We start from the raw sequence: 108,328 nt of genomic DNA on the forward strand, positions 1-108,328 counted from the left end.
GCTCAAGCTATAGAGGAATATATCAAATACTATAACGAAGAAAGGATAAAGAGCAGATTAAAAGGCTTAACTCCGAAAGAATATCGGAATCAAGCCTCTATTAATCCTATGTTTTAAAATGTCTACTTTTTAGGTCCCACTTCACAATTATGATTTAGAGGGTATTTTTGTCTTTTTAAGAGATTATATTAGTCCTTTAATAATGCTTCATAAGCATCTTCGTACTTAGGAATGTCACCAGCACCCATGAATACAACTACAGAGTTCTTGTTCTTAGTCAAATCTTGAATGTTGTCTAAGTCAATTACTTCTGAGCCTGGGATGTTCTTAACCAAATCTTCGCTTGAAATGTCACCGTTAGCTTCTCTTGCTGAAGCATAAATTGGAGTGACATAAGCCTTGTCTACATCACTTAAAATTTCTTCGAAGTCTTTTTGATACTTCTTAGTTCTTGAGAAAGTATGTGGTTGGAACACAACTACCAACTTCTTATCTGGAAACTTTTGACGTGCTGCTTGGATAGTTGCACGCATTTCAGTTGGGTGGTGTGCATAGTCATCGATTACGGCGATGTCACCAAAGTCTTTTTCACTAAATCTACGCTTAGCACCCTTGAATGTAAGAAGACCGTCTCTAATATCATCCATTGGTACCTTTTCAGTGTAAGCAACAGCAATTACTGCAGTTGAGTTCAAAATGCTGTGGTCACCAAACAAATGAATTTCAAATTCGCCAAGATCCTTGCCATGAGCTAAAACGTGGAACTTAGAACCAGTAGTTGACTTCTTAATTTGAGTTGCTTGGAAGTCATCAGTGTCGTTAAAGCCGTAAGTGTACTTAGGAATATCAGTCTTAAGACTTTGAAGACGCTTGTCATCACCCCATACGAACAATGCCTTCTTAGTTTGATCAGCAGCTGATTGGAATGCGCTGGTGTAATCAGCTTGATCCTTGAAGTAGTCTGGGTGATCAAAGTCAATGTTAGTCATAATTTGGTAATCTGGGTGATATGCCAAGAAGTGACGACGGTATTCATCAGCTTCATAAACAAAGAAGCGTGAACCTTCAACACCTTTACCGCGACCATCACCAATTAAGTATGAAGTTGGTGCAACTTCGCCTAAAACGTGTGACAAAAGACTAGTAGTTGAGGTCTTACCGTGAGTACCTGAAATACCGATTGAAGTGTGCATTTGAACGATTTCTTCAACAGTATCTGGGTAAGATTGCCACTTAACACCTTTATCGATACATGCCTTAACTTCTGGGTTATCTTCTTTAAAAGCATTACCTTTAACAATTACTTGTTCTTCATTGCTCTTGATGTTATTTGGATCAAAGTTCTTAACATCAATACCAACTTTTTCAAGTGGCACTTGAGTAAAGGTGTACTTTTCGATATCGCTTCCGGCAACATTGTAGCCTAAATCGTGAAGTAATAATGCCAATGAAGCCATACCAGTTCCTTTAATACCAATAAACCAAATTTGCTTGTTTTTATCTAACATGTCTTTTCATTCTCCAAAAATTAATTGCTTAAATATTCGACTTTTATTTTAACATTTTTCACGTAAAAAGAATGGCTGATAAAAGAAAAATGCATTGGCGACTTATCCAATGCATTTATATATTGTCTATAATATTTAGCAGTAATAACTATATCTTTATAATAATTTTTTAGCTTTCATTCCAAAAAGTTCAATGATTAAAATTAAACAACATAAAGCCCCAAAATAAAATTCAAATTGACTGTTAGTTTTACCAAAAATATGTGAGAAACCTGCATAAAAATATGTTGAAGTAAAGTTAGCGATTGAGCCGGCTGATAAAGTTAGCCCAGTAATTAAAGCTGACGTTGTTTTAGTGGATTTCTGATTTACTGCCGTCATAATATATGGCATAAACAAGCCGAAACCTAAAGCAATTAAAGCATAGGCAATAATAAAGATTATTAAAGTATTACCAATTGCCAATATTACATTTCCAATTAACATCAAAGCAACTGCTAGAATTCCAGCAAATTTTTTGGTTAATTGAACATATTTACCAAAAATAAGTCCAGCAATAATTCCAACTATACTAGTAGCCGCTACAATATTAGCTGCGTCAGTGGCTGATCCAGCTTTCGTTTCAACAACTGTTAAATTAAAGTCTAAAATGCCAGAACTGTAAGCCATATTAAACAAAAACATTGCTACAGCCCACCAAATAATTGATTTAACTACTTCCTTAGCATTAACATGCTCTTTCTTTTTAATACTATAAGCATCATTATCACCCAATACTACCCTATCATTAGGTACGAATAACCATAACATGGCAAATATTACTAAACCCAATAAATAAACTATAAACCCCCAGCGCCAACTAGAAGCAATAAACAAGCCAGCAATGAAAGTTAAGAACATATTACCAAAACCAGATAACGAACTTTGATAACCCATTAAAGTATTTCTTTCTTTATCATTATAAAAATCAGCTAAAAGAGCGGTACCTAAAGGTTGAGCCAAACCAACACTAAAACCTAATAATAATCTCCCAATTAAAATAATCGTAAAATCTTTAACAAATATTGGTAAAATACCACTTATCGCAAACAATATTGAAGATAAGGCTAATAAATTTCTTTTACCAATCTTAGCACTTAACCAACCAACTAATAAAAGGGCTACCAATTGTGCAGCATTAGGTAAAGACACAAACGATTTTAACATTACTTCCGATAAGTTAGGATAACTAGCTTTCAAACTAGGTAAAAATACCGAACCTAATCCAACACCCGCGGTTAAAATGGTAGAAGAAATAATTGCTCCCTTGCAAGACCACCCATCAACACTTTTGTTTTTCATAATAACGCCTTAGCCTTTCGCACACACACGATCAATCCATGTAAACAGATCTCGCAAATCATAATCACCACTATGAGGAGTTCCCCATGGTATTTCAAAATCCACTTGATAACCTTTATTCTGAAGCAAAGTAGCTAAAATGATTGGAATAGCAAAGGACGTATCTCTATCACTGGCACCATGTCTAATTCTCCAATATTTTGCACTATCAGCTTTTTCTTCAGTTAGATAAGTAATTGGATTAATAGCCTTAACGATTTTAGGATCAGCTAATTCTGAAGCAACATGACTATATTTTTGAGCAAAATTAGTAAAATGCTTGCTTTCAACTTCTTTATCACCAAATAAATCTGGTTCTGGATTTTTCATATTTAAATCATCGAATGCCGGAACACTCTTCATTCTAGTAATAAAGTTAAGATATTTTTTCCAATCAATGGTTTCAACTTGATGATTATGAACAGTGATTCCCTCTTGACCAGTTAATTTAGCACCTTGATCAATAGCAATTTGCGCTGAACGTACGATATATCTTTTCACATAATCTAAGAATGACCCTTCTCCCTCTTTATCAAGCACCAATTCATTGCCCTTTTCGTCCTTTAAATGCAAATTATTTAGATATGAAATAAATTTATTTTTAAGTAATTGTGATAGTTTTATTTCTTCTTCAGTTAATGTTCCTGTTATATCTTTAAAAACAGGTGGATTCCCAGGTTTGACTAACTCACCACGTTTCCAATTATTAATTCCATTAAATTCCCACTCGTAAGCACTATCTGCATGTTCCAAATTATGAATAGGACAATAACAACTGGCCGCAAAAACAGCATCTGATTCATGTGCCGCTCCTAATTCATCCAAATACTTTTCAAAAAATTGGTAATTACCAGAAATTCCTGTTATTGCAGATGTGGCTCCACCAGCACTAGTACCATTAGTAATAATTCTTTCAGTATTACCGGGTATTTTATCAGAATTATGACGTACATAACGAACTGCAGCTTTCATATCAACAGCAAAAGCTGGTGCTTTACCAATATTAATTCCATTTTTATCTTTTAATGTTCTTCCACGAAGCCCAGCTGATACAACTACATAGCCATGTTCTAAAGCTTTTTTTATTGTTTCCGAATTATTAGGAAACGTTTTATTTTCAGGAAAATCTCGAGGCCCTGGCATATAGCCACCTACTGTATTTGGCATAAAAATTGGGGCTGTTTCTTTGGTATACCCATTAATACTTACATCTTGAAAATATGCTAATGGAATAAAAATATTCAATTTTTGAATGTCTGAAACTGGACGTTCAACATAAGGAATATTCATATAGGCACGATATAAAAATGATTTGCCATGATCAGTAAATTGCTGATCTTTATAATCCTTTGCATTTAAATCCAACATTATAATCTCTTCTTTCTTTCACTTCTCACAAGCTAGTGTAATCGCTTCCAAAAGAAGACGAAATATCTTTATAACTTAAAAAGAGTCAAATCCTGCTTTTCGCTTACTTAATTTATATTGATATGGGGTTAATCCTGTTATTTCCTTAAAAGCGTCATTCATTGCCTTTACATTAGCAAAACCAACCTTAGCAGCTAATTCTGTCATTGTTATTTCTTCATTTTGTAAACTTTGACGCGCATGTACTAGCCTTATTTTCTTCAGATAACTCATTGGCGTAGAACCTGTACTTTTCTTAAAAATATGAGAAAAGTAGCTTTCTGACAATGAACAATTTCTAGCCCAACCTGAAATAGTTATTGGCTCTTGATAATGTTGATCAATCCAGCTTAATGCTTCTTCTATATATCTATAGCTATGATCCTTTTTATTTTGCAATCCAGTATTTGTAACAACAAAATCTTTAAAAAGAATTCCCAAAATTGCGTAACCTAAACCTATTTCTTCAGTCAAGTTTGTTTCTTTTGTCTTCTTTTCTTGAATTTTCAACTTAGCCAATTCTTTAAATAATTGAATTAAGAATATATACTTTGAATTTTCCGGTTCATATATCCTATTTTTGAGATTCTTTTCAGCTTTATCTATACCAATATTACTTAAAAATGCTAAAGGAATCATAAGGGTCAAAGCTAATCTATCTGGATTAGCAGGCAAATTTAAGCCATGAATTTCATAGGGATTCACACAAACTATTTCATTTTTTCTTTGATCAAATGTTTTGCCGTCAATGTAAAAATTTTGATTTTTGCCCTCAATTACATAATTAATTTCATACGTATCATGCCAATGTTTGGGAATAAAAACCGTGTCTTTTTTATCATGTAAAAAACAATTAAAAGGCAATTTTTTATTTTTAGGTTCTACCGATAAAAACTTAACTGTATTCATTTAAAAACTCTTTTTCTTTCTTGCTCAGTTGAAACAAATAAAAAAGCAACTAATCGTGAAAATCCGATTAATTGCTAATTCAATTATCAATTGAATTATATCATCATTATTTCTTATCAAGCAAAACTGTGCCTTGAGGTGGATTTTTCTTGATTGCACCAACAATTGGGTGTGGCACATATAATTCATCCAAATATTTTATTTCATCTGGAGTAAGCTTTACGTCCATCGCATGAACTGCACTTTCAATATGCTTCTTCTTAGTCGAACCAACAATTGGAGCAGTAATTCCTTTAGCCCACTCCCAACTAAGAGCAATTTCAGACATTTGAACGCCATGCTTTTCTGCAAGTTCATGAACTCTTTCAACGATTGGGTAGTCAAATTCCTTCATTCTGTCATACTTACCCTTTAAGACACCGTCAGTTTGACTACGCTTAGTATTAGTAGTCCAACCAGTATGAGCTAAATGACCACCAGCCAAAGGACTGTATGGCATTAATGAAACTCCATATTGCTTGCAGATTGGAATCAATTCTTTTTCATCTTCGCGATAAAGCAAATTATAATGGTTTTCCATTGCTTGGAACATTGCCAAATTATTTTCTTTAGCAAAAACTTGCATGTTGTGAAATTGATAGCCGTACATTGCGGAAGCACCAATTGCACGAACTTTACCAGATTTAACTAAGTCATTAAGTGCGGTCATTGTTTCTTCAATTGGCGTGTCATAATCGAAGCGGTGAATAATGTATAAATCAAGATAGTCGGTACCTAATCTCTTCAAGGTACTATCGATTTCACGGTGAATAGCTTCTGAGCTTAATCGACCAGGATTAAAGTACACTTTAGAAGCAATTACGATCTTAGCTCGTGGGATCTTATTATCCTTTAAAACACGACCTAAAAATTCTTCGCTTTGACCTGCAGAATAAACATTGGCAGTGTCAAAAAAGTTAAGGCCAAGGTCTAGTGCATCATTGACTACACGGTTAGTTTCATCGTAGCCAATTGCCCAAGGAAACATATCATTTGCTTCGCCAAAGCTCATGCATCCCACAGTGAGTGGAGATATTTTAATATCAGTATTGCCTAAATTTACATACTTCATAATTTTTCTCCTATGCTAGAAACATACTTTATACTTTCATTCTATTAACTAGGATAACCATCGTAAAATACTAATTTTTATTGGCTGGTCATAACTTTAGGTTATGATTATTTCTTAGGCTTTTTACTTACCCATTAACCAGTCCAAAACATTTAACTGTCGAATACCATTAAGATTTTCACCTGCTCCTACTTCATCTAACGTCAGCAAAAACTTAGGATAATGGTCTTCTACTTGGGCAAAAGGTTTTAACTCTCTTTCCATAGTTTTAGGATCCAGAACTGTTTGAGAAACCTGATAATACTCAATATCATTTCCTCTTTGAGCCACAAAATCAATTTCCCCATTTTTCAATTTTCCAACACTGACAGTATAATTACGTCTCAATAATTCTAGATACACAATATTTTCTAGAATATGTCCACTATCAGCTTTTTTAGTTGGTAAAGAAAAATATCTGAGACCCATGTCTGCAATATAATATTTCTCTTCACTTCTTAATAATTTTCTACCATGAATATCAAAACGAGGTACACGATAAACCATAAGACTTCCAACTACTGCATCAAGATATTTTGAAACTGAAGCAGGCGAAACCTTCATCCCATCACTTGTAATCGTGTCAGCAATTTTTCGAATAGATAATTGGTTACCAACATTATCAAATATGAAATGAACAATGCGTTCAAGAAGTGCCTTATCTGAGTTGCCTAATCTTGTCTGCACATCTCTATAAAGAATTGAAGAATATATGCCATCTAAATATTCTCGAATTTGCACTGAGTTATTATGCAGCTGCACTGTAAATGGAAACGAACTGAAATGTAAATAGTTATTATACATTTGCGGCAAACTGAGCTGATCCTCAGGGTAAAGTCGCTGATATCCATCAACATATTCTTTAAACGACAACGGCAGCATTTTTAATTCAACATATCTACCAGTAAGAAGCGTACCTAATTCACCTGACATGAAATATCCATTTGAACCAGTCAAGTACAAATCTACATCCTCTAAAGTATTCAATGCATCAGCAATTTTTTCAAAATCTTTAATATGTTGAACTTCATCAATAAAAATATACTTCATCCCTGGCACTTTTAGCTTGGGTTTAAGGTATTCATAAAGCTGAGTGGAAGTCTCATAATTAAAGAAATCAGGAGTCTCCAAATTAATTTGAATAATATTATCTTTAGATACACCATTTTGTAATAAGTAATTTTGAAATATATAGAACAACGTAGACTTTCCACATCTTCTTATTCCAGAAACCACTTTAATTACTGGTTTATCTTGCCAAGATTTGAGAAATTCTAAATAAGTAGGTCTTTGAATAATGAACATTGTCTCTTCCTCGATATAATTTTGATCAAAATTTTAATCATTTTTGCAATTTTGACAGTTTTGATTAATCTTTTAAACATTATTGTCATTTTAGCATTTTTGATTAATTTATTAAACAATATTGCAAATTCTGCATTTCTGATCAAAATTTTAATCATTTTTGCAATTTTGACAATTTCGATCAAAATATTAAACATTATTTTCAAAAACAAAAAAGCCGCAAAAGCACTTAACTTTTACGACTTTTCACTGAGAGAGAAAGGGTTTAAGTAAAATATATATTTAATTATTTCACAGCCTTGAAATGATACATCTTAGCTGTGAAATCTTTATGCGCTACTTGATCATAGAAGCCCATATTCATTAACTCATCGCCGCCAAAGACTTCATGAGTTTCAACATTTTCATATTGCTTTTGTGGATCAAGTCCCATCAATTTTGTCTTAGTAAGATATGGCTGAGCGTAAGACAATACATTAACAACAGTAACCACTGCTTCTTCTTTATCTTCAGAAACAGTCATCCATGCACATTGATTACTATTCATTGGTGACTTCAAGCGATAAAACTTACCATATTGAGTAATTCTGCGTATCTTCTTATATTGCTCAATCTGCTTTTTAACGTTTTCAGCATCTTCGGCACTCAATTTAGTTAAATCAAGTTCATATCCCAAGTCGCCCCACATTGCAACTAAGCCGCGTGTATTAAATGGGGTAATACGGCCATTTTGCTCATTAGGACTAACTGAAACATGAGATGTCATCATTGATTGTGGGTAAACCAGACTAGTACCATATTGAATTATTAAACGAGCAATCGCATCTGAGTTATCACTAGCCCAAATTTGTGGAGTGTAGTAAGCTGCACCGGCATCAAATCTACCGCCACCACCAGAACAGCCTTCAAACAAGATATTTGGATAACGAGTTACTAATCTATCAAGCAAATCATAAAATCCTAATATGTAACGGTGATATACTTCGCCTTGCTCATCTGCTGGCAAGTCAGCTTGATAAATATCTGACAAATGACGGTTCATATCCCATTTGATGTAGTCAATTTGAACTTTATCCAAAATCTTGGTCATTTGATCAAAAATATTATCACGTACTTCTTTACGTCCTAAATCTAGTACATATTGGTTTCGTGATGGACTTGGCTTGCGACCTGGCACATGCATTAAATAATCTGGGTGCGCTTTATACAAGTCAGAATCAATTGAAATCATTTCTGGTTCAAACCACAAGCCAAATTTTAGACCTTGGTCATGAACATAATCTGCAAAATGTTCTAGTCCATTAGGGAATTTCTTTTTATAAACCTTCCAATCCCCTAATGAAGAATTATCGTCATCACGATGACCAAACCAACCATCATCTAAAACGAACATTTCAATGCCTAACTTCTTAGCCTCGTCAACAATTGGCTTTAACTTGTCTTCATTAAAATCGAAATATGTTGCTTCCCAATTGTTAACTAAAATCGGACGAAGTTGATCTTTAAATTTACTACGCATAATTCGATCATGAATTAAACTATGGAAAGTTTGACTCATTTGATTTAAACCATGATCTGAATAAACCATCAATACTTCTGGAGTTTGGAATTCATCATGAGACTTTAATTTCCAACTAAAGTTAAAATCGTTAATTCCAATATTTAAGTGAATTTGGTCAATTTGATCACGTTCTACTTCAAACTTGTGGTTACCTGAATATACCAAGGCAAAGCCGTATGCATCCCCCTGAAATTCAGTCGTACTTGGATCAACTAATGCCAAGAATGGATTCATTTGGTGACTAGAAGTACCGCGATGACTTGAGAAAACATGAATGCCTTGACTGATTTTTTCTCTTTCCAAATGTCTTTCATTAGCGTGAGCACCAGGTAAAGTAATTGTTTCAAAATCGCGGTTAACAAAATCAACTTGCATTGAAGCAACTTTCTCTAAATTAACCGCATCTTTACCGGTATTTTTTACCTTAACACTTCTAGCAATTACTGATCGATCACGATAAATCGTGTAAAGCAGATCATATTCGAGCTTAGTTACTTCATCTTCTAAAGTAATAATCAGAGTTTGAGCTTCATCATCACTTTTAACCCATGAGTGAGGCAATCCCTTTAAATCAGGCTTACCAGCAACTACACGATAAGTTTTATATTTCAAAAATAGGCTATTAGATCCGTTTTCTTGTCGCACTATTGTGGCTGGAGTATGATAATCCATTTCACCAGCACTGCTGTATTCTTTAGGAAGAGTATCACGTGAAAAGGTTCGATCAAGTGATCCTGGCAGATTTCCAGAAAAGCCACGATCAACTCTAGGATATTTCATTTCATTATGATAATTATTTACTCTTTTTCCGAAATACAAGTGACTAAGCGTGCCACCATCTTCTACAGAAAAAATATAAGAAATTTTTGAATTATGCAGATGGAAAACTTTTTCTTTTTCATCAATAGTGATTAATTCTGTGTTCATGTTATTTCTCCTATTGATCTGAATCCTTGGCTTCTAGTGATAAGACATCTTCACCAGCAGTTACTTCTGTATCAGTTGACTTAGTTAAATGAATATCCGCAAATTTATTTGAGTTAGTAACGACTACAATCACAGTATCATCCAAGCCAGCCTTTTTAATGGTTGGATCCCAGAACTCGATTAATTCTTGTCCCTTTTTAACTTTTTGACCTTCTGAAACATAGGAAACAAAACCAGTTCCCTTAAGTTTAACAGTGCCGATACCAATATGAATTAATAAAACTACTCCAGTATCACTAACTAACCCTACAGCGTGTCTTGTAGTAAATACCTGTCTTACTGTCGCATCAAATGGTGCATAAACTTTACCATCGCTTGGCCTAATTGCAAAACCTTGACCTACACTGCCTGATGAGAAAGTTTCATCCTTAACTTCTCTTAAATTAAGTAATTTACCTGCAATTGGAGTTGGAATTTCAATCTTTTTAGCAGTTGGCTTAGCCAAGTCTTCATTATTGTTAGCGAATTTCTTGCCCCAAGTTTTTTCAAGTTCAGCAACAATTTCAGCGTGCTTTTGTTCACTTAAGATAACTTTACTTGCAAAAATTATAATCGCAATGATCAACATTACAGCTGGAACTGCAAACATCATCAATTTAAAGTTAGTTCTTCCAGCAGCAGTAATAGTTGAAGCAGTTGCTCCTGTAGTCATCCCTGCCATAATAGCAATTTGACCAACTACACCGTTTGATACAGCACCACCGAATTTATCAATTAATGGACGAACTGACAAAGCAAGTGATTCATCACGGTGACCAAGTTTTAATTGACCATATTCAACTGAGTCAGTGATTACCATTAAGACAATTAAGAAGACCATTTGTTGTGGGAATCCAAATACTGATGCGGCAACTAAAACTAATGCTAAGTTGCTACCAGCAAAGGCGAAGATTCCCATACCACAAAGCATAACTACTAAGCATAAAGTAAATAAAGCTTTACGACTCATTCTCTTAGATAAAATTGGGAACAATGAGGTTGCGATAATACCTAAAAAGATATTGATTGTTGAAAAGATTGAGAATGCCTTAGGCATACCCATGATATACGTGAAGTAATATACTTCTAGTGAGTTAGTAATATTAATTGCTACACCATAGAACAAGTATGCTAAAGCTACCCACATCAACTGGTCATTACCAGCTAATGCCTTAAAAATGCCAACTACACCTTTAGTATCTTTTTTATTCTTACGAATATCACTGTTAACTTCACGTGTGAATAAACCTACACACCATGCTGAAACAAAGGCAATCGTACAAATAATCAAAGCGAAGATAAACCAGCCACGATCGTCACCTGTACTAGTAGCCTTAGCTGAAAAGAAGATAACAGCTGGCATTACCAAGATACCAACAAGTCCACCACCAACGGTTGAACCTACACGAGCGTATGTAGCTGTCTTTTCACGTTCTCTTGAACTAGTTGTTAATGATGGCAACATTGACCAAAAGCCGACGTCTTTAAAGGAATAGAAGATATCCATTGTGATATATAAGATTGCAAAAACAATCAAATATAAGACGGCGTTCTTTTGATATAGACCGCCCATATTTGTAAATAATACCAGCAAAGTTACTGCTGAAATACTACCACCAACTACAACCCAAGGTCTGAAGTGACCCCAGCGAGTTTTAGTACGGTCAATTGTATTACCAATGAAAAGATCGATAAACAATTCTACAATTCTCAATCCCATAATGATCAAGGTAACCATACTAATCATTTTTGCATCTTGGGCTGCACTACCTGTGTTAAACAAGTGTGATGTAATGAACATAATTAAATATCCAGATAGCAGTCCATAGAATGCATCATTACCAAAAGCACCAAAGCTGTATGCCAGCCGTGCTCCCAGCGACATTTTGTTTTCTTTATTTTCCATAATTTTCTCCCTCTATCTTTTGTATCCGCTTACAGTATTAATTATTATATTTCTGCCTAAAATCCACCATAGAATCATCATTTTAAAAAATGTCTTTTTGAATAATAAACATTTAGACATGCAATATTAAGTAAAATGCTATAATATCAATGTATTTTAAATATTGCTAAAAACATTAATCCATGTTTTTAATGTCATAATATTTCGATTGGAGTAAAAAATGGACGGGGAATATCACACTTTATCTAATCAGGGATTTGAAAGCAATGTTCTATTTTTTGGACAAGAAAATTGTTCTCCTAACTACTTTTTTAAGGGTAACAACGTCAGAGAAAATTACGTTATTCACTACATACAAAAAGGCAAAGGAATATTCTCCTCTGCCAATCATCATGTTGTTGAACTAAAAGCTGGCGATGTCTTTATTCTTCCTAAGGACGTACCTTGCTTTTACCAAGCCGATGGTCAAGATCCTTGGTCATATTTTTGGATTGGATTATCAGGTACACGAATCACTTCTATTTTTAAGAATTCGCTTTTGAATGAAAAGAATTATTTGCGCCAAGTACAAAAAAGCAACTTTAAAGATTATCTTTTTCAGTTATACGATGCAACTCACTTGCCAGCTTCACTAAGTAATGATCTATTAATTGAATCATTGCTGTATCATACTTTTTATTACTTGCTAACCGAATATCCTAACCCACATTCTAAAAATACTGATTCAGCCAAAAATGACCTTAATTTGGCTACTGCCTATTTAGAAAACAATTTTAGTGATACTAATTGTAATATCACTGTGCTCTGCCATAAATTAAATATTTCTCGAAGCTATCTCTACTCTCTTTTCAAAAAAGAGATTGCCTTATCTCCACAACAATTTCTAATCAAACTCAGAATGGAAAAAGCACAGCAATTATTGCAAAATTCCGATAATTCCATCAAAACAATTGCGGCTGAAGTTGGTTATAATGATGAGTTCACATTTTCTAAAGCCTTCAAAAAATACAATGGACTCAGTCCTAAGAATTACCGTTTAATAAATTAATATTTGTACGACAAAAAGCGCCCATCCATAACCTTTTGAGTTATGAATGAGCGCCTTTTTAATTATGAAATTATAAAGTAATTTCACCGCTAGCGATTAATTCATCGCACTTAGTTGGTTCAAATTCTGCACCAACTTCAAATGAATCAGGAACTACCATAATACCGCGCTTTTGAGGTGCGTGTGGCAAACCTAATTCTCTTGCTGAACAAATCATACCGTATGAATCAACACCACGTAATTGACCTGGCCAAATTTGTTCACCGTTTGGCATCAAAGTACCAGGAAGTGCAACAACAACCTTTTGACCTTGAGCAATGTTAGGAGCACCACAAACAATTTGATGTTCTTCACCGTCGCCTACTTCAACAGTAGTTACGTGGAGGTGGTCTGAATCAGGGTGCTTTTCACAAGTCTTAACGTAGCCGTAAACCAAAGTTGGCTTGCCGTATGCGAGTTTGTCATCAAAGCCAACTTCTTCAAGCTTCTTGTTAAGAGCTGCAAGTTCATCATCTGAAAGCTTAACTGGACCATTTGGCAACTTGTCAAAGTCGATCAACTTATCAACGTTGAAGAAGTTAAAACCAATAGTCTTGCCTTCGTCATTAGTTACGCGAGTAACGTCTTCTTTTTCTTCAAATGAGCTGCGTCCTTCATCATGACCTAAGATAACGATCAAAGTGTTAGGATAAGCTTCTTTATTAGTACTAGTAATCATGCTTGTTTAGTCTCCTCTTTTAGTCAAGTGATCGTAAAAAGTTTTCTACTTCATCTTTAGTTTTACGGTCCTTATTTACTAGTCTACCAATTTCTTTGCCATCTTGGTAGACAACAAATGAAGGAATTCCCATAATCATCAATTTTTTTGCGACATCCATTGAGTCATCACGGTTAATTTCATAGAATTTACTGTCCGCAAAATCTTTTTCGATTTCTGGCATAAATGGTTTGATAAATTTACAATCTGGGCACCAATCTGCTGTAAATTCCAAAACAACGCGACCAGATTTAGTAATTTCTTGCAACTTGTCTTCAGTTAAACTGTTAATTGCTTCCATAGCTTTAGCCTCTCTTACTTTTTACAAGTATTATACAAAAAAGATATTTTTTTGCCAACTACTTGTCAGTCTCAAAACTTGCGTGAAGTGCATAAATTGGATTGCCCTTAGCTGCAAATTTATGCTCATATTCAGTTTCAATGTTCTTTTCAACGATTTCTGGCTTTTCATGATGCAAATCTACTGATACAAAGTCAAAGTGCATCCCGTAATTATTCATACTTTGCACGGAATAAGCAAATAAGCCTGAATTATCAGTCTTAAATTCAATATGACCTTCTGGCTTTAATACTTGCTCATACTTGCTTAAAAAGCTCTTATAAGTCAAACGACGCTTTTCATGACGACTCTTTGGCCATGGATCACTGAAGTTTAAGTAAATTACATCAGTAGTGTTTTTATCAAAGAAACAGTTGATATCAGCCGCATCTCCGCGCAAAATCTGCAAGTTATCCAAGCTCTTTTCAAGCTTAGTTCTCAAAATAATACCGGCAGCTGTTGTTTGCAATTCCAAAGCAACATAGTTTTTATCAGGATGATTTTCAGCTAAGGTAGTAATAAAGTGACCCTTGCCTGAACCTACTTCAATTTCAATTGGATGATCATTTCCAAAACGCTCTGCCCAATCAATCTTCTTTTCTGGATCGGGATTTTGCAATACACTCTCTGGGTGATCATTAACTAGCTTTACAGCCCAAGGTTTGTTTCTTAATCTCATTTTCTCTATTCCTATCTAATTCCAAAGTTCTTTTGATTCATTTTTCTAACTCTGTTTGGCAAATAAATTGCAGTCACTAATGCAGTAAACACTAGCAAAATGCCAACTGCTTCAAACAAGTTCAAATTAATTGGTAATACAACTAACCAGAAGACACTGATTAATAACCATTGAATAAGCAAGCCTAAGGTTAATACCTTCACTAAATCTTTGCCACGATTTTGACGTTCAATTGGGTAAACGCGGTACATAAAGTTGCGGTCAAATTCGGTTGCCATTGGCAATAATTGATAAACAGTCAAGAAAATTACCAAACATGACATGCCAAGTGCCCAGCGCCAATCTTGTACAAGCCAAGAAATCAAAATAGCGAAAGCTGTCATTCTAACTAATAAATTCAAATATTCAGGATTTCTCAATAAAGATCTTCTGTATAAGAATAAGTTAGGATTTTCCTTGGCAATTGACTTAGGTAAAAGAAAGTCTAAATACTTTCTACGCTTAATATTGACCTGTTTTTCAGCTACGTCGGTGAACATGCTAAAGACAGAGTAGACACGTTCTTTTCTTGCACGTTCATTTTCTACTGCATAACGCCAGTCAAAAAGTTGCGTTTTCTTTTCTTTAAGTACGCGGCTAGCTAAGTATTCACCAACCAAGCAAATAACTATTAAAACGATTGGCAAGTAGCTGCCTAAAACTGACAATACTAATGCAGCTAAATTAACCATCCATGAACTGTATCTTTTGCCAAAATAAAGATTCTGGGTTTCAATTACTAGTTCTATGCATTTTAAAATTAGTAATGCTAAAACGTACAGGAAGTAGTTACCTGCACCGATTCCAGCTTTAATTGTTGCAAACGGAAAAACAATTCCTGCCAGCAAGATTTCCAAAATAAATGGCAAAACCAAGCTGTAGCGATACATTGGCTTTAGGTATTCTTCCATTTGCTCATCTTGAGTGAAAAGAAACTGCATGTCCGCTTCTTTAATCAAGGTAACTAATCGCCCTGTTAAAAGCGGCAGCCAAAGGATAAAGCCAACTAGTGGTTTATAAAACCAAAGATTAGTAGGCATGGTCTTCATAGCTTCAGCGTACCAAAACATTAATGCCCCAACTAAAAAGATCAAAGCCAGAATAAAGAAGTCATTGAAAACCAGCGTTAAATATTTAACTGACTGTTTTAGATTTTCACTTAATCTCTTTTTAGCTAACTCACGCATTACCATGATCCTCTCTATTCAAAGCTAAATACAACTTATCAAATGGATCATCTGGCTTTAAGCCGTAGTGCTTACGAATGTCTTGCAAGCTACCGATAACTTCAATTGTGCCATTGTTTAAAACAGCATAATTTGAAATAGCTTGTTGAGCATCAGCCAAAACGTGTGTAGTCATTAGCACCATCTTACCGTTAGCAATCGCTTTTTTGATTAAATCAATTAAGTTAGCAACAGCCAAAGGATCAAGTCCTGTAAATGGTTCGTCGATTACTAATAAGCTTGTATCAGCTAAAAAGGCAGAAACGATCATTACCTTTTGGCGCATCCCTTTTGAAAAGTGGATTGGCAACCATTCAAGCTTATCATCAAGTCTGAACATCTTAAGCAGTTCATGTGCTCTTTCCCAAGCCTTTTTTTCATCCAAATGATAGCTAAGTATAGTTAATTCCAAATGCTCTTTTAAGGTTAATTCTGGATACAAAATTGGCGTTTCAGGAATATAGGCAACTTGACGCTTAAACTTTGTAGGTTGCTGAGTCAAAACTACGTCATTTAAAGAAATCTTGCCTTTTTGGGGTCTAAGCAAGCCCAAAATGTGCTTAATCGTAGTTGACTTACCCGCCCCATTTAAACCAATTAAACCAAGTGCTTCACCTGGCTTTATTTCTAAATTTATATCTTTAATAACTGGAACGCCTGTATAGCCCCCAGTCAAGTTCTCAATTTTTAACGTCATTTTTCCTATCTTTCTTTACTGAATTTGTACATAGTTTATGATAGCATGAAAACAAAAGGAAACTAAAGTTCAAACACAAGAGGTATTTTAATTATGGAAAAATTAGTAGACGATTGTTTATTCTGTAAAATTATTCGTGGTGAAATTCCAAGCTACACCGTTTTTGAAAACGACGATGTTAAAGCTTTCTTGGACATCTCACAAGTAAATCCTGGTCATACATTAATGGTGCCAAAAAAGCACATCGTTAACTTGTTTGACTACACCAAAGAAGATGCACAACAATACTTGCAATACATTCCTGAAATTGCCAACGCAATTAAGAAGGCATTCCCTAACGTAACCGGTATGAACATCACTACCAACAACGGTAAGTCCGCTAACCAAGTAGTTATGCACTCACACATTCACTTTATCCCTCGTTTTGAAGGCGATGGCTTGAAATTAATGACTCGCAACAACGCTGACAAATACGATGAAGCAAAATACAACGAAGTTGCAGATAAGATTAAAGCTCAATTTTAAGAGGTAAACAAATGAAACGCTTTTTATTAGGTACCGTTTTTGGCGCTGCTGCTGGATTCGTTTTTTCTTGCCTTACAGATAGCGATGGCAACCGCCCTGGTAAGCCATTAAAAGATGAATTTGAAGCACTCAAGCATGAAGGCAATCGCTTTAGCGAAGCATTAACTAAGGCTAAACAAGCTAGCCATGACTTAAGTGAGCAATTGCCTGCAGCTGAGCGTACAGTCAGCGATATTAGTGATGACATTGAAAAATATTCAAGACATATTCAACCAACAGTAGATCGAATGAAGCAAAAAGGTGATGAAATTAGCCAAGACTTGGATTCATTGACTACTTCGGACGATCAAACTGACGAAAAGGACTAAGAAAAATTAAAGAAAATTTGATTTTTCTATGAATATTCGCTATTTAAAAACGATTTGCTCATTTTTATGGTATATTAGTTGACAGTTACTTATTTAAGGATGTGGAGATTTAATTATATGAAGAGTTATATGAAGAAAATTGCTGCAGTCGTTGCTGTAGCTGGTGTTGCATTATCTACTGCTGCTTGTTCTAATAGCGGCAATAACGCTACTGTTGCTTCCTACAAGGGTGGTAAGATTACCCAACAACAATACTACGATGAAATGAAGAAGTCACAAGCTGGTAAGTCAGCTTTGGCTAACATGATTATCAACCGTGCTTTGGAACAACAATACGGCAAGTATGTTTCATCAAAGAAAGTTGACAAGCAATACAACAACTACAAGAAGCAATATGGCTCACAATTTAGTGCTGTTTTACAACAAAACGGCATGACTGCTTCAAGCTTCAAGCAAAACTTAAAGACTAACCTTCTTTCTGAACAAGCATTAAAGCACATTAAGAAGATTTCAAAGAAGCAAGAACAACAAGCTTGGAAGAGCTACCAACCTAAGGTAACTGTACAACACATTTTAGTTGCTAAGAAATCAACTGCTGAAAGCATCATTAAGCAATTGAAGGACGGCAAGAGCTTTGCAAGTTTAGCTAAGAAGTACTCACTTGATACTGCTACTAAGAACAAGGCTGGTAAGCTTCCTGCATTTGACTCAACTGACAACACTCTTGACTCATCATTCAAGACTGCTGCATTCAAGCTTAAGACTGGTGAAGTAACTTCAACTCCAGTTAAGTCACAATCTGGTTACCACGTAATTAAGATGATCAATCACCCAGCTAAAGGTAAGTTTGCTGATCACAAGAAGGCTATCGATGATGAAATTTATGCATCAATGGCTCAAGATCAAGCAACTATGAAGGACGTTATCTCAACTGTTTTGAAGCGTGCTGATGTTTCAATCAAGGATAACGACTTGAAAGACGTATTGGCATCATACGTTTCAACCACTAGTGCTACTAAATAATTAATTTATTAGTAATTAAAAAATACGCTAAGATAAAAATCTTAGCGTATTTTTTTACGTTCTTTTATTATTCCAAATGCTTAGCTTGATCTAATGCTGGATCATACTTTGGACGGTAGTAACGCTTACCATCTTGACTTTGCAATGGATCAGTAAACGTCCCTTTTGGCGTATGTTGTAAAGCATTGGTTACTGCATAAACTGCCGCATCCAAATCATCAATGCGGTGCAATAATTCAGCTTCAAGAAGTGCTGGGAGTTTTGGTGAACCATATTCAAACCGGCCGTGGTGTGACAATACCATATGTCTAAGCAAAAGCAAGTCTTCAGATTCAAGATCCATCTTTAAGTCTTGAGCTGCCAGCATAATTTGTTCATCAATTAAAACTAAGTGTCCAACCAAATTACCCTCTGCAGTATATTGAGTAGCTGCTGGACCAGATAATTCCAGGACTTTACCCATATCATGTAAAATACATCCCGCATAGAGCAGTGAGCGGTTTACCTGTTCATAGTTATCAGCTAAACCACGTGCATCTTTAAGCATCGACAAGGTATGAAAAGCTAAGCCGCCTCGAACAGCGTGGTGGTTGCTTTTTCCTGCCGGATAATCATAGAAGCGTTTGTCCCATTTTTTCAACAAATATTGGACAATCATCTTCCAGTTCTTGTTTTCGATCTGATCAACAAATTGATTAATTTCAGCTTGCATATCATTAATTGGTTCTGGAGCTGACTTGATAAATTGATCTAGCGAATATCCTTCTTGAGGTCCTACTACTCTCAAACTATATATACGAATTTGGGGACGACCTTGATACTCTTCTCTTTTACCATTTAACTCTACGATCGTACCGGTGCTAAAAGTTGCCGCATCTTGATTATTTGCATCCCAAAAATTACCGCGAATCTCGCCTGATCCATCGCCAAATTGCATTGCTAAAAAAAGCTTATTCTTTTTATTGCGTCGCAATTGCGAATTTTTGATCAAAACGACAATATCCATTTCTTCACCATCATTATAATCTAAGAGTCGTTTAAGCATTTTCTTGTCCTTTCGTGAAAGTTAAAGGCTGAATTCCTAATTTTTCGACCAAGTTTTCTTGAGCTGTAAAAATTAACACTTGATTGTTTTCACTTATCTTTTTCAATAACTGCTCAATATATTTTATCCGCTTGTCATCGAAGTTAACAAATGAATCATCAATCAAAATTGGCAAGTTAATTTCATCTTTAATTTGTTCAACAAAGGCAAGCTTTAGAGCAAAGTAAAGTTGTTCTGCTGTACCGCGAGATAAATATTTAACATCACGCTTTTTGCCATCTTTTCTGACAACTGTTAATTTTTTGCCTAGATCAATGTCAACATAGCGGCCACCTGTAAGTAAAGCCAAGTATTCTTTAGCTGCTTTTAACATCTTAGGGAAGCGTTCATTTGAAGCTAAATCAAGTGAACGACTAATCCATTTGGATGCTAATAAATTAGCTAAATATTCCTTGCTGCTATTAGCAAAATTGGTTTCGGCATTAGCTAATTCCTGCTTTGCTTCAAATACAGCGGTAGAATCTGCCATATTGTTTAATTTGACTTGCACTTGAGCTACTTGCTGCTGCAAATCATTTATTTCATCATTGGCAGAACTAATTTGCTCATTCAATTCATGCAATTTTTGCTCTAATTCATCTGGCTTAGAGTCAGCTAATTCAGTTAAATCATCATTCAAGCTCTTCTTGAGTGCTTCAATTTGAGTCTTAATTTTAGCCTGCTCTAATGAATCTTGATACAAAGCATCATAGTCAGCCATATTTTGCACGCCAGCTTGTGCAAATAAAGTCTGTAGTTTCAGACCCAATTCTTTCAAATCTTGCTTATCTTGCTTTAAAGACGACGAAAGAGTTAGTCTTCTTTGACCGATTTCTTGAGACTGATCGATTTTTTCATCTAATTCATCGATTCCGTTTAAAACGGAGCCAAAATCATTCTCTATCGGCTTTTTCAGCGCATTTTGTACACTCGTGGCCAATTGAGAGACTTCTTGATTAATCTGGTTCAATTGCTCGTTATTGGCTTTTTCAGCACTTTCTTTTAAGTGATACTGGTTTGCATTAGACAACAGGTTATTAACATCCAAAGTATCAGGATTTAAACCATATTGCTTTTGAAAATCTTGTCTTTTTTGAGCAACTAATTTTTGTTTTTCTAAAATAGCTGCATTTTGCTTATTGGCATTATTGCCTTTAACATAACCAATAGCCAAAAAGATTAATCCAGTAATTGCAGCAATCACGCCAGCTGTTCCCACCATGACTAGGAAAAGCAATCCAATTGCGGTAAGTAGTGTCCCAACTATATACCAAATTTTATCATTTGAATTGTTGCTAACTGCTTCATTTCTATTTTCTTGTTTAGGTAAAGCCAAATAGTCAGCTTGAAGCTGCCTTAATTGATCTGGCGTTAAATCAAGAACTTTTCTAGTATCAGGAGATAAAGTAAGAATTTGATCTTTTTCTTGTTCAAGTTCATCAGCTTTTTGCATGCAAACACGATATTCTGCTTGCCATTGAAGTAGTTGAGGTTTTTGTTGCACAATCTTTTTATTGGCAGCTAAATTAGTCTGATCATCTTTATCTAAATCGGCTAATTGGTCTTCCAAAGACTTAATCGTCTTTTGCAAATTACGACCTTGAGCCATGATGTCTTGCGCTTTTTGATAATTTTCACTGTCAAAAGACGTATCCTTAACTCGCTTTTGCAAGTCCAGTAAAGTTTGATAATTACCCAATTCTTTTTGCAAATCGCGCAATTCTTGGGCACGTTTTTGTAATTTTTCTAGAGCTTGCTGCTTAGTCTTTAATTCATCATTTTTAGCACTTAAATCGCGATCAAGTTCTTTATAGTCATTAAATTCAGCTTGCGTTTGAGCTAATTCGCCGCGATCATTTTCCATTTGCGTAAGCAGACGATTTACTTCTGGCTTTTTACCAGTTTTCTTAAATAGCTTCCCTGCTTCTTTAGCAAAATCATCGCGCATCTCAAGCAATTTACCACTATCTGCTGCACCTAAATAATAAATACGCTCCAGCAGATCTTCTTGGCTTAAACTGCTTACCTGCCCCAGCATTTCTTGGTTAAAGATAAAGCTGTCAGCATAAAATGAACCATCAATATTTTGAATTTGATCAAAAAATAGGCTTTCAGGCACTACCTGTCCATCTTTTTTAACAGTTAAAATGCCTCGCTTGGTTTTGTCACCTTTAGCATACAAACGTTCTAGTTCGTATTCGCCATCTTCTGCTTCAAAAACAAGGCTACCGCCCATCGGACTAACATGAGCTAGTGGCGTATAATCTTCAAAAAATGGCGATGAATTACTACGCAAATGAAAGCCAAACATGATTTGCTTAATAAAAGCTACTGTAGTACTTTTTCCTGCTTCATTTGCACCAAAGAAGACGTTAATTTCTTTACTTGGCAAATCAAAAGATTTATTTGAAAACTGGCCAAAATTGATGATATTAATTTGTTTCAGTCTCATTTTTAATTCCTTTCAATCTGCTCATTAACTTCACTTCAGTCAATTGCTTAACGGCTTCAATAAATTTAGGATCTTCTGCTAAAGCAGCGGCTTTTGGATCTTTCTTCTTCCAATCATTTACGATTTTGGTGAATTCATCTATATCAAAAATTTCTGCCTTAGCCTTTTCAAAAGCTTGTTGATCATTTTCATTCAATTCAAGACTAGTATTAGTTTCATAGCGCACATCAACTAATTGCGAATCAAATGGTAAATTTTGAGAAACTGTTTGCCAAAAATCAGTATCGGCAGTTAATTCTCGCTCTTCTTCAGTTAAATACTGTGCCCCTTTAATAGTTAAACTAAAGTAAGTTTTTTGCTTAGTCTGACTCAACGCATCAATGATTTGGGTCTGCAAGCTTGATTTATCGATTTCTTGCTCTAAGTTAATTTCTGCAGCTTGCCAGACAATTGGACTAGTCTGCTTAAATTCGATGCTTGTTTTTTTAGTCTGTTCATCAATCTCACCAAGATAGCATCCCTTTTCGCCCATTTCATTAATATGACGACCCTGAATATTACCCGGATAAACAATCCAAGGCTTTTCTGACAAGTTATTACGAGCATGAATATGGCCTAAAGCAAAATAATCATAATTAAGGTTTTGCACTTCACGTACAGTAAAAGGAGCGTAAACGTTATTAGCTTGCGCCTTTTCTTGTGCGTGCATTAGGCCAAAAGTATAATCAGTTCCTTTTTCAGGAAAATCTGGGATCATATCATGAGTAATATGGTTATTTAAGTATGAAAAACCAACTACGTCATAAGTAAAACCATCTTTAGTAGTAAAAGTGGCTTTCTCTACTTTTTCGTTATCACCCAGCAATTTAAAATATGGCGTTTTTTCAACTAAGAGATCGTCTTTCTTCATATGATCATGGTTACCAAAAATCATGACCACTTGAATCTTCTGATCAGTCAATCGCTTAATTTCTTTAGCAAAAAATAATTGTGATCTAGGTGATGGCGTACTGCTATCAAAAGTGTCACCTGCAATTAATACTAGATCAACATTTTCTTCTAATGCTAGATCAACAATCTTGGTTAATGATTGATCAGCTGCTTGATATATTTGGTTGAATTCCTTAGATGGCAAAAAAGATAGCCCACGAAATGGACTATCTAAATGCGCATCCGCAAAGTGAATAAATTTCATCGCGAATTCTAGTTTCTAAGATCTTCATAAAGATCATTAATTGGCTTTGAGTATGCCTTTTGGATTTCGTTAAGCAAGTCGTACAAGTCTTGTTCAGACTTAAGCATGTTAACGATCTTGTCGTTCTTTTGTACTTGATCATTCAAGTCTTTGTAAGCTTGTTGGTCTTCTGCACTAAGAGGTTGACCTGCTTGTTGTGCACGCAAGATCTTAGCTTGAAGTTCATCCATCTTCTTAAACATAGCTGAACTTTCGCTATCTTCTTCTACTGCCTTAATAGCCTTTTCTAAAGCCTTGTATTGATCAGTTTGAGTTAAATCTTCTGCTAACTTATTAGCTGAATCGTAAATATTAACCATTATGGTCCTCCTAAATTTTATTGGCCAAGAAAGCCTTTCAGATTATTATACCATTCATTGATCTTCTGTCCTGCAGAACCTAGACCATCTTGAATTTTTTGCCCTAATCCACCGGTCCAATCAGAGTTGGAACCATTATTCTTCACAATCTGGTTAGGGGCTTTTTCAGTAAACTGGGTTTGAGCCGTATATGGCAAAATACCTTCCATTTCAGCCTTATATAGCCGCGTAATTCCAGTTTCAGAAATTCCGCGCATGTAGTGCTGCTTATTGGTTCGGTCAAAACCAACCCAAGTTGCTACAACGATATCTGGCGTATAACCAACAATCCATTGGTCTTTAGTACCAAAGCCATATGAGTTAGGTACTTCAGTTGAACCAGTCTTTCCGGCAACACGGAAACCATTTGGTTGAGCTGATTGACCAGTACCGTTAGTAAATACCCCGAGCATCATTGTGGTCATTTCTTTTGCAGTATTTTCAGAAATAACGCGGTGCGTATCTGCATTACCATTTTCAGCTAGTACATTACCACTTGCATCAGTAATCTTAGTAATAAAGAAAGAATTATTAGGTAAATTACCTTTGTTGGCAAATGCGGAGTAAGCATGAGCCATTTGAAGTGGTGATACACCTGATGAAAGACCACCAAGGGCTAAAGCCAAGTTTCGGTCACTCTTTGGCACTTTAATGCCGAAGTTTTCAACTGATTGTACACCTTTGCCTACACCAATCTTATCAAGCAGCCATACAGCTGGCACATTTTTACTTTGTTCCAAAGCCTGATACATTGGAATCTTATCAGAGTAGCCATTATCAACGTTATGTGGCTCATAGCCATTTTTACCAAATTTTTGTAACTTGTTAGACAATTCAGAATCATAATGATAGCCATTCTGAAGTGCTGGTGCATAAACGGCTAATGGTTTAATTGTTGAACCAGGCTGACGCTTCATTTGAGTGGCACGGTTATAGCCACGGAAGACGTGTTGTCCGCGTCCACCAACAACTGCACGTACAGCTCCAGTATTAGGATCCATAGCCACACTAGCACCTTGAGCTTCAGTACCATCAGTACCGTTTTGTGGGAAAAGCCAACTTTGTTCAAAAGTATCTTGCATTTTACCCTGGTAATTTTGGTTAAGGGTGGTGTAAATCTTCAGACCCTTATTCATTACCTGTTCTTCTGTTAAGCCATATTTACTGATTGCTTCATCAACAACAGCATCAAAGAAGTATGGATAACGATAGCCATCCTTATTTCTAAAAGTATTCTTTAAAGTAAGGCCTTCTTTAGAATATGCCTTTGCTTGAGATGCAGTAATTTTGCCATTATCAGCCATCAAGCTTAAAACCAAATTACGCCGTGACAATGCGTTAGCCATGTGATCTACAGGGTTGTAAAAACTAGGATTACGCAACATCCCTGCCAAAGTGGCTGCTTCACCTACAGTAACTTGACTGGCATCTTTACCAAAGTATCGGCGACTAGCATCTTGCACGCCCCAGACACCATTACCAAAATATGCATTGTTCAAATACATGGTCAAAATGTCTTTTTTGGAGTAAACATGATTGATCTCAATCGCAAAGAACAATTCTTCCAGTTTTCGTGAAAAAGTCTGTTGCTGCGTAAGAAGCGAGTTCTTAGCTAACTGCTGTGTTAAGGTTGACCCACCACCGGTGACTTGACCATGGTGAATAACCAAACTAATTGCAGCACGAGCCATTCCTTTTACACTAAAGCCCGGATTTTTCCAGAAAGTACGGTCTTCTGTTGAAATTACCGCATTTTGGATATTTTTTGAAATCTTATCATATTCTACAAACGTACCTTTTTGTGAGTATAAAGAACCAGCTTTTTTGCCTTTATAATCATAAATAGTAGTTGTAGTTGAGAGCGATGCTTTTAAATTTGAAATATTCGAAGTTTTAACTTTGATTGTATAATATGTACAAGTTAAAAGCATCAAAGTGAGTAGGATTAAAATAATCCAGCGTCCGATAAAGAAGCGGTTATCAAAACGATGCCAAGCATCCTTAAAGCCACTTCTTTTTGGTTGGTCATTATTCATTAACAATGCTCCTTTAATTAGAAACAAGAAAATTGTATCACATTATGAAAACACTTGTTTATAATCAAGTTAGACTTAGGAAATATTTATGGTTTATCATTTTACACTTATTTACCCGAAAAATCTTGATCCATTGCCTGTTAGCGAGGTATTACGCAAATTATTAATTCCGCGAAAATGGCGCCATTATTTGCGAATCGAGCATAACGTTACTATTAATGGTGAGTATCGTTACTTTAACGAAAAAGTTTTTCCTGGCAATGAGATCAATATCAAACTAGATCACATTGATTCGCTGCAGCAAACTTATCCTGCTAGTGACAATATGCCTGACGTGGTTTATGAAGACGACAATGTGTTAGTAATTAATAAGAAAAAAGGACAAAAAACACATCCCAATTTAAATGAAACTGATACCGCACTAAATGACTGCGCCACTTATTTAGGCAGCAGTCCTTATATTGTGCACCGATTGGATATGCTGACTGGAGGGCTTTTATTAGTTGCCAAAAATCCAGCAGTGGTTCCTATTTTAAATCGTGAATTAACTACTAAGATTTTTCATCGGGAATATTTAGCAGAAGTTAATAATATAGATAGGTTAAAACAAAAAGGCACCATCTGTTTTCCAATTGGTCAAGATCCTGATGACCAAAGAAAAAGAATGGTGCGCGATGATGGACTTAAAGCCGTAACTCATTATGAAGTTTTAAAGAAAAATCCTGATAATACGGGTACGGTTAAATTGACACTTGAGACCGGGCGAACTCATCAAATCCGCGTTCATTTAGCTGCAAGTGGTTGCCCTATTGTGGGAGATCCGCTCTATAATCCTGATTTCCATGAAGGAGAAAAATTGCAGCTAACAGCTTATCAAATGTCCTTTATTGAGCCATTTAGTTTTGAAGAAGTTAAAGTTAAGTTGCCTAATTATAGGTAAAAATAAGACTGCAGTTCTATTGATAGAGCTGCAGTTTTTTGTTGGCATATTTACAAATCAAAGAAATGAGTATAATATATTAAAAAATTAATCTTTTATTAATCAAGTTGAGGAAGTGCATGTTAATTGAGAAAATATTCTTCAAACGATCTTAAAACTCGAAAATTTATTCGTTCACGTAAAATCAGTGCTATTCTTCCCTGGCTTGGAATCTTAGGAATGCTCTTCCTTGTTTTTTCACTAATAATGTCTGGTCTTCTTTTATTCATAGTTGAATTAGGTTTTATCGCTAATTTCTATTATTTTATCGATAGTTATAATTGGTTAGCTGATCGTTTATTATTTGATCCTAAAAAGAAAATGCTAACTCATGAAAGAGATAGACTTGTACGAATAATGATGGTAGTTTTTATTATCTTAGGTTTAGTAACAACAGCTCTACTTGCCTGGCTTCAAAGTCAAAACTTTTTGTATTTTGTTGCCGGATTATGTTTTATTAGTATCTGCTACTTTGGCAGTCGAGTAATTGAAAATTGTTTAGTTATCTTTCACATTCAATTAAATAATTGGAATAAATTTTATAAAATAGTGGCTACAGGAACTATTCTTTTAACTGGATTAGCAGCACTTCTCTTATATTTCAATATGTTCATTTACTACATCTACTTCGCTATAATTGGAATAATCTATTTGATTACTTACTATGTTTTAATTGAAGTGTATCGCCGAGTTGGAAATGATTTAGGCGGTCATAAATTCTTCATCGATTTACCTGATAATCGTTTTGCAAATAAATATCAATTATAAAAGCCTTGTCATCGGAATTTTTCCTGACAAGGCTTTTTTCATTACTTTTGATAATGCAAAACACTAGGATCAAATGACTTTGTATCCTTAACACCTGTATACATCATCATTTCTGCCAATTGTTCATTCATTTGCTTAAGCTTATTTTCAACTGCTTTCGTACCACTTTGAAGCAATTCTGACAAAATTCCGCGGCCAATTAATACCGCATCAGCACCCATTGCTAAGGCCTTATATGCATCATAACCACTCATCAAAGAACCATCGGTATAAATTTCCATGCCACTGCCTTCAAGTACCTTTTTAATATCTGGCAAAACTGCTAGTGGCGGAACGCCAAATGGTACGCGGCCGTGGTGGTGTGAAACTACGATTGCCTTGCATCCCGCTTGGCGCGCCTTCAAAGCATCAGACACAGATAAAACGCCTTTAGCAATAAATGGCAACTTAGTACTTTCTGCATAATGCTTCAAATCAGCCATCGTAATTGAACCTAAAGGAATACCATCAACCACGTCATATTTACCATTCTTACCAGCAATATGATCAATGTCGATTCCTACGGCTACAGCACCATGATTTTCCGCAAACTTAATCTCATCCAAAATCTTGTGGTGATCCGCAAAAGGTTTAATAATTCGAATCGTATCTCCGCCTTGACTAACGATTTCACCATATTCTTCATTGGTCTCCATACCAATCCAATTAAGCAAATCCATATTGCGAGCTGCGACCGCCTTTTCTTGCATCGGCTTTCTTGTTTTATCGCTCAATACTTTATTCAAGTGTGATAAAGCAGCTGGCATCAATGGAGATGCGTACTTTTTACCCAAAATTGTTGTAGTCAAATCCGGTTCAACAGAATCGATAACGCGCATTTCTACTAAAATATTATCCAAGAATACGCGGTTATGAACATTGGCATCATCCGCCTTGCCGCTAGTTACCGGAATCATCCCTTTAGGACCAGGCCATGGACTGTTTGTTTCTTCTTTTGGCGTTTCTTCATGCTCTATCATAGAAGAACCAGAACTCGCATCAATAGTTTCAGAAGCACCAGTTACTACATCATTTTTATCTTCTTTGCTCATATTTATGCCCTCCTAATCAAAATTCTTTCATTCCTATTCTACTAAATAATTCTAGAAATAAGGACTATCTGTTTTTTAAAGCAAAATATTTGCATTTTTAAAAATAATCATATCTATTTTTTGAACTTAGTGTATAATCAATAGCTGTGTGTATTTTTCACTTATTTTTTCTAGAGGAGTAAAAAGTATCTATTATGGAACATACTTGGATAATGAAGTACTTTGCCGAATTTTTCGGTACGATTATTTTGGTAGTATTTGGAAATGGTGCCGTAGCTAACTCAGTTTTAACTAAAACTGGTGGTAACAGCCACGACGGTCAAGCAAACGGTGGTTGGTTATTAATCGCCTTCAGTTTTGGCTTTGGTGTTATGTTACCAGCAATGATGTTTGGTTCAATTTCTGGTAACCACTTGAACCCTGCAGTTACCCTTGCACAAGCTTGTGCCGGTGCCTTTCCATGGAACCAAGTTCTACCTTATATCTTGGTTCAAATGTTAGGAGCTATTGTAGGACAATTATTATTGGTCGCAGTATATTGGCCATTTATTGCCAGAACTTCTAGCGATGACGCTGTTTTTGCCAGTTTCTCTACTGGTGATATTGCTGACAGTAAATTCAACGGTTTTATTACTGAATTTGTTGGTACAGCTATTCTTCTATTCGTAGCTGTTGGTTTATACCGTGGCATGTTCTTTAAGCAATCAGAAGACATTGCTAACATTGGTGTAGGTTTCTTAATTACCGCATTGGTTATGGCTGTTGGTGGTCCTACTGGTCCTGCATTAAATCCAGCAAGAGACTTAGGTCCACGTATCGTTTATGCCCTTTGCCCACTACCACATAAAGGTTCAGCACACTGGGACTACGGTTGGATTCCAGTTGTTGCCCCAATTGCAGGTGGTATCTGCGGAGCACTTTTATACAAAGTTGTATTTGGATTGTAAGAATAAAAGCATCCCTATCAGGCAATGTCATTAAGTTAAGGCATTGAAAAATTAATAACTTGATTTCTAGATCATTCATTTGTGATTCTATCGCATTTGAATGATCTTTTTTTATTGACATTTTTTAAAACAAAATTATACTGTTTTAATAAAAATATAATAAAAGGAATCTGTAACTCATCTAAAGTTACTAAAAAATTCTTGGAGAAAAGGTTTTGATTAATGATGAAACAAAAATTTTTAAAGATATTTGTTATCTGTTATCAGCGTAATCCTTAGGTGGATCATAATTATAGCAGCTATTGCAGTAAGTATCTTTATAAGAAAATATTACGAAAGTGAGCAGAAGAGCAAATGAACTCTGCTCATTTTTCATTTTAAAAAGAAAAAACTGAATCAAAATGATTCGGTTCACAAAGTCAAATCTTCATCAATGCCTTAACTTAATGACATTGCTCAAATTGAGATGCGTTTTTTGCCTAAAGAATACCTTTTTATCTCTTTACAAGATTATCCTCTTTTTATGGAAGTAATTAAACATATTCTTCTTTTCACTTAACAATAAAAGGCTTATCAAAACCTCTATACTATTTTTGTCCATTAGACTAACAGCCTTCTTATAAAGAAGTTTAGCTTGCCCTATTTTAGTCAAATTAATCAAATATAATATTTTTAAAATTTATATCATTTTATTTTCATTTTGCAAGTAATATGATATATTATTTTTATCAAAGAAGAAATGACTAAACAAGTCACTTTGATGGGGTCTAGAAAGGTATATTATGTCATTAAGATTTGCTAACAAGAAAAAGCTAGCACTTTATGCTCTCCTGGCCTGCATAAGTGCTTGTGGTAATGTCGTTATCGCTTACGTTTCTAAAATAATGTTGAACAGTGCACAATATCATCACGGTTCACTAAATCAATTAATACTTATTGCTTTAATCGGAGCTGCAGCATTAATCACCATTATGTTTCTGAATTTCGGGTATCGATATCTACGCTATGATATTACTCGCGATATCAATCTTCATTTAAAAGAAGAAACAATTAGTTATTTGGTTAGTCAACAGGCTGATTCTCAAAAAGAAGGGCTTAATTTGATGACTAATGACTTAAAACAAATTGAGTCAATGAAAATCAGTAATGAGCTAATGATCATTTCTGAAGCAACTGCTTTTATAATTTCGATCGTAGTTGGACTTTTAAATTCCTGGCTATTAACAATAATTTTTGCAATTGCCACTATTATTCCAGGTTTCGTTCAAAAATTATTTATTAAAGATATTCAAAATAAAGCAAGCATCTGGGAACAGAAAAATGCTAACTACACTCAAGCAGTTACTGATGCAATTAACGGTTCTAAAACTGCAATGCTTTATGATGTTCAAATTCCAATTGTTTCTTACGTTATTAGGCAAGCTAAGCAAATGGAAAATGCATTGCGGACATTAAATTATACTCAAGGAGCTATTTCTTCCATAATTATTACAATTGCTGATATTTTTAGCTTTATCATTCCATTTTTAGTGGGTGCAATTTTAATGTTTAATGGACAAATTGGAGCTGGAACCTTGATCATGATTGTTCAACTATCCAATGATTTTATCAATCCAATAACTATGATCTTTGATCAGATTAACCAAATTAACTCCACTAAACCTATTTGGGACAAAATTGAGAAAGCACTTAACAATAAACCAACTAATAATACCCTTTCTCAATCAGCCTTAACATTTGATCAATTAAAGGTTAAAAATCTATCTTATAGTGTAAATAAGAAAATCATTTTAAAAGATGTTTCATTCTCACTAAAAGCAAATGAAAAGATACTTTTAATGGCGCCAAGTGGATTTGGTAAAACAACTTTACTATGCCTTTTGATGGGACAACTTACACCAAATACTGGATCAATTGAGATTGATCAAAAGAATTTGACCGGAAACTGGCAAGCAGCTCATGACTATTTTGGTTACATAAATCAAAAGCCATTCCTGTTCGATCGAAGTCTTCTATTCAATTTAACTTTAGGTAAAAAATATACAGAAGAGGAATTGAACAAAGCAATCAAATTCTCCGGATTAACAGAACTGGTTAATGAAAAAGGATTTGATTATCAAGTTGGTCAGAATGGTAATAATCTTTCAGGCGGACAAATTCAACGAATCGAAATTGCTAGAGCTATATTAGCAAGACGCCCAATCTTATTAGCCGATGAAGCAACCAGTGCTTTGGATAATAATTTATCATTACAGATTCATCAAACCTTATTGAAAGATTCTAATTTTGCAGTGATTGAAGTTGCACACAAAATTTCTCAAGAAGAGAGAAAGCTATTTGATAAAATAATTGATTTGAGTAAATAACATATTATTTACAGTTAATGTTTGGGACAGCTAAAAGCTGTCCCTTTTTAATTACACGCGAGTTCTTATATGGTATTAATCGACAACAAATGGTACGTTGCACCAATCGAATTAAATAGATTATCCCTAATCTCCTTTTTCGCAATATTCTTCATTATTGTTATTGTGAGACAAATCAAGAGAAAAGAAGTTAGTTGGAAAAAAACAGTTTACTGCTTCTATTTCTTATCTACTTATGGCTTCTTTTAGATCTAACACTCTTCCCGATTCTAATATTCTCTCCTGGAACTAAGCCTTTAACTTTAGGATTTGGCAAGCAAGTATTTATAAATCTGCAATTAAACGTACTGGGATCCTATCTTCCAATTCAGTTAATTTTCTGTTCGCCCCATTATCATTCTTTTCAATATTTTTAATACACAAAAAATATTGAAATCAAGAAATGCATTTTTGCTTACCTAAATAATGCCTTTTTGCAGTGCCATAAAAATTGTTACGATCAATAGATCAGCACTACCACCTAAGCTATAATTCTTCTCTTTGAATTCTTTGTTTAATTCTAAGAGGATTTTTTTACCAGCGATAGTTCTGTATCCTCCTGCAGTTAAATACTCTTCTGCTTGCTTATGTGCCCAGTCAATAACATCAATATTGCCAGCGCGCTTAATTAAGTTAGAATCTTCTACTTGGCTCACAATTTTCATCAACGTATCAAGCAAACGCGTATTTAAATCTCCGTGGCTTTTTTCTAAAAACGGTAAGGCAACGTTTTTTATAAGCGGATAGCCTGCCTCTGCTTCAGCACGCACGCCGCCCTTACCATATTTTAAAAATTGCCTTTCCCCAGCCGTATCACTTTTTTGTCCTAAATCATGTTGAACTAAGCCTTGCGTCATCTTCTGAATTACTGCAAATTCATCTTCTTGATAATGCTCACAATATGCACTGGCACAGACAAACAAGCCAAGTGAAAAAATTGCACCTTTATGGGTATTAATCTTGTTAGTAGCTTCAAACATTGTTTTTTCCGCTTGAATTCCGGCTTGACGCAACTGTCTAAACATTTTTCTTAAATCTTTATCAGTAAAATTAGCGCCAATCTCAGCAGCTTGTTTGAAGTATTCCCTTAAACTCAAGCTACTATCAATAAACAAATAGACATCCATATCAGGATGAGGGCCTCTATCAGTGGGATCAACTAGTCCGGGCTTAGGATTAGTGACTACTTCATATAAAAGTGCTTTTTCTGCATTTTGGGCAATTTCTTGTGGTGACATACAACCATCCTTCATCTTGATCTAAAATAATTATGAGATAAACACGCAAATAAGAAAAGAGATAATGAATGCACTATAAATATAAAAGCTATCATATCGCTGACATTGGCGACTACTTAAAAGTTTTCGCTTGTACGGCAGTAATGTCACAACCGATAATGGCAATGATTATAAGCATTAATCAACCTAATTCAACGCAAGATATATTTGGTGTCTTGTATAATTTGGTCAAATATACTGCGCCAGCTTTCATTTTTGGTATTTTGTACACCACCATTCGCACTAGCGATGAACAAGGCAGTTTTTCTTATCAAAAACATCTGAAAGCAAATTGGTCAAACTTGTTCGTGCCGACTATTTGGTGGACGTTGATTTATTTATTAGGGATGCCATGGTTGCAGCAAGTTGATCATTTTCATAATCTAGGCTCATTTTGCTGGCAATTTATCAACGGTAATGCGGCGCCACACTTGTGGTACAACACAATGATGCTCCAATTTATCATTTTGATGCCTATCTTTTGGCTTATCAGTCGCTATGTTCAAAATATCAAACGCGGAATTGCAGTAGCCATTGCCACGTTCATTCTTTATTTTGCCTGGCTATATTTTTACGACTATTATGTTTTCCGTGGCGTACACGAACACGATTGGTACTTACTTGATCGCATTTTCATTTCATTCTTTATTTATGGAGTCTACGGTGTTTTAGCCTGGCAATTTAGAAATTACTACAACCATCTTGTTACTAAATTTTGGTGGTTAATTTCAATTATCTTTATTGCTTGTTTTATTTGGACAAATATTGAATTACATAGATTCGGGCATCCCGTTAACTTTAATAATGCTCCTTACTACAAGCCGTCAATGACACTTTACTGCTTGGCAGTTATCGCATTAATCTCCGCATTTTGTCTGCACCAAGTAAGAAAAAACTCGCAGACTAGCTTGAAAGTATTCCACTTCCTAGCTATCTATGCTTATCGTGCATATTTGTCTAATGTCTTTTGGAACCAACTTATTTGGCGTGGATTAAATATGCAATATCACGCTAAATTTCATCCACTTTTAACTCTATTTGGCACTTGGATTTTAACCTGGATTCTATCATTTTCATCAGCTTATCTGCTTCATGTCTGGTGGACGAAAACAAAAGAAATAATTGCAAAAAAATAAAGCTCAGCAACAGCTGAGCTTTATTTTTATTAATGATAATCAAATGATTATTCTTCGTTCAATGATGAACGGTCGAATGAAGCATCCTTAAGTTCGTCATCGATAGTCTTAGTACCTAACCAACCGATCATTTCCTTCATAGCGTCGGTGATAGCTTCAGTACCTGGCAATAACAACTTACGTGGGTCGTAACCCTTGTTAGCCTTGTCTAAGTCCTTGCCAGCTTCGATGTATTCACGAGTTGCCTTTTGGAATGCCAATTGGAATTCAGTGTTGATGTTAACCTTAGCGATACCAAGTGAAATAGCCTTCTTAACTTGGTCTTCAGGAATACCTGAACCACCGTGAAGTACAAGTGGTTCTTCTGGAACTGCTTCAGCAATTTCCTTAAGACGGTCGAAGTTCAAGCCCTTCCAGCCTTCTGGGTATACACCGTGGATGTTACCAATACCACAAGCAAGCTTGTCAACACCAGCAGCAACGAAAGTCTTAGCGTCTTCAACTGATGCTAATTCACCACCGTCAGCACCTTGGTTTTCACCAATCTTACCAATTTCAGCTTCAACTGAGATACCACGTTCGTGAGCTAACTTAATGATTTCCTTAGTCTTTGCCAAGTTTTCTTCAGTTGGAAGCTTGTGACCATCAAACATAACTGATGAGTAACCAAGTGCAATACATTCCTTAGCTGATTCGAAGTCACCGTGGTCCAAGTTCAAAATAACTGGAACTGAGATGTTCATTGAATCCATTTGGTCAGCAACCATGTCCTTAACGAACTTGTAGCCACCCATGTACTTAGCAGCACCAGTTGATACTTGGATCAACAATGGAGTTCTAGTTTCTTCAGCAGCACGTAATTCTGCACGAGTCCATTCCAAGTTGTTGGTGTTGTATGCACCTACAGCGTAGTGGTTTCTACGAGCATCTTTAAAGATTTGATTACCGTTATCAAAATAAGCCATTAAAAAATACCTCCTAAATATCTTACAAGCATATTGTACCTTATTAATTCGATTATGAACAATTTTTCACAAAATGTAAGCGCTATTTTTTAAATTTTCATATTTTTGCTTACATTTCCTTAGGAGCATTTACGCCTAAAAGTCTGAGTGACTCTGTCAAAACGATTGATGTAGCTTGAACTAAGGCAAGACGAGCACCAATTTTATCGTCCTTAGTTAAGATCTTCACGTTTGCGTAGTACTTGTTAAATTTCTTAGCTAAATCAAGAGAGAACTTAGCAATTACTGAAGGTTCAAACTTTTCACTAGCTCTTGCCACAATTCTTGGGAAGTCTGCTAAGTCTTTGGCTACAGCAAATGCCCAGTCATCATCAAGAGCTAAATCACTGTCACTTGGCTTTTCACCCATTGCAGCTGCTTTACGTAATACACTTTGAGCACGAGCGTTAGTGTATTGAACGTAAGGACCAGTATCGCCTTCAAAACGTACTACTTCTTCTAGGTCAAAGTCGAAGTTATCAAGACGATCGTTCTTCAAATCGTGGAAGACAACAGCACCTACGCCTACATCGTGAGCTACTTGGTCTTGATCAGCTAAATCAGGGTTCTTTTCTTGGATTTGCTTCTTAGCAAGAGAAACAGCATCCTTTAATACTTGATCAAGGAATACTACGTTACCTTTTCTAGTTGATAACTTCTTACCGCCTTGAGTAATTAAACCAAATGGAACGTGGTGAATTTCATCAGCCCAGTCGTAGCCCATCTTTTTAAGTACAGTCTTCAATTCAACAAAGTGTTGTGCTTGTTCGTTACCAACAACGTAAAGCATCTTAACGAAGTTGTATTCCTTCATTCTCCATTCAGCAGCAGCCAAATCACGAGTTAAGTAAATCGAAGTACCGTCTGACTTAACGATAATTGCTGGGTTTTCATCTTCACCCATGTCAACAACTTGAACACCGCGAGATTCGTGCAAAAGACCTTTTTCCTTTAATTCATCAATTACAGGTTGCATCTTGTCGTTAAAGAATGCTTCACCATTGTATGAATCAAAAGTTACGCCCAATTCCTTGTAGATACGCTTAAAGTCTTTAAGTGAAACTTCACGGAACCATTTCCATAATTTAACAGCTTCTGGATCGCCATCTTCAAGCTTCTTGAACCATTCACGACCTTCATCATCGAGTTCAGGGTTAGTTTCTGCTTCTTTGTGGAATCTTACGTAGTAGTGGAAAAGACTCATGATTGGGTCTTTCTTAACGTCTTCTTCGTTACCCCAGTGCTTGTAAGCAGCGATCAACTTACCAAATTGTGTACCATAGTCACCAAGGTAGTTAATATTGATTGGAGTGTAACCAACTTTTTCCATAGTCTTAGCAATTGAGTTACCAATTACAGTTGAACGAAGGTGACCCATTGACATTGGCTTAGCAATGTTAGGAGAAGACATATCGATTGGAACATTACCTTCACCCAATTTTTGATCGCCGTAATGTTCTTTTTCAGCTAAAACATCTTTTAAAGTTGATGAAACTAACTTTTCATGGTCGATAGCAAAGTTAACGTAAGGGCCAACAGCTTGAATGCTTGCAAAATTGTCGCTGTTTAAGTTTTCAGCAATATCCTTAGCAATGATTGCAGGATTCTTGTGCATAGTCTTAGCCAAAATAAATGCTGGGAAAGCGTAGTCACCCATCTTAGCATTCTTTGGACGTTCAATTAATGCAGCAATTTTTTCTTTAGGCAAATCAACTTGACTTGAAACTAAATCAACTACTTCGTTTTTAAAGTCCATTTTCTTCCTCTTTTCAAACAAAAAAGCCTATTCCTATTTCTAGAAAGAGACGAGTTACTAACCCGCGGTACCACTCAGTTTGATACAAAGTATCCGCTTATTTAAATCATTATTTTAATCAGTTAAACACGCCTTCGTTATTCCCTGATATCCAACTTCCACCAACTTGGACTCGCTAAAAAAGGAAAAATAACTACTACTTTTAACCTACTAGCAAGAATGATTATAACAGGAATACCGTAAGCTTACCACCAATTTTCATTAAAATCATTAATGGTTCTTGATAACTACCTTAGTTCCATTAGGAATATTATCCATGATCCATTTAGAATCAGGTACACTTAAACGAACACAGCCGTGTGAGCCTTGAGTTCTGCCTAATTTAGATGCTTCTTTTAAATTATAGCTGCCATCGCCTTTAGTAGGCACAGAGTGGAACAAGTAAACATTATCAGGACTCCAGCTAGTCCAATTGTTAGCTCCTTCATTTAAGTTATAGTTAAAGAAACTGTCGCCTCGGCCGCCTTCAATCGTATAAGTACCAGTTGGCGTTAAAGACTTACCTTTTTTGAAAATGCCAGCTGTAGACAGCATAGTGTAAATTACCTTGCCTTTTCTTAACAAGTAAGTACGATTACCTTCAAGTGACACACGTAAGGTTAAATCTTTTTCTGTAGGACTAATCTTAGGGTGCTTCTTAGTCTCACTCTTCTTATTCCATGTACCTTCTTTTCTTAAGTCTTTAGGATCCTTGTATGGACGGAAAATCTCAGTATTTGGTTTAGCAGTTTTCTTAGTTTTTTTCTTTGATTTTGTAGTCTTGCTTTGCGTAGTAGCTGCTTCTTGTGAGACATCGGATTTTGGTGCACAAACCTTAGCCAAACCGATGATTGCACCAAATGCTAGTACAATACTCGCTACTCCAATAATAATGTTTTTCTTCATAAATATGTTAATCTTCTTTTTTCAAAATAATTATCACTATTATAGTTAATGCTTTGCGTATATCAAAGCATAACGCTAAAAAACATCCCTTCACGGGATGCTTATTCTTACTATATAAAAGTTTAACATTTTTATGCTAATTCTGAATACTTTTTCATCAATTTAGGCAATACTTTAGAAACTTCTGTTGGTCTTACAACGTAGTTGTCTTTGTTGATTAAATCACCGGCTAAAGAATGGATGTAAACTGCTGCTAAAACAGTGTCCACGCTTGGTCCAAATTGGGCAATGAATCCGCCAATAATGCCAGCAAGCGTATCACCCATTCCACCAGTTGCCATACCTGGATTGCCTATTGGGTTAACGAAAATTTGACCTTTGCCATCATAGATATGAGTGTGGTTGGATTTTAAAACTAGCATAGCATTACTATCAGGGATCAATTGATTTAAAGCACCAATATTAGCACTATCTGTTTGAAATGGGATACGGATTTGACTAAGTCTTTGCCATTCCATTTGGTGAGGCGTAAGAATCAAATGACCTGCATTAGTCGGCAAAAGCGACTTATCTTCACTGATTAAATCTAAGGCACTTGCATCTAAGACGACTGTTTGCTTTTCTGAAGTACATCTTCTTAGAATAACCATAATTTGCTTAGCTAAATCTGACATTCCAAGACCAGGTCCGCAAACTACAACGTCCATGTTCTTAATCAAATCAGCTAGTTTAGCATCCCGCCAATCAATAAACATTGCTTCAGGTAAACGTGCATGAAGCGCAGTCAAATTAACGGGGTGAGTTGCTACAGCGGTAAGACCTGCACCACTGTTTACTGCTCCTGAAGTCGACATAATAATGGCGCCACCATAGTTTTCACTACCGCCAATCAAAAGAATTCGACCATAATTGCCTTTATGCGTATCGCTTGATCTCTTCTTAATAACTTTCTTTAATATCGCTTCAGTAATTTCCGTCATTTTATCTGCCTCCGAAAATCCAGCGCCAAATTCTTACAAAGAAGTTTACTTTGCCATTAGCTGATAAAGCCTTGGCCTTAACATTCATACCATTAGGGTTAGACAAAGAAACAATCTTTTCACTGCCAGACTTAAATTGGTAATTGCCAATTGTTTGATCCTTAGTAATTGGAGCTTCGATTGTCTTTTTATCTAAGCTTGCTACTAGTGTCTTGCCATCTGCAGGATCCCAAATAGTAGTTCTATCCTTTAAGCCCAAGTTAGTAGTAGCATTATCACCATCAGTAACCTTGATTGATTTAGCACCATTCATTTGACTGCCTGCAGTCATAGTAACTGGACGATACTTGTTAAAGATAAAGTTCATCAACTTTTTGGTTTGAATGAAACGTGATGGATCAGTGCCGTCCTGGTGACGTGCACCCATAACTACGGTGATTAAGCGTGCACCACTATGTTCAACAGTACCGATAAAACATGCACCTGCCGCATCAGTAGTACCGGTCTTTAAACCATCAACTGGGTAAGCCTTGTCGTATTGAGAAAGACCCTTAAGCATCCAGTTGAAGTTAGCCATCTTTGTGGTCTTATTGCCATCTTTAAAATCTAAGTGAGCAAGCTTAGTTGTATCTAAGACTTCTGGGAAGTCCTTAATCAAATTTTGACCGACAATAGCCATGTCTTTAGCTGACATAGTATTTTCAGCGTTTTTGTTAACGCCAGGGTAAGCATCCTTACCTAAATTACCGTTAGGTAAACCACAAGCGGTGTAAATCTTGGCATCTTCAATGCCCCACTTCTTAACTTGCTGACGCATTTGATTAATGAAAGCTTTTTGTGAACCAGCAATAGTTTGACCCAAAAGCATTGCGGCACCATTGGCTGATTCAATTAATGTAGCTTGGTAAAGTTGTCTAATAGTGTAAGAATGACCCATTTTAAGTGGAACATTTGAGTATTCTGCGTTATTAGCAACCTTTACGATTGGGGCAGTTGGCTTTACCTTTTGATCCCATGACAACTTTTTATCCTTGATTGCTTGTAAAGTTAAATAAACAGTTACTAATTTAGTCATTGAAGCAATTGGCAAAGTTTTAGCTGCATTTTTTGCATATAAAATTTGTCCAGAATTACTGTCGATTGCAATGGCAGATTTAACATTTAAATTAAGTTGATCAGCTTGGTAGCTGCTAGTATTATCTGCATGAACCGGTGTAGTAAAAACTGCACTACATGAAATCAATGAAACTGCAGCAACAAAGCTAATAAAAGCTCGTTTTATCTTCTTATTACTAAAAAACATGAAATTCCATCCTTTTGCATAATAAAGTATATTTATGCTTACATTTTACCAAATATTTGGTATTATAATTCATGTACATGAGAAAAATGCCCGCTTGGCGGAATTGGCAGACGCGCAGCGTTCAGGTCGCTGTTCAGGTGACTGAGTGAAGGTTCGAATCCTTTAGCGGGCATCGAATTATACGAAATATGTTGATATATCAACATTAGATTTAATATTGTGCATCATTTGTGCAACAAAAAAATAAGCCACCCTAGAAATTTAATTCTAGAGTGGCTTTTAAAATAGATTTAGAGGAGGTGGTTTTTCACCTCTTTTTTATTTAATTTTACCTAATAATTTATTATTTTTATCTCTTGCAACAATATAACCATAACCTTTAGATCTAGGTTGTCTTAGCCATAATCTTTTAGGTCCTTGAAGAGTTGCATCAAACTTAATTATACTACCTTTCTTTAATAGTGCAATTGAAGGTGAATCAATATGAGGACTTTCATGAAGATGTAAATCTTCACCTAATGTGAAAGTACCACTTTTCTTCACCCATCCTGATTTTTTAGCAGTTGCTTTAGCCTTACCAGGATTAAAAAGCTTAATAGCATTTTCAGTAACACTAATTGATCCATCTACTTTATAACCAAGTAAATTATCAGTGTATTGCCATAAGTCTACATAGTTAGCACTTGGAAAGTAATTGAAATCTGGTTTCTTATCTGCGGCTTTTCCGTTTGATAATGGATAAGAAGCTAACCAGAAAAAGTCCATGTATGGCTTAATCTTTTTTAAATCAAAGTTTGGTAATAAATATTTATAAGTGTAAAAGCCAGTCTTATAACCGGCCTTCTTAACTTCTTTCAAAAATGCAATTATTGAACTAGTAGGCATATTAGCTACTTCAGCATCAAGAATCATTAGAGCACCTTTTTGAAGGTTAACTACTTTCTTTGTATTAGCAATAAAACATTTAGCTTCAGAAGCCGCTTTAGCATCATTATGGAATTGACCAAAATGATAGAAAGCAAAACCTTTAACACCACCTGTAGCCGCACGATTAATCAATTGATTAGCAACCGGATTTACATAATTGGTGTTTTCAGTAATTTTAACAATTGCATATTTAGCACCAATCTTCTTGTAATCTGATGCTGTTAAGCTAGATTGATAGCTAGCTAAGTCAATTACAATTTCTCTACTCATTTTATTTATCCTCCGTATGCCGTTCATTAACTGCATTCTCAATAAAACCTGCAGCTACATTAGGATTTTCTGCTACTGTTTTAGCGACTTCACCCTTTTTACCATCAAGAGCAGTTCTTAAATCTTCAGTAGCTTCAGTCTTTTTCTCTTTTCCTGATCCTTTAAGTGAATCATGTTGAGCAACAATCATGTTAGCTAAATCAGCGATATCTTCCATCGTGAGTGGCTTCTTCTCTTTATAAACCTTTTCAATCAATGAAATAATCATTGCAATCATCACAATAAAAACAGCCACTGTTGTGGCTACATCAAATACATTCAAGCTATTCATCTTTTTTCTCCTTTAATTTAAGTTTTGCTACCTGGTCTTTTAACTGTCGGTTTTGATCCCTTAACTTATCAATTTCATCTTCAGCAGATATCCATCTATTAAAGAAATCATCTGTATCACGTTTTTCTTTTTCATCCTTATGTTTTATGTACCACTGAAGTGCACCAATCAAGATGGAAAATATACTTCCAAGAGCGCCGGACGTGAAAATTAACATCCAGTCTGAATTTTGCACAACGGCACTCACCTACTCTCTTTTAGTTTTTTTATCACGTTCTTCCAATTTTTCTTCTAATTTCACATCAAGCTTATTCTTATGATTATTCTTATGATTAGATGCCGTATTATTATCAATAATATAGAAATTGATCAGTAACATGAAAATTAAAGTAATACTATAATCAAGCATGTGAATATTATGAAAAACAATACCATGTGCAAATTCTAGAAAGCCAGTAAAGCCTAAGAATCCACATGCTGAAAGAAGCCAAATAATATTAGCTTTAGATGAAAATTCTTTTTGAATTGCTACATAAATCAAGCCTAAACCAGTAAACAAAGCCCAAGAGCCTACAAAGTCGGAATTATAAAAAGGTGCCATGTTTGGTGGCCACGAATAATAATTATCACTAAAGATAAGAATTAATCCGTTACTAACCAGATAAGCACCCATAATAATATGCAAAAGATGATTAGTTAGCCTCGGCAGTAGCCTTTTTATCCTTTTCATATTTTTCACCTGTTGCTTCTTCATAGTAGCTTTCCGGTAAGGTGCCATTTGAAACACGTTCTGCTAATTTTTCTTTAGTAGTCCACCCCCATTTGTAATACTGCACTGCTCTTTCATAAACAGGAGTTGGATCAATTGGTTTAAAGTTAAATTTGAAGTTAAACATTATTCATTGTCCTCCTTAGTGCTTTCTACTTTAGGTTCTGTAGGTGTTGGGTCTTTGCTAAGGTTGTTAACTGCAGTTCCTAAATCTTGCAATGCTTGATTAAATTGAGTGCCTATTTGGTTGACCTGATTAATCAAGATGGTTGAAGTTTCATTTGATTGGTTGATTGATTCTTGAATAGCGTTGAATTGCTTATCCTTCAAAGCACTACTCTTATCTAACTTATCAACCCTCTTGTAAAGTTGGCTAAGTCCTTCTTTTGACTTGTCGTACCAGGTATTATTTACCCAGTCATAACAAGGATTAATTAAATCGGGTGATGGTAAAGTTAATGGATATGGGTAAGTACCAACTTTATCTATTTTAACCGGTACTCTTTCGCAATCAACTTCAGAATCGCTTCGGTATGCATACACGTAGTTGCTCAATAAGTCTTGAATCATATCTGCTTGATCTGAAGCTAGATGTAATTCAACATCTTTAACTTCGGTAGTTGTGTTGTTTGTTTCTTTAACCATTTCTTTTTCTCTCTTCCTTAGATAAATAAAAAGCAGAACATTCTAATGTTCTGCAAATAATTGTCTGTATAAAGCGTTGATATTTAATTTAGTTCGATTGGTACTGACAATTATAAAACCTCTTTCTTAGATCATTATGGTGGATAAATTTCGTAATACATTTTCTGTGGTGCTTTCTACTTAAAAAGCACGCCTAAAGGTGTGCTTGATTTTGAGATTAACCGATGAGGAAGAAAGCCCGCACACCGGGCCAGATGTCTGCCGCACCAGCGCGCCAGACATCATCACCAAAGCTGCCCGCACTCGCAAACTCAGACGCAGAATGGACATCTCTAAGCCACATTGCCCATCTATGTGTATTACGCTCATCGCTACTCATACGCATAAGTGGCAACTGTACATTATCATCGCCGATGTTGTACCAACCTCCATTCTTGTTATTGCCGTTAATTGTAGTGCCATAAATCATGATTTCATTCGGAATCATAACCTTCATATCACGCCATTCACCTTGATCTGGTGCGCCACTAGAGTCAACGTGAGTGGATACAATACCGCGCCATTTCATTAAGTTTGAACCAAAATCAGATTCTAACTTTTGCTGAATTGATGGGAAGTAAGTTTTATACATCTTCGACCCGGCAAAGCCGCCTTCGGTAGTATTAGTGTCGTTCATGAAGTGTGTAGTTTTACCATCACCTCGTAGCTCGGTACCATCAGCCATTTTTGAAAATCCTGTGGGCATCAAGAGCAAGTGGTTACCTAAAGGGATATTGTCATCGTTGCCATGCTTATAATTAATTGCTGCAATTACATAAGTTGAGCCGTTAATAGTGAAGTAGTCACCAATAAACATATCTTTAAAAGAGCCGTTTCTAATATTTGCAATGTGAGTAGCGGTTAATGCACCTAAACTTTGGCCGCGATAGATATTGTTGTGAGTAATTGCACCATCTGGAACGAGAGAGTAATACAGATCTCTCAATCTAGTTTTAGATTCTCCGTTTCCGGTGAACGTAAGTGCAAAATTATCATTGGTATCTGGTTTCCAATTTTCGTTTAAATCTTGAATTCTCATATTTGCCATTATTTTAATTTCCTTTCTTTAAGGTTATCTAACCTTTTTTTCTAACTTTGTTAATCTTTCATCCAAGCTTTGAATGCCGTTTTGAACAGCCTGAATCGTAGGGTTATTTTCAACAGATAATTTAGTAACATACGATTCAACCGCTAACTTGTTAATAGCATTTTCAAATACATCAGATAACATTCTAATTGTCTTACCAACACTTTCAGCATCGGCGGCTTGATTAGCCTTATTAAGGCTTTTATCAATTAAGATGTATTGAGTATCTGCGATCATTTCATTACTGTCATGAGCAGCTAAATTACCACCATCATGAGTTAGCAAATTGAGTGATCGCTTGTTAGCAATTACACCATTTTCGAATCTAATAGCATCTTCTTTGGCTTGTACTAAACCACGTTGGGCTACTGCAATTTGATCAGCATTTGATAAAGCTAAATTATTAACATCTCTAACTTTTTCTTTCGTTTCAAACGTATTTCTTAAATCACGTTCAATATCTAACACTTCATCTTCAATGGCTCTGAAGTTATCCCCGACCTGTTTAGAATCAGGGGCTTTACCTCTAACTGATAAAGTTTGATCAAAATCAACAATAGGCTTATTAGCAAATAATTGTTTACCATCGTGGCCTAATAGTTGATTCCCTTTAGAATCTTTAAGCGTTATTGGAACATAACCAACACTTAGAGCATTAATAATTTCATCTATGTCCTGTTGGTGTTCTCTTCGTGATTCTAATCCATCAGGATTAATATTGATTGTTACATTATCAGTATCACCAACCTGAACATAAACCATAATTCTAAACTCAAAGCTTGGATCACTTAAAGTAAGTCTTTCAGGTTCTTCGGCCAAAGAAAAAGCGATAGGATAGCTTACATTAGTGCCATTCTGTCGCCCTTCAATTTGAATACTTTGTAAATTAATATCTCTATTAAGTCTAGTACTTTCTTGAGTAAAAGATAACTCAATTCCTAGAATTCCTTGATCTGCTAATGATTTATCATCTTTAGCAAAAATAGGGATATGACCAATTGGATTAACGATTGATCCTTGATTCATTACATCATTTTCATTAGTTTTGCTTTCACTATAAGAAGCAGATGTAATTTCAAAGGTTCTTCCTCGTACTACTCCTTGAATAATTTGTAATCCTTTAGGTAGTAACTTTGTTCTACTGTATTTACTCATAAATTCCTCCTTTCTGCTTCAATCGTTTGAATAGTGCTTCCAGTAACCGGCGTAGCAACATAAGCGGACGGTTCAATATTTGTCTTACCCCAAATACCATATTGATATAATCGCTTGACAATTGTTGAATCATCTAGCCATTCTGCTTTAGCTACAGTTTGAGCAACCACAGTGCAAGCAGAACCAACATAAGCGTGAGCCGCTTCAGTTTTAGCCCACAAACGGTAGGTATAGCCCATGTTTGCCGGTAACCATGTATTTAATTCAAAAATTACCAGTTTCTGTTGAGACTTAGTTAACTCACCAGTCCAAGAAACAACATTCAATACACGCCGTGAACGATCAACACTAACTTCAGCCGGAATTTTCAAAGATCCGAAAATTTGCTTTAACCGTCTGATGGTTAGTGGTTGTGGTTTAAGTGTCCTGGTAAGAACCCTTTGCCTTCTTAGCTCTAAGCTGTCACCATATTCAGGCACAATACCATATTGATCTTCAAAAACTGAAATACCTTTTTCATCAGTTTTAGAAATAAATTCATTAAATAAAGTTCGATTGAGATCATCATCAAATTTACTCAATCCTTTGCCTTGAGCTTTTAGCAACTCCTCCATTTCATACACGCCGTTATAGTAATCAGGCATGTAATTGAGAAGTTCATCGGTTTTCATTAATTACGGTCACCTCCCCTAAAACAGGCAATTGAGATACTTGATTATCAAAAATTAAAGAAATATCTTTTTCAGCTCCATTTAAAATTGGTAAGTTTGCATTTGCTACACCTTCTATTTGCATGATTTTAGATAAAATCCGTGATCTAAAAATAGTCAATGTATAGCCTCTACCAGTTGTAGGGTTAATTGTGGCCCAATTTTGCCGTAATTCAATGAAGAACTTTGATAATACATTTTTTATTTGTTGCTCAATATTACTAGTAACATGCTGAGCATCTAAAAGAGCATTAATCTGCACATTTACAATTAATGTTTCTGCGGTGGTTACTGTCACTCTGTGATCAATTGGAGCTAATCCATAACCCTGAGTTTCTTTGTCTTCAGGATCAATTTCTTCTTTAACTTTTTTTATTAAAGTTGAACTAGCCGGCATCAAATCATTATTTAAAATCACTAACTTAACCGTTCCCGGTCCATTCCAAACTGGGTAAACCTGGGTAGCTCCTACATCGTGAATCTTACTAGTCATATCTAAGTAATCAGCAACATTACCACCATAAGCAACCCATGAATTAGTATTTAACAAACGATCTCTTAAATGATCATCACTTTCTTCATCCCTAGCTGGAATGGTGATTTCAATAATTTCAGCCCATGCTAAATTATCATTAGGGGTGACCGGTAATACTTGCCCTAAATAAGAATTAGCATATGTGCCAGCTTCTTCAGCTTGCATTTCAGCCGTTCCATCATCATTAGCCTTAATTACCGTATAAAAAATAGGCGATTCTGCAATACTTGCAAATCTATCACCTACTTCTACATTTATTGGATTACCATCATCATTATTAAATCTAGCCTTAACTTCTGTGTTAGTGGCTGCATATCTATTAGTACCATGTTCAACCGCTCTATAGTCCAAAAACTCACCTTGAGCGGTTTTAATATATGTTTCTCTAATAATATTTGCTAAAGATAAAGACTGTTGAGCAGATACCATAGCTGCAGGAGCTAAAGCATCAAAGATAATTGAACCTTCACGTTTGTCAATATCGTTAGGCACTTGATCAAGCATTAAATTTAACCAGTAATCATAATTTTGTGCTTCTAGTTCATTCGCTAATTCATTAGGATTCATCTACAATATCCACCTCACTTTCAAAGCCCACTCTTCCATAAACCGTGTTAGCATAGCCTTCAACTGTAATTGAATCACTGCTAGATTTTTCACATTTTGTAATATCAACGCTGGTAATCCGATCATCGGCTTCTAATGCTTCAACAGTCATTCTTTCTGCTTCAGATACAGCATAATCAATTGATTCTCCAATTAATTCAGGCAAATCATTGCCATACTGCTCATCATAAATTTGATAAACGAAACGTTCAGTTTTTAGAATTTTATCTGCAGCTTGTTTCATTGCATCAAGTTCATCAGTCATACTACGAATATGACCATTAGCCACCTTGAAGGTATAGGTGGGACTTTGGCCGTCTTCTTCATCGTCAATATCATCATCATCTAAATAAGCATCTTCCATCAATGCTCCAATGTTTAATTCTTTATCAGAATCCAAAGCCATCCTCACCTATCCTTTCAAATAAATAAAACTGTTGACCACCATCTTCACGGATCATGGTTACCTTGTCACCTTTTTCAAGTGAATTATCAAATTCAATATACATTGATTTCTTTTTAAACTCTAAATTAGCTTTCTTAATATCCGCTGCTTCGTGATGCCCGTGAAAAGTCATATCTGCAGAACCTTTCATAATGGCTTTACCTTGAAGTTTAAACTTACCAATATGTTTACCAAGAATAATAAAATCACTAGTTAAAACCATATTATTAGATAATTGAATCTTTAAAGGTGAAGTATTAATGACAGTTCCATAAACAACATCAGAATAGTCACTAGACTTGCCACCACGTTGCATTATTAACTCATAGAGCCGTTTACCTGCCATGATTGCCCCACTTTCATTGTTAACTCACATGTATAATCTTGGCCAAAGTTGTGGACTGCCTTCAGAATTGGACAGTCCTTAAACTTTTTCTTGTAGTCTTTGATGCTTACTGTCACATAGTTACCAGGAACTAAATCAGTTCGACCAATGCAAGTAATTTTTAATTGCTTATTAACCATATTGCGGTTTTTAAGCTCATTTTTAGCTTGTTGAATCATTTGAGCATCATTAGCTTTCTTTTTAGCATTAACTACCTTTTGAAGCTTGCCCCATTGCTTACTTGAAGGCATAGTAACAGTTTTTGAAGAAATCGTAGTAGTTTTAGGATCATCTGCACTAGTTTGAGTTTTTGATGTTTTTTTACTCTTTTTACTATCTTTTTTAACAACCTTTACAACATTGTAAGTATTATCAATATCAACCGAGTAATCGTAATCAGTAAGCCCCAACTTATCACCTACAACAATATCCAGCTTCTTATAAGGGAACTTCCTTAATTCAACAGTATCGTAATTATCAAAGATCAAATAATGTTTATGAGTATTCTTAGTAGTTGCACTCATTGCGCTCTTAATCATGTCAAAATACGTTTTACCATCATCAACTTCAGCCTTGCATTTATGACTAGATCCAGCCACAACTTTGGCTTTAATTCCGGCACGTTTTGAGACTTCTTTGAATCGTTCGCTCAATGTACCAGCTTTAAATACAATTGAATCTTCATTCTTTAAGTAACGGCTAGGACCATAGCATTTAACAGTAATGTTGTGGTTCTTATCAAAGCCATACTTAAAAACATAGCCATAAAAGATTTTCTTCTTTTTGTAAGAAAATGAAATGATATCTCCTGTATAAGGAATAATTGGCTTTTCATCAAATACTAGTTTGAAATCAAACTGAGATGCTGAAAAATTGGTGTCAATAGTCCATTTGATTGAATCATCAATTACAAGATCACTAATATCATAGCTTGCACGGCTTTTAGAATGAGTAAAGTGAGTTGATCTGCGTTTTAAAGTTAACTTGATAATATCAGTCATGATCTTTTCACCTCACTCATTTTTACCCAACCACGAGCTTTACCGTTAATGCCTACACAAACCGGATATTCACGACCTGGAACAATGTATAAAACTTCACGCTTAGCATTCTTTTCATACATTCCTGCTCCCTTGCCATAACTATCAGCATGTAACCGCCCATTAACTGAAACAGTTGAACCAACATTAATCTTTTTAGCTGGTTTTGAGCGTTTCTTTGCTGGCTTAGAACGTCCACGCTTTTTAGGATTCTTCTTTTTCTCGTAACTAAATTTACGATATTGCTTTAATTCCAAAGTGTAGGCATATTCATCAGCCCAGCCATTCTCTAAACCATATTCAAAACTAGCAATAGTCATCAACATTGAAATATCTGTTTTGGTAACCACGAATCTAACTTTATGGTTTTTGCTTTGCATTGATTTGATTTTCTTAACATAGGTAGCCTGCTTATGTGGGCTTTTAGTTGCTGTATAGTGAGCACCAACCGTAGGAAAAACAGAATTAATTGATACACCTACTAGCTTTAATTTACCAGGGATATTTACTTCACCTAAGTTAACAATAGTTTCAGAATGATCATCTGTTTCATATTTCAACTTAACATCTTTTGGATTCACTGGAATTTGAAGATTTTCACCAGTAGTTTGATCTTTTATATAAAATTCCAGGCCACTTCTATCAGGCATAATCATCACTTCCTAACTTAATGACTTATCGGCTTGTTCCATGATTTTTTCTTCAAGTCTATCTAATAAGACATCCGCATCTTCTTCAGGATTACCAGAACTGTTAATTACAATGGCACCTGGAGCAATAGTTACTTGACTAGAATTATTAGTGCCACCAGTGTAGTAATTACTATTTGTAGCACTATTAGGCCTAATTGAGCTTGAGCTTAAAGATCCTGAACTACTAATTGAACTATTCAATCCAGGATAAGCACTATTAATCATGGCTCTACTGCTTTGACTAATAAGCCCTCTTGTAGAATCCATACCAACAGCCATACCTTGACCAATAAAACTACCAACTTCTGCAAAAAGTCTTGATGGCGAGTGAATTTGAGCCGCTGCTCTTGCCGCCCTGTTAGCTTGAGCAACTAACTCATTAGCTGCGGCGGCAACTGCTCCAATCTGGGAGCGAATACCAGCGGCTAAACCAGCACCAATCATGGCACCAGCAGCTTGCATAGATCCAGCGGCGCTTCTAGCAGCAGCTATAGCTTGATTCAATGCACTACGAACAGCGGCGCTAATTTGTGCACCACCTGCTCTTGCAGCTGCAGCAGCTCTACTCATACCAGAACGAACAGCAGAAACTACACCGAACATATTAGGTCTTTGAACTTTAGGAGCAGGAATTGTTCTAAGTTTAGGCATCTTTGGTTGTGGTATTTTAGGAGTTTTAATCTTAGGTGCAGGCATAGTTTTGACTTTAGGCATTTTAGGTTGCGGCGCTTTAGGTGCTTTAACTTTTGGTGCTGAAATCTGTTTCTTAGAAATAGAACTAATTTGTTTATTAACAGAACTTAAATCAGCCTTAGCACCAATTTTGATCTTATGATTGCCACCCTTTGTGGCACTGCTCATTTTTTTGTTAATACCTGAGGTATCTACATCTGCTTTCATTTTTACTTTACTGTTACCGAAGGACTTTTTAGCATTATTAATTGCCGTGCTAAGTGTTTTCTCAGTAGTTGAAAAATCAAAAGGATGAAAGTTCTTTCTTGCATCTGAAAAAGCTTTACCAGCATCAGCAAAGTTTTTTCTAACACCAGAGAATGAAAAATCACCATTCTTAATGTCACTTAATGCAGCACCTAAACCTTTAGCAACAGAAACGACACCTTTAATAGCGTTTCCGGCAGCAAGAGCGCCACTAACAATATTTTTAAAGATATCTACAACCATTGATAAACCTAGTAATGCGCCAGTACCAGCAACTGCACCCAATGCTGTTACAAACTGTCTAATAGCAGGTAAAGCAGGAGCTAAAGCCTGTCCAATTTGACTAAAAGCCTGCCTTATTGGTGCAAATACTTGACCCAAATTACTAAAAGTTTGACCCAATACTTGACCAATATTGCTGAATGATTGTTGAACAGTATCTCTAAAGCCTAGGAAATTGCTCTTCCATGCCATTACTGCACCAGCAACTACTGCGGATATACCTAGAACAATTCCTGCAATTGGTAAGAAAGAACCGGATATAGCTGGTGCTAAAGAAGCAAAAGCTGTTTTAATGCCATTAACTTTAGCCAGCATATCACCTATACCAGCTCCGAATTTTGAACCACCTAGCATATCAGCAAAGTGAGTTGCGCTGCCAGCATTAGCACCATCTTTTAAAATAGAAAAGAAACCAGCTATATCATTTTTAGCTTGTCCAATACTTGAAAAAGCCTTAGGCAATTCTTTGATTCCACTAAAAGCTGTACCAAAGCCGCCTTTAATAGCACTTAATCCAGATGCGATATTAGAGATTGTTCCAGCTACAGAACTAGCTCCTTTTAATAAAGTTAATGCTCCAGCGAAACTAGCAATTGCTGTACCTACTGCCCTTATTTGACCAGGGCTCATTTTTGCTATTGCATTAGCAATATTAGTAATTATTAAACTAATTTCATTTAGCCCTTTACCAGATAAACTACCTAAAGTGTTAGCAAGTGAACCACCTACACCACTAAAAGCATTTTTAACATTGTTAATAGCATTGCCTATAGCAGTTATCATGTTTCTAAAGCCATCTATATTAAATGAGCTGGCAAAGCCGTTAGAGAAATTCTCTCTAAATTCATCAAACTTGTTTTGAGCATTTTGAATGAAATTAACTAAGTTGTCTCCTAATTTTTCACCGTCAATATTGCCGATCTTATCAGTAATGCCTTCAACGGCTTTAATACCAATTTTCCCGACTTTATCAAAAGCCGGTTGAAGTTTATTGGCTAATGTTTCTTTCAAACCATCCATTGCTTGACCAACTGTTTTGTACTGAGTAGCCATCTTAGAGAAGTTAGCATTGGTACCAGTTTTAGCAACAGCATTTAAGAAATCCTGAGTTTTAACTTTGCCATCCTGAATATCTTTAATAAGTTGTGTAGTACTTTCACCCATTGTTTTAGCAACGGCAGAGATACCGGCTGGAGTTTGTTCCAACATCAGCTTAAAATCTTGCCATTGAACTTTAGGCTTAGCTGCCATTTGTGTGGCTTGCTCACTTAAAGTTTTCATAGCTTGTTGAGGATTATCAGAAGCGGCTGCTAAACCACCAAAACCTTTAACTAGTTTGGCAGTATTCTTAGTACCAACTGCGGCTAACTGAGCATAAGTACTAGACATATCAGAAGCACTATAAATTGTCTGCTGTGCAAATTGTTGCATTTCAGTTTTAGCTTTATTGATCTCAGTATTTGAAGCACCTAATTGGTGCATGTTTCCTTCAAACGTTTGCCACGAAGTTGATGCTTCATTAAGTTCCCCCAGCATTGACCTAATACCAGAACCGGCTAAACCCATACCTTTACTAATCATGTTGCCTACCACAACACCACCAGCCATAGATTTGAACAAGCCACTACTTGATTTTTCAGCGCCACCAAACATATTTCCGCCTAGTGCACCTTTTAGCCTACTAAAACCGGACTGTGCTCTTGAAAGTCCATTTGCCAATTTATCTAATGGATTACTAAAAGCATCAACAACTCTAATCGTTGCACTTATTTCTGGCATATATTACCTCCTTTCTAGTTCTTACAAAAAAAGAGAGGCTAAGCCTCTCACATATCATTTCAATGTGTTATGACTTTGCCTCTCTTTTACTTTCTTCTCTTTCTTCCTTTTCTTGTTCTAGTCTTAATTCAATTGATGCAACAACTAATGTTTTTTCTCTTTCATTTAGATCTACCCATTGTTTTGGTGTCCAATGATACTCGTTAAGAACATAGTTATAAATTGAAAAATCACCAACTGAATTATTAATTAGTTTTTTGCTTCAGCAACTAAATCATTATCATTATTAGCATCAATACCTGAAAGTTCTAATACTTTTTCAGCTAATGCATTATATTCACCTGCTAAAAGCATTGCTTCGAGTGTACCTGCAGGATCACCATAGGTGCCATAGTGTTTTTGAAGTTCTTCATTCTTTAAATTGGGAAACACGACACTAGCTGCCATTAAATTATTTTCAAACTTATCTTGGTTTAAAACCTTTTGAGAAGTTCTAGTTGATTTATTGAATTGAATTTCTTTTGAATCATTTCTCAATTCACTTACTTCTTTTGCAGTTAAAGAGCGAATTTTAAAAGGTACTTTAAAACGCTTGATCTTTACTTCTTCTTCCTTTACAGGACTTTCAACATTAATAAAATCTTCTACATTAAAATTTTCAGCCATTTATTTTTCTCCTTACTGAATACCATCAAAAGGTTGTACTAAGTGGATACCTTCAAAAGTGAAATCTGCTGAAATATCCATAACGGTATCATCAGCCTTAAAATCAGCAATTGGAATTTCATCTAAGTTAACTTCATCAAGTTGAATAATTTGTTTACCAGCATGAGAAGTTGGGTCATCAATAGTAAAAGTAATTGTGAAATAAAGATCCCCTTCCTTCATGGTGTAAGGAATACCATATTTCAACCAGTTACTATTAATTACATATTGGCCTAAAGTACCGGTACCATCCACAGATGTGGTTTTATGCTTAGTCCAGTGATCGCCAAGAACTTGGACCTTTTCCTTGTTCTTTTTGATATTAATTTTTAATTCTTTACAATCAATTAGATTAATAACATTACCATCAATAGTAACGGTAACCTTAGCATCTTTTGATGAAATGGTATCTCTACCATGAAGAACTTGTTCTAAAGTTGTTGCCATTTATTTATCCTTTCTATCTAACTACCAAGTTAACGTAAAGCTTTTCCATTGCGTCAACTGGTGTTACATATAATTCCATTAATACGGCGTCTTTATCATTGCCTTGAGCCAAGCTTAAATCATTAGGATCAAAGTCGCGAATCATGTTTTGCGCTTCTAATCCGGACAAGTAGCTCACACGGTTGGCTTTAAATAAATCTCGGCCATATTCATTGTTTGAAACCTTACCTAAGAAACTAGTTTCAAATGTTTGAGTAGTATTAGTACAGATTTCATCAAGTGTTCTAATAATTCTGTTCTTGCTAAAGTCTTTAGGCTTAGTGCTGGTGTACTTAGTGAGTGAGTTAATATCTTGTTCAATCACTACTCGACTGCCAGCCCGTGTGGTAAACACAATTTGTCCAGCGTTTAAAGCTGCAATAGTCTTATCGTTGTTTAACTTTGGGCTAGCTTCTACAGCATCATCAAGTTGGGTATAAGTTAATGCTTGATCTGGTGTAGCACTAGCACTCATACCGGCAAAACGAGCAGTAGCAATATTAGGACTAATTACAGTGCCATCATTAAGTACATAACCGTTTAAAACAGTTGATACACCTTCATAGTTGTAAGCAACACCACTAGTATTAGGAACAACCGCACGTACTTTAATACCAACGTTTTCACGTAAAAGCTTGATTTGTTCAACTAACAACTTATGAATGTTGCTTGATTCCTCCCAACCTGCGGTAGTAGCTACAGCATAATATTCGTTTTCTAAGTAGTCATGCATGTCATCGACTACATTATTAGTACCATTAGTACCGCCTGTTAAAGTAACGTTTGTAGGGCTTTGAGTTAAGCCATTATAAATTGCGGTATATAGTGGATATTCTCCTTTGCTATTTAATTCACTAGTTACTTCTGCTGGGGTAGTACCAAAAGTAATATCAACGTAATCGTTGTGAATTTCCAATTGGTCTTCTTTAGTTAAACCTGCTTTAGCAATTGCATCGGCGTTTGCCTTTGGTAAAGTGATTTTTACTTGATCAACTTGCTTAGTGCCAAAGATAGTAGTTACGGTTACATCTTGAGTGTTTGCACCATCAGCCAAGGGACTAGGAACAAAACTAACACTAATGTTATTGCCCTGTTCACCTTCATATTTTGCGTTAACGGTATAAACACCTGTCTTAGTAGCAGTAGATTTAACGCCACCAGTAAAATCGTTTAAAAGCAATACCGTTTCGGCACCCTTTAAAGCTTCATAAACTGGAGCCAATACTTCATCAGTATTCTTGTGGCCGGTTAGCGCAGTAAAATCACTAGTAGCTTTTAATGCGATGATGCCATTCTTGCCCCAACCCAGAGGCTTGTTTTGGAACATCAATAAACGCCCCAAAGGTGTGGTTAATACCGGCTTGCCATCACCACGAACATTGATGTAAACACCCGGTCTTACTTTGTTTTGCATTCTCCAAGTTCCACCTGCCATTTATTACATACCTCCTTTAAAATCTTCAATTGCTTTCTTAGCTTCAGCAATTGTATAAGTTTTTTTGTCTTCCAACGCGGCATTGACCAATGCCATGTTGTTTGTTCCAGGGAATAAACCAGCCTGCTTAATTTGAGCCTTAGTGTACTCAACTTCAGTGCTATTCCCTGTTGTTTCCTTTTGTTCTTGCATTTAAATCTAAACTCCTTTGTTTTAATGAAAGATCTGGTTTATACATCCGTAAAACTAAATCAAATTCATATGTCAGCGTATGTTCATTAGTATCTATACTGAATTCACGATTTCTTAAATAAGCAAAGTCAGGCAATACAGTTAGATTGTCCATTAGCAGCGCTTCCATCTCATCTAATGCTTCATTAGCATTTTCTTCTGGTGGAAAATAAACAACTTGAAATGGTATTTTTCTAACTTCATAATCAAAAAGTTCTGGCTTTAGAGTTTTATTTCCTGCTCTGCCTATAAAAAAACACGGTTCATCAAACCCATCAGGTTGATTCTCCGTGTAAATTGTTGTATTCGGCGAGATACGAGCTAACTCATCCGCTATTCTTTCAATTATTGTCATGATAGTAAATCACTAAAAGCCCATAAGCCAGGTGTTATCAATTCAGGCAGTTGGGAGTTTATCGCATTCAAGGAATTCTTCATAAAGAATTGACCTGGTACCCAGTTCTTGTGGTTACGAGTTCTGTGGCCACTTTCAACATAGGAAGCATACTCGGTAGGATTGCTGACTTTAACAACCCAGCCGCCGCCGCTTACAGAAGGACCCTCAACAGTCCAAGCTTTGCGCAAAGTTCCAGTGTCAACAGGAGTATTATTCTTAAGTGTTTTAAGAGCTTGTACACCAATACGCTTAGTGCTTTGACCAATTTCTTCTTTGAGTTGGCCACTATTTATTCTTCCTTTAACACGACTAGCCCAAGATTGAAACTCTGCATCATCAACAGTTCCCAAACTCATGCTTTTTCATCCCTTACCATTGCTATTTCTTGATGTGAATAATAGCCAGAATATCCCTTACTAGAACGCTTATATTTAGTAGTTTTACCGTTTTGATCAGTAATATAAATAACCGCTCCAGCAGGAATATCAATACCATTACGAATCAATAATTTAGCATCTGCTTCATCAGTGCCAAAAATAGTTTGAGTACTTGCAGATTGCCCTTTAAGAATCACCTTGCAAGGCTCATCTTCCACAATTGTGGTTTCAACACTATTAGTAATGTGTTTTTTAGTCACTTTCTTAGTACCAGTGATCTTTACTTTATCCGTCCATAACAATGAAACTACCCTTTTTAAGCCTTCAAATTGGTTCATTCTGGTAACCTCCTGAAGTTATTTAAGATATTAGTGTAATTATCCGTAATAGGATTTAAACTCTGCAGAGCCATGTAAACATCACTCACAGGCCTAAAAGTTACACTAGTATCACCTTCATTAAGTGATTGAATGGTTGCAGAGTTATCTTTACCATAAAGAAATTCAGTTGTATTCATGGTTTGAAGTGTCATATTGACTACCACCATAGATAATTCTTTAGGCAATTCATCCACCGGAATATTACAGTAATTAGCAACATCATTCATGATCTTATTAACTGTAAAATCAATGATTTTATCATAATTAGGATTTTCTTTGTCGTTAGGAATTAATAATTTAACTTGATCAACAATGTGTTCTTTATCCATTCAATCACCGCTTTACTATTTTACTAAAGCTAACAAATCTGATTTCGTGATCTTACCGGTGTAATCAATATGGTGCTTATCTAAGTAGGCCTTGATTTCCTCAACAGTGTTAGCATCTGTAGGCTTTACATCAGCAGTATCGGTTTGCTTGCCAAACTTGGATGAATCTGATAAATCTTTAACACCAGTAGCATCACTAACAACAGCTTCATAACCCTTGGTCTTAGTGCTTAACATAAGAACATCATCATATGATTGTTCGTAGTAAAGGTAGTTACCTGAAGTAGATGCTGAAGGTTGGTCAAAACCAACGAATGAGTACTTTTCAGGTGCAATTTGAATACCATTTTCAATCAAGAACATATCAATTTGCTTAGCATCAGATTTCATCTTTGAACCAACAGTGAAATCAAAAGCAGTTTGCATTAAATCAGATGGAACAACATTAATGGTTACTTCGTCCAATGAGTGAACTGTACGAGTAATAGCTGAAGGATTGGAAATTACCACAATTCGATTCATAGCATCTGCACGCTTCAAGATTGAATTCATCTTTGGAGTTACATAAAGCATACGACCTTGAGCAGGGATACGAGCTTCATCGAAGTTGCTCATCATTTCATCAAACAATTTAAGAACGTTCTTTTCATCAATTGATTCAGTATGAATACCATCATCACCATCATAGTGAACCTTTTGTTGGTAAAGTTTTGAGAACATTTCACGATCCTTTTCAGGCATCTTAGAATCTAAGTTAAATTGGCGGGTAATATTTGCAATTGAAACCACCATGTTTGTTTCATCAATATCTGAAGGATCAACCAAAGTACTCCAGTAACGTTCGTTGGTTAATTCATATGAATCCCAATTATTGCTGTAGTTTACTTCTGGGGTTGTGATAGCTCTACGTGTACGGTCTTTACGTCCTGCAGTAATCTTTAAGCGTGGTACCTTAATATGTTTTGCCCCATCAAATTGAATTAATAAGTTTGATGGTGAATTCCAAAGAGCTGCACTATATAAGTGACCATCATAAAATCCTTGTTGTACCGCTTGTTGGTACTTGTCAGCATAATTAATAACTTCTGCCATTATTTACCTTCTCCTTTAAATACATTAATCATCTCTTGAACTTCATCAGGTTTATTAGGCTTGCCATTGGTTGGTTCATAGTTTTGCTTAGTGCCTTCATCGAACAAATAGGCATCAGTTTTCTTAATTGAACTAATCTGATTATCTAAACCAGTTAAATTACCATCTTTATCAAGTTTAATTTGATCCATATCCAAAAGGCCTTTGATGGCCTTAGTGTTACGAACATTAGACTTAATTAAAGCTTGATCAAGAGCGCTGTTAAGACGAATCTTCGATAATTTATTAGATAAATCAGTAGTATCTTTATCATATTTAGTTTGTAATTCCTTATATGAGTTAGATAATTCTTCATTATCCTTAGCATTCTTACGTAAATTCTTTAAATCTTTATCACGCTCTGCAATTTGAGCTTTTAACGATTCATTTTCTTGAACCATTTCGGCATTACTTGATTTAGCCTTTTCGATATCAGCACCGTTCATGCTCATAACCTTATCAATGACATCATCTTGTAAACCTAATTCTTTCAATTGATCTCTTTTCATAAAAATTCTCCTTACCTTTTACACGTTTTAATACGAGACCGCCCCTCACAAGGCATCCACTGCGAACAGTTTTACGTCTTAACGCAATAATTGGACAAAATAAAAAAGAACCGAAATCCAGTTCTTTTACTTAATTATTTAAATATATTTCCAAACATAGTTTTTATATGTTTTATGATATTTTCGGCCAAGAGCACAGTTTATAATTGCACTGTGATTAAATCCATTTCTTTCAGCTTCTTTAGTAGAAGCCCAAATTTTAATTAAATTCCCTTTTAAGTCATACTGTGCAATTGGTTTTGAAAGCCCATTATTTCTATTTACTATTTGAGCTTTTTCATTTGCTCTTTGAGTTCGTGTACCATAATTCACATTTTGCTTATGCGTAACCCATTCCAAGATAACTTAGGAGCTTGTAGCCTTTTAGCCTATGGCTTAGCTTCAATAAATTTCTTCTTGCTAAATGTTTTAGCACCAGTAGCCTTAGCCCATTCACTGTAAGTCATGTTCCGTGTCCATTTGCCTTTACCAGTAATTGGATCACGATACCACCGTGTTGGAATATCAGGCAAACCTTTCATGTAAGGAACTGTGGTGCATCTGCAGTAGGGATGCATCAAAGGATAATTAATGCCTTCTTTTTCATCCTTAAGATTAAATATACGTTCATCTAAGTGAGCACAAACATCACATGTATGAGTTTCTAATGTTGCTAAGTATTGATACTGCTTAATGTCTGAATCATTATAGAACTTTGCTGTAGCTTTTTCCGCGGCATGTCCCATTTCAGTGACAACTAAACGATGGATATTGGATTTAACCACTCCTTGAAACTTATCTCTTAGCATCCGCTCAACACGATTGTAAGAATATCCTAAAGCAACTGATCTAAACATTGTATCAGTTAGCACTTCAGGCATAACTTTGGTGTAGTTGTTCCAAATTCTTTTACTAAAATTACCGCCCTTCCAAGGTTGGTAAACAATATCTTTTAATTCTTGTTCATTAAAATGAGCGAAATTAACATCTAAGCCACCTACCACTAAATATTTGTTGTAATTTTCCAATAAGTAAGTATCTTCATACCGTTTAGCTAAACCAATAGCCATATTATCTTCTTCATTATCAGCATATTTAGCAGCTAATTCTTGATATTGTCTATATAATTCCTGAAGTCTAGCAATTCTAGTTTTATAGTAAGCAGAGTTTAATTCTTTTTCAAAGCCACCAGCTCTAGCCTTAGCTTCAAATTCTGCTAAAGTCATATCAAACTTAGAAGTATCAATGGAATTTAAATAATTAGCAGCTTCTTTTAATGATTGATTATTCTCATTAGCATATTTAGTAATCCAATTCTTGGATTCTCTAATGAACTCATTTTCAAGATCCTTAAGACGTGATCTCATAGCTACTTCATATTCAGCGGTTGAAGCCATTTCTTTTTGCTTAGCGAGTAAAGCTCTTTTCTTCCAATATTCTTGAGAGTTCATAATTAATCACTAAGCCTTTTTATTTGCCTGCTCTGATTTATCAGGAGTGGCTTTATCATCGCTTGAGTAATCTTCTTCATCAGGATTATCAAAGCTCTGAGAGGCTCTAAAACCGTCACTATTTTGGATATCTTCTTTTTGATCTTTAAGCTCTTGTTGCCAATCGTCAACAATCGGATTAGCTCTAGCAATTGCTTCTTTTGAAGTAAAGTTAGCAACTGTTGAAACCACTTGTGCTTGCGCTAATTTGTCTTCAACTCTAGTACGTTTCCAAGTTTGAGTAATCTTCCGGCCTTCAGGATCTTTCAAATTATAGAATCTCATAATTGCACGAACTAGATCGTTTAAAGAATTAGTGAAGTAAGCTTGTGTGTTACTTGCCTTTAATTCTAGGTTTGAATACAACATCTTAATAGCTGTACCACTTGCATTGGTGGTTTCAAACTTAGCAGGATCAATACCTTGGCCTTCAGTGAAGATATTTTCTCTAGTCAAATCTAACAATGTTTTACGAGCTTCAACCGGAATATCAATTGTTAACTTATCAACTCCAGATTTATCACCATTACCAGCATTGTTGAACTTAATAGCTCTGTACTTCTTCAAGTTATCCATGAAGGTATTAAGATCAGTATCACCATAATTGGTTAGAACTAAGATTACTTGCTGAACATCTGATACATCGTTTAAGAAACCAGAATAGATGTGATCATAAGCATCAATTAAACCTTTGTACTTAAATAAATCAGGCTGTTGATACTTATTCTTAGGGAATGGAATAAATGGCACACGTCCCATTTTATGATCATAAGTATTACTTTCACCAGCATCATAACCAGCTGTTACATCATAAGATGGAATTCTATTGAATGGTTCAATAACTGATTGATCATTAGCACTAGTTCTAAAGAACTGTGCTTGTTTGTCATTCCAATATTCATGAACCGTGAAATATTTACCACTATCAGTATCCAATTTACGATATGAACGAAGTAAACCACCCAGTTTATTATCAAGTGTCGTGTCATAGATTGGAGTAATTTGATCAGGATCAATCACACCATATCTAAAATTGCCTTGATCATCTACCCAGTAATGAAGCCAAGAAACACCAGCGTTACATGCATCCACAGTTAAACGATTGATAGCTAAATTATATTGGTCACCAAGAACAGTTTGAATTAACTGATTATCTTTTTCATTACCTACATCAATTTTCGGAGGAACAGTAGCAATATATCCGGCCTCCTGATCTACTAACAACTGATGCAAACTATTAGAAATTCTGTTATCAGCTCTTCGAAGGGGATCTTTCTTGCCACCATCTTCTTTAATTTTAGATTCGCCACGAGTACGAATAGTGATATCATTTTCATTTTTATAGTACTTAACAGAAGCATAATACCTTTGATTGAAAGCGTTTCGTTGGCTTTCTGTATTCTTGATTAAATCTTTTAAAGCTTTTAATTCCAAGGAACAAATCCCCCTTTCGCATTCTTTGAATAAATTGCATAACGTAAAGCATCAAGCCGGTCGTTATGTCTCACATCATTTTCTTTTAAAGGCTGTCCGGTATTTTCATCCCAGGCATATTGGTAAATTTCATTCATTAAACCTTGAGAGCAAGATTCAGCAATAAAGAATTTACCTTCGCGCATCTTCTGTGCAACACATTCAATACCAGGCAATACATTCTTGTTGGCATTGATACAGTTGATACCTGCAGCTTGAAACTCATTAACATTATCAGGACGTGCTGAATCAGCATAAAAAATAAGATTGCGTCCAAACTCATCTTGCAAGTTCTGTGCAATCTTGACCCAATAATTAATAAATTTATGCTTCTTTGTGTAATCTCTTAAAACATAAGTATTCCTTTGATCATCATCACCTAGTAATAGAATTGGATTAGGGTGTTCATAACCCCAGTCAACGCCACAGTAATAATGCAAGCCTTGAGGAATCTTATCATCATCAATAACCATCGTGTCTTTATTGAAATCCTGATAAACGATGCCTTCGCCTGTTACCCATAAGCCATTAATTGCTCTATCATAAAACATCCCTGAAGGTGTTTGAGCTTTTAAAGCTTCTACATATTCTGAACTTAAAAAAGTATTATCATCGATAGTAAAATTAAACGATTTGATATGAGCTTTTAGATCACTTGCTTTGTCAATATAATTAACCTTTAGCCAATGATTAGGATTGTCAGACCTTACGGATTGGTATCACAAATTATTCTTGACCCCTCATAACTGCAACGCTGTAATATCTCTTGAAAGACACTTTCAGTCGCTAACGAGCATTCATTTACATACGCTCCCATCGCTGTCAAACCACGAACACTATTTACGCCACGATCTGTCCCAGTATAGCTAGGAACTATCTCTACGTTCATCAAGTGAAAATGTCCGTGACGATCAGGCTTTAAATCAATACCAAATTGATTACGAATAGAAGAAATAACATTATTATAAATGGAATTGCTTGAAAATCCAGCCAAAATATATAATGGTTTTTTTATGTTATCTTTTTTGGCCAATTTTGCTATTCGTCTAATTTCCATAAGAAACAACCAGTTATCAATGAAAGTTTTACCTGATCTAACGGCTCCATTCAGAATCATTAAACGCCAATCATCATGTAAATAGCTTTGAAATACAGTTTGTTGTTTTGCTGTAAAAATATCTGATAATACCAATCTTAATCACCTTCTTCCAATAAAAAAGACGTTCATTGAACGTCAATTTTTAATTTATTTAAATTTCCAAATATATTTACCAGCCGTTTTTTGCTTACCCTTACAACACCTAGCAATATTACTATTATCTATTTTAAGCTTGTGTTTTACTTCTCGCATACTAGGCCATTCTTTAATGAAATCACCATTAAGATCAAATTGCAAAACTGGTTTAGACATTTTAGCACCATTTATTCGACCATATTTTTTGCCAATTTTTCCAGTATGTTCTTTTATTTTTTTATGCCATTCTGGATTTCGACCTCTGGTTTGAATTGCTCTATCCATACACGTACCATAATTAGTGTTGTACTTATATGAACACCATTCTAAATTTAATACCGCATTATTCTGTTTGTTTTCATCAATATGATTAATACATGGTAGTTTTTTGAGATTTGGTAAAAACGCCTGTGCAACTAGACGATGAATATGAAGTGGTTTACGATTCGTTTCTTTATATAAAAGAACTTCAAAGTATCCACTGCCATCAATCATTTGTTTTAATATTCTGCCTTTATATAGGCGCTTTCTTCCAATACTATCAGTAATAGTCCTATCTAAGCTTCTTATTCTGCCAAGATTAGAGACTTGATAAAAGCCCTCATAGCCTTGAATATCTTTCCATATTTCTATATTATTAATCATGTGATTATAACCTTTATATGATTACCATGCTCTAGAGTGTTACCAGCACTGCTAGAGCTTTTTGTTTACAACGATATTATATCATCGAACCGAAGCAAATTATTGATATATCAACTTTTCTTTTTGCTTTCTTTGTCACTTTCCTTTGTTAAGGTATCCAGCATCTTATCAAGTAGCTGCTCCATATCTTGCCCATTGTCTTCCATTGCTTTAGCTCTAGCTTCAGCAACACGAGCATCAGCATTAGCTTTACGAATTCTAGCAGCATCTAATTCTGGAGTACCATTATCTGATAACAAATTAGCGTGTTTTAAAACGGTTTGAATAGCTTGAAGCTTAACCATCGCTGGTGTTTTAGAATGATTAATTAATTGAGATAAACTAGCCACCGCATCAGGCAATAAATGATTTAAAGCATAGATTGAATAATCAATTCTAGCTTGTTGAAATTCTTCGTTATTTTTCCAGTTCTCAATAGTATTAATATGACAATCAATTTCTTGTGAAATAGATTTTAAAGTAGCACCTTCGAAAAGCCGAATTACCGCTATTTTCTTCTTTTTTGTAAGTCTATCAAAAGCCGAATCTTTACCAGCTTTTATTATACTTTTCACATTATCTCACCCCCGCCTTTAGAGTAAATAAAAAAGCCAGCTTTGCTGACTTAAAAATATTTAAACCTAGGATGGACTTGCACCATCATCGCTGACTGTTTTTTTCTAATTAAACTACTAGGCCCTTAATTCCGTATTAAGAATTAAATGGTAGTTAAAGGATTTGCACCTATGAAGCCTTACGGCAACAGTTTTACAGACTGCTAGCTTTGACTGCTTGCATAAACTACCAGGTATAGGACACATCGGAATCGAACCGATAAGAGAATCATTGGGCATTTAATTCTCACGCAGTGATCACCATATGTCCAGCTCACCATTGGCTGGCTGTGTCCTGGAATGGTGTGCCATAAGCACACCAACAATGTTTACGCTCTGCTGCTCGCCTCAGTACCGTAAAAACGGGAGGGTCGTCGCAAGCTATGCACAAGGCTGGACTTACACCAGCACCACCGCAACTAAAAGTCGGACGTGTCTTTTTACTCACTTGAGTTTTCATGTGCGCCACTGAATATTTAAAACGAAGGTGCAACTTATTTAATGACGCTTGCTAACGTCACTAAGGATGATACAGGATTTCCACCTGCCCCGTGTACACATCGGTTATAGTCAAAAGAACTTCAATTCGTTACTAAAAAATATTCGTACAAATATCATCCTTGAAGAAAAATAAATTGTTATTTATCGAAATCTTTGGGGAGGTATTTCCTTAATTTTTTCGACAATAATATAATAACGTGATTTCACTCCGTACAGAATACGTACTTAATTCGTACATCGTACATCTGTCCAAATTCCGTCAAGCGTACGCAAGTAATCTTATGACTTTATCACAATGATTTTTTATCTGCCATCCTTCAAAAGAATAGGCAAAAGTAAGTAATGCTCTTTTTCTATAAGCCGCAAAGGAGGTATGTTCTCTATAAACAAGTGGTTGAATATCAACCCATCTTTGACGCTTAATGTATAAGCCTATTAATATTTTTTGAGAAACAGGATCCACACCATGATATAGAGCATCATGGACTGATTTAACAACGTTCTGTGCATCTAAGCCGTTAATTAACTTAGTTTCAATACCATTAGCTTTACTTGAACTGTAATTCTCTTCAAAACTAGGTGATGACAAATCAACCATTCGGCTACCACTCATAAGAACAATTCTTTCTAGATCATCTTTGAAAAAGTTGCTTACATTATCATACGTTTTAACAGCATCAATTTTAGGTACTAACTCCACATAATCACTCCATATTTATATATCTAAATATTCCTTGATTGCTTTTGAAGCTATAACTGAAATAGGTTCATTAATCTTTTTACAATATTTAGCCAATTCATCAAAAACTGGCGTATCAATTATAATTTTCATTTCATCATCCTTTCCATGCTTCATTCAGCCATGAATCAATACCATGTTTAACATACACAATAGATCTTCTAATAGCATATGTGCAGTCATCAGGCAAATCGCCCCAATAAAAAGATACTTCTGAAATTTCATAGCCCAATTTAGGGATTAAATCAAAGATAGTTTTGGAATTAAAGCTATTAGAAATTTTTGCAATTCTAGTCATGCCCTTAACATAAGTAGTATAAAAATTTGGTTGACCATCTTTAGTTAATTTATATTTAAAGAGAGGCTTATATGTTAAACCGTAAAATTCTTTAACGCGTTGTACAACCGGTTGCCTTACACGTAGCTTCTCATAAATCACATGTGCAGGATAGCCATATTCCAGCAGTCTTTTAATCTTCAAATCAGTATCATCTGGTTCAAAAATCTTAACATCTCTTTGATCAATCGCTAATAAATTTCGTGCCTTAATTAAATTAGGATCATTTTCAGGAGTTTTACTAATTGAACCATATTGAAGTTCAGCCTTACGAATATAAATTAATGCCTGTTGATATTTAGTTAAAGCCATATCCTATACCTTTACTAATTTCCATAAATAACCATAGGAATAAAAGTTTGTGCTACTAATCTTTGAATTTCAACATCTTTACTGTTCCTATTTCCGTCATACAAGCAAACATGTAAATACCCATGTTGATTCAAGCGCGGTTTTAAAATTTGTTCTTTCTTATTAGCATAAGTAAAACCGTTCCATCTTTTACGAGACAAACTCTTTATTCTTCCTAGATTAGATACTTGATATTTTCCTTCGTATCCAACAATATCTTTCCAAATCTCATCCATTAATTTTCACCTCTATAATCATCATATCCGTATCCAACTAATGAACCATCCACAATCATTAATGCATCTTTAACGCTTCGTGCAATTCCATGAATTACATTATGAGATTGAAGCATTTCATGAAAGCGTATTTGATCCGGTCTAGGTTTACCTGTTTTAGATTTAACCTCAATGTAAAACACTTGATTATCTACCCAACGCCAGCCATATAAATCAGGATGCCCCTGAGGCAATCCCGTATCAAAACATCTATGATCAATTGTTTGAACTTTGCCTACATTGGTTCTAAAAGCATTACATTTATGTTGAGATAGAGCCACCAGGATCTCTTTTTGAATTTCATGTTCTTCACTAGCCATTAAAGTACCACCTATTTCTTGATTAGCATCAGTATTTTTACTCTCTTCATTATCTGGAAGCAGTTCTGTTTGACTAGCTTCCAAATTAACCATTACTGATCCTTCACTTTTAAATTTATCTAGATTTTTCATATTTTTTACCTCAAAAATGTAAAGAATTGTAATGAACTGTAAGGTCCATAAACGTTGATATATCAACGTTTCTTTAGATTCTTACATCCTTACACTATTTTTCAACTTATTAATATAATACAGGTACTATAAATAAAAATATAATTCTTATATTTTTATTTATAGTGTAAGATGTAAGGTATCTTATATAATCCCTTGGGAGAGTAGGACTCAGCCCCCTTACAATCCTTACATTTTTCTCACATTTTCGCCCTAAGTCTTACTCCCCCAACAGTTTAGACCGTAAGAAATTTGGGCGTTTCCATGTTGCTTTATAGCCTTGAGCTTTATTCCATCTTTTTAAAGCCACGGATGGTTTTATTATTTACTGAGTCCCATCCGGGAGCGCCAACTTCAAAACCAGCATGAGACATAACATAGCGCATTGTTTTAACTTCTTTACCTTTAATTTCTCTGCCTAAACTAACCATTAAAGCTCTACGCATTTCTTGATTAGAGATGAATTTTTTATCTTTAAATTGTCCATCAAGTAGAACTTTGATTTCATCTTCAACTTCTGAAGTAGCAAGGAATTGTTGACGATTATGAGATAAAATTGCTTCTTGTTTTGGAGAAAGTTTAAATGGATCTTTAGTATGTTTCCATAAATAAACTGCTTCTCCCCAAACTTGATCAATTTCATCTTGTTTTAGCCCCTCAACAGGATGAACTTCTTGACGCTTGCTATCACATCTAATAGATAGAAACCTTCTATCCCCAGATTTATCTTTTAAGTGCTGCACTTCATTAGTAGTTCTTGCCATAACAAAGCCTTTGTTAAAAGTAAGAATGTATTTTCCATATGAAGGGCGGTATCTAAACACCTGCTCTGTAATAAATTTTTTAACTTCTTCAAAACTAGAACGGTTTGAAGCTGTCATTTCATCATCATTAACAATCAAAGCATTTTTAAGTTCTGCTTTATCATCCTTATCAGTAAATGAATTAAATTGATCAGTATAAAAGCCTTTAGGAGCAATTTCTCTTAAAAAAGTAGTTTTACCAATACCTTGGCCACCAACAAGATCAAGAACATAATCAAATTTTGTTAATGGATTATAGCCTTTGGCTACAGCACCCATGAACCATAATCTTACTGTTAATTTAGTTGCTTCAGATTCATCAGCACCAAGATATTTTTGCAAGAAATGATCCAATCTAGGTTTTTTATCCCATTTGGATAAGCATTTCTCAAAATAATCAATTACTGGATTATAAGAATTCGCTCTAGCAATTGAATCAATTACCTGACTAACTAAGTTAGGCTTAAAATTAATACCATATTCAGGATTTACTGAAATATATAGAACAATGTCATTAACAACACCATCATTAATTTGACCTTTTGGAAGTTCAATTTTTGGAATGCCTTGTTTAGTCAAATCCAAAGTAACTGTTTTAACTACATCAATTTCATTAGTAAATCTGTTATATCTAAGCACTCCTTTAAGATTCTTATCGTGTTGTAAAATCAAAGCTACATTTTTAGCACTTGTAGTTCTGATGGCATCTTTATCGGTTCGTTCAAAATCCAATTTAGGTTTTTGATTATTATTATTGATTTGTTGAACCTTTGTTTGATCAAGAGCTTTCAATTATATGTCTTCGCCTCATTTCCTTATCAAGCATACTTTCACAAGTTTTATAAACTTCATCATCATTTAACTTGCCTTCTGTATGCTCGTTAGCAATTATTGCAAGTTGATAAGCCTTGTTGGGGTCAATGCCCCGGTATAACAAACCTCCCATGAAACTGGCCAGTGCGTTATTTCTGCCACCAGTTTTACCTAGCCCATCAACAATCTTTTCGAATAATTGAGCGGTAGCAGATTTTTCACCTGAAGTGTAAGCACCGCTTAGATCATCATCAACCGGCTTAAATCCCTTCTGTTTTTCAAGAATTAGATCAATTAATCCTTGTGGCGGTTCTCTCATAGGTTCACGGTTTAGCCATTTATAGGATTTATCTCCTAGCATTGAAGGAGCTACTACAACATAGTTATTTTCATGAGCCTTAAGATCAACTGAAGGCAAGAATCCAATGTTTTGTTGAATCTTTAAATCTTTAGGCTTAGTAAAGAAGAAATGAAAGCCATTATGTGCTGTTCTCTCAGTGAGCGTATTCTTAAACCATTCATCATGATTAAGCACCTTGATAGACTTCATGCCATCCTTTTCACCGTGGCGGTCAACATCAATTACAAAGAATTTATCAGTTTTTAATGCAATATTTGCAGTTGGATATTTTTGCCAGATCTGCTTAATTTCATCGCCCTCAAGGGGCGGTTTATTTGCAAACTTGATCAGTGGGCGCTTATTACTTCCAATTGGTATTACGCTAAAACCATGTTCTGCATATGACAGAGCATAATTAACTAAGTTAGGATGCATATTAGAAATCCTCTTCTCTTACTTATCAAATGGCAACATATCATCAGTAATTTCAATATCACTGCCCGTATTACCTGCAAACGGGTCTTGTTTATCATCTACTTCGATCTTTTGAGGTTGTTCTGCTCTACTAAATTCATAGTTTCTATAAGGATGATCAGGATCCTTTTTGTTTGGTGTTTCTTTAATAGTCATCATTAAGACTTTACCCTTTGCAGGTGTTAAAGTGTCTTTCAAGTCTTCGTAAGCATCGGTTTCAGAATCATGGTTGAAGTCACTATCGGGAATAGGAGTACCAACCATTTCACCAATTACTTGCAGTATTGAAATTGATCTAGCAATAACAAATTGTGGCGTTGCCTTACCGGTTGAAGTTACTTGTGCAAGTGTTGGAAATACTGATTCAGTTTTGCCTTCATATTTACCTTCAATAACCATAAAACTTAACATCAAGAAATCACGATCATTAGTGGCATTGTGAGTTACACCATCAAGGCTAACTTTATAAGTGCCTGCTGGAATATTTTCAAAAGCGTTGTATTCCTTACCCTTTTTAGGATCAAAACCAGACTTCTTAACTTCATTTAATGCATCTAATAAACTCATTATTTATTCTCCTTGTTCTTTGCTTGTAATTTTTCTAAATCTTCTCTTTTAAACATTCCTCTACAACTTTCAAGTAGCTGCAGGATTCTATGATTAGTAATATTGGCTGGATCATACATAGTTCTTAATGCCTTAACTTCACGGAAATATGAGGCATTTTGACCGTCACCAATCTTCTTTGTTCTAATGACCACATCACAGTTTCCATTTACAATGTTGTAATATTTAGTTTTAAGTGATGGCTCATAAGTAGTAACCCCGGTATTTTCGTCAGTAATTGCCAGTTCACGACTGATATAAATCACATTGAGTGGCAATGCTTTTAAATCCATGACAAATTGTTGAAGTGCTGTATTAAACATTGCATAGCCCTTGCCGTATGGAATGTCAGATAATGCCTGAACACCAGCATCAATACAGATTGCTTGTTCGATTTGAATACATACGTCATCAATCACATCAATAACTATTGTTTTAAATCGTTGATTTTCAGGGCGTTTTGGATTCTCAACTTGTAAAGCAATTACAATATCATCTAGTTGCTTAATAACTGATTGTTTTAATCCACCATTTTCATTTCTTATATTTCTTAATTGAATTGATGGTGCAGTACCTTGTTTTGAATTTCCATCAGTGTTAAGAATTAGTGGATTAGGAAAAAAACTTGAAAAGTAACTCTTCCCTGTCATAGGGCTCCCCCAGATAAAGAAATTCTTAGGCTCAGATTTTGGACTTAGTTTTTCTACTTTAGGTAATTGAAACATTTAAATAACCTCACTTTCATATTGCCATTTAAATAAGAATTTATTAAAGTCTGTTACAAATTTTCTTTGTGTTAAATTTTTCTTTTCTCTTAATTGTCTAATTCGATTCATCCTTTTATTAGATAATTCCCTTTCTCTTCGCAATGTAATAACACCATCCTTTTTTATAACCGTGCAATTTTGCATAAGCTTGTAACTCTTTCATCGAATGAAGTTCATCAACTGATTTATTAGCTACTTTTTTCAACAAATCATTCTTGACAATTTCACGAATTGCATTTTGCCGTTCTTTAGTTGCTTCGACTAAATCAACATCACTTACTGGCTTAGCTTCATGAACTTTGATTGGCTTGCCACATATTGGACACTTACCGTCTTTAACTTCACTGGCTCTCACTACTGCAAAACAGTAATCACAAGTGACAATAGCCAAACCAGGATCAGTTAATAAAGCTTTGCTTTTCTGCTTGCCTGATTTAACAGCTTTCTTCCAGTCGCGGTCCTCATCTGGGTAACCAAACTTTTTAAAATTGTTAGCGTGGTCAATGATAATAGCTGTTTTGCCTTCACGTGGATTTAAGCACCTCATGGAGAACTGTAAGTAAAGTGCAAGCGACATTGTAGGTCGTGCCATAATTACGCAATCAACATTTGGCAAATCAACGCCTTCAGTAAACAAGTTCACGTTAACAAGTATTTTAATTTCTTGTTCTCGGAATTTTCGCACCGCTAGATCACGTTTTTCTTTTGGCGTAGTACCATCTACCTCAACCGCCGAAATCCCCTCAGAATTGAATTTTTTAGCTATTTTTATAGCTGAATCAATTGAGTAAGTATAAACAACTGCTTGCATCCCTGGCGCAATTCTTTTGTACTGCTTAACGATATGACCAAAAATTTTAGTATTCATCGCTTGCTGCATTGAGTCGTTGGTAAAATCACCCGTTGAGCCGCGTTTAAGCAATTTACTATCGAAGTCACCTGGTGGTTGAAAGTACTTAAATGGTGCTAGAAATCCTTTTTCAGTTAATTCATGGATCGATTGACCAACAATAATATCATCAGCAATCTGATCAAGTTGCATTCGTCCTGTTCGATGTGGCGTAGCTGTGAAAAGTAAAACTATAGCTTTAGGAAATTTATTTAAGATTTTTTGATAGCTTTTAGCTAAAGCTCTATGAGCTTCATCAACCAAAATCACATCAGGAACCGGTAATTTATCAACTCTTCTAGTTAGCGTTTGAACCATTCCGGCAGTTAATAAATTAGGATTTACGCCCTGCTCATTAAAAGTTTTAACAGCTTGGTCAAGAACTTCTTTACGATGAATCAAGAACATTACACGGTTATTATTTTCAGTTGTTCTTCTGGCAATTTCTGCCATTACAACAGTCTTACCAGTACGAGGGGGAGATTGAACAATAATTACTCTATGATGATTTTTCATTGAGCTAACAATTTTGCGAATCAAATTCTTTTGGTAAGTTCTTAGTTCATACATCTCTCTCGACCACCTCCTTCCATAGCTTAGCCACCATTTTAAAACTAGGGTAATTTTCTCTTTTAACTGCTCTCTTACCTAAATAACGAAGCTGTGCTTCAAAACTTTCATGGTGTCTATAAGCTAATCTATAGGTGATTCTTTTAGCTAAATGCTTATTATCGGCTTTAGCTGCACGATCAAACAATTTAGCTAAATCCTTATTTGAAAATCCTTTAAGCTTTACTTTCATAAAACACTCTCAATCTGCTTTAAATCTAAACGTATTGCTTCAAGATAATTCTTAATAATTACTGGATTACCTGATTTAGCTAATTCTTTTAATCCAAAAATCGCATCATTGACTGAATCTTCAATCATTTCTGCTTTAATCATTCGATGATCACCTTTCTTTTTCTTTCAAGATATGCACCCGGTATATCTTTACCTGCTTGTAAATCTGCTTTGATCTTCTTTTTATTAGCGTGTGGTTTAGGCTCTGGGTATGTTACGTAATCGATTGGAATTTTCATTACATTAGGTACCACTACGCTTTGAGGAGGATTCGATAATTTAAAATTGAAGTTATCGGTATGAATTGATTTATTGCCACTACTTTCAATTGCCAACTTTAAAAAGCCTTTTAAGTTATTACTTTGAGTTGTATAGTGCTTTTTTAATTTAGTTAGTTGTTCAATTTTTTTATCTAACCAATCAAGTTTCGATTCATCTTCATTGATCCAATTAGCAACAGAATCAAGCTTTTCATTTCTTGCATCTTCAAGACTTTCTAAAGTATCTGCTAAAGCTTCTGGTTCAATCTCCCCTGCTTCAGCCTTTTCTTTAATTCGTTCTACAGCGGTGTTTATTTCAAATACATTCATTATGAATTCCTTTCTGAAAGTTAATCTTTGGCGCGGTTAACTTTCTTTTTATCTTGACCACTACTTATGGCATCAGTAGTAGCCCATAATTTCATTTTGGTTTCTTCACTAAGTTCCATGTTTTCCTCCTAAAAGATCTGAAATACTAAATCCCAGAAGCTATAACTTAATAAACTGAATGTTGCGATCATCACACTAAGTAGAATTCCGCCAAAGACAGTTTCCCAATCTGGCAACTTTTTATTTAGCATTCCAATCAATATCCTTTCTATGTTCATTCATCCAAATAGCAGCTGGATATTCAAAGATAGTAATTTTGCCTCCACTTCCTGGATGAATATTGCTACACCAATCAGGCTCAAATGGATAAAGAATATTTGCTTTAACCCACGCAATACCGTGTGGTTTGGCGTATTTTTTAGCGAATTCTTTAATTCCAATTGTTCTTCCTATTAATGAATTTTCTGGAACATAACCACGTTCCTTCATAATTTGATCAACGGCGCTGGTTAATTCATCATTATTTATTGTTAATTGCATTTTTCTCACCTCTATTTTTGATACACTTGAATCATCTCAACTAAGGAGGTGATTTAGATGGATTTTTATGAGTGGGTTAATTCATTAGAAATTATTAATTCCCCAGAAGGAGATCTAGTAGGAGATATTCAACGTGATACTAAATTTCCTAAAGGAATTAAATCTTTCGAGCAATTATCCAATTACTTACCTGATGATGGAGCTGTTCAAGAAGCTGCTAAAAATCTTTTTGAGAGCTATTTAGCAGAAAAACACCATCATAAGTAACAGACTTGTCCCTATTTCTGTATTTGCGTTTTAATTCAAACCTTTTGTATAGTCCTACTGGAATTTGAGTTAAAACCTTTCTATCAATCAGTTCTTGAAGTAAATCTTCAGAACTGATTTTTTTAATGCTTTCAGTCATGGCTATCCTCCAAATAAACTTCACTCATCCCTAGAAGATCACACACATTTGCTAGAAGCTCATAATTAGAATCTTGTAAATCTCTAATTGTAAATTCTCTTTTATCTGTTTTAATTCCGTTATCTACGATGGTAGATACTCTGCCAAAAGTAGTACCCGGTTCATTTAATCGAACGAGCTGCTTTAATGCATCTCTAACATTTTCGTATTCAACCATATTTATTTTTTAACCTCTTTCTTAATTGCTTTGTACCCAGCTTCTGTGTAGAGCCATTGAGGAACTTCTTTATCTGAATAACGTGACTTGCTATTAGTCCACCGACCGTATTTATTTTGCCCAGGTTGTTCAGCTTTCAAGCCTAATTTATTGGCGGTTTTGCCTACCATCACTGCAGTAGTTCCAAGCTTTTTAGCAATGTCGCCGGCTGAATATTCTTTTTCCTTCATTACTGGAATGGTCATTTCACCAGTCAAAGTTTCAGCAGCTTTGGCTAATAGAGTTTGTTTAGAACTGTTTGAATCAGTAACCATAGCGATTTTATATAACATGTTTGCTCTACGAGTTGCTGAATTGTCTTTCATGATTTTTAGACGCTCTTGAGCAACAAGAGAAGGTTGGTTTTCTTTGATTGCTACTCGCATATTGAAATAGTTATCAACTAATTCATCGTAGATATCCCAAGCTTTGTCATCGTCTAAGATTTTTAAGAGCTTTGCATATCCACGCTCAGATAAAAGGTAAATGTTCTTTGCGTTACCCCATTGAGCTTTAGTAAAGCCATATGCAGAAAACACATCGTTCCGAACGATCTGTTTTAAATCAAGCAAATCAATGCCGTCTCTAAACCTTTTAATATTGCGATTAATTAACTCATTGATTTCTCTTACTGAACGTCCATGAATTACTGCAATATCTTTAGCAAGCATTGCTTTCTTACCTTTTCCAAATCCACCTTCAATTCCAGTGAAATGGATATTACCGATGGTTTCTTGACCGATAACTTTTAATGTTTCCATTTACTTTTCCTTTCTAAATTTTGAAATCACGAATGACTTTTAAAATGAACTGATTAGCTGCAGGATTACTTTTTCTTCCTGAAAGATAATCTGAAACTTCTTGTTTAGTCATTCCATACATCTTTGCGAGATCAGTAGATTTAATATCATTTTTCTTTAGATATTCTTTTACTAACTCTCTTCCTGGCAATGTAGATGGCATAAAATCACCTCTTACTTATAAAATTTATACAGTAAGTAGAAAAGTAATAAAAAGTATTGCATTTTTAACCCGATAGGATAAAATGAGTGTATAAGAAATAAAGCATTAATCGAGTCCCCACTCTTTAAATATGCTGTTTTCTTTATTACATTTTTTATTACTAATCAACTTACAGAAATTATATTAACCCTATTGGGTAAAATATGCAATAGATTTTATCCAATTTTGCTAATTAATTTTTGTGAAATTGGAGAAAATATTGATATGACAACATTTGAACGAATAAAACTTTTAGCCAAAAAGAAGGGATTATCTCTTCAAAAAGTGGCTGAAAACTCGGATATAGGAATTAATACTATTTATAAATGGAAAAATTATGATCCAAAAGGTACCGATTTATCAAAAGTTGCTACTACCCTACATACAACAACTGATTATTTACTTGGAAGAACTGATAACCCTAATCCCCCTTCGGATAATGATGCTCCTGGCATTGAGTGGAGTGATCTAGGCATGGCTTATGGTGGCAAGATCCCTAAAGATTTAAAAGGTATGTACAAAGCCATAGCTCAACAATACGTAAAAGACCACCCTGAATCTGTCAAGAAAGATGATGATGATTAATGGATCAAGTTATACGGTGGCTTATGAACTATTGTATGGATCATGGTATAGGTGTTGTTTATAGAAACGATTTACCAAAGGATGCTCCATCTGTAAGTTATCAAAATCCTAATTTAATTATTTTTAATGATCAGTATTATGAAGATATTGCTAAGCCTTTCATGTTAGCTCATGAAATCGGACATGTTATGAATGGTAATCCCGGATGTAATGGTTTAATCAATGGTATTGGTAAAGAAGAAAATATTGCTGATACATTTGCAATAAATCTATTTTTGGAATACTGCTCAGATCAAGACATTTGGTTTGATAATATTTATGATTTTGCCAAAGCTTTCGGCATTCCTAGTGATAAATATTATCTTTTAGAAAAAATGGTTAGTTAAAAAATTAGAGGTATATCATGGGACTATTTGATTGGTTAATAGGTAAAAAAGAAACTGGTACTAACGAAATTTCTCTTTCATCCAATAATAAAAATAGAGTTAAAAATGCTAACAGAAAGCAATTTACTTCCCTGCTTAAAAAATTTTATCAATCTCAAAATTATGAAAATATTCCTTATATTGAATCTGAAGAATCAGCTAAATTTGTATGGGAAAATTCTCAAGGTTCTATTTCTTTAGCAGTTCTAGTTCCAAAAGAATATATGGAAAATATAAAAATTAATAATGAAAACTATACATTTGGTGACATTGTTTTATTGTGGTGGTTAAGTTCGCGAAAAAATACATCAAATATTCCACATTACTTTGCTAGAAATTATGGAATTAATACTGAGGAAAGCATTAATAAAATGATTGACTATGGATTGCTCAACCAAAATAAAAAGCCAACTGAGGAAGGATTGTGTGTGATTAAAAAATATAATTCAATTATTAAAAAGCACAGATCTAAGAAGAGTTGGTCTGGAACTGGTCCGGTTAAATATGATTATTCCCCTACTTTAAAAGGTGAAGCAAAAAAGAAAGAAATGCTAAAACATGTTTTAAAACAATTTGATGATGAAATTCAATTTTATAAGGAATCTAAAATACATCATTTTCAATGGATGACAGCTAAAGACCCTTGCCCCGTGTGCAAGCGACTTCAAGAACAAAATACTGGATTAGGTAAAGGTATATACAGAACTAGTGACTATAGAAAAATCAGAAAATACATTCACTATGATTGTAGATGTACCACTACGCCTTATGATAAAAATTTGCCAGACATCTTATGATAGTAAGGTCCAACAACTGAAGACTTGAAAAGCTGATGTAGATATTATTTACAAGATAATTTGTTAGTTAGAAAGCGAAAAATAAAATGAAAAAAATTAATTTAACATCTTTCTATATTAGTACTAGCGATACTGCAAAAGTTAATTTTATTCCCACCAATAAAAATGAATTAACTAATACTAGTGCTAATCTCACTTTCTACATAACTGAAGAAGAAAAAGAAAAAATGGAGAAATTATCAGTTAATCAATTATATTGTGTAGCAAAAGCAAATAATTCCACGTTGATATCCTCCACAGTTGATATACCAGTTGAAAGTATTGGTTATAAGAACTTTTTAGAGCTTAGCTTCGTTTTTGATGTTCCTAATGAAATCGAAAATGAATTAGTAACCAATGTTAATGTTTCTATTTGGTACATAGATAAAGATATAACAAAAGAAAATCTAGAACCTAACTCTTTTGAAAAAATTTTTGATACTAATATTTTAGTTAGTGAGGTGGATTAATGAGTACCAACAAAAGCACCACGCTCCATATAGTTAAAGGCAATACCATAGACCAATCTTCTAATTTTAGAGATAATGGTAATGGAGGTGAACCACCTATGGATAAAGATAAGTATGTTACTCATGGAGAATTAGAATTTAGTAATGAAAAGATCCTTCATCATATGGATAATAGATTCTCTGAATTTGATCGCCACATGGATAAACGTTTTGCTGAAATGAATAGACATTTTGCTGAATTGAACAACAACATCAATGAAGTTAAAAATGTCGCTAATTTTGCCAACAAAAAAGTTGATTGGATTCTTGGAATATTAGCTTCAATTGTTGCCGGTATTGTGGTTGCTGCTATTACTAAATTATTAAATTAATTTGGTTCAAATACTGATGATTTTAAAAGCTGATATAGTTTTTTAGGAGGAAAAGAGATGGATTTTATTATTGGAATTATTGGGCTTGCATTTGTTGCTTCACTGATCTGGACTGTAGCCTTGTGGGTTAATAGCAGAAAAAGCGACAATAAGGAAAAGCTCAAAAAAGCACTAACAATTACAGGAGGTCTATTTGCTTTTGGAGTAGTTTTAAATATATTGTTTGCTCCAATTAGTAGGAATAATAGTTCAAGAAAAAGCAGCACTGCTAAGGTAACTAAGAAGTCTTCTTTTAGTGAGAAAAAACAAAGTAGTTCTTCTAATAACAAAAAAGAAGAAAGCCAAAAAAGTGATGGTTATACAGCAAAACAATTGAAAGTCATTAATAAACAGTTAGTTAAAGATTTAAGAGAAGATCAAGAATTTGCAACTGAAGGTAATAATAATTATGACTACGCAAATTATGTTTTAAAAATCAATTTAGAAAACAAAGCTGCAGCTAAAGTATGGGTAGATGGTAATTTTGATAGATTAAGTAATGAAGCTAAAACTGAAGTTGGTAAAAGAACAATTAAGTTAATTCAAACTTCAATTGTAAGTAGCGGTATTAATCTTTCGGCCGAAGATGAACAATTCGGTATTAGATTATCCGTATGGAATGGACCACAATTTGAAGGCCATTCAAAATTATTAAACTCATACGAATTTAAGTGGAAATAAAAACAAAAAAACTCACCTACTGCGCCAACAGTAAGTGAGTTGAAATGAGCTACGCCAATAGCTCAAAATAAATGTATTTGAATTAAAACAAAGCTATACTTGATAACTCTGCTCTCTTATTGTAGCAGACTATTAAGCATGCTCACAATAGGAGTTTTTTATTATGGCATCAATTAAGAAACGTGGAAAAACCTGGTATGTTAGATTTTCTAAAAGAATAAATCAATGGGATCCTAAAAAACAAGCTACTGTTTCTGTTTTAAAGCAAAAATCTAAAGGTGGATTTAAAACTAAAGCAGAAGCTCAAGCATATGGTGTAAAAATGGAAGCTGCTGATTTAAATGGAGTTGATGTTATTCAAGACCCTGTTTTCTCAGAATATTATCAAGACTGGTATGAAAACTTCAAATTTCCTTCACTCAGTCCATCTACCCAAAATAGATATAAAATAAATCATAAATTTATTCAAAACTACTTTAACGATACCAAAATAAAAAGCATTACTAGAAAACAATATCAAGATTTTATAAATAATTTTGCTAAAGATCATGCTTTAATTACCGTAAGAAAGTTGAACACATCCATTAGAGCTTGCATTAGTTATGCCATTGATGATGGTTTACTAAATCGAAATTTTACTAATCATATTTCAATTTCTGGTAATGAAGACCAAGAACGTCCAGTAAAATATTTAAATTTAAAAGAAATAAAAACTCTAGTAAAATCATGTAAGCAAGATTTAAAACCTGAACATACTACTAAATATTTAATTCTAGCAGCAATATATACTGGTGCTAGATTAGGTGAACTTTCTGCTCTCCAATGGTCTGATATTGATTTTAAGCATAAAACTATTTCAATTACTAAATCATGGAATCAAGATAGACGTGATATGCGTAAACCTAAAACTAAATCCTCTAATAGAGTTATTTCGGTTAATTCTTCTTTCTTAGAGCTTTTAAAATCACTCAAGGTAAATCATACTGAATTTGTTTTTGGAGTCCCTGATAGTGGTTTTCCACCCACAAGCAATGGTGTAAATAAAGTTCTTAAATCTGAACTTGCTAAAAATAATATACAGAAAACTAATTTCCACTTTCATAGTTTGCGTCATAGTCATGTTGCTTATCTTTTATCAGAAGGTGTAAATATTTACGCGATTTCAAAAAGACTAGGACATTCAAATATTGGTATTACTCTTCAAACTTATGCTTACTTATTAGATGAATTTAAAAATGAGCAAAACAATCTAATTTTAAAATCTTTATCTAAATTATAATGTGCAACTTTTGTGCAACAACTTTAAAATTTCTATGAATTATCAAGAACGCATTTATTGATTTATCAGTATTCTTAATTTCTAAAAGCTCTTAAAAATCCATAAAATATCCTTTAGCGGGCATAAGTTGAGTCTAGCAGGGATGCTAGGCTTTTTGTTTCCCTAAATATGTGCCTTCTGCGGTATAATTAAGGTATACGATAGCGTTTTAGAAACGAGGCTATTATTATGAAAAAAAGACTGACAAAATCAAGAAATAAAATTTTCGCTGGTGTTTTTGGCGGTATTGCCAATTACTTTGACCTTGATCCAGCTTGGGTAAGAATTATCGGTGCTGCTTTGATCATCTTTACCAGCGTAATTCCTGGTGTTGCTCTTTACATTATTGCTGCAATGGTAATGCCTGAGCCAGGTGAAGAAGCACCAAAAGCTGAAAAAAGTAAGACTGATTATCAAACTGGCCGTCCAAACACAATGGATGGTGAATTTACCAAGCCTGATAATCATGATGAAGAAAACAAAGACGAAGATACAAAATCTGACGACATACAAGATTAATGAATGAGACGACCGTTGGTCGTCTTTTTTTAGATTTCATTATTAATCCACAGCCACTAAAAAAGTTAATAATATGTGTGGATTTATCTCTTATTTACACTCAAAATGTTGATATATCAGCATTTCAAGCACTGTTTCACAAGTGAGATTTTTATAAATATTTATTTTTCAAAGATGTAAGCGGATAGTTGTCAAACTATTTGCTTACATTTTTGTTTCATTTGCTTATTTTTCATAAAAAAAGTTCAAATTGCGTAATTGATATAGTCCTACTTTACTAGACAGTACGGGCAATTTTTACCTTGTAAAGTATGCTTAACAGTTTGAATTAATTTACTAAAATGGCCGCAATCATTTGATCAAAAACTTGCTTTAACCTTTCCTTCAATCCGTCATTAATTATTGGAATATTTTTCAAATTAGCGATCACCTTTTCGCAATTTTCCTTAAAACTAACAGCTTTAGTGCCAATCATATTGATTAAATTAATTTGTGCATTACTTGGCATAAAGTTTTTCAAATCAAGACACAATTGCATGAAAATGAAATTATTAATATTTTGCTTTCTTGCCCTTGCAATACTTGATTCTTTTACCAACTCAATCGTTTCAATTAGCATTCGTAAGATATCAGTCTGCCCAATATTATCAAGCGATTCATTCTCACCCAGCGCTGCTTTTTCCACATTATTATTTTGAGTTTCTAGAAAAGATGGAATATTTGTCATAGTAGCGGGATAGCTCACGGGTTGTGGTTTTTGAACTTTACTATTAGCTTTTTTCATCTTTTCAATGCTAACCAACTGTAATAAGCCAAATAATTTCAAGAAATCGTCGTCCTCTTCTGGAATGACGGAAGCATCATATTTTTCAAATTTAAAATCTAATAGTTGTGACTTAGGACTTGTAGTGCCATACATTAAATCTTTTCGATATGCCCCAACAAACATATCTGCAATCTGAATTCCCATATTTTTCTTACTGTCAGCAGTTGTTAAGGTCAAATTGAAGTCGTAACCCTGCTCCTTAAATTTTTTCATCCAAATGTTCATCAAATATCGCGCAGCTACTGCAAAATCTGTCTCCTGCTTCAAATCGTCTCGAGCATCAATGATTATTTTGATATTTATTGGCTTTTGAACAGTTAACCTTCCAGTTGAAATTTCACTCATTAAGTGATGATAAATAGGCACAAGATAATTCTCCAGTCTAGTTACTGTATTAAGCTTGTCGCCGCCCTTATTGCTCATCAAGAAGAACCCAGGGCTAATCAATTGATTGCTACATTCATTGAAAAATTCTCGTCCAAGCTTTAGGGCTTCTTGATTCTGAGCATCAGAAGAATTAAAACTTTTTACTTCAATTCTCGGTTCAATATCTTTGTAGATTTCATGACGATAATTTGCAAAAGTCTTTTCTTTTATTGATCCAGGTAGCAGGTAAAAGCCAGTCAAAAAGCAGTTTGAATCGTTTAACCCATCAATATATGTACTTTCATCAACATAGATATAAATAGAATTAAATTCTTCATCCCTTGTAAGAATATTTTTGGCTAGTTGTTGGTAATAACCATTAGGAAGACTAATTTTTACATTTACCTTTTCTTTTAAAAGTTCTTTGGTGCATACGCTACTAGCTAAAAGTTTGTAATCATTCATGCATTTTCCTCCGTGATCAAACATATGATCTAAATTTGATTTAAGTATATCAAGTAATTTTATTTTTGCAAACATATGTTTTAAAAATATTTTATCAAATTCTTCGTGACAAATTAGATCACATGTTCTATAATTTTGAGCGAATATTCAGAACATATGGTTGATACACGTTGTGCTAGTTAAAAGGTAAAAAAATTAGTTCGCATAAATATGCGAACTAATTAACGATTACTTTATATATTTCATCTAAATTCCAGATAAATTTTGCATCTCTTGGTGCAGATCCAAAACACTCTTTGGAACATCATTATTATGACTTGAGATGTAGCCAGCTAATGCTTTGTCTAGTGCTAAAGCAACTTCTTGCATTGGCTTACCTGCATCCCTTCTGCCATAAGCTACTCTAAACATATCCATCAATTCAGGGTTCTTCTTAACCTCTTCATCGTGGTTAACAATTTCTTCGATTTTATCTCTAATAATTCTTTCTTCATCTTCAGCCATAATCATGACCTTCTTTCTACTTTCATTATACCTTTTAATTGTATTCGCTTACACTAATTATTACTAAAAAAGCGACTTAATTGTCGCTTTTGTTTTAACCAATATAAACATTTTTGAAATCGTAAGGTACTCCAGTAGGATTGAATGAAACGTTCTTTACACTAGTCTTAAGTAATTGTGGACTAGCAACTTGAACCAATGGAATAGTTCCCTGATCCTTCATCAATACCTTTTCAGCAGCTACTAATTTAGCCCAACGCTTAACCGGTTGATTTCCGTAAACATTTTCAGATTCGTCTAACAGTTTGTTATATTCATTGTTATTCCAACCATTGTTAAGGTAACTTGAACCTTTTTCAAAGACATCTAAGAAGTTGATTGGATCTCCAATAACTGCTTGCCAGCCTTTAATTGTAGCTTGATAGTTACCTGCAGTTTGACGTGAAATTAATTGAGTGTAAGGGATACTTTGAACTGAAACATCTACATTTGGCAAACGATCCAATTGACTTTGCAAGAATTCAACTGATTGTTTAGCAATATCATCATCACTTACAAGCAAGGTAACTTTAAGTGAATTAATTCCGGCTTCTTTGTATCCTTGACGTAACAAGCTCTTAGCCTTACTTAAATTGTAAGAAACTGCACTCTTAACATAAGCGTCATCTTCAAAAGGTGTGCCAGTCTTAGGATTATTACCCATTCCTGATGGAACAAAGCCCTTAGCTGGTACAGAACCATTCTTTAAAACATTATTAGCTAATTGATTACGGTTAATAGCGTAAGAAAATGCTTGACGAATTTTAAGATTCTTAAATGCTTTAACTTTGTTTTGGTTAAGTTCAAGACGGTTAATTCTTGAAGCTAATCTAGCATGGTAGCCAGCCTTATTCTTGTTAGAAGCTACTTGTTCACCAGAAAGAAGAGTTTCATCTGCTTTACCAGCTTGGAATAAGTTGTAACTAGTAGTTGTTGATTCACTAACTTGTTCATTAACGCGGCTCAACTTAACGTTTTTAGCATCCCAGTAGTTTTTATTCTTTACTAACGTCCAAACTTTGTTATTACCATTCCACTTCTTTAACACAAATGGTCCGGATGAAACAGTGTATTTAGCTTGAGTACCATAGTTCTTACCGTATTCTTGAACTACCTTTTGATTTTGTGGGAAGAATAATGGCCAAGCAAGTAATCTAGTGAAGTAACCTAATGGTCTAGTTAATTGAATTCGTAAATGATGATCAGAAACAGCTGTTACACCGAGGCTAGAAGGCTGCTTTTTACCATTATTGATAGCTTGGGCATTTTTAATTTGATACAGATAAAATGCCATTTGTGATTTAGTAGCTGGTGTTACAGTACGTCTATATGAATACACAAAGTCTTTAGCAGTTAATGGATCACCGTTTGACCATTTAGCATCTTTTCTTAAAGTAAAGTCATAAGTTTTACCGCCATCAGATACCTTAGCTTTAGTTGCTAAAGATAATTTAGGTTTATTGTTTTTGTCTAAGCGATATAATCCATCACCAGTATTAAGCAAAGCTTGAAAACTTGTTGTGTCTGTTGCTAAAGATGGATCTTGAGTTGATAATTGTGTCGTTTCTGACCAGTTTAAAACCTGCTTCTTATTAGCACTTGATGAAGATGAATTATTGCCACATGCAGCTAAGGTGATAGCAGAAAATAAAACTACACCAGCTCCCAAAATTTTCTTTGATATTCTCATTCTAATTACTCCTTCTCTTAGTAAATAAGTAATGAAAAAAAACGCCCTACTAGATCGAATTGATCTAATAGGGCGTCTTAACGCTGTACCACCTATTTTCGTGTTACCACCTTGGTTCGCATACGGCATAAAGCGATATGCTACCGCGATAATGGGCGGACCCAGAATTTGCTAAATATCACAAATTCGTGCTCAAAGGCCATTTTCAAAAATAAATCCAGCATTTCCTTTCACCACAATGGAAACTCTCTGAGGAAGGCTTTATTTTTTACTTTCCTTTTCATTGTTTAATTAGTTTTTAACGATGACTTAATATTAATATCACTCTTTCATAATGTCAATACTAAATATAAAAATTTTTCAATTATTTCAAATAGTGATCAAACCATCCTACTATTTCATCTAAACGTTTAATCCGATTAGCTGGGCGACCACTGCGTGACAATTCATGATTTTCACCATGAAAAAGACACATTCTAGCAGGTACTCCATGCCATAACAGTGCATTTAACATTTGCATCCCTTCTGGCAATGGACAACGATAATCTTGATCTGAGTTAATAAACAAAGTTGGTGTCGTCACTTTATCAGCATATTTCAAAGGTGAATGTTGCCAAAAAATTTCTGGATTTTTAGCTATTGTAGCCTTATTTTCAAAGAAATTATCAGCTGGTCCTATGTCTGATAAGAAACTATGTGAGAATTCACTTGCAATGCTTCGCTGACTGCATGCAGCGCTAAAGCGGTCAGTGTGTCCAATTATCCAATTAGTCATGAAGCCGCCATAAGAACCACCGGAAACACCTAATCTATTAGGATCTAATGCTGGAGTCTTGGCAAGAACTTGATCAGTAAACAGCATCAAATCTTGATAATCGTCTTCTCCCCAGTGCCCACTGATGTCAGCAAATTTATTACCTTGTCCATCGGAGCCATGAATATTAGTGAAAAACACAAAATATCCACGGCTAGCCAGCACCTGCATCTCATGATAAAAGACTTTGCCATACGCCGTCTTAGGGCCACCATGAATTTCTAATATTCCTGGATATTGTTTTCCTGGATCATAATCTTTGGGATACAAAATCCAACCATGTTGCTTAGAATTATGCGTTGCAGTATATACAATCTCTTTAGTTTGAGCGATATATTTTGGAGCTAATAATTCTTCATTTGGATCATCGACACTGTCAATTTCACCATTTTGAACATGATAAAGTTGTTGAGTTTGGTTAGCTGCCAAGCCAATGAAATAAAAGTCATTTTCATTAATAAAGGTAAAAGCGGTAATGCTTCCAGAGAATTTAAAATACGGCTTCACCTGTTGCCCATCAAAGACAAAAATTTCTGCATGATCAGTTATTGTCGAAACAAAATAGTATTTGCCTTGATAAACTTGGCTAACATTGCCTCTCCCCATCGCTTGATCGGTTCCAATCCAGCTACCTAATGAATGATCCCATTTAGCGACTAATTTTCGCAAGCTACCTTGTAACGCATAAAATTGAGGATTTTTATTCAATTTATGCGGATCATCGTTTCCAAATAAATATGGTTTGTGATTGAGACAAAACATCTCATTAAAAAATAGCGAAGTTGAAATATCAAAAGTTTCAGGAGAGAATATTTCTCTAACTTGTTTCGTTGCTAAATCCAGAACTTTTAATCCTGGAATAATTGCACGCTTGTGACGATACGAATCGCCAATCAAATACAATTTATCTTGATCCAAATAAAAGTCGTGAACGTTAAAGTATTTATCATCAATTAAATCTATTAATTTATCAGCTTGGAAATCATATTCAAAAATATGGTTACGCTTTTTATTAATTAAACCCAAGCCATTAAAATGAGACGGCAATTCATCAATAATGGTGTAATTTTCACTCGTTTCTTGAGCTAGAGATATTTTTCCTAGTAATAAAACTCTATTCTCGGATAAAACTGCGATTAAACTTACCGAGGCATCTACATTTAGGTGCTTTAATACTGTCGTCTTGCCAGTATTAAGATCAATCTTGGTCAAATCATTATTTTGGCAAAACAAGGCATGATCTTCATCGATTAAAACAAAATTAATCTCTTGATCACACTCAATTAATTTTTTAGGTTGATTATTCTCTAGGGTGTATAAAAACCATAAATAATTATTTTTAGTATGATCTGCCTGCACTTCGGTAAAAATCACACGTGAATTCAAACTTTTTAAATCGGTAATATTCCGCAAGTTCCATAAGTCCTGGCTAGTGATCTTTTCCATTTCTACACCATCCTTTTTAATCTCTCTTTAATTATATTGAGCATAGTTTAATCGATACAGTTCAATTTTGTCAAAAAAATAAGGAATAGATCCAAAATCTATTCCTTAATTCTAACTTTTAGTCTTTATTTCAAGTTGTTGTAATAGTCTTCATCTACTGGTTCATACCAAGTTGATTTAGCTTTATCTGTATCAGCCATGATTGAAAGGTGTGCAAACCATGAATCCTTAGCTGCACCATGCCAGTGTCTAGTGTTTGGTGCAACAACATAAACGTCACCTGGGGTCATCTTGTGAGCTGGCTTACCTTCTTCTTGTACCCAGCCTTCACCAGCAACACAAACTAAAGTTTGTGGAACTGTATGTTCATGCCAGTGGTTAATACAACCTGGTTCAAAAGTAACATTTGAAATACTGCAGTTAGCTTTGTTTGCAAGTGGGTTTAAGTAACTTTCGCCAGTAAAGTATTTTGCATAAGCTTCGTTTGGCTTACCAAAACCAAATGGACTGTTTTTTACTTCTTCTTCGTTCTTAGCCATATTATTATCCTTCTTTTTTATTTATTACTTATCATTTATTTCAATTAATATTCTATTCTCACAGTTACTATTTGGAAAATATTTATTATTACTAGCCAGCTATAACTTTTGCTTATGACAATGTTATAATTAAAGTCCTTGGCAGGGGCACTAAAGTCGATTTTATGTAAATCGGCTTTTTTCTCATTCTTTTTATGAAAGCGCTTTAATTATTATAAATTCTATGTTAAAGTAATGGATGTAAAGGATATATATGAATTGGAATAAACATTCTAATGTCTATTCCCAGATAAGGAGATGGCTTATTATGACAGCCACTATTGGAATTACTTTTTTAGCTCTTGAATTAATTGGCGTTTTTGTTTTAACAGCAATCACACCTGAAGATTAACGTGTAATAAATATACTTCCTATTATTTTCTACATGACCAGAAAAAGCCGGTAAATCTTATTTTAGATTTACCGACTTTTTTCTTTTCTATTAATCATTTCCGTTGCTAATTTCCTTAATATTCATTTTAGATATTGGAGCTTCACGCAAAAAGCCCAAAATATTCTGACGAACATCATAAGGAGAAAGGCGGTCACTATTATCAAGTAGTACTCTTACTACACCGATCATGCTATGAACAAATACTTGGACATTAATCATCATCGTAATTCGTTCTTTTTCAGTCATCTTTAAGTTACGTACGTCCGCTACTTGACTCATCCGCTTTAAGAATTCATCACAACCGGTTTTAAAGATTAAGTTATAGAAACGAATATCGCCATTATCAGACAATAATAATTGAATTTCTCTCTTGCGTTCAAAGCAAAATTCAATTGTATTTTTTGTGGAATTTAAAATAGTTTCTAACTGTTCTTGAAAAGGTATATTTAAATCAATGTCAGCTAACAATTTACGATCTTTTTCTACACTCTTCAAGTAATCTTCAATAAAACTATCTTCAGTGTCTTTAACTAAACAACTTACATCTGAATAATACTGATAAAAAGTTCTAGTACTTACACCAGCTGTTTGAATAATATCCTTAACTTTTAATTCATGGATACTTTTATGTTCTATACAAGTTAAAAGTGCAGCGGTCAGATTGTTCTTGGTATTTTGAACTCTAATATCTGCCAATTCGTTCCCCCATTCTATTCTCACCAAACAACTCTTTTAAACACTATTCAATTTCTCTCATCCCAATGTATTAAAACTATTATAACAAAAGTAAAAGAATATTTTACTTTTATATCAAATTTTTTCACTTTTTCAACCTTTATATACATTCATTGTTTTAACTATATTCACTTTTTATAATTTATGTATAAAGTAAGCAAATAAGGTGATATACATGTTTAACTTAAATAATAGTTACTCAATAGATGTAAAAGACAAGCAATTATTAAAACAGTTTGAACATCAATTGCTAGATCAAAATATTTACTACCCCTTCCATCCAATTAGACATATTAATTGTGAATTTATTCATTTCGTTAAAGGTTCAGGAAAAGATTTGTTAACTGATTTCGTTATGCATCCCCAATTGCGTGAGTCAATTTTCAACGAATTAGTCTATATTAGTTATCGCTATTTAGCTATAACTAAATATGATGTTGACGATTATTTCCTTAGAAAGAACCTCGTTAACTTAATTAATTTGTCTTACAACAGTAATATTATTGATGTTCCAACTTTCTTAAACAAAATCGATGAAGCTAATAAGATGAACTTTAATTAAAGCAACTAAAAAACATCTCATAACCACTACAGTTATGAGATGTTTTATTTTTTACTAATTATTTTTAGCCATGGATGTGAAATTTAACCAAAATATTTTCAATTCGACTACCCATAATCTTCTGGGCTAAATCAGTCTTAAGTGCCGCAAAACCATAAAAGATAATGCCGACACCAACAGATAAAATCACCAAAATCAAAGCCGAAATTCGATGATCTGGATTTAGGAACTTGCCTAACCCCATTTCTACCAATTTAACGACTATGAACATCCCGATTGAGAAAGCGGTGATCCCAACTAATCTACGACTAGTTCTATTTAAGTTGAAATCGTATTGTACTTCCAAATGTTTAAGTGATAAAAGCACAATTAACAATAAACCAAGATTAGTAGCAACTAAAGATCCATAGATCTTGAACAAAAAGATCATTGGAAATTGTAAGATTCCTTTTAAAATCAGGCCTAAAACTAAGTATTTAATTGCTAAGCCATTTTCTGACAAGCCTTGCAGAATCGCCATTAATACTGTGAACAAGCCCAAACTAATCGCAGTAAACGCAGATAAATATAGCACATCGCTACCAAGTGGATCTGGACCATAAAAGACAGTATAGATTGGCTTACTAATGGCTGCCATACCAAATGCAGCTGGGATCATGACGAACAGGAATAAATCCATCGTATTAGCAATCTGTTTAGAAATACTTCTATAGTCGCCTCTAGTATGTGCTGCAGATAAAAGTGGAATAGCAGTTACCGCCATTGCACTGGCCAAAGAAACGATAATCATGATCAACTTATTGGCATTTAAGCCAAACAAAGCATACCAGTCTTCAATCGTATCTGAACTTGCATGAACCAAGCTAGCAATCATTGGGTGGAAAGTATATTGGTCAACTAATGAGAATAAAGTAATTCCAGAATCAATGATGATAAATAATGGGATAGCTTGTTCAATAATTTCCGCAAATAATTGCGTTGTTGAAACTCGCAAGCGGTTATTAGAATTAGCAACTAAACTATCTAGCTGTTTTCTTCTAGAAAACAGGAACCAGATAAGTAATCCAATACCAAATGCGGCACCAACTGCAGCAGCCAAGTTAGATTGGATAACTGCGTGCACATATGAACCATGTTGCACTTGCATAATTACAAATGCTGTCAAAAGCATCCATACTACACGAGCAAACTGCTCCACAAATTGCGACATGGCACTTGGCATCATATCAGCGTAACCTTGGAAATATCCACGCATGATACTCAAAATCGGAATAATCAAAATGGCATAAGATAAGCTGCGCATAACCGCAACCTGCCTCGGGTCACTTTGACTACCATTTGATGCTAAAAGCGGCGAGGCAAAATACATAATCGCGGCTGATACCACACCCAAAATCGCCATCAAGATTAATCCCTTATGAAATAGCTTGCGCCCAATGCCATATTCATTTAAAGCATTGTACTTAGCTACCTGCTTGGCAATCGCACCGGGAATTCCCGCAGTCGAAATCAGGATAAAAATGGTATAGATATTATAGCTTCGAGCCGTTAAGGCATTGGCAATATTACCGTACTGCCCCATCCATGCATACCATGGAATGATATAGAGCGCACCTAGAATTCTTGAAGCAATCGAACCAAAGGTCATCCATGCGGAGCCTTTTAGAAAAGTATTTTGTGTATCTTTGCTATTTAAGTTATTTTCTTCTTCCATGAATTTTTCCTAATAAAAAGTATTAACTAATTAATTGTCACGCAATTCAAATAATAAGTATAAAACTTATCGTTCTTTTAGGAAAAACTTAACTTATTTAGCTACGATGTTAACAATCTTATTTGGTACGACGATAACTTTCTTAACGTCCTTGCCTTCCAAGAATTTTTGTACGTGTGGAAGTGCCATAGCTTGCTTTTGAACGTCATCTCTATCGGCATCCTTAGCTGCTTGGAACTTACCACGAAGCTTACCGTTTACTTGAACCATAATTTCTACAGTTGATTCAACTAATTTAGCAGGATCGTAAGTTGGCCATTTAGCGTAAGTAATTGATTCATCATGACCAAATACTTGCCAAATTTCTTCCATCATGTGTGGAGCAACTGGTGCCAAAAGCTTAACGAAACCTTCTGCGTATTCCCGTGGAATAGTCTTAGCCTTTTGTGCAGCGTTAACAAAGACCATCATTTGAGAAATAGCAGTGTTAAAGTGAAGTGCATCAAAGTCTTCAGTTACCTTCTTGACAGTTTCAGCATAAACCTTGTCGAGTTCACCATCGTTCTTATTAACGATTCTTTCTTGCGGGATTGCCTTGAGGTCAAGGTCGTTAACGAATAAACGCCATACACGGTCTAAGAACTTCTTAGTTGAAGCTGGACCATTGTCATCCCAGTCAATTGAAGCATCAAGAGGTCCCATGAACATTTCGTACATTCTAAGTGAGTCTGCACCATATTCATCAATTACGTCATCTGGGTTAACAACGTTACCCTTAGACTTAGACATCTTTTCGTGGTTCTTCAAAATCAAACCTTGGTTGTACAAACGTTGGAATGGTTCCTTAGTTGGAACAACACCAAGATCGTAAAGAACCTTGTGCCAGAATCTTGCATAAAGAAGGTGACGAACGGCGTGTTCTGCACCACCGATGTAAAGATCAACTGGAAGCCACTTTTTAAGCAAGTCGTAATCAGCTAATTCTTTATCATTGTGTGGATCAACATAACGAAGGTAGTACCAACTTGAACCTGCCCAGTTAGGCATGGTGTTGGTTTCACGCTTACCTTTTCGACCATTTTTATCAACTACGTTTACCCAATCAGTAAGGTTAGCCAATGGACTTTCTGGAGTACCTGATGGCTTAATGTCAGTTGCGTGTGGCAAACGAAGTGGCAATTGATCTTCAGGAACAAGAGTAGTTTCGCCATCTTCCCAGTGAATAACTGGAATTGGTTCACCCCAATAACGTTGACGAGAGAAGTCCCAGTCACGAAGCTTGTAGTTAACCTTCTTCTTACCGCAGTTGTGTTCTTCAAGCCAGTCAACCATCTTCTTCTTAGCGTCTTTAATATTCAAGCCGTTTAAGAATTCAGAATTAATGTGTGGACCATCTTCAGTAAAGGCAGCCTTAGTAATGTCGCCACCTTCAAGTACTGGGTTAATTGGTAAACCAAATTTAGTAGCAAAAGCATAGTCACGATCATCGTGAGCTGGAACAGCCATTACTGCACCAGTACCGTAACTTGCCAAAACGTAGTCTGAAATCCAGATTGGAACTTCCTTACCGTTAACTGGGTTGATTGCATAAGCACCAGTGAAGACACCAGTCTTATCCTTGTTCAAATCAGTTCTTTCAAGGTCTGACTTAGATTCAATCTTCTTGATGTAAGCATTAACTTCATCGCGATGTGCATCAGTAGTAATTTCTTGAACAAGCTTGCTTTCAGGTGCCAAAACAGTGTATGAGCAACCAAATAAAGTATCAGGACGAGTAGTAAAGATATCAAAAGTCTTGTCGCTGTCCTTAATCTTGAAGGTTACTTGAGCACCAACTGAACGACCGATCCAGTTTCTTTGCATTTCCTTAACTGGTTCTGGCCAATCCAAGCCATCAAGGTCTTCCAAAAGACGATCTGCATAAGCGGTCATCTTAAGCATCCATTGCTTCATGTTACGACGGTATACTGGATAGCCACCACGTTCAGTCTTACCATCAACGATTTCTTCGTTAGCAACAACAGTACCTAAATCTGGTGACCAGTTAACTGGAACTTCAGCTTCATATGCTAAGCCCTTTTTGTACATTTGTTCAAAGACCCATTGAGTCCACTTGTAGTAGTTAGGGTCTGAAGTAGTAATTTCACGGTCCCAATCATATGAAAAGCCTAACTTGTTCAATTGACGCTTGAAGTTAGCAATGTTGTTCTTAGTAACAACTGCTGGATCTTCACCAGTCTTTAAAGCGTATTGTTCAGTTGGCAAACCAAATGCATCCCAACCCATTGGGTGAAGTACATTGTAGCCTTGTGCACGCTTCATTCTAGATACAATATCAGTTGCAGTGTATCCTTCTGGGTGACCTACGTGAAGGCCCTTGCCAGATGGGAATGGGAACATGTCTAATGCATAGTAATTCTTCTTATTGGGATCTGTACCTGTCTTGAAGGTATCATGCTTTGCCCAATAGTCTTGCCATTTCTTTTCAACAACTTTATGGTTATACAAATTTATTTCTCCTTTGCAAAATAAAACGCCCTATGAAATAAATCATAGGACGAAACAATCGCGGTACCACCTAAGTTCCACAAAAATGTGACACTTAATTATGCTCCTTAACGCGGATGGCAACGATAGGTTCTTATACCAGGCTAAGTTCACAATTCCATTTTAAGGCTTCGCAGCTACCAGCCTCTCTCTGAAAAAACATCGTTGTTACTACTTCCTGACCTTTATTTTCTTATAGATAATGATTATAATTTACCACAAATGCTAAAAATTACAAGAGGAGAGTATTTTTTTGATTAATACAGAAAATCCACCAAAGGACACCTTAATTCCAGGTGCCATTTTTGTGGTCATCTATGCTGCGTGGGCAATTTTAGTTTCATCTGGCTCACAATTTATCCATAGTTTTGACAATGCAGTGGTTAGTGTGGTTTGCAACACAAATCCGGCTAACGTGGCTTTTGCCAAAACTTTTACCAATTTAGGCAATACTAGTGTAATTACGATTGAAACAATTATTTTATTCATTATTCTAATCGTCTTTAAACAATATGCCTACGCGTTTTTCACGGCGGGAGTAATGATCTGTGCTAACGGTTATAATTGGATTATCAAGCACGCTGTTGCAAGACATCGTCCTACTGTTCATCACCTTGTTTATGCTGATGGCTACAGTTTTCCCTCCGGACACTCAGTTGGTAGTGCCGCATTATTCGGAGTTTTGATTATTTTGACTATTTTATTAGTCAAAAGTAAATTCTGGAAAACTTTACTAATTATTATTTGGGCATTATTCCCAATCTTAATTGGTTACACTAGAATCTTCGTTCATGTTCATTATCCTTCCGACGTATTCGGCGGTTGGATTGAAGGAACCACCTTTGTATTACTGGGCTATTCTTTCTTATATCATTTCTACATTGAACCAAGAGTTAATAATAATCGATCATAAAAAAGGCTGATTCCGTTTGGAATCAGCTTTTTTTTATTTTTAGTGATATAAATCAAAGCGGCCAGTTGCCAATGTTTCTTTAATGCCACCAGTTTCCATTAATGACTTATCGATAATGATCTTCTTAAGAGCAGAAGCTAAATATCCTCTATAGCCATGCCCTAATGCGTTACCTGCGGCTTTACTTTCACCAACTGTTAGAACTTCACCTAAGTCATGGTAAACGTACTTAGAAGGACGAGCTTGACGGTTAATACGGCTTCTAATGTTATCTACAGCGTAGTTGGCCATTGATAATGCCATTTGAGCTGTATTAGGCCATGGCCAACCTTTAGCAGGATTCATAACCTGTGATGTATCCCCTAAAATGTAAACATCATCATTTTCAGGAGCAGTTAAGTGATCTGTAACCATTACACGCCCGCGGCGGTTCTTAAAGCCTGAATTTTCTATTACTTGACTGCCACTGATACCCATCATCCAAAGTCTAGTACCAGCTGCAATTTCTTTTCTATCGTCTGAATCTTTTGTCTTATATAAAACTGAATGATCTGTAACTTTTTGAACATAAGCTGGGTGCAAAACTTCAATATCATGCTTTTTAAGCAGTTTTAATGCATACTTTAATACCTTGCCATCAAACATTGGGAGAAGACGTTCAGAGCCTTCAATCATCTTAATAGTAATTTCTTTTGGATCAACTCCTGCAATTTTAGCTAAACGTGGACGTGCTTCAGATAAAGCACCAGCCAATTCAGTTGCTTGGAAGCCTCCACCACAAATTACAATTGATAAATGAATTGGATCCTTATCTTTTGCGTAGGCCTTCATTTCATTTTCAAGGTGGTCACGAATTGCTTCAGCTTGCTTTACATTTCCCATTGGCAAAGCATTTTCTTCAACGCCTTCAATGCCCATACTTCTTAATGTAAAGCCCAAACCAACTACACAATAATCATAAGCAATTGGCTCATGGTTCTTTAGTTCAACCTTTTTATTTTCAATATCAATTCTTTCAACCTTATCGATGATGAGCTTACTCATGCTCTTATCCAAGACATCATCGATTTCATATGACATGCTTGTATATGGGTAACTGCCTGAAGCTACTTCATACAATCTCATTGTTTCATAGTGATATGAATTTTGATCGATTAAAATAATTTTTACTTCATTACGCATTTTCTTTTGCAAAGCAACAACGGTTTTTAAACCTGCATAGCCTGCACCTAAGACAACGATTGTTTTCATGATATCCTCTATTTCTAGCTATAAAAGCACACCGATTAAATAAGTAACTGAATAAAATAACGATCCAACTAGTAAAGTTTTAACGGCACAGATGAATGTCTCTGTCTTCACTTGTTTTCTTAATAACAATTTGTTTTGCTTATAAACGAACGGTACAATTAAAATTGTTAGCCAAATTGTAGTTGGTGCTAATTTCAAAAACGGCAAAATTATGATGATCAAAAAGGCTAAAACATTCTTTATGCTATAGGCGATTAGCGCCGCTTTTTTGCCTATAAAATGAACGATAGTTTTACGATGATTATCTTCATCTTCTTGTGCATCGCATATATTATTTGCCAGCATTAAATTGGAAATCCATAATTCATTAGCTAAAGTTAATAAAAAAACTTGTCCAACGCTAATCCAACTCCAAGCGAATTTTTGATAGGCATTTATATATACACTGATAAAGGTGATCATAAAGCCCATGGTAAAACCTGAAGCTAATTCGCCTAAAGGCAGACTAGATATTGGATGCGGACCTGATGAATAGCTAAATCCTATGAAAAAGCAGAACATCCCCATCCACAAAACAGGAAGACCAGTTTGATTAGCTAGCCAGATTCCCAGTGCTGCGGAAATCACAGTAAAGATAATTATCAAATTTCTTACTAAAGTTGGTCGAATATTTTCTCGACCAATAATATTTGTTTTCTGTTGGTAGCTTTTACTATCTGCGTGATAGTAATCGTTATAATTGTCTAGCATATCTACCGTCATATTAAATATGAACATAGATATGAAGAACACTATCGATACAGGCCAATTTAATGAATGATAATAATATGCACTAAAGCATAGCCCTAATGCAAAAGGCATTACACTTGCTGGCTTGGCCTTAATTTCTACCAGCTCTAAAAATGTACTTATAGACACAATCTATTTCCTCTCAATTTGGTTTACTCACTATTAATTATAGTTTTATTTTAACTAAGGAAACTCACTATGAACGATTCTAAACCATGGAAAAAATATCCTTTAATCTCCAAAGAACTTGAAAAAGTTAATCAACTTATTCAAGATTCGATTAAAACGCCTTATTCTTCCTTGCAAGATGCTCTCTTGCAAATGGCTGATAATGGCGGAAAATACTTACGTCCTAGCCTTCTTTTATTGTCAGCACATGCAGTTGGCAAGAGCAATGAAAAAACTATCAAGCTTGCCTCTTCAATTGAAATCTTGCACATGGCAACTTTAATTCACGATGACATCATCGATGATTCTGACAAGCGCCGTGGCAACGTAAGTGTTCAAGCCGCCTTTGGCAAAGATGTTGCTGTTTACAGTGGAGATTTATTATTCACAGTTTTCTTTGACTTAATGCTTGATGCAACAAACGAACATGAATATCTTGTTCGCAATGCCCAAACAATGCGAAAAATCTTAAATGGTGAATTAGGTCAGATGGCCGAACGTTTCAATCTAGATCAAACCTTTGACGACTACTTAAATGACGTTAAAGGAAAAACCGCTGCACTTTTTCGGTTAGCTGCAGAAGAAGGATGCCATTTTGCCGGCGGAAGCACTGCTCAATGCAATGCTTTAGCCAACTTTGGTGAAAATTTAGGAATCGCTTTTCAAATCGTTGACGATATTCTCGACTACAGCGGCGGTAAAAAGTTAAACAAGCCAACTTTAGAAGATCTAGCAACTGGTGTATATTCACTACCACTTTTATTAGCCTTGCAAAAATCAAATCTAAAAAGCGAATTGCTTCCACTCCTAAAAAAGAAACGTCAAATGAGTTTAACTGATATGCAAGAAGTTCAAAAAATCATTTTGAATAGCACTATTATTGATGACAGCCGCAGCTTAGCTCATCAATATGCTCAAAAGGCTATTGACTGTCTTTCTACTTTTGAATCTAATCCTGCAATTAGTTTACTTAAAAAATTGCCAACTAAATTATTAACTCGCAGTTTTTAGTCGATCAAAGTCCTTGATCGGCTTTTTTTAATTCACGATAACGGGCATTAGTTTGCCATAATTGTTTAGGAGTACCTTCCATTTCAATCTGGCCATCTTCGATAAAGATTACCTGATTCATCTTTTCAATGCCTTGCAAATGATGAGTAATCCAAATTAACGTTTTACCATCAAGCTGTTTAATAAATGTATTGATTACCGCTTGTTCAGTAATTGGATCCAGACCCACTGTAGGCTCATCTAAAAGAACAATCGGTGCATTTTTCAAAAGGACTCTGGCTAATGCTAAACGGTGTCGTTCACCGCCTGAGAAACGTAATCCAGCTTCTTCAACCTGAGTATCCATTTTTTCAGGTAAAGCTTCAATTGTCTGCTTAAGCCCTACTCTGTCCAATACATCCCACAACTGCTCATCAGTTGCTTCTTCATTACCTAGACGTAAATTATTAGCGATTGTCGTGTTAAACAAATATGGTGTTTGGTTAATCACGCTAAAGTATTTAGACATTTGATCACCAAATTCACTAACGTCGATATTGTTCAAAGTAATCTTACCGGCAGTTGGCTTACGGTCTCCGCGAAGCAAAGCTGCTAATGTACTCTTACCTGCACCACTTTTACCTAAAATCGCAACTTTTTCACCAGCGTGAATATTTAAACTAATCCCACGCAAAATTTCTTTTGTTGTTTGCGGATAAGTATAGTGAACATTTTTAACTGATAAATCATATGGAGCAGAAATTGTCGGAGCTTCTTTTTGCACCTTTTGGTTTGGATCAGGCAAATTATTCAAACGAACCAAAGACTTTTGATACACATTGGTTTCTTGAGCCGCAGTTGGTAAACCAGCTAATGCTTCATTTAATGGGAAAACTGCTAAAACAAAGGCTGCAATCCAATTAGTTAAAGGACTAGCATGACCACCGAATTTTGCACCAGCCCAAATAATCAAACTGATTACGATTAACAAAAAGACCATTTGCATCAAAAAGTTACGGAGTCGCTCAAAGCTCTTCATCTTTTGATTAACTGAGATTAACTTATCCTGACTGTTTACGTGCAGCTGCAAATATTCTTTGTTTCTTCCAGATAAAATCCAATCGCTAACACCCAAGACATTATCTGTTAAATCAACATATAAATTATCTTGAGCTTCTTTTTCATAATCCTGTCTAGCACCATTAACCAAAATTGACCAAATAGGAATTGCAAAGATCATTAATCCAAATGTGATCAGCATCCAAAGCCCCATTAAAGGAGACAGGATTCCTAAACCAATCACTATAATTGCGTAAAGCCCCCATGCCACAAACATTGGAAAGATTGAACGCAAATATAAATTTTGAATATGGCTAATATCATCTGAAAGCAGTCCTAGGACATCCCCTAATTGATATTTGCTATTAAATATAGTGGCATCGGTTTCTAGTGCATCATACATCTTTTGTCTAAACTTAGATGTCATTCTCAGAACCCAGTTATGACTAACGATTCTTTCAAAATATTGAATAGCTGGTCGAGCGATTCCGAATGCTCTAGTTAAAACTATTGGCACATAAACTAGCAAAATGTTCTCAGGATGTGTTGCGGATTTACTAATTAAAAATCCTGCACAGAACATTAATCCGGCTCCACACACGAAGGTTAATATTCCTAAAAATATCGCTAAAATTAATGTCTTTTTGTAATGGTGCAAAAATGGTTTTACCCAGCGATCATGTTTTAGTGATTTAATAATTGGTATTTTATTGATCATTTTGATCGCCTCTTATCTCTTGCATCAGTTTTACAAAGTAGCCATTCTTATTTTTTAATTCATCAAATGTTCCTTGTTCAACTAGCTTTCCATGATCCATTACTAATATGTAATCCATCTCTTTCATCCAGTGCAGTCTGTGAGTTGCAAAGATAACTAGATGATTCTTCATTAATGGCAACATTTTATGCTTTAAATCGATTTCTGTTTCAATATCTAGGTGCGCTGTCGGTTCATCAAAAATCATTACTTTACGCTTTTGATCAAGAAACGCACGAGCTAAAGCAATTCTTTGTGCTTGACCACCTGAAAGTACTCTTTTACCTTGCCCAATTACTGTATCCAATCCTTGTGGCAACTCATTTAGTAAATCATCCAGTCCTACAACATGAATTGCTTGTTTTATTTCTTCATCACTTGCTTGAGGTTTATAAAAAGCAATATTTTTTCTCAAACTTGCTGTAAAGACATATGGATTTTGCGGAATATAAGTTAATTGCTTATGCCAGTCCGCAATATTTAAAGTCTTAGCAGTCTGATTTTGAATCTTTATTTTTGCTTCTTCTGGAATTAAGAATCCACTTAATAAATTGATCAGTGTTGATTTTCCTGAACCACTAGTACCAATAATCCCTACTTTTTCATAGCCTTTAATTTTTAAAGATAATGGTCCAATCGTTGTACCCTTGTTGTATTTGAATTTTAAATCTTGTACATCAAGTTCATCGTCAGCGCTCCAAGAAGTAAGCTTAACGTCTTCTACTGGCTCTTTAGGCATCGCTATTAACTGATTAATTCGCTTAAAAGCATTATTACCATTTAGCGTTGCGTGGAAGTCACCAGCAAAATTACGAATTGGTAAGAAATACTCTGGCGCTAAAATCAAAATAGCTAAGGCAGAGAAAAGCATTATTTTGCCACTTAACAAGTTAAAGCCTAAATAAACAGCAATGACAGCAATTGATAATGTCGTGAAGAAATCAAGGGCAAAAGTTGAGAGCATTGCTACTCGCAAAACTGCCATTGTTTTACGACGGAAATCTTCACTTAAATGAAAGATACTAGTTGAATAGCGTTTGCTTAAACCTAAATATTTTAAAGTATCAATTCCACGCAAAGAATCAATAAAGTTATTAGATAATTTTTCAAAATTACCGAACTGTTTAATCGCCTTATCTTGAGCCGCATGACCCAAAATAATCATGAATAAAACAATTAATGGATACATGATGAGCAAAATTAAAGCACATTGCCAATTTACAAAAAGCATTGCGATAAACAGTAATATTGGTACGATCATCATTGTTAATACTTTGTTGTAAATTAACTTAATATAATTTCTAACTTCATCAATTCCATCCAAGGCCATCGTAATCAAACTACCAGTACCTTGTTTTTGAATAATTGTTTGACCTTCATTGAAAACTTTATTTAATAATTTCTGCCGTAATTTTTCCGATTCGGTATTTGAATATTGATCTAGAATTTTATCTTTAATCCAATCAATTAACTGTCTACCTGTAAAACACAAAGCAAATAATAATAAATATGGAATATTCAGCCTTTTTCCTTGCCATAAAATCGTTAAAACTAAACTTAATGACAGAGCCTGCCCAATAATTAAAAAAGCCTGCAGAACTTCAAGCACTGCAAGCTTTCTTACAATTGCACCAGCACCATCAAGTTTAAAAAGGTGTCGATCAATCATTATTAATATCCTTCTCCTATTGCAGGCATTTCAATTCTTTTACGGAAAATCCAGTATGACCAAATAGTGTATGCCAAAATGCATGGAACTAAAATCACAGTAGCAACAGTCATAACAATTAGTGTGTAATTAGATGATGATGCAGTTTGAATCATCAAATCATATTTACTACTAATAGATGAAATCATTACTCTTGGGAATAATCCACAAAAGATCAAAGCAACTAATGAAACCAAAGTTAAGCCACTAAAAGTGAATGCCCAACCTTCTCTGTTAGCAAATGTTGCTACATGTCCTGCAACTGAAAAGGCGACAATTAAAGCCAATAAAACTAAAGTTGCAACTGGGTGTACTTTCAAGAAATCAGTTTGGAATAATAAAAGCAAAGCGAAAATAACTTCACCAACATAAAGGACCCAGTAAAATGCTTTGGAATAGTTTTGAGCACGAGTACTAATAACGCCCTTAGTTTTTAAAGCAATATAGTTCAAGCCATGTAAATAAGTAAGCAAAGTTAAGGCAATGCCACCTACAATTGAGAACCAATTGAAGTAATCAAAGAAATGTGCTGTCATATTTCCTTTAGCATCAATTGGCATCCCTTTAATCATGGAAATAAACATGATGCCTAAAAAGAATGGAGCAATAAAACTACCAAGTGCCATTGCGTTATCCCAAAATGGTTTACGTGGCTCAGGACTTTGAGCACGGAATTCAAATGATACGCCACGGATAATTAAACCAACCAAAATTAATAATAAAATTAAGTAATAGCCGGAAAATAATGAAGCATACCAATATGGGAATGATGCAAACATTGCACCACCTGCAGTAATTAACCAAACTTCATTACCATCCCAAACGGGACCAATAGTGGCAATAATTTGACTTCTTTCCTTTTCATTATGGCCTAAAGTTTTAACTGCCATTCCAACTCCGTAGTCAAAACCATCAAGAAAGAAGAAGCCGCTAAACAAAACGCCAATTAAGATAAACCAAAGTATTTGCAAGAATGACATTTAGAAGGCCCCCTTTGCAAATGGATCTGTTTCTTTATCGCTAGCTTGCGTCTTCATAGCTAATTCTTCCGGATCATTGTGTAAGAAGCGGACAATCAAGCCAATTAAGATAATAGCTAAACCTGTAAATAAGCAGAAGTAAACGATATTTGATGTAAGAAGTGAAGCTACTGAAACGTTTGGTGAAACACTTTGAGCGATGGTAAATAAACCATAAACAGTCCATGGTGCACGACCAAGTTCAGTAATTAACCAACCACCAGTATTAGCAATAAATGGTGTAAATGTCATTAAGGCTATTACCCATAAGCACCAACGGTGATTATAAAGTGATACTTTCTTCTTGCGAGTCATAATTAAACCTACAACTGAGACAAGTGCCATTAATGCACCAAAGCCAGCCATAAAGCGGAAGCTCCAGAATAAAGTATTAACTGGAACATAGTAATTCATCTTCTCGCCAGCAATATGAGTACCATATTTCTTTTCCATCTCTTTGTTGACTTCTTCCATACCTTTAACAGAACCAGTAGTCTTGTGGTATGAAAGAATACTCAACATATCTGGAATATCAATTTTGCCTTTAATTTCATGGGTCTTAGGATCAGCATATCCAATTACGACTGTCCATGGAGCTTTTTCACCAGTAGTCTTATACAAGGCTTCTGTTGCAGCAAATTTCATTGGTTGTTCGTGAACCAAGTACTGCATTTGAAGGTCCCCCATGCCAATTGAACCTAGAGAGAAGATCAACATTAATGTCAATCCTAGGCGAATTGTCTTGTGGTAGATACTCTTGTTAATATCAGATAATGTTCTCTTCTTTAAAAGTTGAAAAGCGGCTAACCCAGTAATAATTGTTGCACCAGTAAGAAGTGCACCCATAATTACGTGGCCGAATTCAAACATTAATTGCTTATTAGCTAAAAGAGCACCAAAGTTAACCATTTCGGCGCGGCCATTTCTAATAGCAAATCCTGTTGGGTGTTGCATAAATGAGTTGGCTGTCAAAATCCAAACAGCAGATGTGATAGTCCCAAATACAATCATCCAAATAAAGAATAGGTGCAAACCCTTCTTTACTTTATCCCAGGTAAACATCCATAATCCGATAAAAGTTGATTCAATAAAGAATGATAATAATGCTTCAAAGGCAAGCGGAGCACCAAAAATATCACCCATGAACCTAGAATAATCAGACCAGTTCATTCCGAATTGGAATTCCTGAATAATTCCTGTAACTACTCCCACAGCAAAGCTTAAAAGGAAGACATTTCCCCAAAACCTTGTCATTTTTTTATATTCAGACTTGCCGGTATGAACATACATCGATTCCATGATCGCTACAACAAACACAGTACCTATTGAAAATGGTACAAAGAAAAAGTGAAAGATCGTTGTCATTGCAAACTGGAATCTCGCTAAACTAACAATATTCATTCTTAGCGCCTCCATCTATCAATCACATTACAAGTCTCTGCGTAAAATAACTAATATTATTTTATTCATCCTTAGTGTACTTCCCATCTCCTTCACTTGCAAGAGATAACATTAATGCGTTTTCAGTAATCAAAGCTTATTTTACCGTAAGATTAAGCTTTTGGAGGCTTTTTTTAAATAATAAAAAAAGTTGGATCTTCACATTTAGAATGCGAAAATCCAACTTTCTATTTGTTATTAATTGTGCGATCTTTATATATTTGATTTAATCCTATAGAAATAATTATTACGATCAAAGAAACCACATAAACAGCTTTTAAGCCGCCAATAAGCACATTTCTTAATTGAGGTACAACTTCAGCTGCTAATGTTTTAGCTTTTTCAGCAGAAACTATTTTATTCATCATCGCTTGATCTAAACCAGGATATTTATTCAAGCCACGTGAAATCATTGTATTAAATGCTATCCCATAAATTGACACCATCATTGTTTGACCTAAATATTTCATTAAGGTATTAAATGATGTAGCTACACCAATGTCTTCTTTAGGTACCAATACCTGAGAGCGAACTTGTGAGGCAGTAGTAATCGCTCCGAATGCTACCCCATTAAATGCAGCAATGATGCAAAATACCCAAAATGGAGTATAAATTGGCACAGCTATTAAGGCAATATCGGCAATTACCAAAATCGCTAGCATATAATCATACGTCTTTTTGATTCCCCATCGGCCTAACATCCCGCCAATTAAGAACGAACCAACAATCCACATTAATGAACTAGGCGTTACAGCAAAACCAGCAAGCGAAGCATTTGTACCGTTAATTCCTTGCATCCAGGTTGGAATATAGAATTCAAATCCGATAACCACACCTGAAATAAGCAACGTAATTATGTTTAGAGCAAAGAACTCCCTATCTTTTAGCATCGAGAGAGGCATTATTGGGTCCGCTGCACGCTTTTCTGCTCTAAAGAATAAGATTGTAGAGACTACAATCAAAACGATTAGAGCCGCCATAACAAGCATATTCATATTGCTTCCTAAGTCTTGCAAGAAGAACATTACAGCTAAAAGCAGCAACACTAACCAAATTGTTCCCTGTAAGTCTAATTTCGAGCTGGCTTTATGTTTAGGCTCTCTTAAATAGATGAGCACTAATATAAATGCAATAATTCCAATTGGCACATTGATATAGAAAACCCAATGCCAAGACAAATGTTGCACAATAAAACCACCTAAAAGTGGAGCAATAACTGAGGCTACTCCCCAGAAACCAGAGTTGAGCCCCAACATTTTGGCACGTTTTTGTAAAGTATAGAGGTCAGCGATAATGGTAATCGCAACAGGCTGAACTGCTCCTGACCCTAATCCCTGAATTACTCTAAAAAAGATAAGTTCAATCATGTTTTGGGCTAAGCCACACAATGACGATCCAATGACAAATAGCGCAATTCCAAACAAAAAAACTGGTTTCCGCCCAATGCTGTCCGCCAGTTTTCCGTATAAAGGAGTTGAAACAGCCGTCATTAAGAGGAAGATTGATACAACCCAGTTCATAATTTCTAATCCATCAAGATCAGAAACTATTGTAGGCATTGCAGTAGAAACAATCGTTCCTTCAATAGCGGTCATAAATGTTGTCATAAAAATCGCAAGCGTGACTATTGGCACGTTTGTTTTTTTCATTTATTTACTCCTCGCATATTTTATTTATTATTGATGATCTTTAATATAATCAAGCAAATCTTGAGTCTTATCGGTCTTTTCCCATGGTAAATCAACATCTGTTCTGCCAAAGTGACCATATGCGGCAGTTTGTTCATAGATAGGACGACGCAAGTCAAGCATCTTAATAATGCCGGCTGGACGAAGATCAAATACATTGCGAACTGCTTCAGTTAAAAGTTCATCGTCAACTTTACCTGTGCCAGCAGTATCGATCATGATTGATACTGGGTGAGCTACACCGATGGCGTAAGCAAGTTGTACTTCACAGCGATATGCAAGACCTGCTGCAACGATATTTTTAGCAACGTAACGAGCAGCGTAACTAGCACTACGGTCAACCTTTGTAGGATCCTTACCTGAGAAGGCACCGCCACCGTGGCGAGCGTAACCACCGTAAGTATCAACAATAATCTTACGACCAGTTAAACCAGAGTCACCCTTTGGTCCACCAATAACAAAACGACCAGATGGATTAATTAAGAACTTAGTCTTTTCATCCAAGTATTCAGCTGGAATAACTTCCTTAATTACTAAGTCGATCATTGCACGACGGATTTCTTCATTTGATACTTCCGCATCAGTTTGAGTAGAAATAACTACAGTGTCCACACGAAGTGGCTTGTTGTTTTCATCATATTCTACAGTAACTTGAGCCTTAGCATCTGGACGAAGCCAATCCAAGGTATGATCTTTTCTAAGTGCGGCTACTCGTCTCATCAAGCGGTGAGCAAGTGAGATTGGCAATGGCATAAGTTCAGGTGTTTCCTTAATGGCAAAACCAAACATTAAACCTTGGTCACCTGCACCGATTTGGTCTAACTCGTCTTTATCAGACTTGTTCTCTCTAGTTTCAAGTGAGTGGTCAACACCACCAGCGATATCTGGTGATTGTTCATCAATATCAACCATTACGGCACAGTTATTGCCATCGAAACCTAATTCAGGACGGTCATAACCAATTCTCAAGATGGTTTTGCGGACAACATCTTGGATGTCGACATATGCATTGGTAGAAATTTCACCAAATACAAAAACCATACCTGTAGTTACGATCGTTTCACAAGCTACGTGTGAATTAGGATCTTTCTTAAGCATCGCATCCAAAATTGCGTCTGAAATTTGATCAGCAACCTTGTCTGGATGTCCTTCAGAAACAGATTCTGAAGTAAACAAACGTCTTTCCATATTAGTCCCCCTATATAGACATTGGCTATTCGGTTACAAGGCATCTTCACTAGATATAACTAATGAATCCTCTCAGGACTTGAACCGATAAAATTATTACTTTCGTTCGCTCTTTTTGCATAAAAAAAGACTACCGCCTCTGCGGTAGTCCCGAACGATGGAGGATACAGGGCTCGAACCTGTGACCTCCTGCTTGTAAGGCAGATGCTCTCCCAGCTGAGCTGATCCTCCATAAGTGACCCGTACGGGATTTGAACCCATGTTACGGCCGTGAAAGGGCCGTGTCTTAACCACTTGACCAACGGGTCATATCTCTTAATCAAGAGTACTTTATTATAATAACTAATTCAGTCTTAAAAGTCAAGAACTTTTTTTCAACTTTTTTAAAACTTAGTTATCTGAGTGACATCTCAATCACAACGTTTATTATATTACTAGATAACTTGATAATATGCAAGGGTTATTTTGAAAAAATATCAAATAATTTTTGATAATTGTCTTTCATCCATTCATAGTAGCTTGTGCCGTTAGGCATAGTCTCTCTTACCTTTAAGACAGGGATCTGATTCTGGTTCGCCAATTTGACCATACCATTAACTGTACTGCTTGAAGCTTGAACATTATTTACAAAGAAAGCAATTTTTCTATGTTTAATTGATTGTTGCATGGTATGGACTACTTGTGCACTAGGATCTGTTTCATTTTCTACAGCTTCTTCAAAAGCAGGATTGCCGATCTTAAAATGGCACCGTTCAAGTGCATAGTCAAATACCGGTTCACTAACATATACTGGCTTAGATTTGACTCCATCAATCTTCGCAGCAATTTGCTTTATATTTTGAATTTTATTTAGGTAATTTCTAGCATTTTTTCTGAAGTATCCTGCATCCTTAGGATCAATTTGGCTTGCTCGTTTCACAATATAATCTACATACTTTTTAGGCATATTAAGGTTATACCAAATGTGAGGATTATCGCCTTGTTTTAGCCCCATGAGCTGTTCGCCAACCTTAGTTACATGAATATCATTTGAATCAGCCAATTTAGCCATCCAATCATCGTATCCTAGTCCATTAGCTATTACGATATTAGCATTGGCAACTTCTTTAGCAGAATTGGTAGTAGGCTCAAAATCATGTGGATCTGTGTCCCCATTAGTAATGATAGCTTGAACTTTACCATGCTTACCTACTATATTTTTGGCAATATTTGCATAAATATTAGTTGAAGTTACAATATCGACTTTATGATTTTTAGTATTAGATTCTCTTTTTGTAGAACATGCAGTTAGAGTAATAACAATACTTAATAAAAATGTGAACAGTAAAAATGCTTTTTTTAGCTTCATGCTTAAATTGCTCCTTTTTCTACTATTATAAAGGATTATGAGAAAACAGTTTTAATAATATATGGACACAAAACAAAAACCGTCTTAGATATTTATCTAAAACGGTTCTCTTCATTATATTTACGGAGTGTGAGGGATTTGAACCCTCGATACAGGTATAAGCCCGTATACATGATTTCCAATCATGCTCCTTAAGCCACTCGGACAACACTCCATACAAAGTACTCCGGCTGTCAGACTCGAACTGACGACATCTTGATTAACAGTCAAGCGCTCTACCAACTGAGCTAAGCCGGAATATTAAAAAAGAGCACGGCAGCTTCCTTTCCTCGCAGGCAGTTGCCCACCAACTACTTTCGGCGT

The 108,328-nt window shown here is 35.1% G+C and carries 111 protein-coding genes, 5 tRNA genes, 1 pseudogene, 1 riboswitch and 1 other annotated feature; of the genes and pseudogenes, 23 read left to right on the top strand and 94 right to left on the bottom strand.

The window, feature by feature from the left end; genetic code table 11:
* Window positions 1–117, top strand: a 117-nt coding sequence (locus RDN22_RS00600) for an IS3 family transposase (RefSeq protein WP_308554877.1), incomplete at its 5' end; no start/stop codon positions are given.
* Between the two features lie 71 nt (window positions 118–188).
* Here RDN22_RS00600 and murC read toward each other — a convergent pair.
* The 8 genes from murC to RDN22_RS00640 all read right to left on the bottom strand — a co-directional run bounded on the left by murC (window position 189) and on the right by RDN22_RS00640 (window position 12,092).
* Window positions 189–1,508, bottom strand: a complete 1,320-nt coding sequence (gene murC / locus RDN22_RS00605) for a UDP-N-acetylmuramate--L-alanine ligase (RefSeq protein WP_308554879.1) — start codon at window positions 1,506–1,508, stop codon at window positions 189–191.
* A 156-nt stretch (window positions 1,509–1,664) separates the two neighbouring features.
* Entirely contained in the window at window positions 1,665–2,849 is a 1,185-nt protein-coding gene (locus RDN22_RS00610) for an MFS transporter (protein ID WP_308554881.1), read from the bottom strand.
* Window positions 2,850–2,858: 9 nt separating this feature from the next.
* On the bottom strand, window positions 2,859–4,256 hold the full coding sequence (locus RDN22_RS00615; RefSeq protein ID WP_308554883.1) for a subtype B tannase: 1,398 nt from the start codon (window positions 4,254–4,256) through the stop codon (window positions 2,859–2,861).
* A gap of 75 nt (window positions 4,257–4,331) precedes the next feature.
* Window positions 4,332–5,204, bottom strand: a complete 873-nt coding sequence (locus RDN22_RS00620) for an AraC family transcriptional regulator (RefSeq protein WP_308554885.1) — start codon at window positions 5,202–5,204, stop codon at window positions 4,332–4,334.
* A 106-nt stretch (window positions 5,205–5,310) separates the two neighbouring features.
* Window positions 5,311–6,315: an aldo/keto reductase gene (locus RDN22_RS00625; RefSeq protein WP_308554887.1), complete on the bottom strand. Its 1,005-nt coding sequence runs from the start codon at window positions 6,313–6,315 to the stop codon at window positions 5,311–5,313.
* Window positions 6,316–6,438: 123 nt separating this feature from the next.
* Window positions 6,439–7,659: an ATP-binding protein gene (locus RDN22_RS00630; RefSeq protein WP_308554889.1), complete on the bottom strand. Its 1,221-nt coding sequence runs from the start codon at window positions 7,657–7,659 to the stop codon at window positions 6,439–6,441.
* Window positions 7,660–7,945: 286 nt separating this feature from the next.
* Entirely contained in the window at window positions 7,946–10,147 is a 2,202-nt protein-coding gene (locus tag RDN22_RS00635) for an alpha-galactosidase (protein ID WP_308554891.1), read from the bottom strand.
* A gap of 10 nt (window positions 10,148–10,157) precedes the next feature.
* Complete coding sequence (locus RDN22_RS00640; protein ID WP_308554893.1) at window positions 10,158–12,092, bottom strand: PTS sugar transporter subunit IIA; 1,935 nt, start codon at window positions 12,090–12,092, stop codon at window positions 10,158–10,160.
* A gap of 220 nt (window positions 12,093–12,312) precedes the next feature.
* Here RDN22_RS00640 and RDN22_RS00645 point away from each other — a divergent pair, with 220 nt between their 5' ends.
* Window positions 12,313–13,140, top strand: coding sequence for an AraC family ligand binding domain-containing protein (locus RDN22_RS00645; protein ID WP_308554895.1), 828 nt, complete (start codon window positions 12,313–12,315; stop codon window positions 13,138–13,140).
* A 70-nt stretch (window positions 13,141–13,210) separates the two neighbouring features.
* Here the strand turns inward: RDN22_RS00645 and ytpR are convergent, their stop codons facing one another.
* From ytpR to RDN22_RS00670, 5 genes are read right to left on the bottom strand one after another with little or no spacing between them, the layout of a single operon-like run.
* Window positions 13,211–13,858: a YtpR family tRNA-binding protein gene (gene ytpR / locus RDN22_RS00650; RefSeq protein ID WP_308554897.1), complete on the bottom strand. Its 648-nt coding sequence runs from the start codon at window positions 13,856–13,858 to the stop codon at window positions 13,211–13,213.
* A 19-nt stretch (window positions 13,859–13,877) separates the two neighbouring features.
* Entirely contained in the window at window positions 13,878–14,198 is a 321-nt protein-coding gene (locus RDN22_RS00655) for a thioredoxin family protein (RefSeq protein ID WP_308554899.1), read from the bottom strand.
* A gap of 58 nt (window positions 14,199–14,256) precedes the next feature.
* A complete protein-coding gene (gene trmB, locus RDN22_RS00660) occupies window positions 14,257–14,916 on the bottom strand; it encodes a tRNA (guanosine(46)-N7)-methyltransferase TrmB (RefSeq protein ID WP_308554902.1) in 660 nt (219 codons plus the stop codon).
* Between the two features lie 11 nt (window positions 14,917–14,927).
* Window positions 14,928–16,142, bottom strand: coding sequence for an ABC transporter permease (locus tag RDN22_RS00665; RefSeq protein ID WP_308554904.1), 1,215 nt, complete (start codon window positions 16,140–16,142; stop codon window positions 14,928–14,930).
* Window positions 16,135–16,878 carry an ABC transporter ATP-binding protein gene (locus RDN22_RS00670; RefSeq protein WP_308554906.1) on the bottom strand — a complete coding sequence of 248 codons (744 nt, stop codon included), beginning with the start codon at window positions 16,876–16,878 and terminating at the stop codon, window positions 16,135–16,137. Before RDN22_RS00670 ends, RDN22_RS00665 begins: the two co-directional genes overlap by 8 nt.
* Window positions 16,879–16,971: 93 nt before the next feature.
* Between RDN22_RS00670 and RDN22_RS00675 the strand changes: the two genes are divergently transcribed.
* The 3 genes from RDN22_RS00675 (at window position 16,972) to RDN22_RS00685 (ending at window position 18,794) form a co-directional block, all read left to right on the top strand.
* A complete protein-coding gene (locus tag RDN22_RS00675; RefSeq protein WP_013438466.1) occupies window positions 16,972–17,403 on the top strand; it encodes an HIT family protein in 432 nt (143 codons plus the stop codon).
* An 11-nt stretch (window positions 17,404–17,414) separates the two neighbouring features.
* Window positions 17,415–17,771 carry a YtxH domain-containing protein gene (locus tag RDN22_RS00680; protein WP_308554909.1) on the top strand — a complete coding sequence of 119 codons (357 nt, stop codon included), beginning with the start codon at window positions 17,415–17,417 and terminating at the stop codon, window positions 17,769–17,771.
* 117 nt (window positions 17,772–17,888) lie between these two features.
* Window positions 17,889–18,794, top strand: coding sequence for a peptidylprolyl isomerase PrsA (locus tag RDN22_RS00685; RefSeq protein WP_308554911.1), 906 nt, complete (start codon window positions 17,889–17,891; stop codon window positions 18,792–18,794).
* Between the two features lie 67 nt (window positions 18,795–18,861).
* Here RDN22_RS00685 and RDN22_RS00690 read toward each other — a convergent pair whose 3' ends face one another.
* The 5 genes from RDN22_RS00690 to RDN22_RS00710 are packed head-to-tail and all read right to left on the bottom strand — an operon-like array spanning window position 18,862 to window position 25,959.
* Complete coding sequence (locus RDN22_RS00690) at window positions 18,862–19,839, bottom strand: HD domain-containing protein (RefSeq protein ID WP_308554913.1); 978 nt, start codon at window positions 19,837–19,839, stop codon at window positions 18,862–18,864.
* Entirely contained in the window at window positions 19,832–22,330 is a 2,499-nt protein-coding gene (locus RDN22_RS00695; RefSeq protein ID WP_308554915.1) for an AAA family ATPase, read from the bottom strand. Before RDN22_RS00695 ends, RDN22_RS00690 begins: the two co-directional genes overlap by 8 nt.
* Window positions 22,311–23,525, bottom strand: a complete 1,215-nt coding sequence (locus RDN22_RS00700; protein WP_308554917.1) for a DNA repair exonuclease — start codon at window positions 23,523–23,525, stop codon at window positions 22,311–22,313. Before RDN22_RS00700 ends, RDN22_RS00695 begins: the two co-directional genes overlap by 20 nt.
* An 8-nt stretch (window positions 23,526–23,533) precedes the next feature.
* Complete coding sequence (locus tag RDN22_RS00705; protein WP_308554919.1) at window positions 23,534–23,884, bottom strand: YlbF family regulator; 351 nt, start codon at window positions 23,882–23,884, stop codon at window positions 23,534–23,536.
* Window positions 23,885–23,901: 17 nt separating this feature from the next.
* Window positions 23,902–25,959 carry a PBP1A family penicillin-binding protein gene (locus RDN22_RS00710; RefSeq protein WP_308554921.1) on the bottom strand — a complete coding sequence of 686 codons (2,058 nt, stop codon included), beginning with the start codon at window positions 25,957–25,959 and terminating at the stop codon, window positions 23,902–23,904.
* Window positions 25,960–26,047: 88 nt separating this feature from the next.
* Between RDN22_RS00710 and RDN22_RS00715 the strand changes: the two genes are divergently transcribed.
* Entirely contained in the window at window positions 26,048–26,899 is an 852-nt protein-coding gene (locus tag RDN22_RS00715; RefSeq protein WP_308554923.1) for an RluA family pseudouridine synthase, read from the top strand.
* A gap of 126 nt (window positions 26,900–27,025) precedes the next feature.
* Window positions 27,026–27,706 carry a hypothetical protein gene (locus RDN22_RS00720; RefSeq protein ID WP_308554925.1) on the top strand — a complete coding sequence of 227 codons (681 nt, stop codon included), beginning with the start codon at window positions 27,026–27,028 and terminating at the stop codon, window positions 27,704–27,706.
* A 41-nt stretch (window positions 27,707–27,747) separates the two neighbouring features.
* Here RDN22_RS00720 and RDN22_RS00725 read toward each other — a convergent pair whose 3' ends face one another.
* A complete protein-coding gene (locus RDN22_RS00725; RefSeq protein WP_308554926.1) occupies window positions 27,748–28,797 on the bottom strand; it encodes an alpha-hydroxy-acid oxidizing protein in 1,050 nt (349 codons plus the stop codon).
* A 194-nt stretch (window positions 28,798–28,991) separates the two neighbouring features.
* On the opposite strand from RDN22_RS00725, the gene RDN22_RS00730 reads away from it, so the two are divergent.
* Together RDN22_RS00730 and RDN22_RS00735 are read left to right on the top strand one after the other, a co-directional pair.
* Window positions 28,992–29,744 carry an MIP/aquaporin family protein gene (locus tag RDN22_RS00730; protein ID WP_308554928.1) on the top strand — a complete coding sequence of 251 codons (753 nt, stop codon included), beginning with the start codon at window positions 28,992–28,994 and terminating at the stop codon, window positions 29,742–29,744.
* A 782-nt stretch (window positions 29,745–30,526) separates the two neighbouring features.
* A complete protein-coding gene (locus tag RDN22_RS00735; RefSeq protein WP_308554930.1) occupies window positions 30,527–32,110 on the top strand; it encodes an ABC transporter ATP-binding protein in 1,584 nt (527 codons plus the stop codon).
* A gap of 458 nt (window positions 32,111–32,568) precedes the next feature.
* Here RDN22_RS00735 and RDN22_RS00740 read toward each other — a convergent pair whose 3' ends face one another.
* The gene (locus RDN22_RS00740; protein WP_308554932.1) at window positions 32,569–33,387 is read right to left on the bottom strand and encodes a triphosphoribosyl-dephospho-CoA synthase; all 819 of its coding nucleotides are present in this window, start codon (window positions 33,385–33,387) and stop codon (window positions 32,569–32,571) included.
* 68 nt (window positions 33,388–33,455) lie between these two features.
* Here RDN22_RS00740 and RDN22_RS00745 point away from each other — a divergent pair, with 68 nt between their 5' ends.
* Window positions 33,456–34,562 (top strand): acyltransferase family protein, encoded by a 1,107-nt coding sequence (locus tag RDN22_RS00745; RefSeq protein ID WP_308554934.1) that lies wholly within the window; start codon window positions 33,456–33,458, stop codon window positions 34,560–34,562.
* A gap of 47 nt (window positions 34,563–34,609) precedes the next feature.
* Here RDN22_RS00745 and RDN22_RS00750 read toward each other — a convergent pair whose 3' ends face one another.
* From RDN22_RS00750 to RDN22_RS00770, 5 genes are all read right to left on the bottom strand, one after another.
* Entirely contained in the window at window positions 34,610–35,527 is a 918-nt protein-coding gene (locus RDN22_RS00750; RefSeq protein ID WP_308554936.1) for a class II fructose-bisphosphate aldolase, read from the bottom strand.
* Between the two features lie 109 nt (window positions 35,528–35,636).
* A complete protein-coding gene (gene argS / locus RDN22_RS00755; RefSeq protein ID WP_308554938.1) occupies window positions 35,637–37,322 on the bottom strand; it encodes an arginine--tRNA ligase in 1,686 nt (561 codons plus the stop codon).
* Between the two features lie 270 nt (window positions 37,323–37,592).
* A complete protein-coding gene (locus RDN22_RS00760; protein ID WP_308554940.1) occupies window positions 37,593–38,267 on the bottom strand; it encodes a L,D-transpeptidase in 675 nt (224 codons plus the stop codon).
* Between the two features lie 131 nt (window positions 38,268–38,398).
* Window positions 38,399–39,247, bottom strand: coding sequence for an NAD(P)H-hydrate dehydratase (locus RDN22_RS00765; RefSeq protein WP_308554941.1), 849 nt, complete (start codon window positions 39,245–39,247; stop codon window positions 38,399–38,401).
* A gap of 1 nt (window position 39,248) precedes the next feature.
* Window positions 39,249–40,550 (bottom strand): serine hydrolase, encoded by a 1,302-nt coding sequence (locus RDN22_RS00770; protein WP_308554943.1) that lies wholly within the window; start codon window positions 40,548–40,550, stop codon window positions 39,249–39,251.
* Between the two features lie 88 nt (window positions 40,551–40,638).
* On the opposite strand from RDN22_RS00770, the gene RDN22_RS00775 reads away from it, so the two are divergent.
* Window positions 40,639–40,722 (top strand) — tRNA-Leu (locus RDN22_RS00775).
* Window positions 40,723–40,868: 146 nt separating this feature from the next.
* Here RDN22_RS00775 and RDN22_RS00780 read toward each other — a convergent pair.
* The 45 genes and pseudogenes from RDN22_RS00780 to RDN22_RS01000 all read right to left on the bottom strand — a co-directional run bounded on the left by RDN22_RS00780 (window position 40,869) and on the right by RDN22_RS01000 (window position 74,059).
* On the bottom strand, window positions 40,869–41,747 hold the full coding sequence (locus tag RDN22_RS00780; RefSeq protein WP_308554945.1) for a GH25 family lysozyme: 879 nt from the start codon (window positions 41,745–41,747) through the stop codon (window positions 40,869–40,871).
* Between the two features lies 1 nt (window position 41,748).
* Window positions 41,749–42,078, bottom strand: coding sequence for a hypothetical protein (locus tag RDN22_RS00785; protein ID WP_308554947.1), 330 nt, complete (start codon window positions 42,076–42,078; stop codon window positions 41,749–41,751).
* Complete coding sequence (locus tag RDN22_RS00790) at window positions 42,071–42,313, bottom strand: hypothetical protein (protein ID WP_308554949.1); 243 nt, start codon at window positions 42,311–42,313, stop codon at window positions 42,071–42,073. Before RDN22_RS00790 ends, RDN22_RS00785 begins: the two co-directional genes overlap by 8 nt.
* Window positions 42,314–42,325: 12 nt before the next feature.
* Entirely contained in the window at window positions 42,326–42,808 is a 483-nt protein-coding gene (locus RDN22_RS00795; RefSeq protein ID WP_308554951.1) for a hypothetical protein, read from the bottom strand.
* Window positions 42,771–42,974, bottom strand: a complete 204-nt coding sequence (locus RDN22_RS00800; protein ID WP_308554954.1) for an XkdX family protein — start codon at window positions 42,972–42,974, stop codon at window positions 42,771–42,773. Before RDN22_RS00800 ends, RDN22_RS00795 begins: the two co-directional genes overlap by 38 nt.
* Entirely contained in the window at window positions 42,974–43,492 is a 519-nt protein-coding gene (locus tag RDN22_RS00805) for a hypothetical protein (protein WP_308554956.1), read from the bottom strand. Before RDN22_RS00805 ends, RDN22_RS00800 begins: the two co-directional genes overlap by 1 nt.
* A gap of 217 nt (window positions 43,493–43,709) precedes the next feature.
* The gene (locus RDN22_RS00810; RefSeq protein ID WP_308554958.1) at window positions 43,710–44,579 is read right to left on the bottom strand and encodes a hypothetical protein; all 870 of its coding nucleotides are present in this window, start codon (window positions 44,577–44,579) and stop codon (window positions 43,710–43,712) included.
* Window positions 44,580–44,603: 24 nt separating this feature from the next.
* Window positions 44,604–45,773: a hypothetical protein gene (locus RDN22_RS00815; protein WP_308554960.1), complete on the bottom strand. Its 1,170-nt coding sequence runs from the start codon at window positions 45,771–45,773 to the stop codon at window positions 44,604–44,606.
* Window positions 45,770–46,444 (bottom strand): putative phage tail protein, encoded by a 675-nt coding sequence (locus RDN22_RS00820; protein WP_308554962.1) that lies wholly within the window; start codon window positions 46,442–46,444, stop codon window positions 45,770–45,772. The genes RDN22_RS00815 and RDN22_RS00820 overlap by 4 nt, the downstream gene beginning before the upstream one ends.
* The gene (locus RDN22_RS00825) at window positions 46,431–47,585 is read right to left on the bottom strand and encodes a baseplate J/gp47 family protein (RefSeq protein ID WP_308554964.1); all 1,155 of its coding nucleotides are present in this window, start codon (window positions 47,583–47,585) and stop codon (window positions 46,431–46,433) included. The genes RDN22_RS00820 and RDN22_RS00825 overlap by 14 nt, the downstream gene beginning before the upstream one ends.
* Window positions 47,575–48,030: a DUF2634 domain-containing protein gene (locus RDN22_RS00830; protein WP_308554966.1), complete on the bottom strand. Its 456-nt coding sequence runs from the start codon at window positions 48,028–48,030 to the stop codon at window positions 47,575–47,577. The genes RDN22_RS00825 and RDN22_RS00830 overlap by 11 nt, the downstream gene beginning before the upstream one ends.
* On the bottom strand, window positions 48,014–48,415 hold the full coding sequence (locus RDN22_RS00835; RefSeq protein WP_308554968.1) for a DUF2577 domain-containing protein: 402 nt from the start codon (window positions 48,413–48,415) through the stop codon (window positions 48,014–48,016). Before RDN22_RS00835 ends, RDN22_RS00830 begins: the two co-directional genes overlap by 17 nt.
* Window positions 48,388–49,455, bottom strand: a complete 1,068-nt coding sequence (locus tag RDN22_RS00840; protein WP_308554970.1) for a hypothetical protein — start codon at window positions 49,453–49,455, stop codon at window positions 48,388–48,390. Before RDN22_RS00840 ends, RDN22_RS00835 begins: the two co-directional genes overlap by 28 nt.
* Complete coding sequence (locus RDN22_RS00845) at window positions 49,452–50,144, bottom strand: hypothetical protein (RefSeq protein ID WP_308554972.1); 693 nt, start codon at window positions 50,142–50,144, stop codon at window positions 49,452–49,454. Before RDN22_RS00845 ends, RDN22_RS00840 begins: the two co-directional genes overlap by 4 nt.
* Window positions 50,145–50,156: 12 nt before the next feature.
* The gene (locus tag RDN22_RS00850) at window positions 50,157–53,186 is read right to left on the bottom strand and encodes a tape measure protein (protein ID WP_308554974.1); all 3,030 of its coding nucleotides are present in this window, start codon (window positions 53,184–53,186) and stop codon (window positions 50,157–50,159) included.
* 249 nt (window positions 53,187–53,435) lie between these two features.
* Entirely contained in the window at window positions 53,436–53,852 is a 417-nt protein-coding gene (locus tag RDN22_RS00855) for a hypothetical protein (protein WP_308554976.1), read from the bottom strand.
* A gap of 12 nt (window positions 53,853–53,864) precedes the next feature.
* Window positions 53,865–54,338 (bottom strand): phage tail tube protein, encoded by a 474-nt coding sequence (locus tag RDN22_RS00860; protein ID WP_271880690.1) that lies wholly within the window; start codon window positions 54,336–54,338, stop codon window positions 53,865–53,867.
* A gap of 13 nt (window positions 54,339–54,351) precedes the next feature.
* Complete coding sequence (locus RDN22_RS00865) at window positions 54,352–55,812, bottom strand: phage tail sheath family protein (protein WP_308554978.1); 1,461 nt, start codon at window positions 55,810–55,812, stop codon at window positions 54,352–54,354.
* Between the two features lie 3 nt (window positions 55,813–55,815).
* Window positions 55,816–56,004 carry a hypothetical protein gene (locus tag RDN22_RS00870; protein WP_308554980.1) on the bottom strand — a complete coding sequence of 63 codons (189 nt, stop codon included), beginning with the start codon at window positions 56,002–56,004 and terminating at the stop codon, window positions 55,816–55,818.
* Window positions 55,973–56,398 carry a DUF6838 family protein gene (locus RDN22_RS00875; protein WP_308554982.1) on the bottom strand — a complete coding sequence of 142 codons (426 nt, stop codon included), beginning with the start codon at window positions 56,396–56,398 and terminating at the stop codon, window positions 55,973–55,975. The genes RDN22_RS00870 and RDN22_RS00875 overlap by 32 nt, the downstream gene beginning before the upstream one ends.
* Window positions 56,395–56,796: an HK97 gp10 family phage protein gene (locus RDN22_RS00880; protein ID WP_308554984.1), complete on the bottom strand. Its 402-nt coding sequence runs from the start codon at window positions 56,794–56,796 to the stop codon at window positions 56,395–56,397. The genes RDN22_RS00875 and RDN22_RS00880 overlap by 4 nt, the downstream gene beginning before the upstream one ends.
* Window positions 56,793–57,155: a hypothetical protein gene (locus RDN22_RS00885; RefSeq protein WP_308554985.1), complete on the bottom strand. Its 363-nt coding sequence runs from the start codon at window positions 57,153–57,155 to the stop codon at window positions 56,793–56,795. The genes RDN22_RS00880 and RDN22_RS00885 overlap by 4 nt, the downstream gene beginning before the upstream one ends.
* Window positions 57,152–57,526 (bottom strand): hypothetical protein, encoded by a 375-nt coding sequence (locus tag RDN22_RS00890; RefSeq protein ID WP_308554987.1) that lies wholly within the window; start codon window positions 57,524–57,526, stop codon window positions 57,152–57,154. The genes RDN22_RS00885 and RDN22_RS00890 overlap by 4 nt, the downstream gene beginning before the upstream one ends.
* Before the next feature lie 15 nt (window positions 57,527–57,541).
* Window positions 57,542–58,618 (bottom strand): capsid protein, encoded by a 1,077-nt coding sequence (locus RDN22_RS00895; protein ID WP_308554989.1) that lies wholly within the window; start codon window positions 58,616–58,618, stop codon window positions 57,542–57,544.
* Window positions 58,618–59,166, bottom strand: a complete 549-nt coding sequence (locus RDN22_RS00900) for a phage scaffolding protein (RefSeq protein WP_308554991.1) — start codon at window positions 59,164–59,166, stop codon at window positions 58,618–58,620. The genes RDN22_RS00895 and RDN22_RS00900 overlap by 1 nt, the downstream gene beginning before the upstream one ends.
* A gap of 138 nt (window positions 59,167–59,304) precedes the next feature.
* Window positions 59,305–59,538, bottom strand: a complete 234-nt coding sequence (locus tag RDN22_RS00905) for a hypothetical protein (protein ID WP_308554993.1) — start codon at window positions 59,536–59,538, stop codon at window positions 59,305–59,307.
* A 56-nt stretch (window positions 59,539–59,594) separates the two neighbouring features.
* The gene (locus RDN22_RS00910) at window positions 59,595–60,656 is read right to left on the bottom strand and encodes a minor capsid protein (protein WP_308554995.1); all 1,062 of its coding nucleotides are present in this window, start codon (window positions 60,654–60,656) and stop codon (window positions 59,595–59,597) included.
* A 9-nt stretch (window positions 60,657–60,665) separates the two neighbouring features.
* Window positions 60,666–62,129, bottom strand: coding sequence for a phage portal protein (locus RDN22_RS00915; RefSeq protein WP_308554997.1), 1,464 nt, complete (start codon window positions 62,127–62,129; stop codon window positions 60,666–60,668).
* A pseudogene (locus RDN22_RS00920) lies at window positions 62,120–63,360 on the bottom strand (PBSX family phage terminase large subunit). Before RDN22_RS00920 ends, RDN22_RS00915 begins: the two are co-directional and overlap by 10 nt.
* A 54-nt stretch (window positions 63,361–63,414) precedes the next feature.
* The gene (locus RDN22_RS00925; RefSeq protein WP_308554999.1) at window positions 63,415–64,047 is read right to left on the bottom strand and encodes an NUMOD4 domain-containing protein; all 633 of its coding nucleotides are present in this window, start codon (window positions 64,045–64,047) and stop codon (window positions 63,415–63,417) included.
* 110 nt (window positions 64,048–64,157) lie between these two features.
* Complete coding sequence (locus RDN22_RS00930; RefSeq protein WP_308555001.1) at window positions 64,158–64,661, bottom strand: helix-turn-helix domain-containing protein; 504 nt, start codon at window positions 64,659–64,661, stop codon at window positions 64,158–64,160.
* A 799-nt stretch (window positions 64,662–65,460) separates the two neighbouring features.
* Window positions 65,461–65,901: an ArpU family phage packaging/lysis transcriptional regulator gene (locus RDN22_RS00935; RefSeq protein WP_308555003.1), complete on the bottom strand. Its 441-nt coding sequence runs from the start codon at window positions 65,899–65,901 to the stop codon at window positions 65,461–65,463.
* A gap of 136 nt (window positions 65,902–66,037) precedes the next feature.
* Window positions 66,038–66,589, bottom strand: coding sequence for a hypothetical protein (locus RDN22_RS00940; protein WP_308555005.1), 552 nt, complete (start codon window positions 66,587–66,589; stop codon window positions 66,038–66,040).
* A gap of 14 nt (window positions 66,590–66,603) precedes the next feature.
* Window positions 66,604–66,864: an NUMOD4 domain-containing protein gene (locus RDN22_RS00945; protein ID WP_308555007.1), complete on the bottom strand. Its 261-nt coding sequence runs from the start codon at window positions 66,862–66,864 to the stop codon at window positions 66,604–66,606.
* On the bottom strand, window positions 66,864–67,223 hold the full coding sequence (locus RDN22_RS00950; protein ID WP_308555093.1) for a VRR-NUC domain-containing protein: 360 nt from the start codon (window positions 67,221–67,223) through the stop codon (window positions 66,864–66,866). Before RDN22_RS00950 ends, RDN22_RS00945 begins: the two co-directional genes overlap by 1 nt.
* Window positions 67,224–67,681: 458 nt before the next feature.
* On the bottom strand, window positions 67,682–68,989 hold the full coding sequence (locus RDN22_RS00955; RefSeq protein ID WP_308555009.1) for a virulence-associated E family protein: 1,308 nt from the start codon (window positions 68,987–68,989) through the stop codon (window positions 67,682–67,684).
* Window positions 68,976–69,785 (bottom strand): bifunctional DNA primase/polymerase, encoded by an 810-nt coding sequence (locus tag RDN22_RS00960; RefSeq protein WP_308555011.1) that lies wholly within the window; start codon window positions 69,783–69,785, stop codon window positions 68,976–68,978. Before RDN22_RS00960 ends, RDN22_RS00955 begins: the two co-directional genes overlap by 14 nt.
* Window positions 69,786–69,803: 18 nt before the next feature.
* Entirely contained in the window at window positions 69,804–70,391 is a 588-nt protein-coding gene (locus tag RDN22_RS00965; RefSeq protein ID WP_308555013.1) for a single-stranded DNA-binding protein, read from the bottom strand.
* Window positions 70,391–71,155, bottom strand: a complete 765-nt coding sequence (locus RDN22_RS00970) for an ATP-binding protein (RefSeq protein ID WP_308555015.1) — start codon at window positions 71,153–71,155, stop codon at window positions 70,391–70,393. Before RDN22_RS00970 ends, RDN22_RS00965 begins: the two co-directional genes overlap by 1 nt.
* Window positions 71,156–71,273: 118 nt before the next feature.
* Complete coding sequence (locus tag RDN22_RS00975) at window positions 71,274–72,656, bottom strand: DEAD/DEAH box helicase (RefSeq protein WP_308555017.1); 1,383 nt, start codon at window positions 72,654–72,656, stop codon at window positions 71,274–71,276.
* Window positions 72,649–72,888 carry a hypothetical protein gene (locus tag RDN22_RS00980; RefSeq protein WP_308555019.1) on the bottom strand — a complete coding sequence of 80 codons (240 nt, stop codon included), beginning with the start codon at window positions 72,886–72,888 and terminating at the stop codon, window positions 72,649–72,651. The genes RDN22_RS00975 and RDN22_RS00980 overlap by 8 nt, the downstream gene beginning before the upstream one ends.
* A complete protein-coding gene (locus RDN22_RS00985) occupies window positions 72,885–73,031 on the bottom strand; it encodes a hypothetical protein (protein WP_308555020.1) in 147 nt (48 codons plus the stop codon). The genes RDN22_RS00980 and RDN22_RS00985 overlap by 4 nt, the downstream gene beginning before the upstream one ends.
* Window positions 73,028–73,519, bottom strand: coding sequence for a siphovirus Gp157 family protein (locus tag RDN22_RS00990; protein ID WP_308555022.1), 492 nt, complete (start codon window positions 73,517–73,519; stop codon window positions 73,028–73,030). Before RDN22_RS00990 ends, RDN22_RS00985 begins: the two co-directional genes overlap by 4 nt.
* Window positions 73,520–73,647: 128 nt before the next feature.
* Window positions 73,648–73,770: a hypothetical protein gene (locus tag RDN22_RS00995; protein ID WP_308555024.1), complete on the bottom strand. Its 123-nt coding sequence runs from the start codon at window positions 73,768–73,770 to the stop codon at window positions 73,648–73,650.
* The gene (locus RDN22_RS01000; RefSeq protein ID WP_308555026.1) at window positions 73,760–74,059 is read right to left on the bottom strand and encodes a hypothetical protein; all 300 of its coding nucleotides are present in this window, start codon (window positions 74,057–74,059) and stop codon (window positions 73,760–73,762) included. Before RDN22_RS01000 ends, RDN22_RS00995 begins: the two co-directional genes overlap by 11 nt.
* A gap of 57 nt (window positions 74,060–74,116) precedes the next feature.
* Here RDN22_RS01000 and RDN22_RS01005 point away from each other — a divergent pair, with 57 nt between their 5' ends.
* Entirely contained in the window at window positions 74,117–74,326 is a 210-nt protein-coding gene (locus tag RDN22_RS01005; protein WP_308555028.1) for a YozE family protein, read from the top strand.
* A gap of 131 nt (window positions 74,327–74,457) precedes the next feature.
* Here the strand turns inward: RDN22_RS01005 and RDN22_RS01010 are convergent, their stop codons facing one another.
* From RDN22_RS01010 to RDN22_RS01020, 3 genes are read right to left on the bottom strand one after another with little or no spacing between them, the layout of a single operon-like run.
* Window positions 74,458–74,682, bottom strand: a complete 225-nt coding sequence (locus RDN22_RS01010; protein ID WP_308555030.1) for a hypothetical protein — start codon at window positions 74,680–74,682, stop codon at window positions 74,458–74,460.
* Window positions 74,683–74,684: 2 nt separating this feature from the next.
* Window positions 74,685–75,482, bottom strand: coding sequence for an ORF6N domain-containing protein (locus RDN22_RS01015; protein ID WP_308555032.1), 798 nt, complete (start codon window positions 75,480–75,482; stop codon window positions 74,685–74,687).
* A 13-nt stretch (window positions 75,483–75,495) separates the two neighbouring features.
* Window positions 75,496–75,684, bottom strand: a complete 189-nt coding sequence (locus tag RDN22_RS01020; RefSeq protein ID WP_308555034.1) for a helix-turn-helix domain-containing protein — start codon at window positions 75,682–75,684, stop codon at window positions 75,496–75,498.
* Window positions 75,685–75,948: 264 nt separating this feature from the next.
* On the opposite strand from RDN22_RS01020, the gene RDN22_RS01025 reads away from it, so the two are divergent.
* The 8 genes from RDN22_RS01025 to RDN22_RS01060 all read left to right on the top strand — a co-directional run bounded on the left by RDN22_RS01025 (window position 75,949) and on the right by RDN22_RS01060 (window position 80,967).
* Complete coding sequence (locus RDN22_RS01025) at window positions 75,949–76,308, top strand: helix-turn-helix transcriptional regulator (protein WP_308555036.1); 360 nt, start codon at window positions 75,949–75,951, stop codon at window positions 76,306–76,308.
* A complete protein-coding gene (locus RDN22_RS01030) occupies window positions 76,308–76,694 on the top strand; it encodes an ImmA/IrrE family metallo-endopeptidase (protein ID WP_308555038.1) in 387 nt (128 codons plus the stop codon). Before RDN22_RS01025 ends, RDN22_RS01030 begins: the two co-directional genes overlap by 1 nt.
* Before the next feature lie 17 nt (window positions 76,695–76,711).
* Window positions 76,712–77,530, top strand: a complete 819-nt coding sequence (locus RDN22_RS01035) for a hypothetical protein (protein ID WP_308555040.1) — start codon at window positions 76,712–76,714, stop codon at window positions 77,528–77,530.
* An 86-nt stretch (window positions 77,531–77,616) separates the two neighbouring features.
* Window positions 77,617–78,039 (top strand): hypothetical protein, encoded by a 423-nt coding sequence (locus RDN22_RS01040; protein WP_308555042.1) that lies wholly within the window; start codon window positions 77,617–77,619, stop codon window positions 78,037–78,039.
* 98 nt (window positions 78,040–78,137) lie between these two features.
* The gene (locus RDN22_RS01045; RefSeq protein ID WP_308555044.1) at window positions 78,138–78,410 is read left to right on the top strand and encodes a hypothetical protein; all 273 of its coding nucleotides are present in this window, start codon (window positions 78,138–78,140) and stop codon (window positions 78,408–78,410) included.
* Window positions 78,411–78,467: 57 nt separating this feature from the next.
* Window positions 78,468–79,130 (top strand): hypothetical protein, encoded by a 663-nt coding sequence (locus tag RDN22_RS01050; RefSeq protein WP_308555046.1) that lies wholly within the window; start codon window positions 78,468–78,470, stop codon window positions 79,128–79,130.
* 163 nt (window positions 79,131–79,293) lie between these two features.
* Complete coding sequence (locus RDN22_RS01055) at window positions 79,294–80,409, top strand: tyrosine-type recombinase/integrase (RefSeq protein WP_308555048.1); 1,116 nt, start codon at window positions 79,294–79,296, stop codon at window positions 80,407–80,409.
* 228 nt (window positions 80,410–80,637) lie between these two features.
* Window positions 80,638–80,967: a PspC domain-containing protein gene (locus tag RDN22_RS01060; protein WP_308555051.1), complete on the top strand. Its 330-nt coding sequence runs from the start codon at window positions 80,638–80,640 to the stop codon at window positions 80,965–80,967.
* A gap of 328 nt (window positions 80,968–81,295) precedes the next feature.
* Here RDN22_RS01060 and RDN22_RS01065 read toward each other — a convergent pair whose 3' ends face one another.
* The 6 genes from RDN22_RS01065 to RDN22_RS01090 all read right to left on the bottom strand — a co-directional run bounded on the left by RDN22_RS01065 (window position 81,296) and on the right by RDN22_RS01090 (window position 88,785).
* The gene (locus tag RDN22_RS01065) at window positions 81,296–82,624 is read right to left on the bottom strand and encodes a DUF3800 domain-containing protein (protein ID WP_308555053.1); all 1,329 of its coding nucleotides are present in this window, start codon (window positions 82,622–82,624) and stop codon (window positions 81,296–81,298) included.
* Between the two features lie 246 nt (window positions 82,625–82,870).
* Window positions 82,871–83,128 (bottom strand): bacteriocin immunity protein, encoded by a 258-nt coding sequence (locus RDN22_RS01070; RefSeq protein WP_308555055.1) that lies wholly within the window; start codon window positions 83,126–83,128, stop codon window positions 82,871–82,873.
* Window positions 83,129–83,222: 94 nt separating this feature from the next.
* A complete protein-coding gene (locus RDN22_RS01075) occupies window positions 83,223–84,857 on the bottom strand; it encodes a peptide ABC transporter substrate-binding protein (RefSeq protein WP_308555057.1) in 1,635 nt (544 codons plus the stop codon).
* Window positions 84,858–84,922: 65 nt separating this feature from the next.
* Window positions 84,923–85,150 (bottom strand) — a binding site (T-box leader).
* 71 nt (window positions 85,151–85,221) lie between these two features.
* Window positions 85,222–87,117 (bottom strand): S9 family peptidase, encoded by a 1,896-nt coding sequence (locus RDN22_RS01080; RefSeq protein WP_308555059.1) that lies wholly within the window; start codon window positions 87,115–87,117, stop codon window positions 85,222–85,224.
* A gap of 125 nt (window positions 87,118–87,242) precedes the next feature.
* Entirely contained in the window at window positions 87,243–87,656 is a 414-nt protein-coding gene (locus RDN22_RS01085) for a cupin domain-containing protein (protein ID WP_308555061.1), read from the bottom strand.
* A gap of 481 nt (window positions 87,657–88,137) precedes the next feature.
* Window positions 88,138–88,785, bottom strand: a complete 648-nt coding sequence (locus RDN22_RS01090) for a TetR/AcrR family transcriptional regulator (protein WP_308555063.1) — start codon at window positions 88,783–88,785, stop codon at window positions 88,138–88,140.
* Window positions 88,786–88,999: 214 nt separating this feature from the next.
* Here RDN22_RS01090 and RDN22_RS01095 point away from each other — a divergent pair, with 214 nt between their 5' ends.
* A complete protein-coding gene (locus RDN22_RS01095) occupies window positions 89,000–89,386 on the top strand; it encodes a hypothetical protein (RefSeq protein ID WP_308555065.1) in 387 nt (128 codons plus the stop codon).
* Between the two features lie 64 nt (window positions 89,387–89,450).
* Here the strand turns inward: RDN22_RS01095 and RDN22_RS01100 are convergent, their stop codons facing one another.
* Together RDN22_RS01100 and leuS are read right to left on the bottom strand one after the other, a co-directional pair.
* Window positions 89,451–91,100 carry a polysaccharide biosynthesis C-terminal domain-containing protein gene (locus RDN22_RS01100; RefSeq protein ID WP_308555067.1) on the bottom strand — a complete coding sequence of 550 codons (1,650 nt, stop codon included), beginning with the start codon at window positions 91,098–91,100 and terminating at the stop codon, window positions 89,451–89,453.
* Between the two features lie 93 nt (window positions 91,101–91,193).
* Window positions 91,194–93,608 (bottom strand): leucine--tRNA ligase, encoded by a 2,415-nt coding sequence (leuS, locus tag RDN22_RS01105; protein WP_308555069.1) that lies wholly within the window; start codon window positions 93,606–93,608, stop codon window positions 91,194–91,196.
* Window positions 93,609–93,900: 292 nt separating this feature from the next.
* On the opposite strand from leuS, the gene RDN22_RS01110 reads away from it, so the two are divergent.
* Window positions 93,901–94,560: a phosphatase PAP2 family protein gene (locus RDN22_RS01110; protein WP_308555071.1), complete on the top strand. Its 660-nt coding sequence runs from the start codon at window positions 93,901–93,903 to the stop codon at window positions 94,558–94,560.
* Between the two features lie 39 nt (window positions 94,561–94,599).
* Here the strand turns inward: RDN22_RS01110 and RDN22_RS01115 are convergent, their stop codons facing one another.
* On the bottom strand, window positions 94,600–95,811 hold the full coding sequence (locus tag RDN22_RS01115; RefSeq protein ID WP_308555073.1) for an FAD-dependent oxidoreductase: 1,212 nt from the start codon (window positions 95,809–95,811) through the stop codon (window positions 94,600–94,602).
* 18 nt (window positions 95,812–95,829) lie between these two features.
* Window positions 95,830–96,729, bottom strand: coding sequence for a prenyltransferase (locus RDN22_RS01120; protein WP_308555075.1), 900 nt, complete (start codon window positions 96,727–96,729; stop codon window positions 95,830–95,832).
* A gap of 69 nt (window positions 96,730–96,798) precedes the next feature.
* On the opposite strand from RDN22_RS01120, the gene RDN22_RS01125 reads away from it, so the two are divergent.
* On the top strand, window positions 96,799–97,779 hold the full coding sequence (locus tag RDN22_RS01125) for a polyprenyl synthetase family protein (RefSeq protein WP_308555077.1): 981 nt from the start codon (window positions 96,799–96,801) through the stop codon (window positions 97,777–97,779).
* A 4-nt stretch (window positions 97,780–97,783) separates the two neighbouring features.
* On the opposite strand, the gene cydC is transcribed toward RDN22_RS01125, so the two are convergent.
* The 11 genes from cydC to RDN22_RS01180 form a co-directional block, all read right to left on the bottom strand.
* Window positions 97,784–99,535 carry a thiol reductant ABC exporter subunit CydC gene (gene cydC / locus RDN22_RS01130; RefSeq protein ID WP_308555079.1) on the bottom strand — a complete coding sequence of 584 codons (1,752 nt, stop codon included), beginning with the start codon at window positions 99,533–99,535 and terminating at the stop codon, window positions 97,784–97,786.
* Complete coding sequence (gene cydD / locus RDN22_RS01135; RefSeq protein ID WP_308555081.1) at window positions 99,525–101,243, bottom strand: thiol reductant ABC exporter subunit CydD; 1,719 nt, start codon at window positions 101,241–101,243, stop codon at window positions 99,525–99,527. The genes cydC and cydD overlap by 11 nt, the downstream gene beginning before the upstream one ends.
* A 2-nt stretch (window positions 101,244–101,245) precedes the next feature.
* Window positions 101,246–102,262, bottom strand: a complete 1,017-nt coding sequence (gene cydB / locus RDN22_RS01140; RefSeq protein WP_308555083.1) for a cytochrome d ubiquinol oxidase subunit II — start codon at window positions 102,260–102,262, stop codon at window positions 101,246–101,248.
* Complete coding sequence (locus tag RDN22_RS01145) at window positions 102,263–103,702, bottom strand: cytochrome ubiquinol oxidase subunit I (RefSeq protein WP_308555085.1); 1,440 nt, start codon at window positions 103,700–103,702, stop codon at window positions 102,263–102,265.
* A 227-nt stretch (window positions 103,703–103,929) separates the two neighbouring features.
* A complete protein-coding gene (locus RDN22_RS01150) occupies window positions 103,930–105,390 on the bottom strand; it encodes an MDR family MFS transporter (protein WP_308555087.1) in 1,461 nt (486 codons plus the stop codon).
* Window positions 105,391–105,417: 27 nt separating this feature from the next.
* On the bottom strand, window positions 105,418–106,617 hold the full coding sequence (gene metK / locus RDN22_RS01155) for a methionine adenosyltransferase (protein WP_308555089.1): 1,200 nt from the start codon (window positions 106,615–106,617) through the stop codon (window positions 105,418–105,420).
* A riboswitch (SMK box riboswitch) is annotated at window positions 106,615–106,707 on the bottom strand. It overlaps the preceding gene by 3 nt.
* A 68-nt stretch (window positions 106,708–106,775) precedes the next feature.
* Window positions 106,776–106,848 (bottom strand) — tRNA-Val (locus RDN22_RS01160).
* A gap of 5 nt (window positions 106,849–106,853) precedes the next feature.
* Window positions 106,854–106,925 (bottom strand) — tRNA-Glu (locus RDN22_RS01165).
* A gap of 152 nt (window positions 106,926–107,077) precedes the next feature.
* Window positions 107,078–107,965, bottom strand: a complete 888-nt coding sequence (locus tag RDN22_RS01170; RefSeq protein ID WP_308555091.1) for a metal ABC transporter solute-binding protein, Zn/Mn family — start codon at window positions 107,963–107,965, stop codon at window positions 107,078–107,080.
* A gap of 123 nt (window positions 107,966–108,088) precedes the next feature.
* Window positions 108,089–108,179, bottom strand: a tRNA-Ser gene (locus RDN22_RS01175).
* A 10-nt stretch (window positions 108,180–108,189) separates the two neighbouring features.
* Window positions 108,190–108,262 (bottom strand) — tRNA-Asn (locus tag RDN22_RS01180).
* Window positions 108,263–108,328 lie beyond the last annotated feature (66 nt).

Source organism: uncultured Lactobacillus sp. (assembly GCF_902491705.1).
In the GTDB taxonomy this organism is placed as follows: domain Bacteria; phylum Bacillota; class Bacilli; order Lactobacillales; family Lactobacillaceae; genus Lactobacillus.

What these genes read in the sequence shown, in the direction of transcription:
- RDN22_RS00620 (WP_308554885.1), bottom strand. Translation starts at nt 5,204, where the DNA reads ATGAATACAGTTAAGTTTTTATCGGTAGAACCTAAAAATAAAAAATTG.
- RDN22_RS00960 (WP_308555011.1), bottom strand. Translation starts at nt 69,785, where the DNA reads ATGCATCCTAACTTAGTTAATTATGCTCTGTCATATGCAGAACATGGT.
- RDN22_RS01030 (WP_308555038.1), top strand. Translation starts at nt 76,308, where the DNA reads ATGGATCAAGTTATACGGTGGCTTATGAACTATTGTATGGATCATGGT.
- RDN22_RS00885 (WP_308554985.1), bottom strand. Translation starts at nt 57,155, where the DNA reads ATGAACCAATTTGAAGGCTTAAAAAGGGTAGTTTCATTGTTATGGACG.
- RDN22_RS01015 (WP_308555032.1), bottom strand. Translation starts at nt 75,482, where the DNA reads ATGGAAACATTAAAAGTTATCGGTCAAGAAACCATCGGTAATATCCAT.
- RDN22_RS00795 (WP_308554951.1), bottom strand. Translation starts at nt 42,808, where the DNA reads ATGAAAAGGATAAAAAGGCTACTGCCGAGGCTAACTAATCATCTTTTG.
- RDN22_RS00770 (WP_308554943.1), bottom strand. Translation starts at nt 40,550, where the DNA reads ATGTTTTTTAGTAATAAGAAGATAAAACGAGCTTTTATTAGCTTTGTT.
- RDN22_RS00845 (WP_308554972.1), bottom strand. Translation starts at nt 50,144, where the DNA reads ATGCCTGATAGAAGTGGCCTGGAATTTTATATAAAAGATCAAACTACT.
- RDN22_RS01080 (WP_308555059.1), bottom strand. Translation starts at nt 87,117, where the DNA reads ATGGAAAAGATCACTAGCCAGGACTTATGGAACTTGCGGAATATTACC.
- RDN22_RS01095 (WP_308555065.1), top strand. Translation starts at nt 89,000, where the DNA reads ATGTTTAACTTAAATAATAGTTACTCAATAGATGTAAAAGACAAGCAA.
- RDN22_RS01060 (WP_308555051.1), top strand. Translation starts at nt 80,638, where the DNA reads ATGAAAAAAAGACTGACAAAATCAAGAAATAAAATTTTCGCTGGTGTT.
- RDN22_RS00670 (WP_308554906.1), bottom strand. Translation starts at nt 16,878, where the DNA reads ATGACGTTAAAAATTGAGAACTTGACTGGGGGCTATACAGGCGTTCCA.
- RDN22_RS00725 (WP_308554926.1), bottom strand. Translation starts at nt 28,797, where the DNA reads ATGAGCAAAGAAGATAAAAATGATGTAGTAACTGGTGCTTCTGAAACT.
- RDN22_RS00890 (WP_308554987.1), bottom strand. Translation starts at nt 57,526, where the DNA reads ATGGATAAAGAACACATTGTTGATCAAGTTAAATTATTAATTCCTAAC.
- RDN22_RS01150 (WP_308555087.1), bottom strand. Translation starts at nt 105,390, where the DNA reads ATGAAAAAAACAAACGTGCCAATAGTCACGCTTGCGATTTTTATGACA.
- RDN22_RS01045 (WP_308555044.1), top strand. Translation starts at nt 78,138, where the DNA reads ATGGATAAAGATAAGTATGTTACTCATGGAGAATTAGAATTTAGTAAT.
- RDN22_RS00785 (WP_308554947.1), bottom strand. Translation starts at nt 42,078, where the DNA reads ATGAATAGCTTGAATGTATTTGATGTAGCCACAACAGTGGCTGTTTTT.
- RDN22_RS01170 (WP_308555091.1), bottom strand. Translation starts at nt 107,965, where the DNA reads ATGAAGCTAAAAAAAGCATTTTTACTGTTCACATTTTTATTAAGTATT.
- RDN22_RS00910 (WP_308554995.1), bottom strand. Translation starts at nt 60,656, where the DNA reads ATGAACTCTCAAGAATATTGGAAGAAAAGAGCTTTACTCGCTAAGCAA.
- RDN22_RS01145 (WP_308555085.1), bottom strand. Translation starts at nt 103,702, where the DNA reads ATGAATATTGTTAGTTTAGCGAGATTCCAGTTTGCAATGACAACGATC.
- RDN22_RS00780 (WP_308554945.1), bottom strand. Translation starts at nt 41,747, where the DNA reads ATGAGTAGAGAAATTGTAATTGACTTAGCTAGCTATCAATCTAGCTTA.
- RDN22_RS00745 (WP_308554934.1), top strand. Translation starts at nt 33,456, where the DNA reads ATGCACTATAAATATAAAAGCTATCATATCGCTGACATTGGCGACTAC.
- RDN22_RS00855 (WP_308554976.1), bottom strand. Translation starts at nt 53,852, where the DNA reads ATGGCTGAAAATTTTAATGTAGAAGATTTTATTAATGTTGAAAGTCCT.
- RDN22_RS01040 (WP_308555042.1), top strand. Translation starts at nt 77,617, where the DNA reads ATGAAAAAAATTAATTTAACATCTTTCTATATTAGTACTAGCGATACT.
- RDN22_RS00635 (WP_308554891.1), bottom strand. Translation starts at nt 10,147, where the DNA reads ATGAACACAGAATTAATCACTATTGATGAAAAAGAAAAAGTTTTCCAT.
- ytpR (WP_308554897.1), bottom strand. Translation starts at nt 13,858, where the DNA reads ATGATTACTAGTACTAATAAAGAAGCTTATCCTAACACTTTGATCGTT.
- RDN22_RS00840 (WP_308554970.1), bottom strand. Translation starts at nt 49,455, where the DNA reads ATGACTGATATTATCAAGTTAACTTTAAAACGCAGATCAACTCACTTT.
- RDN22_RS00965 (WP_308555013.1), bottom strand. Translation starts at nt 70,391, where the DNA reads ATGAGTTTATTAGATGCATTAAATGAAGTTAAGAAGTCTGGTTTTGAT.
- RDN22_RS00695 (WP_308554915.1), bottom strand. Translation starts at nt 22,330, where the DNA reads ATGAGACTGAAACAAATTAATATCATCAATTTTGGCCAGTTTTCAAAT.
- RDN22_RS00690 (WP_308554913.1), bottom strand. Translation starts at nt 19,839, where the DNA reads ATGCTTAAACGACTCTTAGATTATAATGATGGTGAAGAAATGGATATT.
- RDN22_RS00740 (WP_308554932.1), bottom strand. Translation starts at nt 33,387, where the DNA reads ATGTCACCACAAGAAATTGCCCAAAATGCAGAAAAAGCACTTTTATAT.
- argS (WP_308554938.1), bottom strand. Translation starts at nt 37,322, where the DNA reads ATGGACTTTAAAAACGAAGTAGTTGATTTAGTTTCAAGTCAAGTTGAT.
- RDN22_RS00685 (WP_308554911.1), top strand. Translation starts at nt 17,889, where the DNA reads ATGAAGAGTTATATGAAGAAAATTGCTGCAGTCGTTGCTGTAGCTGGT.
- RDN22_RS00705 (WP_308554919.1), bottom strand. Translation starts at nt 23,884, where the DNA reads ATGGTTAATATTTACGATTCAGCTAATAAGTTAGCAGAAGATTTAACT.
- RDN22_RS00665 (WP_308554904.1), bottom strand. Translation starts at nt 16,142, where the DNA reads ATGCGTGAGTTAGCTAAAAAGAGATTAAGTGAAAATCTAAAACAGTCA.
- RDN22_RS00655 (WP_308554899.1), bottom strand. Translation starts at nt 14,198, where the DNA reads ATGGAAGCAATTAACAGTTTAACTGAAGACAAGTTGCAAGAAATTACT.
- RDN22_RS00980 (WP_308555019.1), bottom strand. Translation starts at nt 72,888, where the DNA reads ATGAAAGTAAAGCTTAAAGGATTTTCAAATAAGGATTTAGCTAAATTG.
- RDN22_RS00675 (WP_013438466.1), top strand. Translation starts at nt 16,972, where the DNA reads ATGGAAAAATTAGTAGACGATTGTTTATTCTGTAAAATTATTCGTGGT.
- RDN22_RS00805 (WP_308554956.1), bottom strand. Translation starts at nt 43,492, where the DNA reads ATGGTTAAAGAAACAAACAACACAACTACCGAAGTTAAAGATGTTGAA.
- RDN22_RS00710 (WP_308554921.1), bottom strand. Translation starts at nt 25,959, where the DNA reads ATGAATAATGACCAACCAAAAAGAAGTGGCTTTAAGGATGCTTGGCAT.
- RDN22_RS00830 (WP_308554966.1), bottom strand. Translation starts at nt 48,030, where the DNA reads ATGGCTTTGGATTCTGATAAAGAATTAAACATTGGAGCATTGATGGAA.
- RDN22_RS00715 (WP_308554923.1), top strand. Translation starts at nt 26,048, where the DNA reads ATGGTTTATCATTTTACACTTATTTACCCGAAAAATCTTGATCCATTG.
- RDN22_RS01010 (WP_308555030.1), bottom strand. Translation starts at nt 74,682, where the DNA reads ATGGTTGAATACGAAAATGTTAGAGATGCATTAAAGCAGCTCGTTCGA.
- RDN22_RS00680 (WP_308554909.1), top strand. Translation starts at nt 17,415, where the DNA reads ATGAAACGCTTTTTATTAGGTACCGTTTTTGGCGCTGCTGCTGGATTC.
- RDN22_RS00810 (WP_308554958.1), bottom strand. Translation starts at nt 44,579, where the DNA reads ATGGCAAATATGAGAATTCAAGATTTAAACGAAAATTGGAAACCAGAT.
- RDN22_RS00945 (WP_308555007.1), bottom strand. Translation starts at nt 66,864, where the DNA reads ATGGATGAGATTTGGAAAGATATTGTTGGATACGAAGGAAAATATCAA.
- RDN22_RS00875 (WP_308554982.1), bottom strand. Translation starts at nt 56,398, where the DNA reads ATGACAATAATTGAAAGAATAGCGGATGAGTTAGCTCGTATCTCGCCG.
- RDN22_RS00800 (WP_308554954.1), bottom strand. Translation starts at nt 42,974, where the DNA reads ATGTTTAACTTCAAATTTAACTTTAAACCAATTGATCCAACTCCTGTT.
- RDN22_RS00850 (WP_308554974.1), bottom strand. Translation starts at nt 53,186, where the DNA reads ATGCCAGAAATAAGTGCAACGATTAGAGTTGTTGATGCTTTTAGTAAT.
- RDN22_RS00765 (WP_308554941.1), bottom strand. Translation starts at nt 39,247, where the DNA reads ATGACGGAAATTACTGAAGCGATATTAAAGAAAGTTATTAAGAAGAGA.
- RDN22_RS00645 (WP_308554895.1), top strand. Translation starts at nt 12,313, where the DNA reads ATGGACGGGGAATATCACACTTTATCTAATCAGGGATTTGAAAGCAAT.
- RDN22_RS01125 (WP_308555077.1), top strand. Translation starts at nt 96,799, where the DNA reads ATGAACGATTCTAAACCATGGAAAAAATATCCTTTAATCTCCAAAGAA.
- RDN22_RS01055 (WP_308555048.1), top strand. Translation starts at nt 79,294, where the DNA reads ATGGCATCAATTAAGAAACGTGGAAAAACCTGGTATGTTAGATTTTCT.
- RDN22_RS00640 (WP_308554893.1), bottom strand. Translation starts at nt 12,092, where the DNA reads ATGGAAAATAAAGAAAACAAAATGTCGCTGGGAGCACGGCTGGCATAC.
- RDN22_RS00750 (WP_308554936.1), bottom strand. Translation starts at nt 35,527, where the DNA reads ATGGCTTATTTTGATAACGGTAATCAAATCTTTAAAGATGCTCGTAGA.
- trmB (WP_308554902.1), bottom strand. Translation starts at nt 14,916, where the DNA reads ATGAGATTAAGAAACAAACCTTGGGCTGTAAAGCTAGTTAATGATCAC.
- RDN22_RS01035 (WP_308555040.1), top strand. Translation starts at nt 76,712, where the DNA reads ATGGGACTATTTGATTGGTTAATAGGTAAAAAAGAAACTGGTACTAAC.
- RDN22_RS00835 (WP_308554968.1), bottom strand. Translation starts at nt 48,415, where the DNA reads ATGGCAGGTAAACGGCTCTATGAGTTAATAATGCAACGTGGTGGCAAG.
- RDN22_RS00925 (WP_308554999.1), bottom strand. Translation starts at nt 64,047, where the DNA reads ATGATTAATAATATAGAAATATGGAAAGATATTCAAGGCTATGAGGGC.
- RDN22_RS00950 (WP_308555093.1), bottom strand. Translation starts at nt 67,223, where the DNA reads ATGGCTAGTGAAGAACATGAAATTCAAAAAGAGATCCTGGTGGCTCTA.
- murC (WP_308554879.1), bottom strand. Translation starts at nt 1,508, where the DNA reads ATGTTAGATAAAAACAAGCAAATTTGGTTTATTGGTATTAAAGGAACT.
- RDN22_RS00735 (WP_308554930.1), top strand. Translation starts at nt 30,527, where the DNA reads ATGTCATTAAGATTTGCTAACAAGAAAAAGCTAGCACTTTATGCTCTC.
- RDN22_RS00940 (WP_308555005.1), bottom strand. Translation starts at nt 66,589, where the DNA reads ATGGCTTTAACTAAATATCAACAGGCATTAATTTATATTCGTAAGGCT.
- RDN22_RS00825 (WP_308554964.1), bottom strand. Translation starts at nt 47,585, where the DNA reads ATGAATCCTAATGAATTAGCGAATGAACTAGAAGCACAAAATTATGAT.
- RDN22_RS01065 (WP_308555053.1), bottom strand. Translation starts at nt 82,624, where the DNA reads ATGAATGATTACAAACTTTTAGCTAGTAGCGTATGCACCAAAGAACTT.
- RDN22_RS01000 (WP_308555026.1), bottom strand. Translation starts at nt 74,059, where the DNA reads ATGCAATTAACAATAAATAATGATGAATTAACCAGCGCCGTTGATCAA.
- RDN22_RS00820 (WP_308554962.1), bottom strand. Translation starts at nt 46,444, where the DNA reads ATGAAAACCGATGAACTTCTCAATTACATGCCTGATTACTATAACGGC.
- RDN22_RS00870 (WP_308554980.1), bottom strand. Translation starts at nt 56,004, where the DNA reads ATGCAAGAACAAAAGGAAACAACAGGGAATAGCACTGAAGTTGAGTAC.
- RDN22_RS01085 (WP_308555061.1), bottom strand. Translation starts at nt 87,656, where the DNA reads ATGGCTAAGAACGAAGAAGAAGTAAAAAACAGTCCATTTGGTTTTGGT.
- RDN22_RS01070 (WP_308555055.1), bottom strand. Translation starts at nt 83,128, where the DNA reads ATGGCTGAAGATGAAGAAAGAATTATTAGAGATAAAATCGAAGAAATT.
- RDN22_RS00995 (WP_308555024.1), bottom strand. Translation starts at nt 73,770, where the DNA reads ATGCTAAATAAAAAGTTGCCAGATTGGGAAACTGTCTTTGGCGGAATT.
- RDN22_RS01025 (WP_308555036.1), top strand. Translation starts at nt 75,949, where the DNA reads ATGACAACATTTGAACGAATAAAACTTTTAGCCAAAAAGAAGGGATTA.
- RDN22_RS00975 (WP_308555017.1), bottom strand. Translation starts at nt 72,656, where the DNA reads ATGTATGAACTAAGAACTTACCAAAAGAATTTGATTCGCAAAATTGTT.
- cydC (WP_308555079.1), bottom strand. Translation starts at nt 99,535, where the DNA reads ATGATCAATAAAATACCAATTATTAAATCACTAAAACATGATCGCTGG.
- RDN22_RS00880 (WP_308554984.1), bottom strand. Translation starts at nt 56,796, where the DNA reads ATGAGTTTGGGAACTGTTGATGATGCAGAGTTTCAATCTTGGGCTAGT.
- metK (WP_308555089.1), bottom strand. Translation starts at nt 106,617, where the DNA reads ATGGAAAGACGTTTGTTTACTTCAGAATCTGTTTCTGAAGGACATCCA.
- RDN22_RS01050 (WP_308555046.1), top strand. Translation starts at nt 78,468, where the DNA reads ATGGATTTTATTATTGGAATTATTGGGCTTGCATTTGTTGCTTCACTG.
- RDN22_RS00760 (WP_308554940.1), bottom strand. Translation starts at nt 38,267, where the DNA reads ATGAAGAAAAACATTATTATTGGAGTAGCGAGTATTGTACTAGCATTT.
- RDN22_RS00895 (WP_308554989.1), bottom strand. Translation starts at nt 58,618, where the DNA reads ATGGCAGAAGTTATTAATTATGCTGACAAGTACCAACAAGCGGTACAA.
- RDN22_RS00615 (WP_308554883.1), bottom strand. Translation starts at nt 4,256, where the DNA reads ATGTTGGATTTAAATGCAAAGGATTATAAAGATCAGCAATTTACTGAT.
- RDN22_RS00985 (WP_308555020.1), bottom strand. Translation starts at nt 73,031, where the DNA reads ATGATTAAAGCAGAAATGATTGAAGATTCAGTCAATGATGCGATTTTT.
- RDN22_RS01075 (WP_308555057.1), bottom strand. Translation starts at nt 84,857, where the DNA reads ATGAGAATATCAAAGAAAATTTTGGGAGCTGGTGTAGTTTTATTTTCT.
- RDN22_RS00900 (WP_308554991.1), bottom strand. Translation starts at nt 59,166, where the DNA reads ATGAAAAGAGATCAATTGAAAGAATTAGGTTTACAAGATGATGTCATT.
- RDN22_RS00625 (WP_308554887.1), bottom strand. Translation starts at nt 6,315, where the DNA reads ATGAAGTATGTAAATTTAGGCAATACTGATATTAAAATATCTCCACTC.
- RDN22_RS00700 (WP_308554917.1), bottom strand. Translation starts at nt 23,525, where the DNA reads ATGAAATTTATTCACTTTGCGGATGCGCATTTAGATAGTCCATTTCGT.
- RDN22_RS00730 (WP_308554928.1), top strand. Translation starts at nt 28,992, where the DNA reads ATGGAACATACTTGGATAATGAAGTACTTTGCCGAATTTTTCGGTACG.
- cydD (WP_308555081.1), bottom strand. Translation starts at nt 101,243, where the DNA reads ATGATTGATCGACACCTTTTTAAACTTGATGGTGCTGGTGCAATTGTA.
- RDN22_RS01005 (WP_308555028.1), top strand. Translation starts at nt 74,117, where the DNA reads ATGGATTTTTATGAGTGGGTTAATTCATTAGAAATTATTAATTCCCCA.
- RDN22_RS00970 (WP_308555015.1), bottom strand. Translation starts at nt 71,155, where the DNA reads ATGTTTCAATTACCTAAAGTAGAAAAACTAAGTCCAAAATCTGAGCCT.
- RDN22_RS01100 (WP_308555067.1), bottom strand. Translation starts at nt 91,100, where the DNA reads ATGGAAGAAGAAAATAACTTAAATAGCAAAGATACACAAAATACTTTT.
- cydB (WP_308555083.1), bottom strand. Translation starts at nt 102,262, where the DNA reads ATGTCATTCTTGCAAATACTTTGGTTTATCTTAATTGGCGTTTTGTTT.
- RDN22_RS00630 (WP_308554889.1), bottom strand. Translation starts at nt 7,659, where the DNA reads ATGTTCATTATTCAAAGACCTACTTATTTAGAATTTCTCAAATCTTGG.
- RDN22_RS01115 (WP_308555073.1), bottom strand. Translation starts at nt 95,811, where the DNA reads ATGAAAACAATCGTTGTCTTAGGTGCAGGCTATGCAGGTTTAAAAACC.
- RDN22_RS00815 (WP_308554960.1), bottom strand. Translation starts at nt 45,773, where the DNA reads ATGAGTAAATACAGTAGAACAAAGTTACTACCTAAAGGATTACAAATT.
- RDN22_RS01020 (WP_308555034.1), bottom strand. Translation starts at nt 75,684, where the DNA reads ATGCCATCTACATTGCCAGGAAGAGAGTTAGTAAAAGAATATCTAAAG.
- RDN22_RS00865 (WP_308554978.1), bottom strand. Translation starts at nt 55,812, where the DNA reads ATGGCAGGTGGAACTTGGAGAATGCAAAACAAAGTAAGACCGGGTGTT.
- RDN22_RS00990 (WP_308555022.1), bottom strand. Translation starts at nt 73,519, where the DNA reads ATGAATGTATTTGAAATAAACACCGCTGTAGAACGAATTAAAGAAAAG.
- RDN22_RS00860 (WP_271880690.1), bottom strand. Translation starts at nt 54,338, where the DNA reads ATGGCAACAACTTTAGAACAAGTTCTTCATGGTAGAGATACCATTTCA.
- RDN22_RS00610 (WP_308554881.1), bottom strand. Translation starts at nt 2,849, where the DNA reads ATGAAAAACAAAAGTGTTGATGGGTGGTCTTGCAAGGGAGCAATTATT.